This window comes from Desulfobotulus pelophilus (assembly GCF_026155325.1).
GTDB classification, from domain to species: domain Bacteria; phylum Desulfobacterota; class Desulfobacteria; order Desulfobacterales; family ASO4-4; genus Desulfobotulus; species Desulfobotulus pelophilus.
Window position 1 is genome coordinate 57,672 of record NZ_JAPFPW010000011.1, and the last position, 93,603, is coordinate 151,274.

A 93,603-nucleotide genomic window follows, 5' to 3' on the forward strand; every position below is an offset into this window, starting at 1 on the left:
TGTGATCAGCTCCTGAAAAAGAGAGGGTAAGGGAGAATTCGGCAAGGTTGTATTCCGATTTTGATTGTTATTGTAAGTAACTGGCAACGTTACACTCAACCCCTGAGCCGTGTCAATTACTTGTTTTTCAGGCATATGCATGAAAGGAGGATCAATATTATGCTTCAGTTGTTTGAGGCGAAAAATATTGGAAAAAGACCTGAGCAGCAGGGGGAGTCTGGAAATGGGGCAGGATTTTTGTGTATGGTATGGAGGAGGGAAGGGGAAAACACCCCCGGATTTCCATCAGAAACCTGGATATACTAAGCGTAGCCGCCCTGTTCAGGGCGGAAAAAAACTCGTCCAGAAGCAGGAGCTTTCGTTTTCGCAGCAGGGCGCGGGCCAGTGCCACCCGCTGTTTCTCGTTGCCGGAGATTTCATGGGGACAGGGAGATACCAGCCCTTGAAGCGCGAAGTGATCCATGAGTTCCCGGCAACGGTGTTTTTTTTTTGCGTTATGGCCGCTTTTCCGTTGAACCATGAAATATCATAAAGACGGCTTCGGTAAAGGCCTGTCAGCTCATTGAGCCTGTATTGATCCGATGCGCTCAGGTCTTGGGTTTCTGCAAGGTAAGGTTTCGCCACATCCGGCCCTTTGAAAAGCCGTGTCCAGCGGATGAAAGCTTCGCGATCCGACCAGGCAAGGGCACGATCCTTAAGGACGAAGTCGGTGTTCTGTGGTCGTGTTTGTGGTCGAGTTCAATGAGAAACCGAAAGCAACACCCCAACCATACAGCCTCCCGACCCCCCTTTCTCCGTTACTGGAGACGGAGTTTTTCCTGTATTATCGGAAGGTAGAGGAGAAGGCGAAAGAGCTACGGCCAGCCCCCATGAAAATCCAACGGCCCCATTCATGGATCTGTCTGCGTCGTTAGGACCTCCATCTTCAATTTCCAAGAAAAGACAGGAGTTCCCTTCAACAAGTCCATCACTGTACAGGTCAGCAGCAGGAGCCGGACATAGCCCCGCTGCTGTCACAGGCGCTGACCGTATCCGGTTCCTGCTGTCTTCAACAAATGTTTGCCATCCGTTCTGCACATCATATATTCTTAAGATACTGCCCTTTTGAATTCGATTATCCCTGGATAAGGGGATGATCATAAAAGCACTTTGCCCTGCACTACTGAAATCTGTGATCTCAAAATCGAAGACCGGACCATGGTGTTGCATGCCCCGGTCTTCGGGATAAAGGGCTGGGCTTCCTGAAGGTCCTCCATAAAGGACAATATCCTCCATGGCTATCTGAATCCCCTGTTTTCCTGCGGCAGAGGCCACGGCTCCCGGCCGGATACGCAGCCCCGGAACCGTTTCCGCATGGAGATTTGCATCAGCGGCAAGGCGCACCCGGTGGGGATAGGCATGCTCCGGGTCGAGATAATCGGGTATCCTGTTTTCAGAAAAATCCAGAAGACCGCAGCCATCTCCAGGAGCACCGGGGTCAGGGCAGACATCCAGTATCCTGAAACGTATCCCTGCATGGGACGCAATACCAAGGGAGGCATTGGATACACGGAGGCTTACGTCATAAAGACCCGGCGGAAAAACGGTTGGGTCCAGAATCCATTCCGAGCCATCCCCAGAATCATGAAAAAGGCGTCCATCAGCCCCCAAAAAGGTCCATTCGTAGATAAATTCGTCTGACAGGCCATTGCGAACCACATGAGAACTGATTTTTCCTGGTCCCTGTCCCTGCACAAGGGCTGTAACGGGCATGGACACATCCGGCTGAAGCAGAGAAAGGCGGATGAGGGGCGGCTGGGGGTTGGGGGTAAAGGTAAGGGCATGCCTTAATGATATGCTTTTTTGCGCATGGACAGGATCTCCAAGCACAAAATCCACATCCAGAACAGAAGAGACCTCGCCGGGTGCCTCAAAAACAAGGGCTGCGATCTGCGTTGCGTCCTGTTCCTGCTGGGGTTCATCAAAAACAATTTCCCCCTTTCTCAGATTCTCAGGGAGTATCCACGCGGCTCCTTCCGTTTCAAAGGGAACCCGGACAGGATAGCTGGGAGCCCTGCCGTCCATGAAAATACGTACGGAAACAGCCCCACCGGCACCCGCCGTCTGGGCTTTGGAAACAAAGCCGACCCTTGGATACACAAAAATATCCAGCATGTCCTTTCTGGAAAGATCCTGAACCTCTATCCTGTACAACCCGGTTTTCAATATATCCAGCTCATACCTTCCGATAGAAGTTTGCCTGAATATGCCATCCTGTGACAAGACCGATCCATTAAGGCGAATCTGCAAAATTTCCGGAGCAACCCCTCCGGATATGGAGAAAGCAACTCTGTCACCAAGGTCTGCCCGGATGGTTTGCGCAGGATTCCCATCCTTATCCATTATTGAAAATGAAGAAAGAGCAAAGCTTGCACTGACGCTGATACTGGCTTTTACATTGAGGTCTCGGCGGGGATTTTCCTTTGAGCCATCACTCCAGCCCACAAAAATATAGCCGCTGTCGGCAAGGGCTGTTACAAAATTACCCTGCCCTCCCTCCCTGACGGTTTGCATATCAGGACCGAAAATCGTACCATTGGCTCCGGCTTGGTAACGCAATGTATAGGTCTGGACGGGTAAGGCTTTAAAGACTGCAACGACCGTGCAGTCTTGGCTGATGGGGCCCGTGGCATAGGTATTGCCGGAAAGGCTACCATTGCAGCCACCAACACTCTCAATCGCGTAACCGCTGTTCGCAGAAACAGCAAAGCTTGCGGTCTGCCCGTGCTCCACACTGCGGGTGTCGGGCTGAATTTTTCCGCCTGCACCGGATCGGGCATCCACGGTATGGACCTGCGGCCTGAAAGCAGCCTCCACAGTGCAGTCTGCCCTTACCGGCCCTGTGGTGTAGGTAGTTCCGAGAAGAACACCATTGCAGCCCCTTACCTGATCAATAATATACCCCGAAGGTGGAAACAGGGTAAAAGACGTGGTATTGCCCTGAATAACAGGACTGCTGGCAGGCCGTATGGCATCCGTGAAACCGGATACGGTACTTACGGTAAAGGTTTCAATGGGTCTTCCGATGGCAAGAATTCCATCCCTACCGGCCTTCGTGGGAGAACTGCCCGGAGTGTTACCTCGCCAGCGGTACGTGTGTACTCCCCCGACAGGGGTGGAAAAAACCATTTTCCCGATACCGACACCGCTTGGCCTGCCTTTGGAATTCGGCAGTGCCCGATAGTTAAAAATCGCAGCATAGTCCCCCTCTCTGTTACGCGTATCACTGCCATGGGGCGATGAGGTGGCATCGGCAATATACACCTCATAGCTGTCATCAGAGATTCTCCTGGGTGTTGAGTAAATAATCATGACATGACCCGTATTTCCGGTGACATCGCCATCCGTATCTTTATAGGCAATAAGATCACCCGGAAGGGCATCCCGGATATGCCCAACCGAACTCCAGTATCGGCTTTCTGCACCGTCACGGATAGCTATGATACGATCATAGTAATCCTTTGCCCGGGGCCTTACAGGGGCTCCCGTGCGACTGCTTTTGGGAAAATCATTGAAATAGGGCGAGGGACGTTCCGGATCAGGGGTGGAAGTATCCAGCCTCTCCAGAATTTTTCCAACCCAATATGAGCAGTCAACATGGAATTTTCCTTGATTATCGAACACATATTTGTCGTTTCTGTAGAATGTTTCCGTTACACGACCCAGCAGGGCATCGTGGGCCTTAATGAGTTTTTCTCCCATGGTCACAGGATTTTCACCAGTGCCGTCAAAAGCTTCTGCTTTGCGATTCAGAAAAATAGCCAAAAGACACAGGATGATGACCATGGAAATACAGTTTTTAACTATTTTCATTTTTTTTTCCTGGCTTTAAAAAAAGCGATATGGAAAGGGCCACCCTGGGGACCCATAAAACCATAAATTACGATTATGAATTTCAGATATAACCAGAGAAATCCCACACTCTCTGAAAGGGTTAAAACCACCACAAAACCAATAGGGTTCTAATTATAAAGGAAAATAATATGGGCCGATTAAAAGATACACTTCACCACACATCAGAAACTGCCCAACAGACAGCTCAAAAAGGCCCTATCCATTTCTTCGGTTTCTGATTCAGGTTGAAAAAGATCCTTATGAGCACCGCTTACCAACAAGGACCTATAGCAAATGACATACCAGCACCCTAAAAACAGCGAATGCGCTGCTTCTTAGTTTTTACCAACAAAGCAAAACTTTCTTCCATAATCATTGTTGACAAAAAATGCCAAATAATGGCACTTTTGAGCAAAACAAAGCACGATACAGGCACTGGCCATTCACCGATACACCATGTCAATGGTGATTCCATCACGCAGTATGTGTTGTTTTTCTTATTCTGTTTGTGGTCTTTGTGTAATGGCCTAATTTAAAAGTATAAAATTTTAAAATTTTAGGTTTTTTATATGGAAACGGCCCTTGGTTTAGCGTGTGGGATGATTGTATAAGTATTTAAATCCACTAAAAAATAGTTTTTTTGATTGCGGCACCTAAGACCCCAAATTAATACAATAATGATTTGGATTGTGTGGTATGAAAAACAAGATTGCTAACTTTAGTTCACAGGAGTTTTTTTCATAAAAATGAGGCATCCCAGTATTCGAAATTATTAGGACTTTTTTTCTTGTCATTTACTCAAAAAAATATTTCAGAAGAGGTCTAAGTGGTTGTCACAGAGAAAGGCCCTGCGGACACAGCGGCAGGCACAGTGACCATGGGGTGCTTTCAACGTTGCTGAGGGCAGAACGGGGGGGCATGGTGCCCATCTTGTGGGAATAGGATCTTGTTTTTAAATGGAAAGATAGGGGGGGGAGCAAGGATGCCTTGGGTGTCCTGTGGTGGGCATCCTGCGGTGGGCAATCAGGCCGCATCACAAAACACTTCAGACCCGGCACCCCGCATACAGCGCAGACCTCTGAGTTTGCAGTGCATTCTTAAAACTTCCGGATCTCCCACGGCGGTGCCGAACTGCTCTAAAAGGGTATCCATGGAAGATACAAAAACGGTAGCATCCAGCCCTAAGCGTTTGAGAAGGGGAGGGGCCTTCCGGTAGATATTTCCCCGTTTTTTGCGCGTAAGCTGTCTTCCTGTCCAGTCCACAAGCTCTGCATATTCATGGAATCCGAAGGGAATGGCAAAGGCCATATCCGTCAGATCATCAAAGGGGGCAAGGGAAGCCCTCGGTTTTTCCTGCTGAGTATTCGGGGATGCATCCCGTGGTGTGACGGAACAGGCATCCGCATCCTTTGCCTTAAGGGCATCCAGCCTTTCCTTAATGGACGTAAAATCTGAAGTTTCAGGGGTTTCGGCCATACCCGCACGGACAGGGTTGAGATCCACATAGGCCATGGCTGCCAGAATGGCCTTTTCATCGAGAAGGGCCTGACTTTTGAAACGTCCCTCCCAGAACCTGCCGGAAATGCCTTCCTCCTGATTGGCTTTTCTTGCGATGGATTCATTGAGCATCCGCATGAACCACGAAACATCATACAGGCGGCTTCGGTAGAGGCCTGCCAGCTCATCAAGCCTGAGCTGATCCGATGCGCTCAGGTCTTCGGTTTCTGAAAGGTAACGTCTCACCACATCCGGTCCCTTGAAAAGCCGTTTCCAGCGGGTGAAGACTTCACGATCCGATAAGGCAAGGGCACGATCCTCATCCACACGCAGCACGATGTGGTAATGGTTGCTCATGACCGCATAGGCCGCCACATCAATGGAAAAGATGGCCGAAAGCTCCATGATGCGCTCCGCTATCCAGCCCCGGCGGTGGTCAAAGTCCATGCCGGACTGTTTGTCCTTGCCACAGAGAAAAGCCCTGCGGACACAGCGGCAGACGCAGTGATACCATGGGGTGCTTTCAAGACTGATGAGGGTGGATCGGGGGTAGGTCATGGGGGCACTCCTGTAAAGATAGAATTTTGTTTTTAAAGGGAAAGATAGGGGGTTTTGGAATGGGGGTCAAGGACAAAGTGGGTGTCCTGTGAGTTGCTGTTCTGTGTAATTGCTGTGTAGTTGGCCGCATAGGCAGCCACGTCGTTACCTTTCCCTTCCTTCACGAATAATATCAACGATTTCCTTCGTGGAAATTTTAGCTTTAATGGTTGGAATGTCCAAAGGGGAATCAGAAATATTTTCAGGAATTAAAGCAAATGTGCGACCATCTTTTCTCCGAATGAGGACTTTACCGGAAGTTTCAGCCTGATCGAGAACAATCGCAAGCTTTTGTCTTGCTTCTGAATATGTGTAAATTTGCATTTTATGCCTCCAGTGTTGAGATTTTTAGACTTTTGGCAACGGCACACAACTTTGAGTCCAATGTCAGTAAGGGTGCTTTCTGTCTTAAGGCACAATCCAGAAAATAGGCATCATAGGCATAGATATTGGTTTTTTGAGATATTGTTACGGCATTTGCAAAATCGGTTTCAATATACCGAATCGGAATTTTTTTAAAAATATCAAGCCCTTTTTCGGCCTCTGCAAGACTCACTCGCTTTTTTTTAAACATTGCCGAAAAGGCATTTCCAATTTCCCAAGGAATAGAACCTGGGCCAATGAGGGTATTTCCTCTTGTTAATTCAATAATTTTTTTTCGTTCAGGTTCATCTACTATGACTGCTATTATTGCTGAAGTATCGATTACGATCTCCATTATCAGCTCCAAAATATAAGATTTTTGACAATTGTACAATTCTGATATGAGTTGTCAAGTGCAGAAGTGGAAGGTTCAATGCATGGGATGACTTTTAAAGGTTAGGGTGGGAACAAAGACCAAGTGGGAAGACCAAGTGGGTGTCCTGTGGTTTGGTTGAGGCGCTTGTTATAGGCTAAATAGCAAATCACCATAACCTGACAAAATAGATCCAATACCAACAAATAGGAATGTAAGCACTACAGATATATTCACTAAAACTTTAAATTTTCTTTGCATGTATATTTCACAAGTGAGCTGTGCTGGATGTATAACACTTGCAAGTTTATTTATTTTTACAATAAAAAGTGCCTCCCCAAGTACAGCTAGGAATGGAATAATGGATCCAACGCGTTGGATTAATTTTCCAATAGGCTCGTTAATAAAGTCAAACGCTATGAAAAAGCCGATAGTAATTGACGAAAACAATATAAAAAAACACCAGAACCTGAAATAAATCAACACTTTATCGGTATTTTCATCGACCCACTTTTGAGTATCATGAGGTAGCTCCTTATAAATCTCTGTTAGTGGACGTTTATAGTCATCTTCTATAGTCGCCAATTACAAATTTCCTTAATCGTAAATGAAACCCTGATTAGCCCTATAACGGGGCGGGGGTATACGCCGCCCCGATGGCGCGAAGCGTCCGCGCCATCGCCGCGCTCTGCGGCAAATTTGTAGCGCAGCGGAAAATTTGTCCGACAGCAGCGCCTTGTTAGGGGATCTAAACACCATTTCTTGCTGACTTAATATCAAGGAGATTAATTTTATCAATCTTGCTCTTATGAATTACAATTGTTAGCTTCGCCGGGTACTTGAACCGCATTTCACTAATGCGGAATGTCCACAACATTATTTTTAAAAGATCTTCATCGCTTATAGTTTTATGCCCTTGAATTCGAGTAATCCCAGAACCAAAAATCGGCGTGGCTACGCTCTGCTGACCATATACATTGTTGACCTTGTCCCAAAAATTAATTAGGAATTCAAGGTACTCAGGCATAGTGAGCACCGCTTTATTGTTGTTATCGAACTTCGTAAAAGCAGCCAAAAGAAAATCTTTATATACGCAAATAGAGCCTATCTGATATCGCAACTTTTTACCCACGACTCGCCCGGCGTTGCAATCGAGCTTTTCACTTTCATCGAAGGGATAGTTATCAATATGGCTATCAAGTTCTGAAACTTGATCTCCAAAATATTTTTTTACAAAAATTCCGTTCAGCGAATTTTCAGAAATTATTTTGTTATCTACGATTGTGTCAAAGTACTCATTGAAAGAAATGGCCTTGAATCCGGATTCGGAAAAAATGTCGCCTACCTTTATCGTTACCTCGCTTCCTTCAATATTGATATCAATTTTATTGAGATTGTTAGACCAAATCCAAATTGCTAAATAAATTAGAACCAACAGCCCGACAAATATCCACCCATAGGTACTTTTGCAATTTGTTGGAATATCGACAAACAATACAAATAAAGAAAGTGTTGCGCTTATGGCAGAGGTGATCTTGAGAAAATTCTCAATCACCCTCCTGTCAATAAAACTAACCTTTGTCATACTTCGTACCAGTAGTAATCTGGACTCGTTTTGGTGGCAACCATAAAATCGCTATTATTCAGTGCAGCCTCAATGATGTCCTTCTTGTTGGGTATGTGAAGTGTCGGAACCTTACTCATTGAATCTCTAAAAATAGGCAAGTTACCCCATAGACTTTTCACAGACTGTTTCAGTGAACCATTAAGCAACAGGCTTTCCTTAGAGTCATATTCTGGATATACAACAATAACAGGCAGCCCTTGATTATTTATTCCGTAGTTAATTTCTTCTCGTAGAGCTCTTGAGCTTACTGTGTTTGAGCTAAGAAAAAGTACAATATTTTTGGAGTTCCTAAGGCGCTCTTGAAGTCTTGGCTTTAGTGTTTTTTCCCAATCACTGCCGTCACGGACGTTGTACGTCTTATCATGTGAATCATTAAAAGGAAATGATGCTTCTTTTCCTTTCCATGCCCGTAACATGTTGTAATAGCAGAAATCTTTTGTTGCATGTGCGCCGAGAGCGCTTGCATTGAAAGGTTCTGCAACGTAAAAGGCAGCGTAATTGCCGTTTCTATATGCCATTTTTTTCTCCAAAAGTTATATTTCCGGTAGCGAGGCTTGGCCCCTAACAGTGCAATAAGTGGAAATTTTCCATGTTATCCGTCCCTATATCCGGAAAGTTTTCCACTTATTCTGATATTAAAGGCTAAAACATGGAAATCCCTGCTTAGCCCTCGTCCGTTTATCAAAAAAAGCCTGATTTTCCATGTATCCTGCTATCAAACCCCAAAACATGGAAAAAAGGCTAAAATACCGTCCCCATCATCTTCAAACTGCAAGTTTCCACGGCCAGACTTTTTCTCCCCATCCCCACAGCCAAAACGATCTTTTCCCCATATCCTACCCCTCCACCCATGACAAGCTTTTATTTCTTATCCCCCCATCTTCTCCCATCAAAGACGCTCTCCCCCCATGCTTCCCCGTCATAAACCGCACTGGGGCCAGTCCGTGGATCTCCGGCTCCATGGGCTGAAAGCTCAAGGGATCGCGGAGCTGGCCGTGGCAGTGGATGCCGGATTCGTGGGTAAATACCCTATTACCCGTCACGGGCTTGTCCGGTGGGAGAGGGCAGCCCGTAAGCCCTGCCACATGGCGGGAGAGGGGCCGCAGAGCTTTCGTGTTCACGCCATGGGGGATTTTTTTGAGGGTCAGGGCCATGACCAGCTCCTCAAGCCTTGCATTTCCTGCCCGTTCGCCAAGGCCGTTCACCGTGAGAGACACGGCATTGGCTCCGCTTTCAAGGGCGGTGAGGGCATTGGCTGTGGCCATGCCCAGATCGTTGTGGCCGTGGAATTCCAGATCAAAGGGAGATTTTTTCTTTAAGCTTTCAACGAGCCGGGAAATTTCGAGGGGGCTTGCCACACCCACGGTGTCGGAAATGCGGATGCGGCGGATGGGAAAACCTTTCAACATTTCAAGAAGATCCAGCATGTCTTCCACGGGGGTGCGGGTGGCATCCTGAAAGCCAAGGCTCACTCCCTCAAAGCGGCTGAGGGCAAGGGGCAGAAGGGTTTCAAGGCGGGTTTCAAGGATGGCCTTATCCCAGCCCAGCACCCGGAGCTGACGGGTGGAGACGGGAAAGGCCATGTGAATTCGTTTCATGCCGCAGGCTTCGGCGGCTTCCAGATCCTTTTCATGGAGTCGGCACCAGCCAAAGATGCGCTCCTTTGAAAGATGTTTTGCGATGTGGCGGAGATACCGGGCTTCTTCGCCTCCCATGACGGGAATGCCCGCCTCGATCTCATCCACCCCCGCATCCAGCAGCATGGATGCAAGGCGGATTTTTTCCGCCATGGAAAAGGCCAGCCCCGGTGTCTGCTCGCCGTCCCGTAAGGTGGTGTCGATGATGAGGGGCCGGAAAAGGGCAGGGCGGTCTTGTTCCATGGGCTCATCCTTTCAAAAAGAACTCCCGTTTCAGGCCGTAAGGCAGTGCCTGTCGGGTCAGCTCTGCCTCATCGGAATGGGATGGCGCAGGGCCACAAGCTGGGTGGCCTGCCATCCCGTATGGTGATAAAAAACAAGGGCCTGGGTGTTGCTGCGATCGGCAAGGAGCTGGATGCGGGTCATGGCCTGATCCCGGCACCAGCGAACGGCCTCCTGAATCAGCGCCGTGCCGATGCCCCGGCCCCGAAGCCCCTCCTTTACCACCAGATCCTCCAGAAGCCCCACCTCTCCGCCTTCTGCGGTGGAGATGAGGCCTTGCACCGTCACCATGCCGATGACCCGGTTTTCCTGTCTGGCCGTGAGCACAAGGGCATTTTTTTCACGGATCAGGGTGGAAAGGCCTGCGGCCTGTTTGGCGGCATCGGGTGTAAAATCCGCTTCCAGGGTAAAGAGACCCGCCAGCAGCTCCACCATGGCGGGGATGTCCGCATCAAGGGCTTTTTCAATGCAGAAGGCGGGCCTTTTGGATGTCATGGGGCCTGCCCCAGCGCAAGTTCCTGACAGATGGCCCCTTCCTCCATGGCATCGAGAATGGCATCCACCGAAGATTCCGACTCCACGCCGCCGTACCAGATATTCTGTGGATAGACCACCAATACCGGACCTTTTTCGCATTGTTTGAGGCAGCCCGTGCTGACCACCTGGGCATCCAGCCCCCGGTCGAGGATTTCTTCTTCTATATAAGGTAAGAGGCTGGCAGCGCCTTTTTTGTGGCAGACCCCCTGGGGGTCGCCGGAAAAGCGGAAGCTGGCGCATACAAGGATGGTGTGCTGGGGAAGGGCCATGGGAGTTCTCCTTTGAAGTTTGTTTGAAAAAAGTGGATTTTTAGTAACTGTTACGCATGTTTGATTTCAAATCTTTATCGCGTAAATGCTTCTGCATTGAATCGTGGTCTGGGGTGATCCAGAGTCCTTTTGCCCTCAGCCCCTCGCTTCGAGAGCCTCAGCGACCGAGCAGAGAGAGGGGAGAAGAGCAGGCACAGGGGCCTGCCCCTACAAGACCATTCATGCCCCGCATCCCCCTGCGCCAGCGCCGGAACAGGCCTTGATGCTGCGGGTTTTGAGATGCATCAGAGATGCCCCGGAAAAGGCGGGGGTCAGGGCGGTCTCGATGAGTCCCTCCACTTCGGCCACATCCACGCCGGACTGGAGCAGCACGGTTTTTGGGCGCTCTCCAATGCCACTCACAAGGAGCATGCGGCAGTCGGACAGAAGGGCGGTCATCTCTTCCCACCGGGATTCGCCGCCGCCCTTGGGCGGTGTGACCCGGGTATCCACCAGTTCAAAGTCTCCGTCCTTTTCCCGGAAAATCAGAAGACTATCCGCCTCGCCGAGATGCTGATTCACGAGAATCCCTTCTCTGCTGGCCACGGCGATGAAGGGCCGTTTGGGGCTGAGGATGCGGCAGGAATCTTCATCTGCTGGAATGTGGCTGTCCGGCACTTTGGGCATGGCCTCGCAGGCTTTGAGTTTGGCCATGAGACTGGGACTTTCCTGTTCCCCAAGGCAGCCCACGGCATCGGCCCGGCAGCGGGTGCAGTGGGTCATCTGGGGCAGATGGATGGCCGATGCTGCCCGGACTCTTTGCACAAGATCCTTTCCCGGCTCTTCCATATGGCCAAAGGCCGAGCCGGGGTTGGGGTAGTAGGGAATGCAGTTGAAGATGTCTGCGCCAAGGGAAGCTGCGGTGCGGGCCACTTCAGGAATGTGGTCTTCGTTTATGCCGGGAATGAGGATGCTGTTTACCTTCACGCTTATGCCATGGGCTTTGAGTTGAATCAGGGCTTCGCTTTGTTTTTCAAGGAGAATCTCGGAGCCTTCCATGGCCTGACGCACCCGTTTACCATGGCGGACCCAGGCATAGATGCGGCTTGCGATCTCAGGATCCACGGCGTTCATGGTCAGGGTCACATGGCTGACCTTAAGATCCGCCAGCTCTTCGATGTAAGGCCCGACGCCAAGGCCGTTGGTGGCAAGGCAGAGCAGAATGTCCGGATACTGCTGGCGCACAAGGCGCAGGGTTTCCATGGTTTCATCGGCATTGGCAAAGGGATCGCCGGGGCCTGCGATGCCCACCACGGAGATGTTCTTTTTTTCCGCAAACACATGGTCGAGATAGACCAGCGCCTGATAGGGCGAAAGGATACCGCTGGCCACTCCGGGGCGGCTTTCGTTGACGCAGTCGAATTTGCGGTCGCAGAAACGGCACTGGATGTTGCAGCGTGGAGCTACGGGCAGATGCACCCGTCCATGGGTTTTTCGTGCGGCCTTGTTGAAGCAGGGATGCTTATCAAAGATGGATGACATGGGAGCCTCCTTGGTTTTTTAGATGATCTGCCTAGATGCCCGTTTTCTGTATCCGGGGCAGACCCTGTTTTGATCTTTTTGAGGGAGAGCAATTATTCAGCAAATTTCCCATCTCCCTCTGGTGTAGGGGCAGGCCCCTGTGCCTGCCCTGGTTTTGGGCAACCACGGGGGGGTGCCCCTGCATGAAAACCCATGGTTAATTCAGGTTTTGTCTTCATAGATAGGAAAACCCCACCCCCGTTGCCTCCTGTCGCACTTCGAGAATGCCGTTGCAGATGCGCTCAAAAAGCTCCCGTGCGCCGCCATAGCCCAGTATGCGGATGGAGGGGCCGCCCACCCGGTCGTGGACGGGAAAACCCACACGGATAAGGGGCGTTCTGGTTTTTCTCGCCATGGCGTAGCCCTTGCTGGAACCCATGAAAAAGTCCGGCGGATTTTCTTCGGCAAGCTTTTCCAGGGTGGCGTAATCGGCACCTTCCACCACCTTCATTCCCGTCTGTTCATCTTCAGAAAGAAGACTTTCCAGGGATTTTTTCAATTGACCGGAGCGGCTTCCCGATGCAGCCACAAGGGTTTTTACGCCGATTTCCGCAAGAAAGGGTACAAGGCCTGCCACCAGATCCTCATCCCCGAAGACCATGGCCTTGAGACCGGATACTATTTTGTGACTGTCCACATAGGCGTCTATGAGCCGGGAGCGTTCTTCCAGCAGCATTTTGGGAATGGCCTGTCCGCTGAGATCCTGAAGAAGGGCAAGGAAGCGGTCCGTGGCCCGGATGCCCACGGGAAGCCCCTGAAAATGCGGCGCAAGACCGGATTTTCTGCCAAGGATTGTTAAGGGCGAGATCTCCCGCAAGGCGGATGCGGCCCCCAGATGCAGGCCCGCTTTCGCCTCGATCATGTTCTGCAAACTCTCTAGCGATACACCGCCACGGGGCAGGGTCTCGTATTCCTCCCATTTGCCGCCATCGAGGGTCTCTGAACTGTCCGGTACAAGACAGGGGAAAAGGCCCATGAGACCCACAAGATCCTTGAGATGGCGCTGATCCGCAGGGGAGAGTGCGGCGGTAAAAAGGGGCAGAAGCTCTTCCCGCTTTCCGGCCATGTTCGAAGGGCCTTCCGGAAGAAGCTGATCCACGAGGGCGGAAAGGCTTTTCCAGTAGCCTTCCTCATGGCTGCCGCTGTAACTGGGGGTAGAGGCAAAGATGAGGGGCGGATAGTCCGGGTTGGCTTTCCGGATTTCCTTCAGCATCATGGGCACATCGTCACCAATGGTTTCTGAAAGGCAGGTGGAGGCAATGCCAATGATTTTAGGTCTGTACTGGCGCAGGATGTTGTTGATGGCCATGCGCAGGTTGGCCCCGCCGCCGAAGATGGCCGTGTCTTCATGAAAATTGGAGGAGGCGATGTCCACGGGTTCTTTGAAATGGCTGATCATGTAGCGCCGGATGTAGGTGGCGCAGCCCTGGGAACCGTGGAGCAGGGGAACGCAGCCTTCCACACCCTTGAAGGCCAGGGCCGCCCCAAGGGGGGCGCAGAGGCTGCATGCGTTTTCCGTGACGGGTTTCATGATTTCTTCGGAATGGAACATGGTGCCTCCTTAAAATCCCTTTGTGTACCTGTGATATTTTTTGCTGTATCTTTCCTTTGTGCCTAAGGCGACAATGACTGCTTTGTAAGGAGAGTACAGAAATGAATTTCCGGTTTTTTTCTAAGCCCGCGTTTGGTGATGAAGATCTGGTTTGCCACTGTTTTGCCTATACCCGAAGACATATTGAAGAGGAGTATGCCCTCCATGGACGATCCCTCATTTACGAAAAAATTCTCCGGGAAAAACAATCCGGCGGGTGCGACTGCGCCAGTAAAAATCCCTTAGGCCGGTGATGCCTGCCGGACATCCGCCAGGTGGTGGAGAATTTTTCAGAAAAAAAGAAATCCTGATGCCCCTTTGTCAGCGGTCAAAAAACCGGAACACGGGGCTGGTCACGGTGGCGTGTACCTCCCGTGCGAAGTTGACCATGCCCTCAAAGCCCGCCAGCGGGATTTTCCGTTCGTGGTTGTGGTCGCAGAAGCCAAGACCAAGCTTGAAGGCAATGGGTCTTTCCTTCACACCACCGATGAAAAGATCCGCTCCCTTTTCCATGACGCAGGCGGAAAGCTCCAGAGGATTGGCATCATCTACAATGAGGGTGCCGGGCTTGCAGATCCGGGCAAGTTCCTCGTATTCGTCCCCGGCCCCCGTCTGGGTGCCTGCCATGACCACCTCCATGCCCAAAGCATCCAGCGCCCGGATCAGGGAAAAGGCCTTAAAGGCCCCGCCCACATAGAGGGCAGCCTTTTTGCCCTGAAGATCCGTTTTATAGCGCTGAATCTCCGGCAGGATGGCCCGGATTTCCTCCCGCACCAGATCCTTGGTACGCTCCATGAGATCCCTGTCCTCAAAAAAGGAAGCCACATCGTAAAGGGCTTTGGCCACATCCTCGATGCCGAAATAGGATACCCGGATGAAGGGGATGCCAAAGGCCTTTTCCATGTCTTTGGCAAGGCCGGTCATGGAGCCGGAGCACTGCACCACATTGAGCTTTGCCTCCGGTGCCTTCATGATTTCCTCCACCCGGCTGTCTCCGGTCATGACGGAAACCACATCTATGCCCATGCGGCGGTAATATTCCTTGATGATCCAGGCTTCGCCGCCAATGTTGAATTCCCCCAGAATATTGATGGAAAGGGGGCGGGATGCGGGCAGAGCCTTTTGATCGAAGAGGGAGAAGAGGGCGGTGCAGGCGGCCTTGTACCCGTCCTTTTTGGTGCCCTTGAAACCTTCGGAATGCACGGGCCGCACGGGAATCCCCTTTTTTGCCTCCACCTTCCGGCAGACGGCCTCCACGTCGTCGCCAATGATGCCGATGATGCAGGTGCTGTACACAAAGGCGGCCTTGGGTGCGTATTTTTCAATGAGATGGAGGAGGGCGGCCTCCAGCTTTTTTTCGCCTCCGAAGATCACGTCCTTTTCCTTAAGGTCGGTGGAAAAGCTTAAGCGGTGCAGCTCAGGCCCGGAAGAGAGGGCACCCCGGATGTCCCAGGTGTAGGCGGCACAACCGATGGGGCCGTGGACAATATGCAGGGCATCGGCAATGGGGTAGAGCACCACCCTGGAGCCGCAGAAGACGCAGGCCCGCTGGCTGACGGAACCTGCAAGGCTTTTGGTGTCGCAGCTCATGGTGCAGGGAGCCTCACCCGTTTTATGGATGGCGTTTTTTCTCTGTTCCAGTATGGAAAAACCTTGGTTCGGCATAAGTCCCCCTTTGCTGTAAAGCCCTTTAATATGGGCTGCGGATGTTCAGTTTATGGCACACAGGCCATTTTATCGGCCCGGTTCCTGAATAAGACAGCCGGGCTGTTTGTGAGTGATGTATTTCGAAAGGGTTTCAGCGGCCCTTTTGCCCTCACCCCGGCACTCAGACTAACAAGCTTCAGCAAATGGAACAGATCCGGTTTGTAGCCTGTGTGCCGGGCAAGGCCCCGGCCCTTCTCCCAGTGGGCTGGGCTTTACCCACAATTTTTATCAAGCCTGTTGAGTTGCAAAAATGTAGTTTTGAGGGTGTCTAAATGCTCTTTTTCCCTCTCTTTCCTTCATGACCTTAAAGTCCTTAAGGTCATTAAGGTCCTTAACGACAATACTAACGACCGGCCTCAAGGCCATAAAGGAGCAGGTGGGGCAGACACAATCTGCACCTGTGAATGAATTGCGCAGCCCCTGTTTTGTAAAGAAAGGCCCCTGTGCCTGCTCCTTGGGTGAGAGTTCCATAAAGAATATTCTCACCCAAGGGGGGGAAACAGGCCTGCTGCCCACCATTTTCTCTGTGTTAGTACCCCTGATTTCATAATTCCGGACTTATGGGTAAAGATAAGCCCAGTGGGAGAGGGGAGAAATAGAGACTGTGCGCCTTTCAGACCACCCGCTCAGATCACCAGCTCAAAGGATTCTTCCGGGCTGTCCCGATCCTTGCGATCCAGAAGGGCATCCAGAATCTTTTCCATGAGCCGGATGCCGCCCATGTAGCCCACCGTTGGAAAATAGCTGTGGCCTACCCGGTCAAAGATGGGAAAGCCGAAGCGCACAAAGGGCAGATCCTCATCCCTTGCCATGTATTTGCCGTAGGTGTTGCCCATGAGCAGATCCACGGGCTCCTTCTTGATCCATTGGTGGAGAAGGAAGAGATCACCATGGGCCTTGACGTTTACGGGCACGGGAAGATGGGCGGTCAGATCCCGGATTTTTTGCTCAAAGGCCTTGCCCGGCGTACCCGTCACCACATGGACGGGGTGCATGTCCAAGGCCACCAGAAACTCCACCAGAGAGACAAGGGAGTCCGGATCGCCGAAAAGGGCCACCCGTTTCTGGTAGAACCAGGCCTGCATGTCCGTCATCACATCAAGGAGTTTTCCCCTTTCCACGGCAATGCTTTCCGGAACACTGACACCGCCCACTTTCCTCAGGGTGTCCACAAAGCGGTCCGTGGCCTGAAGACCGATGGGCAGCTCAAGGGTATGACAGGGCACCTTGCACTGGGCATCCAGCTTGCGGGCCGCCAGATCCGAGGCCAGAGGTCCGAGGGCGATGGTGGCCTTGCTGTCTCCCGTGGCCTTCATTTCCGCAATCGTCACGCCTCCTTTGGGATACATGCGGAATTTTCCCGTCTGGGGTGCATTCAGCACATTGGAGGTGTCGGGGAAGACAATGGTTTTCAGGCCCATGAGACCTGCCATGCGCTTGACTTCTTCCATGTCCGAAGGTTCCACGTATCCGGGAATGATATTGAGGGTTTCATTTTTTTTGCCCGTGGATTCGGAAAAGGCCTTTACCATGCCCTGCACCATGTTGGCAAAACCCGTGACATGGGAACCCACATAGCTGGGGGTGGAGGCATGGATCACGTATTTGCCCTCAGGGATTTTGCCTTCGTCTCTGGCCTTGATGGCGATCTGATTGAGGTCATCGCCAATGGTCTCTGAAAGGCAGGTGGTGTGTACGGCAATGATATCTGGCTCATAGACCGTGAAGATGTTGTCGATGGCCTGGAGCAGGTTGGCCTGTCCGCCGAAGACGGAAGCGCCTTCGGTGAAGGAACTGGTGGCCGCCATCACGGGCTCTCTGTAGTGGCGGGTGAGGGCGGAGCGGTGATAGGCGCAGCAGCCCTGGGAACCGTGGCTGTGGGGCAGGCAGCCGTGGAGGCCCAGTGCCGCATACATGGCCCCGATGGGCTGACAGGTCTTGGCCGGGTTGATCATGAGTCCCGTGCGTTCCACGGGTTCTGCGGATGTATGACGGAGGAGCATGGGGATGTCCTTTCCTTGAATGTTGGATGCTGAGCAAGGCTCACAAATGGCCCTTTGTGCCTCTCTGTTTTTCATGGAGCAAATGAAAGAGCGATTGATGACCGTTAAAAATTGAACCCCCGCAGGAGCGGGGAGGTTTCCGACTCCCACAGGGGCCACGGGCCTCTCAGGCAACCCAGGCGTAGTTGGCGGAGAGTTCAGGTTCAGCAGCCCATGGAGGCGTGATAAAGGACCAGACCTTGGCGTTCACCATGCGCTCGATTTCCCCATAGAAATTGATGGCTCCCTTAAAGCCCGCATAGGGCCCGCCGGAGTCGTAGGAATGGAGCTGTTTCATGGGAATGCCGCTCTTCTGGATGGCGTACTTTTCCTTGATGCCCGCACAGAAGATGTCCGGCTTGAAAATTTCGATGAGCTTTTCCGTCTCAAACTGGCTGATGTCATCAATGACCAGGGTGTTTTCCTTCATGTCCGGCATGAGCCCTTCGTATTCACGGAAGGCAAGCCCCTCGCTTTCCAGCTTTTTGAGACTTTCCTCATCCTTTCGGGGGGCGTAGCGCTTTGCATCCGGCGTGATGTGCAGCTCTTCAATATTACGGGAATCTGCATCGATTTTGATGCTGGGCAGAACCTTGCGGCCTTCGTAGTCGTCCCTGTGGCCGAACTCATAGCCCGCTGCAAGGGTTTCCATGCCCAGCTCACCGAAAAGATCCTGATAATGATGGGCACGGGAACCGCCCACAAAGAGCATGGCCCGCTTGCCCTCACACCGGGGCTTTGCTTTTTCTAAAGAGGCCATCACCGCTGGCATTTCCGCAGCAATTACCTCTTCCACCTTTGCCTTCAGCTCCTCATCCTCAAAATACTGGGCGATTTTGCGCAAAGACTTGGCCGTGGATTCCGCACCGATGAAATTCACCTTGATCCAGGGAATCCCGAACTTGGTTTCCATCATCTCCGCCATGTAGTTGATGGAGCGGTGGCACATGATGGCATTGAGGTCCGCCGTATGGGAGTTGGCGAAGTGATCAATGGACGAGTTCCCCGAATAGGTGGAGACAAGGCTGATGCCACAGGCATCGAGAATCCGTTCGATCTCAAAGGAGTCGCCGCCGATGTTGTATTCCCCCAGAAGGTTTATGCGGAACTTTCCTTTGCCTATGGTGTCGTTCAGCCCCACCACATGGGTGAAAATGCCGTTGTTGGCGATATGATGCCCTGCGGACTGGCTGACGCCCTTGTAACCCTCGCAGCTGAAGGCAAAGACATTGATGCCGAGCTTTTCTTTCATTTCACGGGCCACGGCGTGAACATCGTCGCCGATGAGACCCACGGGACAGGTGGAAAAAACGGAGATGGCTTTTGGATGAAAGAGATCAAAGGCCTCCTGAATGGCCTGTTTCAGCTTTTTTTCTCCCCCGAAAACAATGTGTTCATCCTGCATGTCCGTGGTGAAGCAATAATTCATGAAGTTTTCATCGGTATCGGATTCGGGTCGGGTCTGGTTGCGGCGGGTGAGCCAGGAATAGTAGGCGCAGCCCACAGGCCCATGGGTGATGTTCACGATGTCCCGTGTGGGCCCCAGCACAACGCCCTTGCATCCGGCGTAGGAGCAGCCCCTCTGGGTGATGATGCCCGGAACGGTGCGCACATTGGCGCCCACTTCCGGCATTTTGCCGTTTGTGTCACGGCGGTTCACCAGAATCTGTTTTGCCCGTTTCCGGGCCACCTTGGTGGGATACTTGGCGAGAATCTCGCCCTTTATTTTTTCCAGCTTGGCAGCCGTATTTTTTTCGTCGCTCATGGTCGTTTCCTTCATCATGGTCGTTTGGGTACCCTGAAATTGATTCCTCACCCCGGCCCTGGCTTCGAGAGCCTCCGCCACCGGTTTTGAGAGTCTCAGCCTCCGTTACCAGCTTTGAGGCCTTAGCCATCGGCTTGAAAAGCTTCAGCCGAGTGGGCTACAATCTTCCTGTTTCAGGAAATAACCTTACACCTCATCCAGTACGGCTTCTCCCCGTTCTCCGGTGCGGATACGAATGGAGTCTCGGGTCGGAAGCACAAAAATTTTGCCGTCTCCGGATTTTCCCGTACGGTTGACGCCCATCAGGGTGGAGACCACCTTTTCCACAAGGCCGTCCGGCACCACGATGGAGATCATGCGTTTGGGGATGAGGCGGCTGGAGTCTCCCAGCTGGGTGATGGCTTCCTCGTAACCCTTTTCTGCTCCTTTGAGCAGGGAGAAGTCCACAATCCCTTTGCCCCGGCCCAGCACCTCTTTAGCCGTCATGGAGGTGATGCCCGCCTCCACCAGGGCTTTTTTGGTCTGGTTCATGCGGTTCATCCGCACAATAGCAATGATTTCCTTCATACCTGCACCTCCTCCAGACCGCCGTCCGGGCTTTCCTTGATGCCGGAGCTGATGGTGTAGGCTTCGTCAACGGGGGTGACAAAGATCTTGCCGTCTCCAAAGGCCCCTTTATCGCCGCTACGGGCCGCCTTCATGATGGTGCGGATCACGTATTCACAGTCCGCATCCTTCACCACCGTAAAGAGCAGGTCTTTTTGAAGTTCATCGTAGGTGATGTCTCCGATCTTGATGCCCCGCTGCTTGCCGCGTCCCACCACGGAAAATTTGGTCACTGCGGGAAAGCCCGCTTCCATGAGGTCGGAGAGGATACGGTCGCTGCGTTCAGGCCGGACAATGGCTTTAATGAGGTGCATAGGAAGACTCCTTTTTTTAGGTCTCGCATATGGAGATTACTTTTTTGTAATATACCGAACCTGTCAGGGGCCGGATTTCTGCGCGAAAACATAAAGAAACATACGGGTGCATGGACTGACATTTTTTTGTATAAGTATCTGCTGCGGGCCTTTCAGGCCTTTTTAACCGGCAAGGCCGTAATCCATGAGGAGCTGCTCCAGCTCTTCAATGGCCAGAGGGGTTGGGACAATACGAAATTCGTTTTCGGCAATTTTTTTGGCCAGAGTTCGGTATTCATTAGCCTGTTCATTGGCCGGCTCAAACTCGATCACTGTCTTACGGTTGATTTCCGCTCGCTGCACCACATTGTCACGGGGTACAAAGTGGATCATTTTTGTGCCTAATCGCTTGGCCAGTTCCTCGATCATTTCCTTTTCATTGTCTACGTTCCGGCTGTTGCAGATCAGTCCCCCAAGGCGCACCGTACCCGCTTCCGCAAACTTCACAATGCCTTTACAGATGTTGTTGGCCGCATACATGGCCATCATTTCTCCGGAAACCACGATGTAGATTTCTTCGGCTTTGCCTTCACGGATGGGCATGGCAAAACCGCCGCAAACCACGTCACCGAGTACATCGTAAAAGACATAATCAAGGTTCCGGCTGTCCGCATAGGCTCCCAGCTGTTCAAGAAGGTTGATGGAGGTGATGATGCCCCGGCCCGCACAGCCCACGCCGGGTTCCGGTCCGCCGGATTCTGTGCAGACCGTGTTGCAGAATCCGTCTTTCTGGACATCATCGAGGGTTACGTCTTCGCCTTCTTCCCTCAGGGTGTCCAGTACGGTGCGCTGTACCAGCCCTCCGAGGAGAAGGCGTGTGGAGTCCGCCTTGGGATCGCAGCCCACCACCATGACCTTGTTCCCCATTTCCGCAAGCCCGGCCACGGTGTTCTGGGTGGTGGTGGATTTGCCGATGCCGCCTTTGCCATAGATAGCGATTTTGCGCATGGTTTTTACTCCTTTATGAAAGATGAGAAGGACATGGCCGGTGATACGTTCTTTCCCGGCCATGGTGTTTCCGTGAACCGTTTCCCCAATTCCTGCCTTCAGCCCATTCGGCTATGTGCCAGAGCCGCTGTGGAAGCTGTTGCTGGTTTTTTTTCTCCGGAACTGCTGCCTCCATCAAAGGACATGCCTGCTCCGCTGGCCCGGAAGTCTGGGTAGGCATTGCCGCCATGTTCGCTGAAATCGAGGCCTTCCATCTCTTCTTCCGCACTGACCCGCAGACCGATGAAGTGATTCACCAGCTTGAACATGAGCCATGCCGTGGGGAAAACCCAGAGAAAGCAGGCGAGAATTCCGAGAAGCTGTACGCCGATGATGGCGAGGCTGGTACCGCCGGTGTTGAAAAGCCCTGCGGCAAGGGTTCCCCAGGCTCCGCATACTCCGTGAACGGAGATGGCACCCACGGGATCGTCAATGCGGATTTTTTCAAAAAAGAGTACGGAGGAGACCACAATACCACCGGACACGGCACCGATGATAATGGCTGCAGCAGGACCCACATTGGCGCAGCCTGCGGTGATACCCACCAGCCCTGCCAGCACGCCGTTCAGGCTCATGCTGACCTCTGGTTTTCCAAAGCGTATCCAGGCCGCAATCATGGCGGATACGGCACCGGCTGCGGCAGCAAGGTTGGTATTCACAAAGATCAGGGCAATGCTTTTGTCTGCTGTGGTGGTGGAGCCTGCATTGAATCCGAACCATCCCAGCCAGAGGATGAAAACGCCAAGGCCTGCAAGGGGGATGTTGTGGCCGAGTATGGGGCGGATACTTCCGTTGGCGGCATATTTTCCCAGCCGTGGCCCAAGGACGATGGCACCTGCCAGAGCCGCCCAGCCACCTACGGAATGCACTACGGTGGAGCCCGCAAAGTCGATAAAGCCGAGATTTTCCAGCCAGCCGTCTCCATTGTGCAGGGAACCCCAGGCCCAGGAGCCGAAAACAGGGTAGATGAAGGCGGTGAGGGCAATGGAATAGCAGATATAACCTGTGAATTTAGTTCGTTCCGCCATGGCTCCCGATACGATTGTGGCGGCGGTGGCGGCAAATACCACCTGGAACATCCAGAAAGCAAGGGTCCACTCTTCTCCTTCACCGGTGAAGTCGGAAAGAAAAAATCCGGATGTTCCCACAAAACCGCCCAGGCTGTGTCCGAACATGAGGCCGAAACCGATGGCCCAGAAAGCAAGGGAGCCGATAGAAAAATCCATCAGGTTTTTCATGATTATATTGATGGCGTTTTTCGCCCGGGTGAAGCCAGCTTCCACCAGTGAAAAACCGGCCTGCATAAAAAAGACGAGACAGGCGGCAATGAGTGTCCAGAGAAAATTGGCGTGTTCCTGCACAAGGGCTATGGCTTCGGCATTGGTGATGGGATCGGGAGCGGCATCTCCGGCAAGGGCCGGGGCTGCCAGTGCAAGTATCAGGGAAGTGGGAATGAACCAGCGCATGATGCTTTCCTCCTGGGATTTGGGGTTTGGGAAAAGTGCCTTGCTTTTCCCGTTAGTGCGAAGGTTTTATTGCATGAGGCGTGCCAAGGTTTTGTCTGGGTATTGTATGATATTTATGGTATTGATTTTATAGTATTTTTTTTAAAGGGTCTTGTGATTGAATATGAATTCTTTGTTTAAAATAAAACATAAATGTAGTGTGCATAGGTATTTATAACATTTATGTATGCCTGCTGGGGTGGCGTGCTGCGGAGTTGTTTCGTTTTTTCAGGCTGGAGGGATTTTGGGTGGATTATTTTATTAACGAGAAGAAGCGAAAAGAATCAAGGCAGGAGTTTAAAAACTTTTTGTTGTTGATTTAAGAAGAATTATTAACTTGAATTATAGATTTTAGGGCGGTATGTTGTGACTGCGTAACGGGGATGCCTTTTAAAAGACCATCGGGGGGTTTTTAAAGGCTTTTGCGATCCGGCCGAAACGCATGCGTTCCAGAAAAAAGCAAGCTCCTTGATTGATCCCAACAGGAAAGGCCGGACATAATTGTCCGGCCTTTCCTGTTGCGCTACAGCATGACGGCCGGGTTTCCGGCTCCTTGCCTTTCTATCTTACTGCGGGGATGGGGAAGACTTGTGTACAGCCTCCGTAAGCCCGTTGATATCGCCTGCCTTTAGGCCGATTTCCGATAGCAGGGAGTCCAGAATAGGTGCCTGAGCACGGTAACGGAGGGCGCTGTTGACAACCTGATCGGCCAGGGAGCCAGTGCTGTTTTCCCCCCCGGCATCTCCTTCGCTGCCACTTCCACCGCCAAGGCCGTTGACATGCAGGATGCGGATATCGCTGATCTGTTCCATGGGCTTGACGCTTTCACGGATAATTTCAGGAAGACTGTGGATGAGAGCCAGACGAACTTCCATGGCAATCTGCTCAGGTGAGAGAAGGTTGGCTGCATTGTTGAGAGCCTTTTTACCTTCCGCCTCCACAACATATTTGCGTTCCGCAGCATCGGCCAGCATCATTTCCGCATCGGCTTTGCCTTTGGCCTCCAGTCGTTCTTTATCGGCATGGCCCTGAGCGACAAGACGGAGGGCTTCGGCCTGATCAATGGCGGCTTTCTTTTCGGCTTCTGCTGCAACGGTGAGCTGAATGGCGTCTTTCTCCGCTTTCTGGCGGGCAAGGACCAGTTCCACCTGCTTTTCCCTTTCCGCCCGCTCTGTTTCACGGACGGTGATAACACTTTCTTCTTCCTTGACAGCCTTGGCCTTGGCCCTGTCCGCTTCTGCCTTGGCCTCTGACTCTTCTCTGGATTTTTCTGCTATGGCAATGGCTTTACCCTGTTCCGCAAGCTCAATGGCTTTTCGTCTTTCAATTTCAGCCTGTTCGAGAGTACGCGATTTGGCAATTTCCATCTCTTTGATGGATCGCTCTTTCTGGATTCGCTCGTTTTCTACGTCTCTTTCGGAAAGGATCTGCTTCAGGTCGATTTCCCTTTGGGACGCAATGCGTGCTTCCTGAGCCTCCCGTTGTTTTTCTGCTTCTTCCCGTGCAATCTCAGCGGATTGAGAAGCTCGCCTTATGGATACTTCCCGCTCCTGTTCCAGTCGTGCATACTCTTCATCCCGGGAAATTTCAAATCTGGCCCTTTCCGCCTCAAGGTTTTTATGACGGATGGCCAGGTCGGTTTCCTGCTCAATGTCGTTTCGTTTTTTGCGTCGTGACTCAATGGCTTCCGTAAGTTTTGTGAGACCTTCCGCATCAAAGGCGTTTTGGGCATTGAAGTGTTCAAAGGCCGTCTGGTCCAGTCCCGTAAGGGAGACGGATTCCAGTTCAAGACCGTTTTTCAGGAGATCTTCGGATACCACCTGCTGGACTTTCTGAACAAAGTCAACCCTTTTTTCGTGAAGTTCCTCCATGGCCATTTCGGCGGCAACGGCACGCAGAGCATCCACGAATTTACCTTCCACAAGCTCTTTCAGTTCAGAAGGGTTCATGGTTTTCTGGCCAAGGGTCTGGGCGGCGTTGGCAATGGATTCGCTTAAGGGCTTAACCCGGACATAAAACTCCGCTGCCACATCCACGCGCATTCTGTCTCTTGTGATCAGGGCCTGTTCTCCGGTGCGACGGACTTCCAGCCGGAGAGTATTCATATTGACGGGAATGATCTCATGGAGAACGGGAAGCACCATGGCCCCGCCATCCATGATGACTTTTTCACCGCCAAAGCCCGTACGCACAAAGGAGACTTCTTTGGTGGCACGTTTATAAAGGCGGGCAAGAATAATACCAATTACCAGAAGGGTGGTGACAAAGACACCGGCAATCACAATGATTTCTGTCAGACCTGCCATGGGTTCTCCTCATTAATGGATAGAGTGGGAAAGGTGGGTGCTTGGGTTGGGGATGGCCCGGTAAATGTGGTTGGTCAGGGAAACAATAAGAACTTCGTTCCCCGTGGAAAAGACATCCTCATCCCGGTCGGGTTCTACAAGGAAATAATGCATGCGGCCGTAAATGTCCTTTGTTTTGGCCTCTGCAGGATTACCCCTGGAAGCTGTGCCAAGGGTGATGACTGCCACACGGCCGATGAGGCTTGCACGGGACACGGCAAGTGTTTCGTCCTTTGGAATGATCCTGTGCAGCAGACCTCCCAGAAAACGTGTAAGAAAAAAACTGAGTACCAGAACGGGTATGGCTGCCAGCCATCCCGGCAGGAAGGATCCGAAAAGGGATGCCACGGCGGCCTGCAGCATAAGACCTGTGAGACCAAAACTGGTCAGAAAAAGAATCAGGATGACAAGAACAGGAACCTGACCGATACGTAACCAGACAAGGAAGCGGCCCGTACTGCCACCGAAATCCGCAGTACCAGCATCCAGATCAGGTATCAGGCTGTCAAAGAAGGAAGAACTGCCTGCGCCTATGAGGCTGGCCGTTCCCTCGAGAATGCCAATGAGCAGCATGATGGCAAGGGCTGTTGAAAAGGCCATGTTTTCACTGGCAAGAAGGAGTTCCCACATTACTCTTTTCCTGTTTTGAGGGCTTTCAGCCTTTCGGTGATGGCATTTCTACGGGAGAGTTCTTCCAGCTCAGCCAGCTTGGCTGCCGATCCGGTGTTCAGTCCTCTGGCAGGTAGTCCGGAAGCATTTTCAAGGATACGGTCAAAGAGGGAGCCAGCTTTTTCTGCTTTGGTGTCCAGAGAGGCTCTGTCTTTGGCTTCCGGCAGCCTCTCCTTTGTCTGATTTTTACGGAAAACGGCCATTTCCGCACGCATTTCTCTTTTTTTGGACTGAAGGGCCTGAATAAAGCCTTCCAATTCCTTTTCCTGTTCCATACAATCTTTGATGGAAGCAGAAAGCACCGGGATGATGGCTTCCACATCCATCTGTTCAGCTATGCCGATTTCCGCCAGATCATCACGGTTCTGGGCAACGGCCACTTCGATCTGTCCGCCGAGGGCTTCATGGCGTTTTGTTTCTTCTCCCAGCCTTGTTTCTGCCAGATGTTTCTGTGCCAGCTGCCTGCCCAGTTCCGAGCGAGCTTCCTCAATGACACCATCCATCTCCCGGATGGCTTCTTCCATGAGACTTTCAGGAGCTCTGCTCTCAAAAGAGGCTACAAGGCTGTGCATGCTGGCACTGAGCAGGCGGGTCACTCTTCTTCCGAGTTTTTCACGCATTCTTTTCCTCCGGTTTGATGGACAATGGAATAAAATAAATTCTTGAATCCTTTAAATGAAGACAGCTTGTTGGGAGGGGAAGGGGAACGGTGCTGGCATGGAGCCGTCTGAACAGGCACGATTTTTTTCCAGAGATCCGATGCCTGTTCACATACCTTTGGTCTGGGTGTGGCTGCGGTGAAAGGAGCCGAGTTTGGAATCTTCGTCCCGGATATGGACGAGCACCCATTGTGTCATGAGAACATTCAGTTCTCCTTTCAGGCGATGCAGGTCGTATACTCCTTCTACCAGGGAGTTCATATCTCTGCGAATCAGTTCGTGGAGGTTCCGGTGGTAGTCAATGTCTGGGTAGCCCCATTCTCTCATCAGCTCTTCTTCTGCATCAAAATGGACATGCATATACTCAAAGAGGGACTGAAGGGTGGCTTTCAGTTCCTTAAAATCCTGTCTGGGGTCCATTATCCTGAAAATACGATTGGCCAGGTCGAACAGCATGCGGTGCTGGGCATCGATTTCGGGATTACCGATGGCATATTCCGGCAGCCAGTGAAATTGAGGGGACACGGAAAACCTCCTTGGAAGAGATATATACAAAAAAATATATATCAGATGAAAGGGCCGCTAGGCAATCTGCAAGAGAAAAGAAAGTGGATTTTTATGGCAATCTTTTGTCGAGAGAGGGTGACAATGCGTGAAAAACGGTCTTTCTTTGTCCGGAATTCATGTAAATACAAGAAATTGGGTGCTTTGGCACGAGGGTTGGCAAACCCATTATGGAAAGCATCGCCATATTTTTTATCTCCGGGTAAGGAAAAATATTGCAAGGGTTTTTCAGGCGGTTATGATAGCGATCCTGCGGGAGACGCAGGGTATGGTGAGCGCTGTTACGTTTGTAGGAAATGGGCATCCGAAAGGGTACGATTCGGGTAAGGGGAAAAACTATTGGAAACAGAAGCCTTATTTTACTGGATGGACCGCAGGGAAATTGGTTTTTTCCGGTTTCTGCTGGAAGCCTATGAGGGTATAGGTGCCCTGACAACCCTGGACAGGGAACAGGGGCTTGTTATGGTCCGGGTGGCTCCGGGATGTTGTCTGCTTGTGGAGGAAATCGTTTCATCCATAGGTTCCGGCACACCTCCGGTATCCCTTTCCCGGGAAGAAGTGGAGGGCATGGGGTTTTCCACAGATCTTTGTTCTGCCTGATACAGATATCGAAAGCTGGTTCGTACCGGATATGGGAGCAGTAGACAATGAAGTTTATGTACGTGTTTACCATTGGTTGTCAGATGAATATTTCGGATGCGGATTTATTTTACCGCCTGCTGGCACCTCTGGGATATATGCCGGGAGACAGCCCGGAAGCGTCCGATCTTGTGATTGTCAATACCTGTGCCATCAGGGCTAAGGCTGAGGATAAGGCCTTCAGCTTCATTGGACGCCTGCAGGCGATCAAGGCCCGGAAACCGGGTTTCCGGGTGGGAGTTGCGGGCTGTGTGGCACAGCAGGAGGGGGCAAAGATACTGACCCGTGCACCGTATGTGGATTTTATCTTTGGAACCCATGCCATCTGGCGCTTGCCGGAGATTGTCACCCTCGTGGTCCAGGAGGGGCGTCGGATTGTGGATGTGGACATGGCGAATGAGTTGCCGGAAAGGGATGGCTCATCGGATGGCTTCACAGGGGCGGTGTCGGATTTTGTTACCATTATGAGAGGTTGTGATAATTTCTGCACCTACTGTGTGGTTCCCTATGTTCGCGGGCGGGAAATGAGCCGTGCACCCGAGGCCATTGTGGAAGAGGTCAGCCGCAAGGTCCGGGCCGGTGCAAGGGAAATTACCCTTCTGGGGCAGAATGTGAACAGCTATGGGAAAAAAGAGGGATTGCCGGATTTTTCTGAACTGCTGCGGCGGGTGGCGGATGTGGAAGGCCTGCACAGGCTTCGTTTTGCCACTTCCCACCCCAAAGACCTTTCCGATGATCTGATTCATGCTTTTGCAACAATACCCAAGCTCTGTTCCCATCTCCATCTGCCTGTGCAGTCCGGATCCAGTGCCGTACTTTCCCGGATGAACAGAAAGTACAGCCGGGAGCACTACCTGGAGCGTATCGACCGCTTGCGGGATGTCTGCCCGGAGATGGCACTGGGCACGGATATCATTGTGGGCTTTCCGGGAGAAAGCCCTGAAGATTTTATGAATACCCTTTCGCTTGTGGAAAAGGTGCGGTACGATAGTCTGTTTGCCTTTGCCTATTCTGACCGGCCCAATGCCAGAGCAGCCGGTTTTACGGACAAGGTTCCGGAAAAGATAAAAAAGGAGCGCCTGAAGATCCTTCTCGACCTGCAGGACGGTATTACACGGGAGAAAAATGAGGCCTGTGTGGGCAGAGTGGAGGAAATTCTGGTTGAAGGAAAGAATATTCGTACGCTGGCCCCCGGTGCCATTCATGACCCTGTGGCTGGGGAAAGGGTAACGGGACGTACGGAGGGTAATCGCCTGGTACATGCTGATCCTGGTGAAAACAGCAGCGATATGGTGGGTCAGTGTATCCGGGTGTGCATTGACCGGGCGCTGGGACACTCCCTGTGGGGAACACGGGTAGCATAAAAATTGCAGGCGCAGACTGCTGCGCAAGGAGGATAGGGTGTTTCGAGTGGAAGTTGCCAGCCTGAGCCTGGACCCTGGAAGTCGTGAACCTGTTCTGATTCTGAAAAAAGCCGATGGTGATGAGGCCATACCCATGGTGATCGGTCATCTCGAAGCGGCGGGTATAGCCGCATCCCTCAGGGAGAATAAGGGCAAAAGACCTCTGACCCATGATCTTTTTGCAAACTTTATCCGTGAAGCCGGATATCGTCTGATCCGTTCTGAAGTACTGGATCTGGAAGATGGCATTTTTTATGCCAGAATTTTTCTGGGCTCCGATGAGGAAGATGCCTTTTTTATGGATGCCCGGCCCAGTGATGCGGTGGCACTGGCTCTGCGTTTTGATGCTCCGATTTTCATGGAATCACAGGTGTTTGAAAAATGGCATGACATGGATAAGGAGTCAGCGATGGAGCCATTTGATACCAGTGATGAAGGAAAGAAGTGGACGGATCTTCTGGAAAAAATGGAAACGGAACGTTTCGGGCATGCCTGAAGGATCATAAGCAAGGGTTCCTGTCACCCTTTCCCTTCTGTTACGGAACAAGGGACAGGGCCAGCAGCCGGAGGCCGGATGGCTCTTTTCGATTCTCACGGCAAAAATGGGGACGGTGTGGAAGCATCATCCCCAGGTTTCTGGTTGTTTTTTGATACGGAAAGCAGCCTGCTTTTCAGCGGGCTCTGTGAGCTTCCAGCAGAGACTGGGGCACTTCCTTCCATTTCAACGAATAGATGGACAAAAAACCACTTTTGCCCTTCAGAGGCCTTGGTGGCAGAGCCGTGCATGGCAGACGGTGCCTGACGGCCTGATATGTGGATTCGCCCAGAAGAATATCCGCATAATCCACCGGCACATCCTTTCCTTCCTTTTTGTCTGCCTGCAACTCCAGATTGACTTCCTTAGTGGCACTTTCCAGCCTGGCTGCCACATTCACCGCATCACCGATGGCTGTATAGCTGAAACGAAACGATGATCCGAGGTTGCCCACTACGGCAGGTCCCGTATTGACACCGATTCCCATACGTAACGGATCGGTATCGGGATGGTCTGCGTTGAAGGTTTCCAGGGCCTTCAGCATGGCAATAGCCGTGAGACAGGCATGGAATGGATGGTCCGCATCATCAAGGGGAGCGTTGTAAATGGCCATGATGGCATCTCCGATGTACTTATCCAGCGTTCCCTTGTAGGTGAATACGGCACGGGTCATGGGTTCGAAATAGGCGTTGAGAAGCTGTACCATGGATTCCGCATTCATGGTTTCGGATCGGGCCGTAAATCCCCTGAGATCCGTGAAAAGAAGGCTCAGTTCTCTGGCTTCCCCACCCAGACGAAGGCTTTCGGGGTGTTGAATGAGCTTTTCCACCACCTCCGGGGCCAGATAGCTGGAGAAGGCGGAACGCAGTGCTTCGCTACCCGCGCGGCTCTCCATGAAAAGATGAATTTCACCCCCGAATATGGCCAGAGTCAGCCATAAGCCCGGATAAAAGATTTCGATCCATAGGCCTCCGTATAGGTACCCTCCGAGGCCAGCTCCGAAGATAGCGGTGAAAATGGCAAGGTAAACAGGAATACGCTGCCATGGATTCTGGATACGAAGACAGGGCAGCCACAGGAGGCACAGGAAAAGAAGGATGGCGGCCATTTTCCAGCCTCCGATTTCTTCCGGTATGGAACCATCCAGCAGATTGGCCACAAAGGTGAGATGCATGAGAGGACCCGGAAACTGGCCGAGGGGAGTGGCTCTGAGGTCGCTTACGCCCGCTTCACTGACACCAATGATGACTATTTTGTCCTGCATTTCAGACGGATTGAAATCATCTGCCATAAGCCGGGTGAAACTGATGGAAGGGTAGGATGATTCCCTGTAAAAATTCAGACGGATGGCACCCTCCCCATCGGCGGGTATTCTCTGATCCCCTAAAAAAATGCCCCTTTCCGTAAATATAAGATCTTCATGGCGGGCAAGGCGGGCCATTTGTACGCCAAGGTTGGGAATGGCCAGATCTCCCACCCAGAAAGCCAGTGGATAATGACGAAAACGGTGATCCGCATCGGGCAGGGTATTGAGGGCGGCAAGGAAGGGAATGGATTCGCGGATGGGGGATACGGGAGCTTCCAGCCGGTCACTTTCCACAAGCCTTGCCGTTCCGGCCTGCATGAGGGAAGAGTCGAGCAGATGGTCATAGACATCTGCTCCAAGGCTTGACAGTCTGGGGCCATTGAGAAAAATACCTCCGATTACGGGAAGCCCCAGCAGGGAATCCGCCAGTGCCTCATCCTTTGCCTGATCTGTAGGTTCCGCAAAAATAATATCCAGTCCTATGACACGGGCTTCCGACAGTTTTTCAAAACCCTTGCCCAGAATATCTCTGGGCCATGGCCACCGGCCGTAGGTCTTGACGCTCTCATGGTCGATATCCACAAACAGAAGGGATGAATCCGGTTCATTGGGATTGAAGGCATAATAAGTGTCGCTCATTGCCGATGCCATGGCTGCAATGAGCACGGGAGGCCGCAGGGAAAGACCCCATATAACAAAGGCCAGAATCAGCATGGGAATGACAGGCCGCAGGAAAGTATGCTGTTTCCAAAGGGTTTGTATGGCATGTTTTTTCATGGAAAAAGGTTCCTTATCGGCTGGCCCTGCCGGTTAACGGGCTGTCCGGCTGAATATGGGATGCAAGGAGTTCACGGAGACATGCCGTTGCCAGTTTGAGGTGCTTGTCTGCCAGTATGCTTCCCGTAACATGAAAATACCTTACTTTTCCGATTAAAATGGAAAGGATGCGTTGAAAATGTATAGCATGGGATACTTTATTTACAAGTGCGTACTTGCGGGTTGTCACGCAGTTTTCGATTCAGGGTCTGCCGTGAGATACCGAGCAGTTTGGCCGCCCGTGTCTGGTTGCCCTTTTCCTGATGCAGAGCCAGGCAGATCAGGTTGTTTTCTGCCATGGCCAGGGTGGGAAAGGGTACCATGGGCAGTGGATGGGGTGAGGGGTTGCCTTCTGCTGGCTCGATGGGTGGTTTCCCTTTCAGTACGGAAAAACAGGAAGGGGCAAGAAGATCATCATCGCATCGGCTGACCGCGTCATGCAGCAAACCCTGCAGCTCGCGAATATTGCCCGGGAAAGAATAGGACTGAAAGGCTGTGACAAGGCTTTCAGAAATCTCTGGAATCTTCCGCTGCAGGAGCTTGGCGGCCTGTTTTACGAAAAGATCCATCAGAAGCGGAATGTCGCATTTTCTTTCCCGCAGGGGGGGCAGATGGATGGCGTGGGGAGCAATGCGGAAAAAAAGATCTTTACGGAAATGCTTGCCTTCCTTCATTTCCTCCGGATTGCGGTTGGTGGCCGTAAGAATACGGGCAGTGGAACGTCTGGGCCTGTCCGCTCCCAGAGGCAGATAGTCGCCTTCCTGAAGAAAGCGCAGGAGTTTGATCTGGGTCTGAAGGGGCATTTCTCCGATTTCGTCCAGAAAAAGAGTGCCCTCGGCCGCCTGGGCTACCATACCGTCACGCTGCAGGGCCGCATGGGTGAAGGCCCCTTTTTGGTGTCCGAAAAGGGAGTCTGAGATGAGGGTTTCGTCCAGACCCGCAATGTTCAGAGCCACAAACTGCCCCTTGCGCCCGGAGAGTCTGTGGAGGGTGCGGGCGATGAGTTCCTTTCCGGATCCTGTTTCGCCAGTGATCAGTACGGGGAGAGAAGAGGGGGCCACTGCCTCCATATAGTGGAAAATGCTGAACATGGCAGGGCTTGCCGTATGGATGGGAGCAAAGGCTTCCGGTTGTTTCAGCTGTTTGCCCAGACCGCTGTGAATGCGGCGGGTGGTTTCCGCAAGATCCCGGACTTCAAGGGCTTTCCGGATGCCCACAAGGAGACGCTCTTTTTCTACGGGTTTGGTGATAAAGTCAAAGGCTCCCTGTTTCATGCATCGTACGGCGGTTTCCACAAAACTGGCTCCCGTAAGAATCACCACGGGGATGTGGGGGTAATTGGCAAGGATCTGGGGTAAGAGGGTTTCGCCGCTTTCCCCCGGAAGGTTGAGATCAAGAAGAATGCAGGCCACCTGCCGGGTTTCAAGAAAGGGAAGGACCTCTTCTCCATTATCCAGAAGATGGATGGGATCAAAACCCGCCTGCCGGAGGATAATCCGGTAGGCGTTTCGGCTGTGGGGCTCATCTTCGACAATGAGAATTCCGGGAGAATCCCTGTGCATCATATGTCTCCTTCACTCAGCCTGAGAAGCCTCAGGGCCGTCTGTTCCAGTTTCTGCATACGGATGGGTTTTCCAAAAATATCGGGAACTCCGAGCTGGCGCAGGCGTTCCAGGGCTGCGCTGGATTCATAGCCCGTAACAATAATGATGGAGAGATCCCGAAGATCCGGTTCGGTGCGGACCCATTCGCAGACCTCAATGCCGTTCATGTCCGGCATATGAAGATCCAGTACCAGAAGATCCGGTTTCAGTGAGCCCAGTTTCAGGCAGGCAGCCATACCTGAGTCTGCCTCATGAACATCAAAATGGGGATTGTTTCTCAGCATGTCGCAGAGCAGGGCGCGGATTCCCTTTTCATCATCCACCACAAGAATTTTTTTGCGCAGAGAAGGGGGCCTCAGGGGGAGGTGAATGGTAAAAACAGAACCCTTGCCTTCTACGCTCTGAATGTCCATGCGGCCTCCATGCTCCCGGATGATGGTATCGGAAATGGAAAGCCCAAGGCCCGTTCCTCCCTGATCTCTCCGGGTAGTGTAAAAGGGATCATGAACATGGGGCAGTACATGGGTGGGAATGCCTCTTCCTTCATCCCATATTTCTATGCAGACTTCCCTTGCGGCCCTGTCATGGAATGTGCTGACACGGATGGCCTGATCCCGGTCCGTGAGTGCCTGGCAGGCATTCTGGATAAGATTGATGACGACCTGTTCCAGTTTCTGAGTGTTGCCGCGAATGGCGGGAAGGTTTTCCGCATAGCGAACCCGAAAACGGGGAGCCTGTTTACGGATGAGGTTTCCCAGAAGGCTGATGCCACTGCGCACTACCTCATTGATCTCCACTCTGGCGGAAAGGTCCGGATCATCCTGGCGGGCAAAGTTTTTCAGATCTTCCACAATGTTGCGTATACGGCGGCCTCCGTCACGGATGCCTGCAAAAAGTTCCGGAAGGTAGGTTTTCATTTCTGAATAGGGAAGGCCGCCGAAATCAAAGTCTCCGTGGGTCTCAAAATGTCTGTGCAGAATGGGAATGACCGCGTTCCAGGAATCTTCGATCAGGGGCAGGTTGAGCATGATGAAGTTGGTAGGGTTATTGATTTCATGGGCCACACCGGAAACCAGGGTACCGAGAGCCACCATTTTGGCGGCCTGTATGAGTTGTTCCTGCTGATGTCTGGCCTTGGCTTCCGCTTCTTTCTGTTCGCTGATATCCCTGCCCAGAATAAAAAGCGCTGTCATTTTTTTACTGGAGTTGAATACCGGCCATATGGAAAAAGCCATGTAGCATTCATCGTTGTGATCTTCATAGTGCAGGGGCTGGCCCGTTGCGACCACAGCAGCTACCCTTTTTTTCCTGTGAAGAACTTTGTCAGGGGGAATCAGCTCCCAGAGCATGCTGTTTTCTACATGGCTGGACGGAGGAATCTGAAACCACCGGCACATCACCTGATTGATACGGAGGATGCGGCCATCGGGCGCTATGAGCAGCAGGGCATCGCTGATGGCGTCAAGCAGGGCATAGCTTACCCGGTTGCTGAAACGCTGATCTGCTTCAAGGTTTTTTCGTAGCCTGCGTTCCATATGAAGCTCTTGTTCCGCTTCATGAAGCCGCTGCCTGAGGGAGTGGAGGGAGTCTTCCTGCGGGGGATCCTGTGCCTGTTTCATAAAGCCATCCTTGCACCCTGTTCCTGAACCAATGCTTTTCTGACACCGGTCAGCCTGGCCGCAGAGACGGGGTGCTTTCAGGTCAGGGGACAAAGACAGCTGGGCGCATTTCCTGAACAGGATTATTTTTTTCATAAATAAGAGTCATGCCTTCCTTTTTACTCCGGAAAGCCGTGCTTATCCCATAGATGTTTTCGCTGCCCCCAAGAAGGAGATAGCCGTCGGGCTCGAGGACGGCTTCAAAGCGTTCAAAAATTTGCCGCTTCGTAGATTCATCAAAATAGATCAGTACATTACGGCATAAAATGAGGTCAAAAAAACCAAGGCTGGGAAAGGATTGAATAAAATTAAGATCCTGAAAACGAACGGATTTTCGAATGGTTTCCAGGAGCAGCCACTGATTTTCTCCTGTTTTGGTAAAGTAGCGGTCCCGGCGCTGTGGAGAAAGTCCCCTGCTGATTTCCAGATCGGAATAAACAGCTTTTTGGGCTTTCATCAGGGCTGGTCCTGAAATATCCGTTCCCAGAATTTCGAAATTCAAGGGTGAAATATCATGGTTACCGCTTATGCTGCAATATTCATGGATGAGCATGGAAAGGCTGTAGGCTTCCTGACCGGTGGAAGCTCCCGCACTCCATATCCGGATGACAGGGCGGGGGTGCAGTGCTTTTTTCCTTCTGATTTTGAGCGCCATTCTGGGCAGAATGTGGTTCATGAAGGTATCAAAGGGGTGCTGGTCCCGAAAAAAATAGGTCTCATTGGTGGTGATGGCCGCTATGACCCTGCTTTTCAGCGCTTCATCCCGGCTATGCCTCAGTTTTTGAAAAAAAGCGTTGAAATCACGGCAGCCTTCACTGATAACGAGGCTTCCCAAGCGTTGCTGGACAAGATACTCTTTACCTGTCTGAAGGTAAATGCCGCAGGCTTCATGGATCCAGCCGCGCAGTTGTTCAAATGCATTCTGGGAGAGTTCCATGGTCATCAGGCTCCGGAGCAGGATGTGAGATACTGGTGAACGGCATCTGCCATGGTGTCCAGGGGAAAAATGGCGTCAGACAGACCCGCCGACACAATGCTTCCGGGCATGCCCCACACCACACTGCTGGATTCGTCCTGAGCAAAAATTGTAGCCCCGGAGCGTTTCAGGCTGGCAGCACCCTGAGTGCCGTCCTGTCCCATGCCCGTCAGAACAAGGGCCAGAATTCTGTCCTGCCACACAGGGGCGGCTGAGCGGAAAAGAATATTGGCAGAAGGTTTACAGCCTTTTTCCGGAGGGCCATCATTGAGGACGATGCGGATACGGGTTCCTGATTTCCGGACCAGCATGTGACGGCCTCCCGGTGCAATATAAACGGTACGGGGAAGCACATCCATATCGTCGGTGGCTTCCATCACCTGATGGCTGCACTGAAGGGCAAGGCTTTCCGCAAGGGACAGGGTGAAATCCGGTGGCATGTGCTGTACCACAAGAACAGGGAGATTGCAGGCCCGGCAGAGACGGGGAAGGAGAAAATGGAGGGCTTTGGGTCCTCCTGTGGAAACGGCTATGAGAATGACTTCTGTCAGACCGGCCCGGGGCCCGCATGGTGGCGGACAGGGTTGGGTTGCAGGCGGTAAGGGTCTGGGCCTTCCCTGTTTCATATAAGAGCGGATTCTTGGGGCCACGGCGTTGCGAAGACGATCCAGTGGCAGTTCACCTGTAGCCGCAACAGGTTTGGGGATATAGGCAAAGGCCCCGTAGGCAAGACTTTCCCGTCTCAGATCTTCCGCACTGCCCGCATGACCGCTGATGACCAGCACACCCATGGATGGATTTTTTCCGCCGCCCGATTCCTGGATGGCTTTCAGGGTGGCAATGCCGTCCATGTCCGGCATGTCCAGATCGAGGGTGATGATATCAACCTTTTCTTTTTCCAGAAATTCAAGGGCTTTTTTGCCGTTTCGTACGGATCCGACAACCTGGATGTCTTTTTCCTGTGCAAGGCTCAGGGCCAGTGCATTCCGGAAAATTCTGGAATCATCCACAATGAGCACGGTGATGGGGGAAACCATGGAAGCACTCCAAATGATCAGGCAGGAAAAACGGAATGGCCTGAACCATGCAGCCGGACCGGGACCGGCCGCATTTTGCCCTGATCCTCGGGGTCAGAGAGGAAAGGGATGGGATGTTTAGGAAAAAAGCCATGGAGCAGCGGTTGTCAATCCAAAGGGATCAACCGTAAATATGACGTCTTTTGCAACTGGATGCAAGGAGTAATCCATATCCCATGGGAGCATTTGCTGTTATGATCCCTCCCGGCGTAATATCCGGGAGGGATTGTCATCAGGATTCGGTTTTGAAGGCAGCCATATGGTGGCGGAGATCTCCGGCCAGACGGCTCAGATCAACGGCAGAACTGTTTACCTGACTGGCCGCCGCGCTGGACTGCTGGGCCGCCGCACTGACGCCCTGAATGTTGGCGGCTATGTCTCTGGCAGCCTGGGCCGCTTCTCCGGCATTGCGGCTCATGTCATTGGCTCCCTGGGCAACTTCGGCTATGCCCGTTGCAATGTGCTGGATACCGGACGTGGCTTCGGCTATGTTGCTGGATATGGTTTCCGCAATGCGTGTCTGGGCCTTGACGGCTTCCGTGGTTTCATTGGTCCGGTTGGATATGTCCGTGATGATGCCGGAAACATCGGCAATGCCTTTGACCGCTTCTCCTGTTGTTTCCTGAACACCCCGGATTTTAGCGGCAATGTTTTCGGCGGCGTGGGCACTCTGGCTGGCAAGGGCTTTGATTTCACTGGCAACAACGGCAAATCCTCGTCCTGCTTCACCGGCACTGGCAGCCTCAATGGTGGCATTGAGGGCCAAAAGGTTGGTCTGCTCGGCAATACGTTTGATTACTTCCGTGACATCTCCAATTTCCTTGGCCGCATTGCCCAGCAGGTTCATGGTTGCCGTAGCCGAACCCGCAAGACGGATGGCTTTTGTGGCAATGGCTGTGTTGGTATCCGCATTCTCTGCAATTCTGCGGATACCTTCACTGGATTCATCCATGGAAAGTGTGACGGCTTTCATGTTGGTGCTCATCTGTTCCGCCGTGCTGGAAATGCCCTGTATATTCACGCTCATTTCTTCCGTAGCGGAGGCCATAGTACTGATATTGGTGCTCATCTGTTCCGTAGCACTGGCAACATTACTGGCCTGGGCCGTTACTTCCTCCGATCCGGATGCCAGCTGACGGGAAACGGTGGAAAGTTCTTCGGAAGCACCGGCAAGGGTATCGGCGCCGCCTTTGACCTGACGGATAACACCGGAAAGCTGATCCATGGACCGGTCAATGGCCTTGGCAAGTTTGCCGATTTCATCCTTCTGGTCCAACCGGCTTCTGCCCGTCATATCACCCGTGGCAAGGCCCTCGGCCGTTGCAACCAGAGTCTGTATGGGCCTGCTGATTCCCCTTGCAATACTGTAGCCGGAGGCAAGGGCAAAGCCAAGGCCCAGAAGGGAAATGAGGGAAATACCCCATAAAGCCCGCCTGACAATGCGCTTGGTATTCTCTGCCGCCACATAAAACTGCTGCCAGGCACTGTCAGAAGCCTGGCTGGCAAGCTGCAGAAGAAGGGCTCCGCGGTTTTCCAGCTCTGGGAGGGTTTCGTTTTCAAGAATGAGGCGGTTATTGACCCATGCCGTTGCATGCTGGCGGTATTGCTGCAGATGTCGGCTTACTTCCGTTAAAAGGTCAAGGTTCCGGGATGCCGTTGTCTGATGGCGGGATGTTTCCAGGTTCTGGCTGAGTGTTGCGTAATATGCCAGCCACTGGTTACGGTTTTCTTCGTTGCGGTCCAGAATATAGGTTTTTTCAAGAACCCGCATCTGTGCCATATCCTGCGTCAGCGTACTAACGAAACGGCTTTCCTGAAAAATTCTGGTAACATCCCGGTTTTTCGCTTCAAGAAAAGCTTCCACGAGGGCCGTAATGACGTTGCCCTGTTCCTGAAGTTCACGGGCAAGGCGGCCACGGCGGGCTTCTGCCGGATTGCTGCGAAAGGCAGCCAGCCAGGCATCTCCCGTTTCCCGGTAGCGAACCAGCACCTGAATCATTTCGTCCAGCTTTCTGATCAGTTCAGAGTTTGCCTCCTTTTCTTTCAGGCCCTTGGCAAGGGTTTGCATGAGGGCATGTTCCCTTTCCATGGACCGGAAACTGTCTTCGCTGTCAAAAAGGGCAGAGGCCGTAAGGTGAAGACGCATCATCCCCATCCGGTGTTTCAGTTCATTGGCCATTTCCAGAGCGGCCTGGGCTTCTTCCTGAAGTGTTTCATAATGGGCGGTCAGTGCATGAAAGGCATTCGTAACTTCCTGGCCTGATACATCAAAGCGAGTCTGGTTCCGGATGTTTTCGTGTATCTGTCTTTCGCTCAAGTCCATGCTGCGTGAGAAAAGATCGATAACTTCCCTTCCTTTTTGATTGGCATCACTGTTACTGCCAGCATATTCCCGGTGCAGGGAGGTAAGAGAATCCAGATGTTCCAGAGCCAGAGCCAGCTGGCGGCGGCCTTCGGCAAGGTCGTTATCCTGCCCGTTCATGATAAAATTCTGCATGGCCATGATGGCTGACTGCGATGCATGTTCCAGATCTGCAACCCGGTTGGTCACGGGAAGGGTATACTCCGTGGTATGGACCATGTCATTGCCAATGGTATTCATGCCTCGCATGCTGGCTCCACCCAGCAGGAGAAGTATCAGGCAGACAAGGCCAAAGCCAAAGCCAAGTTTTTTTGCAATTCCAAAATCCTTGAATTTCACGCTGCACACTCCTTCGTATTTTGATACTTTCAAACAGTTTCAGAAAGATGCCTGTTTCATTTCGGTAAGAACTGGAGCAGAGAGGTCACCAGCCTGCTTCAGTATGGTCGATGCGGAAAGCAGGGTGACAAGTCCATTCTCCTTTTTCAGAATTCCTCTGGCCAGCTGCCTGAGAATGCCATTACCGTTTTCTTTTCTGCGGTCATCCATGGGGGCTATCATGTTTTCCGGCGCAGGGAACACATCACCGATGCGATCTACAAGAACGCCAAAGGATTCCCCTGCATGGGGCTTGAAGAGCAGAATCCGGGTATGCTCTCTGGCAGGAGCAGGCGGATGGCCCAAAAGAACTCTAAGATCTATGATCAGATGAATCTGTCCCCGTATGTTTACGTAGCCACGTACGGATGGAGGGGCATGATGAACCGGTGTAAAGTGGTTTCGCGTGTGCACTTCCTTGATATCGAATATATCGAAACCGTAGGTTTCCTCTCCAATGAAAAAGGTACAGATCTGGCGGTTATGGCTGGTGATCATCATGCGCTTTTCCTTTGCGGATTTTTGTTCCCATGCAGCAGGATACGGATGCTGTTCCGCAGGTTTTCCCTGTCTATTTTCACCTCAAAGGCATCAAAGCCCGCTGCAAGAGTACGGTTCCGGTCCGTTTCCGTGGCCAGTGCCGTGAGCGCGATGGCTTTTATATGGCGGCATGAAGGGTCCTTACGGACTTCCCGTATCAGCTGCCATCCATCCATTTCAGGCATTTCAAGGTCGCTTACCAGAAGGTCAAAGGATTGTTCGCGGAGCAGTTGCCATGCCTCTCTGCCATTGGATGCCGTTGTCACCCTGCATCCATCTGACTCAAGGTAATTCCGCACAAGCTGGGTGAAAAAAACCGTATCTTCGGCAAGAAGGATATGACTTTGTTTTGGCTGTTCTGTTTTTTCGCCAAACCAGCCCGGCTCCGCACTTTCAATAATCTGAAAGGGGTCCAGAAAAAGGGAGAGTTTTTCCTGAACCACAGCAGCACCGAGAATGCCTTTTCCGGGGATACTTTTGGTTGCAAGATCCAGTGGTATATCAACAATATCTCGTATTTCGGAAAAGAGAATCCCATAGGGCTTTTCGGAAAATTTAGGAAGAAGCAGATGGAAGGTTTCGCTCTCTGGACAGGGGGATACGGGCAGAATGTGTTCCAGCCTGACAATGCGGGTGGGAACATTGTCAAGGGTGATAAATTCTTTGTCTCCAATCCGCTCAATATGATGGATGGATATTTTTTCAACCCGTCTTACCAGCTGAAGGGCCATGGCGAACTGCTCGTGGGGACCGGCTGCGGTGAGAAGAACGGGTTGAGTTGTTGTGGTGGCGTGGGTGTTTTCTGCGCGGGCGGCAAGGGGTACACCCGTATGTCTGGCAATGCCTTCTATATCCAGTATGAGAGCCACCTGCCCGTCACCCATGATGGTGGCCCCGGAATAGATGGCAATGGTTTTCAGGGCCGGATGCATGGGTTTGACCACAATTTCTTCGGTTCCGATCACTTCATCGACCTCAAGACCGAAACGATGATTGCCCACTTTGACAACGGCAAAGGTGAGATTCTTGCTCTCGCCGTTTCTCGGAGTACGGGCGATGGCAGTCTGTATGGTTTCCGTAAAGGGAACCGGACGTTTCAGCACCTCTTTCAGGCGAACCATGGGCAGAAGGGTTTCCCTGAGTCGACAGACCTCGTGGGTTCCCACGCAGGAAATCCGCTCGCTTATTTCACGGTCATAGAGGCAGACCAGTTCTTCGAGGTTCACCTGAGGAATGGCAAAACGATCTTTCCCTGCACGAACCGTAAGGCAGGGAATAATGGCAAGGGTCAGGGGCAGGGATATGTGGAAGCGACTCCCCTGACCCCGGATGGAAGAAAGCTGGAGAGAGCCGCCCAACGTTTCGATGGATGTTTTGACCACATCCATGCCGACCCCTCTGCCGGAGACCTCTGAGACCTGATCTGCCGTGGAAAAACCGGAAAGAAGAGTGAGCTGGCAGATATCTTGTTCCGACATACGGGAAAGTTCGGATTCTTTTTTCAGTCCGGATTCCAGAGCTTTTTTACGGATTTTGTTCGTATCCATGCCCTGCCCGTCATCACTGAGGACAAGGGCGATCTGGCCTGCTTCATGTCTGGCTGCAACGTGGATATGGCCGGTTTCCGGTTTGCCTGCGATCACGCGCTGCTGCGGTGATTCGATGCCATGATCACAGGCATTGCGGATAAGATGGGTCAGGGGATCGGCCAGGGCTTCCAGTATGCTTTTGTCCAGTTCCACATCCTGACCTTCCATCTCCAGCACAATGTCTTTTCCCAGTTTATGAGAAAGGTCCCTCACCATACGGGGCAGCTTGGCAAAAATATTGCCAATGGGCTGCATACGGGTACGCATGATGGTCTGCTGCAGTTCCGTAGTTACACCATCCAGACGCTGGGCGAGGTTGTGCGAGCCGGAAGCATGCTCTGATTCCAGAAGATGCTGGTTACGGACAAGAACCAGCTCTCCTGCAAGGGTCATCAGCTGATCCAGAATGTCCAGACGGATCCGGATGCTGCCGGTTTTATCCGCAGTCTGTTCTTTTGTGCTGCCGGTTTTTTCTTCCTGTGGCGGTGGGGCTGGTATGGTTTGGTCTGGAGCAGAAGAGGAGCTTGAAACCACGGAATGAGAAGGCATTTCAGCCGTGATGACGGCAGAGTCCATACAGACACCTTCACGGGATACGGGAAGGATATGCTCTGCACCCAGCCCGCTTACGGAAGGGATCAGGTCCATTTCCAGAATGGTGGCATACAGTACCTGATAGGTAAGGGGGCCGGTGGGCAATCCCTGACGGATATCAAAGGAACCGAAGGAGAGCTCGGCCTCCACAATTTCACCGGCGGACAAGAGGTCTGCGATGATTGCCATGGGGCGTTTGCCGGCTTGTTCCATTACCGCAAGATCATAGTGCAAGAGGTAAAGCTCTCTGGCCTTGTCGATGCGATGAAGGGTGTAGGCAGAAACGGTAAAGGGCAGCGGATTGTTGCAGGCACACAGTTGGGCCGGAGTTTGGCGGTCTTTACGGGCTTTGTCGGGCAGGCGTTCTTCAAGGAGGGCATCCAGGCGATGCTGCATGCTGCTGATATCCATATCATTACTGTTTTCAACATCATCCAGCAAGGTCTGGACATAGTCGGTTCCGGACAGAAGACCGTCAATAAGGGGACTATCCGCATTCATTTCTCCGGAACGGACCATGGAAAGCAGGGCTTCCATGGCGTGGGTGAGGGATCCTATGGAGGTGAGCCCAAGGAAGCCAGCACTCCCCTTGATGGAATGAACAGCCCTGAAAAGACCGTCCACAATGGTTCGGGATGCTTCCGTATCGGCGCCTTCCAGCCCGAGTATGTCTTTTTCGGCCCTGGTCAGGTGCTCCCGGGCCTCATTGACAAACTCATCCAGAATTGCCTTGTCATTGAGCATGGGTGTCTTCCTCGGATTCAGGATTTCGGATAATGGTGTACATGCGATCCAGTCTTGTCATGCGGAAAAGGGTGACAAGACTTTCGCTGGCACGGGTGATGACCAGTTCACCATGACGCTTGTTCTCGCCCAGAATCCGGGCAAATCCTACCAGGAGGCTGAGCCCTATGGAGTCTATGTCGGAAGTCTGGGAAAGATTCAGCCGGAAGGAAGAGATGCCCTGATCGAGGATGGTAAGCATGAGACGTCTGAGACCATCTGCGGTAGCCGCGGTGATATCTCCACCGGGATGGATTTCTGCCCACTGACCATCCATGTGCCAGGAGCAGTCTTCCTTTCGGGGTACGGAAACCCAGGCCGTAACGGATCCGGGCAGGCGTGTGAAACGGATTTCGTCGGAAAAGGCATGAATCAGGGCAAAGCCCCGGCTGCGGTCCTGGGAAGGGTCTTCGGGCATGGTAAAGGAGAGAGCTTGTGGATCCACACCGGGGCCCTCATCTTCTATACGGATACAGAACCTGTCTTTGCCCAGTGCTTCAATAGAGCCTTTCACCAGAAGAGCCCTGTCTCCTGCATTGCCATGTTCAACCGCATTGATCAGAAGTTCTCTGAGGACAATGATGATTTCCGAGAACCGAGTGGTTCCAAGACGGCCCATAAATTCCTTGGCAAGGCCCACAAGGCGATCCACAAGCCCCATATCCGAGCCCATGGAAAAATGCAGAACCCCGTCTTTTTCCTGGATGGCAAACATAATGCACCCTTTCTGAATGGTTTTTATGCTACGTACTTCTGGAGCTGCCCGGAATGTCCACCACGGCCAGCAGCATGTCATCTGCTGGTTTATTGCGGCAGAAAGCCATGATGTCTTTCCAGAGGGCTGAAAGAAAGTCGTCCAGGGTTTTGTCCCTGTGTTTTTCAGCCAGAAAAAGGATGCCTTGTTCGCCAAGATTCTCCTTTTTCCCCGTGGGACCATCCACCCGTTTTGCCTGTATAATACCGTCCGTAAACAGAAGAATGCGGTCCCCGGGAGCCACGGGATAATTTTTTGGATGAAACACGGCATCCGGCCATAGGCCGATGCTGTCTCCTGCTGCCCTCAGGGGTAAAATTCTTCCTGTTTTTCCTTCCATGAGGATGGGGGATGGATGGGCGGCATTGCAGACTTCAAGGCGCATGGCCGGGAGGCTCATACGAAGAAACAGCCCTGTGATCATGCGATCGTTACCGGAAGAGGTAAGGTGGGTATTCAGGGCATGAAAAAAGGTAGTTCCGTTTCGTTCAGGGTGCTCATCAAAAAAGGCCTTGAGCAGAATGGTATGGTAAGAAGCGCCCATATCATGACCCGCCACATCGGCTATCAGCACATCCCATCCTTCCGTATCCTCGCGGAAACTCAGGAAGTCTCCTCCTGCTTCCGCATAGGCATGCTGCATATGGCGAAGGATGAGTGCGGTACAGCATGTGGGTTGCCGGGTCAGGGATGCATGGGCTTTCCGGGCGTCCTCTATCTGTTTGCGGCGGGAAGCAAGGTCCATCCGTAACCTGTCCATATCCCGTTCCCGCAGTCCGTCGGATAAGCGGGTTGCCCGGTCTGATCTGTGGCGCTCAAGGATGGAGGCGATACAGGTCTGCACCTCATCGGGAGTGAATGGTTTATCAAGGTAATCCCGACATCCCCTGCGCATGAGGCTGACTACCATATCTTTGTCTCCGTATCCGGTAATGGCCACAACCGGAATGAAGATATCCTCCCTTTTCATGGCTTCCAGCAGTTCAAGTCCCGTAAGTCCCGGCATCTGCACATCCGTCAGGAAAAGATCAATGTCCATTTCTCCACGGCGGGTTTTTCGGAGAATGGCCAGGGCTGCAAGGCCGTCTTCGGCAAGGGAAACTTTGTAGCCTGCCTTGCGGAGGATGAGAGAAAGTCCCAGCCTTGTATGATTTTCATCTTCAGCGATCAGAATATGGGCTCCCATGATCGGTCTCCTTTGCGGATACCTGTAGCAAGTTGTGTGCCTCATAGAGTGGCCCCATACTGCGGAGGGCCGTTTGTAACAGATGCATGGGTGTCGCAGATTGCAACGATTTCACAATGCCGGACTGTAGCAATCTGTTACAGTGTCGCAAAAGATTACAAAGAGGGTGGGTTTATGGGATCAGCGCCGGGGTTGGCAGGAGATGGGGGTTCTGGTCAGACCGGAAAAGCACCGGATGTGGAGACGGAGGACTCCATTCCGGTTGACGGTCTCCGTGCATCAGGCCGGTCTGTCCGAAGGAAGAAGGGTTCCGCGGAACTGGGCCATGGCAGGGTGAACAAAAAAATACCTGCACCCATGCAGCAGAATGGGGCAGGTATGAAAGAATGGACGGGAACAGGAACGTTACACCATGGCCTGTACAAAGGTCTGCATATCAAAGGGCTGCAGGTCTTCAACCCCTTCCCCCACACCCACATAGCGGACCGGGAGTCCGAGGTGTTTCTGGATGGCAATGACAATTCCGCCTCTGGCCGTACCGTCCAGCTTGGTCAGCACAAGACCGGTCAGCCCGATGGCCTCATGGAACAGCTCCGCTTGCCGCAGGGCATTCTGCCCGGTGGTTGCATCCAGAACCAGAAGGGTTTCGTGGGGAGCACCCGGCATGCGTTTATCGAGGGTCCGGTGGATTTTTTTCAGCTCCTCCATGAGATTCACTTTATTGTGAAGACGGCCTGCCGTATCCACAATGAGCACATCGGCGTTACGGGCTATGGAGGCATCCAGAGCATCATAGGCCACAGCGGCAGGATCGGATCTGTCTTTATGGCGGATGAGCGTGGCACCACTGCGTCTGGCCCAGAGCTCCAGCTGCTCACTGGCGGCTGCTCTGAATGTATCACCGGCGGCCAGAACAACCTTTTTCCCTTCCTGCCCATAACGTGCGGCCAGCTTGCCGATGGTTGTGGTTTTGCCTGCACCGTTGACTCCGACAACAAGGATAACCCGTGGGGTGATTTCCGAAAGGATGTATGGTTGCTCTTCCGCAGGGCCCGTCGGAACTTCTTTGAGAATTTCTTCCCGGATGCGGGCTTTCAGGTCTTCACTGGAATGGATCCGGCCGCGAATAACACGGATACGTTCTACGATGTCCATGGCCGTTGTGACGCCGATATCGGCTGTGATCAGTTTTTCTTCCAGATCTTCCAGCAGGTTTTCATCGAGTTTGCGGCCAAGCAGCAGATCATCCACATCCGTTGTCAGAAATTCCCGGGTTTTGGAGAGGCCCTGTTTGAGTTTTTTGAAAAGACCTCCGGTGGCTTCCGGTTGCAGATTTTCCTGCTCTTGTGATGGACTTTTTCCGACTGCAGAGTCCGGGGAGACGGGGAGGGAAGGGTCCCTATCATGGGCCGGTGGCTCATGTTTCTTTAGGGTACTGCTTTTCGGACCATTTTCATGGTTTACCGTATTTTTTTTGGAAGATTTTTTACCAAATAATGAAAAACTCATCCGGTTGTTCCTCATCCTGCTCCGCAGCCTGTACAGCCTCTGCAGTGGTCATGTGTAACGGAGGTGAAGGGTAGTCTCTGGTTATCAGGAAGTTACGGCTTAGAGAATCTGGCTGAGAAAAAGCCTTGCTCTTTCATTCCGGGTGTTTTTAAAGAAGTGCTCCGGGGTTCCCACTTCAAGAATTTCTCCATGATCCATAAAGATAACCCGGTCTGCCACTTCTCTGGCAAAGCCCATTTCATGGGTGACCACCACCATGGTCATTCCTTCTCTGGCAAGGGTTTTCATTACGTCCAGAACTTCGCCTACCATTTCCGGATCCAGTGCGGAGGTGGGCTCGTCAAAGAGCATGACCTTCGGGTCCATGGCAAGGGCTCTGGCAATGGCCACGCGCTGCTGCTGCCCCCCGGACAGCTGCTCCGGGTGCACATTGGCTTTGTCCCGGATCCCCACCTTGTCGAGAAGTGTATAGGTTTTTTCTGTGGATTCCTCGGCAGGGCGTCGACGGACAACTTCCTGAGCAAGCCGGATGTTCTGCATGACCGTTTTGTGGGGAAAGAGGTTGAAGCTCTGGAATACCATGCCCACCTCTTCACGGACTTTATTAATATTGGTTGAAGGATCAAGGATGTCAATGCCATCGATCATGATATGACCGCTGTCGGCTTTTTCCAGTTGATTCAGGCAGCGGAGAAAGGTACTTTTCCCGCTGCCCGAAGGTCCTATCACCACAACCACTTCGCCAGCGGCAATTTCGCAGGAGACATCCTTCAGTGCGTAAACCTTGTGGGGGACATGGAATGTTTTATAAATATTTTTAACGGAAATCATGGTTGCCTATGCTTTTTATCGGTATCGGTTGAAGGCTGTGGCTGTTTTTCGGCCCGCCGCATGGAGCTCTTCTCAAACTGTGTCAAGGTAGCAGATAAGAGGCTGGAGGAGAAGAGAACTTTTTATCCTGTACCGCATCCTGTTTGCATCCTGTTTTTCATGGTAATTTTTCTTCAGCTGGGATAATAAATATGAATTGTAAACGTATATTATCCCAGTTTTTTTCATGCACCCATGGAATGCAGAAGAAGAATCTATGGAAAATCAAGAATATAATGCCTTTCTGGGATTGATTTCAAAGGCCTGTATTGCCGCACTCCGGGAAATGGCGGAAAAAAAGATATCCCTTAGCTCCGAAGGACTGCAAGACACACTGAAGGCGCAGAAGGTGCTGAGTGAAGAGGCCCTGGCCTCCCTCTCTCCTTCCGATGAAGAAAGCCTGAAGGATCTGCAGAAACGATTTGACCGTTTGCGTCAGCAGAAGGATCTGCTTCTGAAGGAATACGGAATTCTGGAAGAAAGAAAGCAGGAATCGGATCGTTTTTACCGCAGAACCCTTCTTCTGTTTGCTGAAATGCAGAAGAATGCCTGTTCACCGGAACTGGACACGGCCAGTGACCGTTTCCGCAAGCTTGTCCGTGAAAACGCCGGGATTCCAGTGCTGGGTAAGGCCTTTGGTGAGCTGAAGGATGCGGCTTTCCGGACGGCTGCAACCTGTGAGGAAGATAAGGGAGTTAAAAAGGGTATCCTCCGCCGTTTTTTTCGGGACAGTCGGCCGGATACGGTGTTTCTTTTTGAAACCCTCCGGGAGTCGTTTCAGGAAATAACGGATAATCTGCGTTTGAATCTGGACCCTGGATCGGCGGAACGTATCCGCAAGGTCAATGAAGCCCTGAGGGAGGCCGGGAGTCTGGATGATTTTCTCCTGATCCGCAGGGATATCATTGATCTTGTAGCCGACTATGTCACGGTCATGCAGAATGAAAGGGAAACGGCCGCAGCGGTGATCCGTGAAATTGCCGGCCGTCTCGAGCAGATGGAAAAACTGGTTCTTTCCGCATTCATGGAACAGATTACAGCCGATGTGGAGTCCAACCGTGTTTTTTCCGCATCCATTGCGGGGCAGCTTGAAGATCTGGATCAGAAGGCAGGTTTTTCGAAAACCCTGGCGGAGCTGAAGGAAGCGGTGGTGACACGCCTGAATGTGATTCAGCAGCTGCTCACCCGGAAGCAGTCCGAAGATGAAAAAAGGAAGGAAGAGGCGGACAGCCGCTATAAGCTGATGCAGAAAGGCCTTTTCCGGATGCGGGATGAGATGATCCGGATTAACGAAAAATCCCGTGTTTTAGAAGAAGAACTCTTGAAAGATCCTCTTACGGGTTCCTATAACCGAAGGGCCTATGACCGTCATGCCGCGGAAGAAATGAACCGTTTCAATCGCTATAACAGTTTGTTTTCTCTTCTTGTTTTTGACGTTGATCGCTTTAAGCTGGTGAATGATCGCTATGGGCATGCCATTGGTGACAAATGTCTGAAAACAATTATAGATAAGGTGCAGCCTCTTTTGAGGGGCAGTGACTTCCTTGCACGTTTCGGTGGTGAAGAGTTTGTGGTGCTGCTGCCGGAAACGGGGCCTGACGGCGCAAGGGAGGCAGCAGAAAAAATCCGTTCTGCTGTGGAGAGCATTGCCTTTTACCACAAAGAAGAGAAGGTTCCGATCACCATCAGTGTGGGCGGGAGTACCGTGCGGGAAGAGGATAAAGATTATACAAGCCTTTTTGCCCGGGTGGACAAGGCCCTTTATGAGGCAAAAAACACAGGACGGAACCGGGTCGTGATGAGCTGACCTTGTTGAAGGCTTTTTTACATGTGAGAAACGGCCCTTTGTTTGTCCCTCGGGGCAAAAGAAAGGGCTTTTTATGGTACGGAATCCTGACCCTGGTCAGGAAGGATGGAGAAAGGAAGATGTCTATGGTGTCTGAGGAAAACCAGGAGTATTGGTATCAGCCGGAGATACAGTCTCTTATCAATGGAAAAAGCCGTGAGCACAAGGCTCGTCTTGCCCATACCCCGCCGGTTTGCCTTAGTCTGAAAAGCGCCCTTACCCGCCTTGAACCAGCCGATGAATTTACCTTTCATCTGCATCAGGAGGCCCTTGCCCAGCTCCCGGGGATTGCCTGTAATCCCGTTCAGCGGGTGGTAGAGGATGACGGCGCCCAAGCTTCGGAACAGTGCGGCAGAAAACGGCGGATTGCCATTGTCTTTTCCGGAGGTCCGGCTCCTGGCGGGCATAATGTGATAGCCGGTCTTTTTGATGCCGCCATGCAAAGGAACCCGGATAATGAAGTACTGGGTTTTCTCATGGGACCGGAAGGCATTGTAGAAGGGCTGTATCAGCCCCTTACCCGGGAAATGGTGGATCAGCACCGCAATATGGGTGGTTTTTCCATGATCCGCACGGGCAGGACCAAAGTGGATACCAGAGAAAAAATGCGTCTTTCCCGTAGCACCTGTAAAACTCTGGGCATTGATGCACTGGTGATTGTCGGGGGAGATGATTCCAATACCAATGCAGCCTTTCTTGCGGAAAATCTTCGGGAAGAGGGCATACAGGTAATCGGAGTACCCAAAACCATAGACGGAGACATTCTGGTTCAGGATGCTTCCGGGAACAGTCTCTGCGCCGTCAGTTTCGGTTTTCACACGGCAGCCCTTGCCTTTTCCAGAAACATTGCCAGTCTCTGTACCGATGCAGCCAGTGATGTGAAATACTGGCATATTTGCAAGGTGATGGGCAGAGTGGCAAGCCATCTTGCCCTGGAGGTGGCCCTGCAGACCCATCCTACCCTTACACTTATTGGTGAGGAGCTGGCCGATTATGTGGATGATGACCGTCTGAAGGCTGCCCGGGAAAGGGGCGAACAAGACTATACGGCGTATGGCATGACGCTGCGGCACCTTTCCCGCCTGATTTGTAATGCCATTGTTCAGCGGGCGGCGGCGGGCAAAAATTATGGTGTGCTGGTCATTCCCGAAGGTCTGCTGGAATTCATCAATGAAATTCAGGTGCTGATTATCAAATTATCCACCCTGATTGCCGACTATAACCGGACCCATGATGCGGGGTTCCATGAGGTTTTTTCCGATCTGGATGCTCAGACGGACTATTTGCGGCGTATGGCAAGGGAGTCCCAGGAAAGGGATCAGATTTTTGTCTGGAATCAGAGGGACCATGATTTTTTTGATGATATACCGGATTTTTTCAAGGAAGGACTTCTGACTGAACGGGACAGTCATGGTAACTTTCAGTTTTCTCAGGTAGAAACGGATAAAATACTCATGGGGCTGGTCAAAGATTACCTGAGTATTCTAAAGGAAAAAGGTCTTTATAAGGTGGGGATTGACCCTCAGTGGTATGCGGGCGTTCTGGAGAGAGAAGGACTGGATCCGGATGGTTTTGCGTCTGTTCTTTTCCGGAATGCGGACAGAAAGGGAGAACCTCTTCTGTTTAAAGAGTCTATTATCTCAGTCAAAACCCTGAATCATGCCCTTGTTAAAGAAGGGTTGCTGTCCGATGGGGCAGCCATACCGCCGGCAATCCTGAAGGTATATCGGAAATCGGAACCCGATTTCCGCATGCAACCCCATTTTTATGGTTACGATGGCAGGGGCAGTGATCCCACCCCCTTTGACTGCAATTATACCTATAATCTGGGTAGAACCGTGTTTGCCCTCATTGCCGGTGGAGCCACGGGACAGATGGCTGTGATCCGTAATCTGGAAAAGGATGTATCGGAATGGGAACCCATGGGCGTACCCCTTGCCGCACTGATGCATCTTGAGGAACGGAAGGGAAAAATGGCCCTTGTTATGGAAAAAAAGCTTGTGGATGTTCAGTCTCCGGCTTTTCAGGTTCTTAAGGCTATGGGAGCAGAGTGGCTGGCTGCCCGTGCGGGAGAAGATCCCTGTCGCAGGCCGGATTCTGTGTGGATGACAGGTGCCGAGGATAAACCCTTGACCCTTCTGCTGAATGCCATGAATACTGGCTCCAGCAGAAGCCCTGCATCGGAAAACCTTTTATGATGTTTCGGGAAATGGCCGCATCCACGGACACGGATCCTCCTGCTATGACAGGGTACAGGCAAGGGAGTTATTCCCTACCCCGGTAATGGGTGGCGTCCATTTGATAGCGGCGTATAATTTTCTGGAGAGACTGGCGTTGTATGCCGGACAGTCTTGCGGCATGGGATATGTTACCGGAAGTCTCCTTCAGAAGATGGTCCAGATATTGGCGGGTAAAACGGGCCAGTACCTTTTCCTTTAATTGCTGATAGGGAAGGTTACGGTGGGGCAGGGGAGAGTCCGTGAAGAAATCCAGATCCGGGATCCTGTCCCTCTTCAAAGCATTTTGGGGAGGGATTTCCTTTTCCTGTGTCATGACACAAAGTCCCTGCAGAGTGTTTTCCAGTTCTCTGATGTTGCCCGGCCAGGGGGCCTGCATGAGTTCTTCCAGCAGCAGGGATGAAACCCGTTTTTTTTCCATACGGAGCTGACAGGCTGTTTTGTCCAGAAAATGTTCCACCAGCAGAGGAATATCCTCCCGTATTTCCCGTAAGGGGGGCATGGTGAGGCTGGCCACATTCAACCTGTAGTAGAGATCTGCCCGGAAGGTGTTGTCTTCCACCTTCTTTTCGAGGTTCTGATGGGTAGCTGCCAGTATACGGACGTCTACTTTGCGGCTCAGATCACTGCCCAGAGGGTTGATTTCCTTTTCCTGAAGAACCCTGAGCAGTTTGGACTGCAGGGGCAGGGGAAGGTCTCCGATTTCATCGAGAAAAATTGTGCCACCTTCAGCAGCGGCAAAATATCCCTGCCTGTCTTTGACCGCTCCGGTAAAGGCACCTTTAGCATAGCCGAAGAGTTCACTTTCCAGCATGGATTCAGGTATGGCAGGGCAGTTAACGGTAATCATGGGGCCGCCACGTCGCGGACTTGATTCGTGGAGTGCCCGGGCCGTAAGCTCTTTACCCGTACCGGTTTCTCCGCAGATAAGAACCGTTACATCGGTTCTGGCAAGCATGCGGATTTTTTCATAGATGGCCCGCATGGGGCCAGACTGGCCCACGAGACCGGGGGTGGAGGCACAGAGAATCCGTGAAAGTCTGAGATTTTCCCGTACAAGGCGGTTGTGTTCCAGTCCCTTGCGGAGGGTGTGAATCAGGCTGTCGTTTTTAAAGGGTTTGGATATAAAGTCATAGGCTCCTTCCCGTATGGCTGTGACAGCGGTTTCTATGGTGCCATATCCTGTCATCAGTATCACGGACAGATGGGGGTCTTTTTTATGAATTTTTTTCAGCAGAGACAGGCCGTCCATTCCGGACATGCGGATATCTGTGAGGACAAGATCTACGGGATGGGCAGCCAGAAGGGCAAGGGCATCTTCCGCACTGGTGGCTGTAAGAATTTCACAGGGCATTTCTGCCTGTATGGTGCGGCTCAGGCCCTGAACCAGATCGGTCTCATCATCCACAAGCAGAAGGGTATCTTTGGTTTCCATTAGTCTTTCTCCAGAGGCAGGCAGATGGTGAAGGTGCAGCCCTGCCCCGGACTGCTGTCCACAAAAATATCGCCACCATGTCGGGAAATGATTCCGTAGACAACGGCAAGGCCAAGCCCGGTGCCTTTTTTTTCTGCCCGGGTTGTGAAAAAAGGTTCAAAAATACGGTTCAGATTTCTTCTGGAAATTCCGTGGCCTGTGTCTGTAATGGTAAAAACGGCCTGATCCCCCATCCTGTCCAGCCGGGATGAAATTTCTATGCGGCCTCCGGGCTCCGTTGCCTGCATGGCATTGAGAATAAGGTTCATCCAAACCTGTTTCATTTGCTGGGCATCGGCGATGATGGGAGGGAGGGAGGTATCGGGGCTGAAGGAGAGAGTCAGTCCATGGTTCTGAATTTCTCTGGAAAGCACGCCCAGGATTTCAGCTATCATGTCATGCATATCTAAAGGGTTGTACATGGTTGGCATTGCCCGTGAAAAATCCAGAAGAGCTTCCACTACATGTTTGCAGATATGGGTATGTTTGAGAATGATGCCGATGTCATGACGGATCTGGCTGTCATCTGCTGCCGCCTTTTCAATGAGTCCGGCATAAAGCTGAATAACTCCCAGGGGGTTATTGATTTCATGGGCAACACCAGCGGCCAGCTCACCGACGGAGGTGAGTCTGTCGGTTTGGGCCAGATAGGCATCCATACGTTTTTTGTCAGTAATGTCCCTCATGGACGCTTCAAAGTCTGGAATTTCCATGCATATTCCAGGCCTTGCGATGCAGGAAAAAAGAACATCCCTTCTTTCTCCCCTACGGTTGACAATGCGGATTTCCATATCCCGGATATGACAGTCTTTTCGCAGAATATCCCATAGTCGCCTTGTTTGCTGCCCGTCCCAGAAAAGCTGGTATACGGATTCAATTTCAAGGGCTTCCCGGATATCCGTAAAACCAAAGAGCAGGAGACCTGCGGCATTGATGTCCGTAAGTACTCCGCCCCTGCTTACAAGAATGGCCTCGGGAGCGGTTTCAAAGAGATTTCTGTATTTGGCTTCGCTCTGAAGGAGGTCATGATGTACCTCCTTCAGCTTGTCTGCCAGAATGGACAGGCTGGTCTGGAGCTGTTCGGCCTCATCCTGGCCGGGTTCGGTGCTCGGAAGGGTGGGGACAGAAGAGAAGTCATCATTGATGTTTTTAAAGTTGTATAAAATTTCCCTGAGATTGAGGATGACTGTCCGGTGAAACAGGAGGTAAAACAGGACGAGGAGGGAAGCCAGTGAAAGGGCGGTGATAAAAAAAATTACCCAGGCTTTTTCCATGATGCGGGTAAGCGTCGGGTCAATGGGAAGGTAGATGGTTTCCGCAGCCACCACGTCACCGGCATTGTAGTAAAAACTTGCCTGATCACCGTAAATTCTCAGGATATCTTCCGGAGCTGTATCCGGAGAACCGTGGCACACGAGGCAGCTTTCCTCCACGCGTACGGCGGTCATATGGACAAAGTAGGAGTGCTTATCCCTTTTGAGCCTGCCGCTCCACTCAGACTGCCCCTGATTTTCATTGAACCACTCTATCCGTTCGCTTTCAAAGCTGTCGGCAAGATTGATGGGGTTTCGTGGATTTGTGGCGGCCCTTTTGTAGTTGAACTCCGGGAATTCATCATGCAGACGTTTCATGACCTCCCTTGAGACAAATGAGGTGCTCATGGCCTCCAGAATAAAGGTGTCGTCGTTGAAATGATCCTGCATACGCGGGCGGAGAACTTCCCGCACATAGTCCCGGCTGGATTCAGCCATGGCCATGAAAATGGTAGTTTTCTGGTACAGCATACCAAAGTACTCATGGCGAAGGTAATGGTACTCCATAAGAGCGGCGGCCAGGCAGAACACCAGTACAATGAGTGCTGCACCCAGGCGAAATCTTTTTTTTATGCTGTGTTTGGGCATGATAAGGATAGAAAAACCTCTACGCTTTGTATGGAGTACGGACAACCGCCCCCGAGGTGACCGGGAGCGGGTATTTATCATCCGCCAAGAACATCAATCATGGAGAAAACCCGCCCCCTGCAGGTTTCATTCATTCTGCGCTTGAGAAAACGTACGGCATCAAGCGTTCCTTTGGCATAGATGTCTCTTCCATTGATATTATGGGTAAAACGGAAGCAGACGCTGTCATCGGGGGAAGACAGGGTGTAGGTATGCCAGGCATGCCCCTGAATATGTTCAGCCGGAATGCGCCAGGTCTTTTTCTGTTCTTCAGGATCTCTTTCCATTTCAATGCCATCTACCGTAAACGGGATACCCAGCGCATTGAAATGGCTGACCATGGCTTTAGCCGTCCCTGAAGTATCCGCTTTGCCGGCCTGATGACTTTCCTGAATACGGAGGCTGTATCCTTCGAACAGACCTGGAAAATTACTTGCGGCATAGGCCATCATGGCCTGAAATCCCACAATCTGTTTTGCCATGTTAGGGGCAATAACGGCACAGATAGCAGAGTCCGAAACGGTTTTGAGAAGGGCATCCCTGTCACCTCCTGTGGTGCCCATGACAAAGGGAATGCCTTGGGCTGCGTAGAAAATGGCATTGGTATTGACGGCGCTGGGGTGGGTATAGTCGATGGCGATGAGGCCTTCATATTCGGAAAGGAGAGCTTTGATCCTGGAATCTCTTTCAGATGGCCTGATAAGATCAAAGGAAAAATGGTCGTTGTGAAAGGTTTTTATATGGGTTCCCGGGCCTGTGAGGGATGCCGGGACGAGAAAGAAGGTTTCATCAGCAAGAAGGTGAGGGATCAGGGTGGATGCCACGTTTCCTGGCAAGCCATTGATCATAACAGGTATTCTGGGCATGTTGACTCCTTGAGATTTGGCGGTCGCCGTAATCATTGAGCATATCAGAACGGCAGTTCTGAACGCAATGTACAGGGCTACACAGATGAAAAATGGCTTTTTTTCAGGAACCGTAGAAGTCCATGGAATGAGCCAGCCCTCGCTTACCTTGGCACCACTTTTCTGTCCAGTGCTTTTTGGCCGGGTGCTTTTTCACTTTGTCGGAATGTGGCCTGTATCAGGCCCTGAGGATCCAGGATCAGCCCGACGGATCCGTCAGGCATGATGGCCGCACCGGCTATTCCCTGTATTTTTTTGAAGCTTGCCCCCAGTGGCTTGACCACTATCTGCTGTTTACCGAGGATTTCATCCACAAGTATCCCGGCCTGGGCTCCTTCTGCTTCCACAACCATGACAATGGGGAAGGAAGTATCCGATCCGTTTTCTGTTATCTGCAGCAGTTTTTCCAGCGAGGAGGCGGGCAGAAGATGATCCTGAAAATGAATCATGGACATACCCGTTGGCAGCCTTGCCAGGTCACCGGGCTTTACTTCTCTGCTGCCCAGCACACAGAGCGTGGGAATGACATAGCGCTGACGCCCGCACCGGCAGACTATGCCATCTATAATGGCTACGGTCATGGGTATGCGGAGATGAAAGCGGGTACCATGGTCCCGTTTGCTTTCCAGGTGAATATTCCCGGACAGGGAAGTGATCTGGTCGCGCACCACGTCCAGGCCAACCCCTCTGCCAGATATTTCCGTCAGGCTGGATGCTGTAGAAAAACCGGAGTGAAAAATGATTTTTTCAAGATCCTGCGGCTGGAGTTCTTCCCTATGGGAGAGGAGTCCTTTTTCCCTTGCCTTCCGGCTGATACTTTCCAGATCCAGACCCTGACCATCATCCTGAATAATGATATGAATGTCGCCGCCACTGTGGAAGGCTTCCATGGTGAGGCAGCCTTTTGCAGGTTTATTTTTTTTTATCCGTACGTCCGGAGATTCAATGCCATGATCCAGGGCATTGCGTACCAGATGGAGGAGAGGGTCACGAAGATGTTCAACGAGAGACCGGTCCAGCTCTGTCTCTTCTCCATGGCGCTGGAAGGAGACTTCTTTGCCGAGATTTTTCCCAAGCTCCTGTATCATCCGTTCCATTTTCATGAAAAGCGGTCGGATGGGAACCATGCGCAGAGTCAGCCCAAGACTTTGCAGTTCTCTGGTAAGTTTTGTCAGCTGGGAAAGATGGGCGCTGAGAGCCCCTGTTCCGATGTGCTGAAGTTCGGGGCACTGGCGCACCATGGTTTCCACAATCACCAGCTCTCCGATTGTGTCCATAAGGCGGTCAAGGCGCTCCGCTTCAACAAGAACGTTTTCCCGGACCTGACGGTTTCTGGTGCCGGAAGAGGTATTCCGCTGCATACCTTCAGGAGAGGTGGTCAGGTTACTTTCCCCGAGTTTTTTATGAAGTACGGAAGGATCTTCCGGAGGAGTGACATTTTTACCGGAATACCAGTCAAAGGCATGTTTCAGCCAGCTTTGGATATCCAGAAAATGTGAGGTCATATCCGAAGTAAAGAGGGCCGATTCCAGCGTACCCTCTGCTGCATGACAGAGGCTTTCAACGGTGTGAAGTCTGAAAAAGCCCGCTTCACCTTTCAGGGTATGGAAGGAGCGGCGCAGTTCTGTAAGGGCCTGTTCCTCTTGACCGGCCCGGAGGATCTGCTCTTCCATCGCAGCAAAGACAGGAGGCTGTACGGAAAGAAAATCAGCATACAGATCCATATCCAGATGCGATGGCAGGCGGTCCGGGTGCCGTGGCACACCATTTTGATTCATGCTCTCTCCAGATACGTGGGAATAAGCCCTAGGCACAATGTCTGTGAAAAAAGTTGTTCTTCTTAGGGAGTTATGTGCCAGCGATGGCTGATCGTATCGGTATGGCACAAAGAAGCGGTCTGATTCTCATGGTTTATGGCTCAGACCGCTGTATCTGGAAATATATATTGTTTTTGGTGACTTGTAAATATGGCAGGTGGGCTGGAAAGGGGACAGGAAAGAAGTGCCCGCATCATTATGATTCCACCTTTTCGAGAACGGGGGAGTCTACGGCAAGGAGGTAACGATGCGGGCCTGTTCTGGCACCATGAAGGGTGCGGCTGATCTGTCAGTCTGGGATTCTGGATCCGATTTTTTCGAGAATAGTATTGGCGGTATCTCTGGCATCGTCTGTGGTTCGATTAAAAAGATCATGCCATCTTTGGAGGTGATAATCTGTTCTTTCTCCAAGGGGAATGCCGCTCAGTCCTATCCAGGTACGGAGTATGGTCTGGTTCTGTTGCTGCAGGGAGTCCATACAGTCAAAAAAAAATTCAAAACTCTGCCGGTGCATTGACAGTACCGTTATATGGTGATCCATAGGCCCTCCTTACGGATTAGGGAGTTTCTTCTATGTAGCGTTCCAGGCGTGCGAACCCTTCCTCGTTGAATTTTCTGACTTTTTCCTGTCCCTGACGAACGTTTGTGATCCATTCGGTAACCAGTGCTTTGTTCTGGTCGGGAACATGGGGGAGGGGCTCCAGCACGAGGCGAGTAATTTTTTCTCCATGGTCCTGTATAACGGCTGCTGTTGTGTAAAGGTTGTTCAGAAGAGCCTTCTGGAAGTCAAGGATTTGTTTTGCAATGATTTTTGGTTCCATGATATATGCTCCTTGCTGTATTTGGTCTGGGTGTTATGCTGCACTGCAACTTCATAACTGAAGTGTAAGTGTTTTGTGCGTTGTGTCAAGAAAAAAATATTCTGGTTTTTTATATTCTTTGGATGATCGTTGATTTTCTGGGTTTGCCGGTGTGTATTCGGCAGGAACTGTTGAGCTGCAGTCTTGTTGCAGTGCAATATGGAGAGGGGTTTATGGGAGAGCGGGTTCTGATAAAAAAATACGCCAACCGGCGTTTGTATGACACGGAAAAAAGTAAGTACGTTACCCTTGCGGAAGTCCGGAATCTGATTCGGGAAGGTCGCAGTATCCATGTGGTGGATGTGAACACGGAGGAGGATGTCACGGCTTTTATTCTGACGCAGATTGTGCTTGAGGAGGCCCGCCAGAAGAATGCCCTTCTGCCCGTACCTCTGCTGCATCTGATCATCCGCTATGGGGATAATGTTCTCAGTGAATTTTTTGAAAAGTATCTTCAGCAGATTCTTGGAAACTATCTGCACCAGAAATCAGCCTTTGATGAACAGTTCCGCCGGATGCTGGATCTGGGTATGGATATTTCTGGCATGGCACAGAAAACCATGACCGGCATTTCACCTTTTAGACCGTTTATGGAATTTTTTACGCCAGAGAAAGAAGAAGATCCTCCCAAGAAATAGGTTTTCTGTTTTTTGCAGGTTTCTTTTTTTGAAGAAAATAGTTTCCGGCAAAATCATTTCATGGGGGCATTGCCGTTCTGAGGGTAATAAGGGTGCAGCCTGATCCGGGGCAAAATTTTTTCTGACTAGCCGGGCTGCTGCGGGAATTATGTTTCCACATGCACCAGGTGATGACGGATGACAATCTGCTTCAGTGTTTAGACCTGTCAGGCGGTTCCGCAGCAAATATTGCCCAAGGGCAGTTGTTCAATGAAAATAGTCCCTTCCTTCAGGCTGGGGCTATTTTCATTAGGATGACAGGTGCATGTTCCCAGCAAGGCCCATGGTCTGTACCTGTACAATAAAACAGAAAGATGAATGCATGATAGAGGCCATGTATGAAGAGGCTGGGGTGGTTGTTCTTTTTGAAAGTGAAGATCTGCTGATCGTTGATAAGCCTGCAGGGGTTGCGGTGATACCTGAGCGGGATAAAACGGCTCCTTGTCTTTTACATAAAGTGGAGACGTGTTGCCGGAACCGGCTTTATGTTGTTCACAGGCTGGACAAGGAAGTAAGTGGTGTGCTGGTTTTTGCCAAAAAGGCGGCCGCTCATCGCTTTCTGAGTATGGAGTTTGAGCATCGAAGGGTTCAAAAAAATTATCTTGCTCTGGTACATGGTTTGCCGGACAAAAAGACAGGTTCTCTCCGTGCACCTATCCGTGCCTTTGGGTCAGGGCGTATGGGAGTGGATGTCCTGAGGGGCAAGGAAAGCCTCACTCACTGGCATCAGATTGGTGAGTATGGTGACAAGGCTCTTCTGGATGTGTTTCCTGTAACAGGCAGGCGTCATCAGATCCGGGTTCACCTTTATCATATGGGGTATCCCATTGTGGGCGATCTCCGATATGGCGACAGGGGCCTTCAACAGGAATGGGAGCGCCTTATGCTGCATGCCCGCCACCTGACGCTGCCTCTTCCAGATGGCGGATCCGTCCATGTAAAATCACCTGTTCCAGAGGCTTTCAGTCGTCTTTGCAATGGCTATGAATAATGGTTTGTTGCATTGCAGGTATTCAATGAAATGAAATTATGCTAGCATGGTACACTTTCCAGGTTAATGGGCAGGCTTTTTCTCTGGCCAGCCTGTAACATCGCGCGCACCGGTTTGCTGGTAGATCTCCTGCTGGTTTGCATGGAGATGACAGTGCTACCAGAAAAAAGTTTCTCTCCCGCAGCCATTGGATGTCCGTCCGTATGTGGTTCCTTCATTCTTGAAAGGAGAAAGAAATGGAAAAGATTCGTGTATTGGGTATCTGCGGCAGCCTCCGGCAACATTCCACCAACATGGGACTCCTGCGATACGCGCAGCAGGCGTCACCGGAAGGGCTTGCAATCAGTTTAGCGGATTTATCCCGGATACCATTTTATAACAGCGATATTTCAGAAAAGCCTGCGGCAGTTAACGATTTTTTCAAAGAGCTGGAGCAGGCAGATGCCCTGCTTTTTGCCTGCCCGGAGTATAATTATTCCATTGCCCCTGTTTTAAAGAATGCATTGGACTGGGCCTCCCGCGAACCTGAAAACCGTCTTCTGGCTGGAAAGGCAGCGGCCATGATGGGGGCGGGTGGAGGAATGGGAACGGCCAGGGCTCAGTATCATCTCCGTCAGGTCTGTGTATTTCTGAATCTTCATGTTCTGAACGCTCCGGAAATTTTTTGCAATGCTTTTGCCGGCGGTTTTGATGAGGAGGGTAACCTCATGGATGAAAAGATCCAGAAGCAGATAGGTAAGCTTATGACAGCCCTGAATGCGTGGACCCTGAAGCTGCGGTAACACCAGAGCTCGGCCAGTATTTTCGTTGTATGAATCCCCCTGTGGAGTCCCTTCCCGGAAAAGCTGGAATTCAGTTCCAGAGAAGTGGGCAGGCAGAACGGCTTTTGTCGGCCTGACAGGCCGATTCGTTATGGCAAAAGTCTTTCAGACAAGCCTTTTGTCATTTTTTGCAATTGGACCATCAGTACGGTCTATCCCGTTCATACCTCTATAGCGTTATGTCAGAAGGCAGCGACTTTGCCTCTGCGGGCCCAGACTTTCATTGAAACGACTGCAAGGATTTCCGGCAGTTGCCTGCCTGTTTTCTTATCGTTTTTTTGACTGAGGCATATCATTATCCGGCATGACTTTGCTCGAAATCCTGTTGATTCCTTGCACCTCCCTCTCAGTTGATCCGGGGATGCCATGGTTTGTATACCATGGTATTCCCCCGTACCGGTTGGAATATTATGGATAACGATCAGCGGATACAGTATCGGCTTCTGCAGCCATTTGTCCGGATATTTTCCCGTAGGAATAGCATTCTTTGGATTTCTCTGTGCCTGATGTTCATGGCCGCCTTTCTGGGTATTTTGGCAAGCTCTTTGCCGGGAGAATCTGCCCTGGACCGTATATCCAAAACCGGTGTGATACGGATCGGCTATGCTGGCGAAGCTCCTTTTGCATGGCGCAGTGAGTCATCTGTTGTTACAGGAGAGGCACCAGAGGTTGCCAGGGCTGTTTTGAAAAAAATGGGTATACGCACCATAGAATGGGTTGAGGTGGATTTTGCTTCCCTTATCCCCATGCTTCAGGCCGGGCGTTTTGATATGATTGCAGCGGGCATGTTTATTTCTCCGGAGAGGGAAGGGCAAATTGCTTTCAGTTTGCCTACGGCCTGCATGGAATCCGCATTGCTGGTACAGAAGAACAATCCGCTGGGACTCAGCAGTTACCGGGATATTGCGGGCAGGTCTGATGTTGTACTGGCGGTTCTGAAGGGTGCCGTGGAGATGGAGCAGGCCATCCATGCCGGGATTCCCCAGAACCGCATACTGGCTTTTCCCGATCCGGAACTGGCTGTTCGTGCCATGCGTCATGACATGGCCCATGCGTTTGCCCTTACAGGCCCGAGCGTCACTTTTCTTGCCGGTGTGCATGCTGATATGGAGAGGGCTCTTCCCTTTGATGGCGGAGGACGGGTGACGGGATGCAGTGCTTTTGGTTTTCGCATGGAAGAAAGAGATCTTTTGGCGCATTTTGACAGGATGCTGAAAACCTATGTGGGCAGTCAGGAGCACCGGAAGCTGGTTGCTTCCTTTGGATTTACAGAAGAGAATGTTGCTTTCGCAGTCAGGTTTGGGGCAGGGGAGGAATAAGGATGCGGTCAGGTCAGACTTTTTTTTTCAAAAAAACTGAAAATAGCCGTTTTGCCACCGGATATCAGCCTTTACTGGCGACAGGATTTATAGCATTTTTTTCCTGCCTCCTTCTGTATGGAAGTAATACTTTGTGGCAGAAATCCTATGCTATGTATATTCCCATAAGTGATAATCTCTGCCAGTCACGTCATGCTGTATTTCAAGCCTTTCTTGCTGGATCGGAGAATGGGAACCATGCAGATTCATCTGACAGCGAGATTTTTTACTACCTGGATAAAGCAAAGCTTTCTGTTCGTGATGCCATGGAAGGACGCAGTACCTTACAGGGGATTCCTGCCGAAATACCGGAAGGAGAGTTGCTGAAACTGCTGGAACAGTACAGCGCATCACTGAATCGACTGGACAGGCTCATGCGGGAAGGGGAGGAGGTGGATCAGGATGGAAGCCAGCTTGCCATTTATCAGCAGAAAACCTTCCGTGAGCTGAGGCAGGCAGCCAGTACCATTGATACCTTTCTTGCCCTCCGTCTTGTGGAAGAAATGGCTGTTCGCCAGCAATGGCAGCGTGCAGGTGTACTGTTTTGGCTGGGGTTTCTCTCCCTGTCTCTTGTTTTTCTCTGGCGGGGAAGTCAGGCAGAAATTCGTCAGGGCCGACAGGAGCAGTTGACGAGGGCGCTTCTTGCGAGTAGCCGTGATGCTGTTTTTGTAAAGGATCGTCAGGGAAAATACCTGCTTTGCAATAAAGCCATGGAAGTATTTACGGGTATGCCTGAGAAAGAGATTTTGGGAAATGATGACGAGGGTATTTTTTCTCCCCCAACAGCCGCCATGCTCAGGGCAGATGATCAGGCAATCCTGAGTTCAGGCAGGGCAATCATGCAGGAGGAAATACTCACCTCAGGTAGTGGTACCCTGCGGATATTCTTTACATCCAAGGGTCCTCTTTTTGATCGCGAGGGTGAGATATTTGGTATGTATGGTATTGCCAGAGACATCACGGAATCTCGGCAGATGGAAGAAGAAAGAACGCTTTTGCAGCAGCAGCTCATACAGGCACAGAAAATGGAATCCGTTGGCAGATTAGCCGGTGGTATGGCCCATGATTTTAATAATATGCTGGGAATTATCCTTGGCCATCTTGAGTTCTGTGAAGAGGCCGTGGATAAAGATTCCACTATATATCAAGATCTGATGGAAATGAAAAAAGCAGTAAATCATTCTGTGTCTCTGACACGGCAGCTATTGGCATTTGCCAGGAAGCAGGAGATTTCTCCCGTTTTGATGGATGCGAATACTGGGGTTGAAAACACCCTGAAAATGCTGAAGCGACTGGTGGGAGAGAATATTCGGATTGACTGGAAACCGGGGAAACAGCCGGTATGGATTCAGATGGATCCGGCCCAGCTCGATCAGGTACTGGTTAATCTCTGCATCAATGCCAGAGATGCCATGGGAGAACATGGAACTCTCCGGCTTGAGGTGGACACGGTGGTGCTGGATGCCGCTTATTGTGCCCTTCATCTGGGCAGTTTTCCGGGGGCCTATGCCCGGCTCACGGTGGATGACAATGGGGCGGGTATCACAAGGGACGTACAGGATAAGATTTTTGATCCTTTTTTTACCACCAAAGAATCGGGTAAGGGCACAGGTCTCGGTCTTTCCATTGTATATGGTATTGTGAGACAGAACAGGGGATTTATTCAGGTTGTCAGTAAGGTGGGCAAGGGTACATCGTTTGCTGTACATCTGCCCCTTGAAGCAGAGAAGCCTGATTCAGAGGAAACCGCTGACCAGTCCTTTGCTTCGGGGAAAAACCGTGATGCAACCATTCTTTTTGTGGAGGATGATCCCGCTCTTCTGGACCTTGGAAAAATGCTGCTGGAAAGTTTGTCCTACCGCGTCGTGGCGGCCTCCAGCGCGGAAGAAGCTCTGCAAGGTATTCATGGTTTTTCCCCTGATCTTCTGATAAGCGATGTCGTGTTACCGGGAATGGACGGGAGGGAGCTTGCAGACCTGTTGAGCAGGCAGTATCCGGGTATGAAAAAACTGTTTATGTCCGGATATGGTGCGGGTCACATCATGCATGGCAGAATTGCCTGTGGCAATAAGGAATTTTTTATCCAGAAGCCTTTTTCACGAAAAGAAATGGCTGCCAGAATTGAAGATATTCTGCTTCGGTCATGAATGCAGAGCTCTGTTTTTTGTAGGTGAACAAAAGGGGCCCATATGGCTGTACCCTGCGCTATCCATATGGGCTTTTGGTAGTATATTCAAGGTGGTTGTTATTCCGTCAACGTGCTCTCTTCCCCTTGAATGAGGGCAGAAAGCCCTAAAAGAGCATTTTCCCTGTTGATGTATTTCTTAAGATTTTAGAGAGAGGGCAAGGTCTGGAGTGGCTTGCTGCATAGCATTGCATGGGGCGCAGCGTCGCCTTTTCCTAGAGTTACTCAGAGTTATCAGGAATTTTTTTGATTCCAACAACCGTTGTCAGGAGATGGGGTGAGGCTGAGAAAAAGTCTTCGGAATGCCATGCTGGTAATGCTGGTTTCCATTACGGCCCTTGGTATTTCTTTTTTCTTGTATATAAGATGGTTTATGGAGGTACGGGCGGGTCTTCTGGAGCTGGCCAGAACCCTGAATCTGGATGGTGACAGAATTCTTGCTCCGGAAACTTTTAGCGTGGTGCTCACCCTTTCTGTGCTGGTGGGTCTGATTCTGGTGGGCCTCAGTGTCATTTATTTTTACTACCGCCGTGCCCTTTCCCTTTATCGGGTTCAGAGGCGGTTTTTCAGAAGTTTTACCCATGAACTCAAAACGCCTGTGGCTTCCATCCGACTGTATCTTGACACCTTTATCCGGCATGAATTGCCACGGGAAGAAGCACTTCGTTATCTTGGCTATATGAAACAGAATGCGGAAAGACTTTCTGAGCAGATAGAAATGATACTGAATCTTGCCCGGATTGAGGGAGGCGTGACCCCTCTTGCACCGGAACCCGTGGATCTTGGCCGAAAAATTCAGGCCATTCATGCCTCGCAACCTCATCTTGCGGTTTTATCCCTCGTGGTGACAGGGGAGAAGGATCCATTGTTTTACCCCGTAGATCCTGTCTTATTCACCATGGTGGTGACCAACCTCATGGAAAATGCACTGCGCTACAATGACTCGGACAAACCCGCTATGTTGGTAAACCTTGATAAAAGAGAAAAAGACATTCTGCTTTCATTCAACGATAATGGGCTGGGGCTTCAGAAAAAGCATTTGAAGTCTGTTTTCAGGAGATTTTTCAGGGCCAACCCTATGGGGCCCACACCGGGCACCGGGCTTGGGCTGCACCTTGTCGGTCATCTGGTACGCATGCATAAAGGACGCATATGGGCAGAGAGCGATGGCCCCGGCCGGGGCTCGACCTTTCTGATCAGCCTTCCCCTGAAAAAGAGGGACCTTGCCAAAAATGAAAAAAAGAATTCTGATAATAGAAGATGACCCCCATCTCAGGGAAGGGATCCGTTTGAACCTTCACCTTGGTGGATACGAGGTGCTTTGTGCGGCTTCCGGCCAGGAGGGTCTGTTTTTCTGGAAGTCGGAAAAAACAGACCTTGTTATTCTGGATCGCATGCTTCCGGACATGGATGGGCTTCGGGTGCTGGAAGATATCCGAAAAATGGATAAGAATTTTCCCGTACTGATTCTCTCCGCAAAGGGAGAAACGGAAGACAGGAAAAACGGTCTACGCAAAGGATGTGATGATTACATGTCCAAGCCCTTTGACCTGCAGGAACTGGAACTGCGCATGGAAAGGCTGTTGTACAGGGTAAAGGAGGGCGGCAGAAGTTCGGAAGAAGATTATCTGTTTGGTGATAATCGCATAGACTGGGAGAGGCGTGTAGCCATAGCGGGTAAGGAGGAGGTGTCCCTTACGGATCAGGAGTTCCGTATTTTGAGGTATTTTGCGGAAAATCCAGGAAAGCCCGTGAGTCGAGAAGCCATCCTTACCCGTGCTCTGGGCTATGCCGCACCGATTGCAACCCGAACGGTAGATAATTTTCTTGTGCGGTTTCGGCGGTATTTTGAGAAAAACCCCCGGAAACCGGAGTTTTTTAAAAGCATCCGGTCCGTTGGCTATCTGTTTGATCCTTTTGGAGAAAAAAAGGGGAAAGAAGATAAGGACTGAACCGGTGGAGAGCTGCCCGAAAGGTTCTTTCATCCGGCCGCACTCCGAAGGCTGGATGAGTGACCGGAATGAAACGGTACCGGAGCAGGTAAAAAGGGCAGGAAGCCCTTTTTTTCTGCCCTTGGAATGCTGAAGGAGGTAAGAATGGCAGATATTATCCGTGAACTGCCATGCCAAGCCCTTTCCGTGCGGCTTCTGAACAGATTTCGCTTAAGGTTGGATGGGCATGGATGGTCTCTGCCAGATCTTTTAGTGTCAGCCTTTTGTTTACGGCAAGGGTCATTTCCGCTATCAGTTCCGTTGTGTGGCATCCCACCATATGGCAACCGAGTATGCGGCCGGACGCAGCTTCACTGATGAGCACCGCTTCTCCGGCCAGACTGTCTGCTGCATGGGCCTTCCCCAGGCTCCGGAAAAGTACGCCCGTTGTGTTGACGTTGTAACCGAGGGCTCTGGCTCTGTCGGCGGTCAGGCCCACAAAGGCCAGCTCGGGATCCGTAAAAACAGCCGAAGGAACGGCATCGTACCGCATGGTGCTTTTCATCCCCATGGCTCTTTCCGCAGCCACACGGCCTTCCATGGAAGCAACATGGGCCAGCATGATTTTTTCCGGTCCTGTACAGTCACCAATGGCATAGACACCGTCTGCTTCTGTTTCCATGCCATCGTTTACGGGAAGATAGCCTTCGGCATCTGTTTGTATTCCCAGTTTTTCCAGCCCAAGATTCTCTGTCTGTGGACTTCTGCCCACACAGACTATGAGGCAGGAAGCTTCCAGAAACTCAGGCTCTGCCGGACTGTTGCGTACAGTTTCCAACTGTACCCGGATACCGGCATGGTTTTTTTCCATGGACACCACCCGTTTTCCCGTATGGATGACTGTTTTGTTCTTTTTGAACTCCCGTGCGAGCAGCTTTGAGGCGGAAGCATCCAGTCCAGGGATCGGAAGGATGCGGTCTGCCATTTCCACCAGAGTTACCCGGCTTCCGAGACCGGAAAGGATGGAGGCGAACTCGCATCCCACAACACCTGCCCCGAGAATGATGGCTGATGATGGCAGAGTTTTCGTACGGAGAAAATCGTTGGAAGAAAGGCAGTGCACCCCGTCAAAGGGCAGAAAGGGAAGCTCTGCAGGCCGGGTGCCGGGCGCAAGGATGAGTCTGTCCCATTCCACGTTCCGGTCTTCTCCCTCTTTGCTGGTAATGGTAAGTTGTCCCGGGCCTGTTATGCGGCCCAGTCCTTTACCATAATGGATTTTATGGTGGCGGATGAGGCTTTCAATGCCTTTTTGCTGGGTGGCAATCACGGTCTGTTGTTTCTGCTGCAGAACCGCCATGTCCATCCGGGGAGGGTTGTCGAGATGAATACCAAATGTTTTAGCCTGGTTGATCTGGCGCATGATCCGGGCAGCTGTAACCATCACTTTGGATGGAATGCAACCCCAGTTGAGGCAGGTACCGCCGAGGGCTTCTTTTTCCACAAGGCAGACCTCCGCGCCCAGTTCTGCGGCCCGTATGGCGGCCATATAGCCCCCGGGACCGGCTCCGATCACAGTTACGCGCATTGTCATGAAAAACTCCTTACAAAATGTACTTGTACTTTGGGGGAGGACTTGCCAAAACCTTGCAGGAACTCTGCCGGTATTCATTGCTGGCAGGTCTGTAAGGTACCACAAAATAAAGAGAGAGCAAGGGCCGTTCCTTTTTGGCGGAAGGTCTTTTGGGGTAGTCATTTGCCCGGTATCCCATGGATTGCCATTATTGCTGGAAAGAAAGGATAGGGATGCAAGCGACAATTCAAAGAACCCGGTTATATGCAGAGCATCAGAAACTTGGGGCCAACATGGCTGACTTTGGTGGCTATGAAATGCCGCTATGGTATCCAGCGGGAGTAAGAGCCGAGCATCTGAGTGTGCTTAGGGCCGCCGGAATGTTTGACACCAGCCATATGGCCCTTGTCCGTGTATCCGGTTCTGACAGCCGCCGTCTTCTGCAGGCGCTGTTTACCAAAGATCTGGATCGCTGTACCGGACCGAAGGGTCTTCCCCTTGCGCCGGGGCGGTGCGCCTATGGCGCATTCTGTAACGAAAAGGGCCATGTGCTGGATGACGCCCTTGTCTATATGCTGGAACGGGATCATTATCTTGTGGTGGTGAATGCCGGTATGGGGGGGGTGCTGGCCGCTCATCTCCGTTCCTTTACCGGAAACCATGCGGCGGTTGTGGAGGATCTGACAGACCAGGTCGGCAAGGTGGATGTACAGGGTCCGATGGCTGGTAAAATCCTTTCTCTTGTACTGAAGGATGCGGAAGCGGTGTTATCATCCATGCCCTATTTTTCCTTTAAAGGGGATTGGACACTTTTCGGCAAATCTGCCCTCTGCCTTTTGAAGGATGATACATCCGTTCTCCTTTCCCGGACCGGGTATACGGGAGAATTTGGTTTTGAGATCTTTTGTGCTATGGATGCGGTGGAAAGGGTATGGCATCTTCTTCTTGCGGCGGGAAGTCCTATGGGACTCATACCCTGCGGTCTTGCGGCAAGGGATTCTTTGCGTACGGGAGCCCTTCTGCCCCTTTCCCATCAGGATATCGGAAACTGGCCTTTTGTGAATCATCCCTGGACCTTTGCCCTGCCTTTTATGGAGAACGGAAAGGGGTTTACCAAAGGGTTTCTGGGAGATGAAGCCCTGATGATGGCTGCCGATGATGTGCCCCATACCCTGGCTTTTGTGGCCGCAGATCTGCGTAAGGTGACGGCAGGGCCGGATACCAAAGTTCTTCTGGGAGGAGAAGTCATCGGCCGGGTGCTGACCTGTGTGACGGATATGGGCATGGCCATGAGGGATGGAGTGCTCTATTCCGTGAACAGCCCGGATAAGCCGGAGGATCTTGTGATAAAAGGCCTTGCCTGTGGCTTTGTGCTTGTGGACACAAGGCTGGAACCCGGAACCATGCTTGAGTTGAAGGATGAAAAAAGGAAGCTCCCCGTCAGGGTGGTTCAGGATTTGCGTCCGGCCCGTACAGCCAGAAAGGCGCTGGCTTCCCTGTTGGATAAATGATGTTTTTCCCAGTGAATCGGATGCTGAAGAGCGGGGGCAGTCGCCTTTGTCATCTCCGGATGGAAGACGGAATATGGCTGCATGAGGTTTCTTGCCCTTTTGGATTTCATAGTACACCCAATTTTTAAGGAGAAGTCATGAAGGAAATGGAAGATATCCGCATTCCGGAACACCTGCGATACAGCGAAGGGCATGAGTGGATCAGTGCAGAGGCAATCCCTTTGCGCATGGGAGTAACGGATTATGCTCAGGATCAGCTGGGAGATGTGGTTTTTGTGGAACTGCCTGAGCCGGGAACTCGATTTGAGCGGGGCGATGTCTGTGCCACAGTGGAGTCTGTCAAGGCTGTCAGCGAAGTGTATATGCCTCTGTCCGGTACCATTACCGGAGTGAACAGAATCCTTGAGGACAGCCCGGAAACCGTTAACGTTTCTCCCTATGACGAGGGCTGGATTATGGAAATCACACCGGATGATCCGGCAGATCTGGGTCATCTCATGGACAGCGATGCCTACCGGAATATACTGAAGGGACTGTGACATGCGCTATCTGCCCCATACTCAGGAAGATGTGACCGCCATGCTGGAAACCATAGGCGTCTCCTCCGTGGAAGATCTTTTCGATGCCGTCCCCGAAGACAGCAGGCCTTTGCATCCCCTTGATCTGGAGCCCCCTCTTTCGGAATGGGATCTCGTACGCCGGATGGAGTCTATGGCCCGGAATCACGCCTCTGCTGACAGGGCACGGGTTTTTCTGGGGGCAGGCAGTTATTCCCACCATATTCCGGCAATTATTCCCCAGCTTCTGGGACGTTCCGAGTTCACAACGGCTTATACTCCCTATCAGCCGGAAGTGAGTCAGGGAACCCTGCAGGCGATTTTTGAATATCAGACCCTTACGGCTCGGCTGCTGGGCATGGATCTGGCCAATGCCTCCATGTATGACGGAGCCTCGGCCCTTGCCGAAGCCCTGCTCATGGCCCTTCGTTTAGGGAAGGGGAAAAAAAAGGTGGCCCTTTCCCGGGCCATCCATCCCCGCTACAGGGAGGTGGTGAAAACCTATTGCTCTCCTGCGGAATTCGAGCTTGTGGAACTCCCCTTTGATCCGGAAAGTGGCACAACGGATTTTTCAGGCCTGAAGGATATGGAAGGCCTGGCAGCCCTTGCCGTACAGAGCCCTAATATTTTTGGCTGTATCGAGAATCTTGCCGAAGCTGCGAACCTTGCTCACGAAAGCCAGAGCCTCCTTGTGGCGGCTTTTACGGAACCTCTGGCCTTTGGTCTCATTCGGAATCCGGGGAGCCAGGGAGCAGACATTGTCTGCGGAGAAGGGCAGAGCTTTGGGATTCCGCAGAGTTTCGGCGGCCCGGGGCTGGGCATGTTTGCCTGCCGCATGACCCATGTAAGAAACATGCCGGGCAGGGTGGTGGGCGAGACAAAAGATGTGAATGGAGAGCGGGGTTTTGTTCTTACCCTGTCCACCAGAGAACAGCATATTCGCAGGGAAAAGGCTACCTCTAACATCTGCTCCAATCAGGGTCTCTGTGCAACGGCATCCGCCATGTATATGGCCGCCCTCGGAGGCACGGGTATAAGGGAGCTTGCTGCCCAGAACCGTGACAAGGCCGCTTTTCTGATGGGTATTCTGGAAGGGACCGGTTTCCGGCCTGTGTTTTCCAGCCCGGTTTTCAATGAGTTCGTCATGAAAGCACCGGATGGTTTTGCAGCGATTCATGCGAAACTGATGGAAAGGAATATGGTTGCGGGTATGAGTCTCGGGAGCTGGTACCCGGAACTGGAAGGGGCTTACCTTTTCTGCGCTACGGAAACCCAGTCACGGGAAGATATGGAAGCACTGGCAGAGGCCATTGAGGAGGAAATGTCATGAAGGGTGACTATGCGTCAACGGGTCTGATTTTTAAAGAGCCTCTGCTTTGGGAAAAGGGAAGAAAAGGGCGCAGGGCCTTTTCCATGCCCGAAAGGGATGTACCGGAAGCGGAGGCTCTGCCGGAGGGTCTGGCGGGAGAAGGGCCGGATTTTCCGGATCTTTCGGAGCTGGAGGTAGTGCGTCATTATACACGGCTTTCCCAGTGGAATTTTGGCGTGGATTCGGGGATGTATCCTCTGGGGTCCTGCACCATGAAATACAATCCCAAAATTCATGAAAAACTGGCGGCTCTGCCGGGTTTTGCCATGGCCCATCCCCTGCTGCCGGAGAGCCTGAGTCAGGGAGCCCTTGGGCTGATGTATGAGTTGCAGCAAATGCTGAAGGCCATTACGGGTCTGGATGCCGTCAGCCTGCAGCCAGCAGCCGGAGCACAGGGAGAACTCTGCGGCATGATGCTGTTTGAGGCCTGTTTCCGGGCAAGGGGAGAAAAACGGCATAAAATTATTATTCCGGATACGGCCCATGGCACCAATCCCGCTTCGGCGGCTCTCTGCGGCATGAAGCCCGTGGCTTTGAGATCCGGTGCGGACAGCATCCTTCATCCCGAAGATGTGGCAGCACTGATGGATGAACACACGGCCGGTATCATGATCACCAATCCCAACACCCTCGGGCTTTTTGAAAGCAACATGGCGGCCATTGCTGCCATTGTGCATGAAAAAGGGGGGCTTGTGTACTGTGACGGTGCCAATATGAATGCCGTCATGGGATATGTGGACATGAAGCGTATGGGAGTGGATGTGGTGCATTTCAACCTGCACAAAACCTTTTCCACACCCCATGGTGGCGGAGGACCCGGTGCCGGGCCTGTGTGTGTGCGCGCCGAGCTGGAACCCTTTTTACCTCTGCCCCGTATTGTGAAAAATGAAAGAGGCTACGGGCTGAAGGAAGATTGTCCCTTGAGCATCGGTCGTCTGCATGCGTTTTACGGTAATTTTGGTGTGCTGCTCAAAGCATGGGCCTATATCCGCAGCCTTGGTGCGGATCTGAAAAAAGTCAGTGAACTGGCCGTGCTTAATGCCAACTATATCCGCTCCGGGCTGAAGGATACATACGATGTTGCCTATGATGGCATCTGCATGCATGAATGTGTTTTTTCAGATAAAACCTTGAAAATATTGGGCGTGACAACGCTGGATGTGGCGAAAAGGCTGATTGATCTGGGTTTCCATCCCCCAACGGTTTATTTCCCTCTGGTAGTTTCCGGCGCATTGATGGTGGAGCCCACGGAAACGGAAACCAGAGAAGAACTGGATCGTTTTATGGAAGCCATGCGCCGTATCCGGGAAGAGGCGGAAGAAAATCCTGAAATACTGAAAAGTGCCCCCTTACGGACAAAGGTGCGTCGTCTGGATGAAACGGCGGCAGCCAGGAACCCCTGCCTTTGCGGGAGGTAATCCGCTTTCACCCCAGCTTCTCCCTTTGAGAGAGGGGCCGGGGATGAAGGGAATTGTTCGGAAAAATACGGAAATAATTTTGGATATGAAAATATCCACACAATGGAAAACCGTTCTGACAGCCATTTCAGAAACTGAAATTACACTATGTTTAGTATTGAAGATCTGGGGATCATTTCCTTTGAAGAGGCGGAAAAAAAACAGATAGGGGTTTTCAGGGAAAAGCAGCAGTTCCCGGACCGGGAAGATGTGCTTTTTTTTGTGGAACATGTTCCTGTTTTTTCATTGGGAAAAAGGGGGGGCAGCCAGTATTTCCGGATTTCGGAAAAGATCCTTCTGGAAAAGGGTTTTTCCATTGTGCATACGGAGCGCGGCGGACTGGTTACCTTTCATGGCCCGGGACAACTTGTGGCCTATCCTGTGTTTGATATTCACAGGCGAGGGCTCGGGGTCCGCCAATGGGTGGATTTTCTGGAAAGCACACTGGTTGCATGCTGCAGGACTCTGGGGTTGAAGGCCTGTGGGAAGAAAGATGCCCGTGGGCTTTGGGTGAATGATCGCAAGCTGGGCAGTGTGGGTGTCTGTATCCGTAAAGGAATCAGCCTGCATGGCATTGCCCTGAATGTTGCCATGGATCTTACTCCCTTTTCCATGATTGCACCCTGTGGCATGGATATCACTGTTACCTCCCTTGAAAAGGAACTGGAAGAAACTCCGTCCATGGGTACTGTGAAAGCCGCCATGGCAGCGGCCTTTGCCGCTCTTGAACCTACGGTTTTGCAGGAAAGAGGCGTCCATTGAACAGTTGTTATGAAAAAAAGAGAGCTCATGGTAAACCCCCGTGGTTGCGGACAAAGCTTCCCAGAGGTCCTGTTTATGGCCGGGTATCGCAGCTTTTACAGCAGGGAGAGCTGCACACGGTTTGTCAAAAAGCCCGCTGCCCCAATCAGTTTGAGTGTTTTGGCAGGGGAACGGCAACCTTTCTTCTTCTGGGTGAACATTGCTCCCGCCATTGTCGTTTCTGTAATATTGATGCGGGCCCTCTGCTTCCACCGGATTCTGAAGAACCGAAGAGGGTTGCCGAAGCCGCCGCTGCTCTCGGTCTTTCCCATGTGGTACTGACTTCTGTTACCAGAGATGATCTTGAGGACGGCGGTTCATCGGCCTTTGTGGCCACCATACAGGCACTGCGAAAGGTTTTGCCCCATGCTTCCGTTGAAGTATTGATTCCGGATTTTATGGGCTGTGCCACATCTCTTACCGCTGTGCTGAATGCCGGACCGGATGTGCTGAACCACAATATGGAAACCGTCCGGCGACTGTACCCGGAAGTACGTCCTGAGGCCCTTTATGAGCGATCGCTCGAACTTATCCGTCGGGTCTATGCCAGAGGAGCCATGCCAGCCAAATCCGGGATCATGCTGGGACTGGGAGAAGAGGACGGAGAAATTGAAGAGACCTTGAAGGATATTTACAGGGCGGGATGCCGCATGCTTACCATAGGGCAGTATCTGCAGCCTTCACCGGCCCATATGGAAGTCCGGCGTTTTGTGCCCCCTGATGTGTTTGATTTTTGGAAAACGGCAGCCCTTTCCATGGGTTTCCAGTCCGTTGCCAGTGGCCCTTTTGTCCGCAGTTCCTATCATGCCGGAGATGATTTCAAACGCCTGAAGAAGCAACAGGAATGAGGGGGCATGGCGAAAAACGAAAAGAAAGACGGAATATTACCCTGACTAAAGCCAGGGGCTTTATGGCAACCTTTGGTAGGGAAACAAAAAAGACAGAGTCATGAAGGATAGCCGTCAATCCAGACAATGGGTAGGAGATGCTTGATTCCGGCATGCAGGGATTCCTCCTGCTTGTTATCCGTGACTTTATATTTTAAAAAAGTCTTGATATTATAGTGTGTTTTGCTGGTATCTGAAGAGAAAGAAAATAGAGGATCAAAATTGCAAAGGATGGATCAGTCCGGCAGATGCCGGATTTTTATTGGTGAAAGCCGGGCACTGCTGCGTCTGGCTCTTCCCGTGTGGGTGGGGCAGCTTGCCTTCAGTGCGGCCGGTGTGGTGGATACCCTGATGTCCGGCCGGGTGGGAACTGTGGATCTGGCCGGTGTCGGCATGGGAGCCAGCACATGGGCACCTGTGCTGTTCGGCATGACGGGGTTGCTGCTTGGCGTGAGTCCCATGGTGGCGCAACTTGCTGGAGGTGGCAAAAAGGAAGTCATTGCCGATGTGGTACATCATGGCCTTCTGCTGGCCCTGATGGCAGGTCTCAGTGTTGCCCTGCTCCTGCAGTGCATGGGACCCGTTCTGCGTTTTATGGGAACACCGGACAGTGTCATCACCGTTACCCTTCTTTATCTGCGGGGTCTGGGCCTGGGTGTTCCCGCCATGGCAGGTTATCTCGTACTGAAATGTTTTTCCGAAGCCATGGGGGATACCCGCCCTCAGATGCTGATTTCTCTTTTCGGCCTTGGCTGCAATGTCTGCCTGAATTTTCTTTTTATTTACGGGGGTGCCGGTATCCCGGCCATGGGGGGGGCCGGATGCGGATGGGCCAGTGGTCTGACTTTTTGGATCATGTTTATCGGAATGGCAGTCTACCTGATGCGTGCACGGGCTTTCCGAAGCCTGCGCTGGGTACGAAGACCCCGGTTCAGAAGGGCACCTCTGGAAGAACTTGTTCGTCTGGGAGGCCCCATCAGCCTGACACTGTTTATGGAAGCCAGTATTTTCGGATGCATTATTCTTTTTATCGGAGGGCTGGGTTCCACCGTTGTTGCGGGCCACCAGGTGGCCATGAATTTTTCCGGACTGATTTATACCATTCCCTTAAGCATTGCCACGGCCATAACCGTCCGGGTTGGGCAGGCCACAGGCCGTATGAGTCTCCATGATGCCATGAATGCAGCCTGGACGGGAATGGGGCTGGCTCTGGTGGTTGCTGCCTGTACCCTGACAGTCACTTTTTTGCTGCGTCATATGATTGTGGCCGTATATGTGCCGGATCCTGCCGTACGGGCCATGGCTGCGGATCTGTTGATTCTGGGTGCCCTGTACCAGTTGTCCGATGCCGTGATGACCGCATCCCTGGGGGCCTTGCGGGGGTTCAGGGATACGGCGGTACCCATGCGGCTTACTTTTCTGGCCTACTGGGGGATTGCCATGCCTCTGGGATATACGTTGGGTATGACGGACTGGCTGGTTCCCCGTATGGGAGCAGCCGGTTTCTGGATCAGCCTGATCACAGGCCTGAGCCTGGCTGCCCTTATGCTCCTGTTGCGTCTTTTGCGGGTAAGAAAGAAACATATCCATCGCTTTTTACAGTGAGGAGCATGCCTGTTTTGTTGTTGGCAAGAGGCGTTGTTGATGTCTCTTTTATTTTGTCTGCATATCAGGGGAAGGATACCAGGGCGGATCAAAGAAGAGAAAGAGCTGATGGAAAACGGCAGGCCATAGTTTTAAAAGTAGCTGCGGGCATTCAAAAAAATATTCGCAGCATACGGCAAAAAATTCTGCCGGTGAGTCCAGAGCAGAGGGGTCAATGGATACCGGGTCTTTTTTTTCCCGTGCACCCTGTTTTGCGTCTTTCCATGCCCCTCTGAAAGCCTCTGTCCATGCCCGTGTATTCATGGACGGAGGCAAAACAGGGAAGCCATTGGCCTCCTTGTTCCCCATATCCAGAATATGGGCCACTTCATGGATGACAACATTGTATCCGCTTCCCTGGCCGGAAGCATGAACATCTTCCCATGACAGCACAACAGTGCCGTGCTGCCAGGCTTCACCGGAGAGAATTTCTTTGCGCTGATGAACAATGCCGCCTTCATCCGCTTCTTCCGTATGGGAAATAAAAACGGATGGATACATGATAATGGAAGAAAGGTTATCCAGACGGGTCAACCCGAGGCTGAAAACGGGAATGCAGGCCAGGGTGGCAACGTAGGCCTGCATGAAAGAATCCGTTTCAAGCCCCTGGATACCTTCGAATTTTTTTTCGTACATAAAAAGGGATGCCATATCCCGAAGCTTAAAAGCCGAATCCGGATCTATGGTGTCGAGAATGGGAATATCCGTGCGCACACTTTCCCACAGATCCCTGTCCATCCGGACCCGGCCCAGAATTTTTTTCCTGCGCCAATCACGCCATTTCCCGAGCATTGTCCTTCTCCCTGATCCCGAAGCTTGTTGCCGCATGATCCTATACCCCGGCTTCTGCCCGGAGTTCATTGTTTTCGGGTTTTCCAGCGGTCGTGCATCCATAGCCACTGTTCCGGGTATCTGCGAACCATCACTTCAATGGCATTGTTGTACCTCTGGGTATTGATGCGGATATCTTCTTCGGGATTTCCCGTGCGGATAAGCGGGATTTCAGGGTAGAAAATCATTTTATAGCGTTTCCCCTCCCTGGCAATGAGTGCAGGGACCACCGCCGCTTCCGTTGCCAGGGAAAGCAGGGCCGGGCCTTTGGAAGCGTAGGCGTCACATCCCATAAAATGAATCAGGGTACCGTTTTTTGTGTTGGCATTCTGATCAATGAAGATGGCAATACTTTCCCCCCTGTTCAGTCTGTCATGGATTTTTTCTACAGAATTACGCAGTGGAATCATGTTTGCGCCAAGGCGCGTTCTGGCCCGTAAAAAAAATGCATCCAGAGGTTTGAAATCCATGGTTCTGTAAATGGTATTATTGGGCAGTTTGATTTTTTCAAGGCAGGCAGGCAGGATTTCCCAGGTACCGATATGACCTGTGATGAGAATGACGCCCTTTTTTTTCAGGTACGCCCTGCTGAGATTTTCCAGCCCTTCGGGGCTCAGATGGTTATAAATATTCCGCCCGTTCAGGTGCAGCCCCCAACCTATTTCAAAAAACATTTCCCCCCAGTGCCTGAAAACGTCAAAGACGAGAGAGCGGATCTGCTTTTCTGATTTTTCCGGGAAGACCATGGCCAGATTTTTTTCTGCCAGAACCCTGTGCCTGCGGTCCAGATTGTACCAGATCCGTGCAATAGCATGGGCCATGCCAACACGCCACGATTGTGGAAGCCCGCCAAGGGTCCACATGAAGCCATAAATGATTGTATAAATGATTTTATCCTGAAAACGCATGGGGCATCCTTCTCTGTTATGCTTGCTGGTGCTTGATGTTGTTTCTTCTCCGTAACAGGAGTACGGATTGATGGGAACCGCAAGTAACTATTGTCATCCCATTTGTGCATCATGCTCTATGGACAGTCATGGGACACCGGTCCGAACCTTTGCCCTTGTTCCCGCGAAGAGGGGAACAAGGTGCATTTGATTCCCGATGTCCGCCTTCACGGGCATGACAGACAGGCTGTCTTTTTGGGACGATCCGATCTGACCCTGAAGCGCAGCCCTTCAAGATGGCTTTATCATAAGCCTGCGCAGGTTTCATGGAAAAAATGCAGCTTGGTGTTGTAAGGGCAGCTTTTACGGGTGGCAGGTGCGGGGCCTGCCCCTGCCACAAATTGCCATGTCTCTGTGCCGCAGGGAGTAGCGAAGACAGGTGTATGGCCTGCCCTACGGTTTTTACATGGACCCACCGGTAAGTTTTGCCACAATCATCCGAGGGCCATCCATGAAGTTCCGGCGGGAAAGGGCCTGCTGCAGATGGGCAGCCGTGTAGACCTCTTCCGCCGGAACACCCATGCTTTCCGCAAGACCGATCCAGCCGATGGGGGGATTTGTTAATTGGGTAAGGCTGGTTGCTCTGGAGCCGGGGCTGGTAATACCTGCACGGTTCATTTCCATATTCAGAATATTGTAGCCACCGTTTTCGCAGAGAATGGTGGTGACAGGAAGCTTTTCCCTTGCCTGTGTCCAGAGAGCCTGAAAGGTGTACATGGCACTGCCATCGGCCTGAAGTCCGATCACAGGCCTTTCCGGACAGGCCATGGCAGCACCAATGGCACAGGGCATACCAAAACCAATGGCACCGCCCGTAATGGAAAGGGCCGTATGCGGGGAGGCTCCGGCTGCGTAGTGATTATAGAACAATCCAGAGCTGATCCCTTCATCCACCACAATGGCATTTTCGGGCTGCATGCTGGCAAGGATGATTCCAAGGGAAACCATATCCAGCTGTTCGCCGGGATTGGCGTCAAGCAGAGGAGAGTTGGGGGGAGCAATATCCCCGGCTGCTGCGCCGAGGATTCCGGCAAGGGTTTCCAGAGAGGTTGCGACAGTATCTCCGGGTTTTGCTATCTGCAGGATGTGGTGTCTGGAGCTGAGAATCTGTCCGGGGATGCCGGGGTAGCCGAAAAAGGCTACGGGTGCATCCATGCCTGCAAGGAGAATGGTGTCAAAACTGGCAAGTCGTTCAATGGCTGCTTCAGGGAAATAGGGTATCCTTTCTGGTGCGGGCAGTCCTAAGCCCCTTTCCAGTCGGGCAGGAAAGGTTTCCATGAAAAGGGATACGCCGGTTTTACCGGCAATGGCTGCTGCTGCCGTAAGTCCCCGAATGCTTAATGCAGATCCTCCCAGAAGAAGGGCCGGTTTTTTGGCATGTTGAAGGGCCTGCGCTGCTTTTTCAATGGTCTGGTCACTGAACTCCGTAGCAGGCAGGGAAGGAGGGACACAGACCGTGTTATCTGCGGGCATGTCCTGAACGTCATGGGGAAGCACGAGGCTGGCAATCTGGCCGGACATGGCCGCGCCATAGGCGGCAAGAATATCTTCGGATGCGGTGCTGGAACTGGCCGTATAACGGACCCATCCGGGCAGGGATCCGGCCAGACGTTCAACGGGCATGGTAAGGGGAGCGTTGGCATTCCGATGCCATGTGGCATGGTCACCGATTATATTGATGACAGGACTGCGAGCCCTGCGGGCATTGTGAAGGTTGGCTATGCCATTGGCCAATCCCGGACCAAGATGAAGGAGGGTGAGACCGGGTAGTCCGCTCATGCGGGCCTGTCCATCGGCCGCACCGGTGGCCACACCTTCAAAAAGGCAGAGAACAGGGCGAATTTCTTTAATGGAATCAAAGGCCTTAACAAGGGGCATTTCCGTAGTGCCGGGATTGGCATAGCAGGTTGTTATGCCTGTATTGGCAAAACTTTTCAGAATGAGTTCGGATACGTTCATGAAAAGATTTCTCCTTTTATGGAGGATCATTGTTTCTGAAGAAAGATTCCGCCGGATGGGTCTGCGCCGTTAAAGCCGCCGATTCAGCCTTGATCCTTATACTTGTTTCGTAGCTGTTTTTCAGCTAAACTGGCCTTATCATTAAACGTTAAAACGTCCGGTAAGCTCAGAGAGGTCCGCGCCCAGTCTGGCGAGTTCATCCGCACTGCTGGTTACTTCTTTCCCTTCCTTTCTGAGATTATCCGTTTTGGAGTTGACTGCTGAAATGTCAGAAGAAATTTCGGCAGCAGCCACAGAAAGCTGGCTGACATTGGCGTTGACCTCCTGTGCACCGGCGGAGGCCTGACTGATGTTGCCCGCAATTTCCCGCGTGGCCGCCGTCTGCTCTTCCACTGCCGTTGCAATGGTGGCATTAATATCGGAAATATCTCCAATAACCCTTACCACATCTCCAATGGCCACAATGGTTTCTTCGGAAAGACCCTGTATCCCTTCAATGCGTTCACGGATTTCCCGGGTCGCTTTGGCTGTCTGGCGGGAAAGCTCTTTGATTTCACCGGCAACAACAGCAAAGCCCTTGCCGGCATCACCGGCTCTGGCTGCTTCAATGGTGGCATTGAGGGCAAGAAGGTTGGTCTGTTCCGATATTTCCGTAATGGTTTCCGTAACCGTAGAAATTTTCCTTGCTGCTTCCTCCAGTGCCCACATCCGCTCCGAGGCGGTTTTTCCCGTTACAACGGCTTTTTCTGAAATGGTACGGGCCTTTTCCGAATTGATGGCAATTTCAGTAATGGTGCTGGTCATTTCTTCGGTGGCTGTGGCCACCATGTTGATGTTGGTGGATGCCTCTTCCATGGCTGCGGCAACGGTGTGAATGTTGGTTGTCATCTGACGGGAGGCGGCGGTTACTTTTTTTGCATTTTCCGCTGTTCCGGCGGTTTCTGTGGCCATGCGGGCGGCGATGGTGGTAAGGCCTGATGAAGACTGGTTGAGGGTTGTGGCATTTTTTTGAATCCGGGCTATCATGGTTTGCAGGTTGGTAATGAAGGTATTGAAATTTTGACTGAGAAAGGCAATTTCGTCTTTGCCGCTTACGGGAAGACGCCGGGTCAGATCGCCTTCCCCTTCGGATATTTCCCTGAGGTTGGAGGCCACGTGCTGGATGGGACGAACAATGATACGGTCGGCAATGCCATAAACAACCACAAAGAGCAGAATGACGGAAAAAACTCCGATTCCCATGCTGGCATTACGGAGGTAGCGGGAACCTTCCAGCACCTTATCCATAGACACCACAACGGCCAGGCTCCATGGAGCCTCACTTCTGCCGATCTGAATGGGAGCATATACCGTAAAGCTGTTGCCACCAAAAATGGCAGAACGGCCCAGTTCCCGGACTGGCCTGCCTTCTGCAACGGAGCGGATAATGGCTTCGTCTACGCCGAAATCTCTCATGTGGGCACCAATGGCCTTATCCTGAGGATGGGCGACGCCGATGCCATCATTGGAAACAAGAAATCCATAGCTGTGGTCGGCTCCAAAAGGCTGAACGGCGGCAATGATTTCTCCCATACGGTCCATGGAGTAATCCACGCCCGCAACGCCCACTATCCTGCCGTTGGCCCGTATGGGAACACAGGCGGAAACCAGCATGGTCATTTTTCCGGCAATTTCATATTCCGTAGGGGGAGTGATAAAAATTTTACCCGTGCGGTAGGGCTGCCAGTACCATTGGCCATCCGGGCTGTCTTCGGCATAAGCACCCGTAATGTCGAGCTCCGGTGTACCGCTGCTGCGGTGCCAGTAGGGCATGAACTGCCCGGTTTCATCACTGCCATCGGTATTTCTGAATTCCGCATCTTTCTTGTCAAAGGCATTGGGATGCCACACGGCCCATGCACCCCAGAACTGGGGATTCTCGGCCAGAACACCGCGCATGAGAGCTGTTACCATTTTCCGTGAGTGAAGCATTCCGGAGCTTTGACCTCCGCCCAGTATCTGCGCCATGGTTTCTGCCGCATTCAGCGGTTCTTCCAGCTGTGCCCGTACTTCACCTCCATGGCGGTGGGCTGCTTCCGTTGCAATATTTTCGGCGGCTTCGCGCAGTTGGCCGGAGGCCATGTGACTGATGGTCCAGATGGTTACGGTAAAGGCCAGAACAGCCACGGAGCATACGGCAAAGAGCATTTTGGTTTTCAGACGCATTGTGGAAAACATGGCAAACCTCATGGCTAAAGGGAGCTGGTGCGTTATTCATATTCACCAGGTAGTATGAAGGATAGTTTTTATAAAAGAAAAAATCTTGCAGGACATAACCCGGAAGAAAAATATGGTAAATATAGAACATGCATCTTTATGATGAAACCTTTTTTTGGAGGGAACAGATATCTGGATGCGGGGAGTCCGGATATCTGCAAAGGGAGGAAAACAGCCGGGAGTTTGCGGAACCTTGTCCTTTCCGGAAGGGTATCCGGGAAACAAAGCTCCGGGATGGTGTGCCGGAAACGGGGGAGGGCATGTCCGGCTTTCTGGCTATCAAACCTTTTTTATGTTTGGAAATAATGAGTGGGATGTAAGGTTTCAGTTGGTTATTTGTGTGGGTTGTACAGGCATTTGCTGGCTGGAGGAGGAGACAGAGACTCCGTCATCAGGGTGGAAGCATACGGCATGATGGTCATGTGCTGGCAGTCAGGATACGGCAATGAAAGAATGGAAGAAAAAAGCCTGTATTCACATCAGCCCGTAATCGCGCATTTTAATAAACAGGGTTTTTCTGTGAATTCCAAGTATTGTCGCCGTACGTGCCTTTTGCCAGTTGTTTTCTTCCAGAACTTTCAGAATGTGCTGCCGTTCAAAGGCTGCCACAGCATCGCTTAGAACCCTGCTTCCCGATGACAGCGGCGGAGTTCTCGAAGGGAAAAGATTGGGCAGGTCCGTCTGATGAAGGGTGAAGAAACGCTGCAGGGTATGCTGCAGTTCCCTCACATTACCGGGCCAGTCATGATGCAGGAGTGCTTCCATCATCCCCGGAGGTATGGCGGGCGCTGATTTGGGTTGCTGATGGACAAAATGATCCACCAGAAGAGGGATGTCTTCCCGTCGTTCCCGCAAGGGAGGCAGATGGATGGCAAGGATATTGATACGGTAAAAGAAATCTTCCCGCATGCGTCCTTCGCGGACTTCTTTTGTCAGATCCCTGTTGGTTGCGGCAATGAGCCGGAAATCTGATTTTTGCGGAGAGGTGCCCCCCAGAGGAAAATATTCTCCGTACTCCAGTGCCCGCAGGAGTTTTACCTGAAGGGGCATACCCATTTCTCCTATTTCATCCAGAAAAAGGGTGGCGCCATGGGCCATGGCAAGGTACCCTTTTTTGTCCTGATGGGCACCGCTGAAAGCGCCTTTTTTGTAGCCAAAAAACTCACTTTCCAGAATGCCGGGGGCAATGGCTCCACAGTTAACCGCGATAAAAGGCCGGTTTTTTCTTCTCCCACTTTTATGGACAGCCTGGGCCACCAGCTCTTTTCCGGTTCCGGATTCACCTGTAATGAGAAGAGTTTCTGTGGATGCAGCCGCCTTAAGAATATATTCGTACACTTTCTGTATGGCAGTGCTTTTTCCCACAATATCACCAAAACGATATCGTTCTCCCATATCAGAGCGAAGTTTTCTGTTTTCATTCCTAAGGTGGCTGGCTTTGATTCGGAGGCTTTCCGCTTCCCGTTGCTGTTCCGTTGCATCGGTCATCATGACCTGAACCAGCTGGACTATACCCGTAGCGTCAAAAATGGGTGCGGCAATGGTGTCATACCAGCGGTCATCTTCGGGATCATGGACTCGGCGGCGCAGAACCTTCCCCCCAAAAACTTCCCGGCGCATGCTTTCCCTGCGGAGTTCTGGCAGGGGGATAATGCGGGTGACATCCATGCCGGTGGCATCGCAGCGGAGGCGGCGGATCAGGGGCTGGTTGACGTATTCCACGATGAGGCTGCGGTTAAAAACGCACAGATAACCGCTGAAGTGATCAATCATGGCTTTGAACTGGGCTTCCTGTTTGCGCAGGGCTGCTTCGGTTTTCAGGAAAATGCTGATATCGGAAAAGGATGCCACGCTCCGTGTTGAATCGGGGATCATGGAAACCCGAACGCTTACATGAATGCGGCTTTCATTTTTTCCCATGAGTCGGCATGTATAGGTAGTGGGGGCACTGCCTGAATCCTGTCGTCTCATACGGTGGTAGCGGATCATACGGTCTCTGTCTTCCGGAGCCACAAATTCGGTCCAGAGGCAGAAGGGCAGGGGCCATGGCCGGTTGACCAGCGTGCAGAATGTCTGGTTGGCAAGGGTGATGGCATGGTTCTCTTCTATGATGATCATGCCTGTACCCGTGTTTTCGAAAATACTCTTATAGGTATCCAGAGAAATCATGGGAGATATGGATCCTGGTTCTGCGTCTGGTTTGTTGTATGGTACCAGGTTTCGGTTTTAATGGTTTCTTTCTGTCCGTATACAGGCTTTACATTTTCCTGCGCTGGCAGTAGGTTCCCCTCAGGCCAGTGTTTCTTACGTTGCTGGTTGCGGATATTTTTTTGATTTAAAAGCAGGGTTATTGATATGGACTTTAGTGTTTTTGAAATTCTCATGCTGGTTTGTTTCGGTTTTGCATGGCCTGTATCCATATGGAAATCCTGGCACTCCCGAACCAATGGGGGGAAAAGCCCGGTATTTCTTGTGATTGTGTGCCTTGGTTATGTAGCCGGCGTGCTTCATAAACTGATCTATCAGTATGATGCGGTGATATGGCTCTATGCCATGAACGGTATTCTTGTTTTTTGTGATCTGCTTCTTTATGTTCGTAATTTTTTTATTATGCGCAAAGAGGCCCTTGTACCCCGTGAAGTCTGTCTCCCGGATCTGGCGGACCCACCCCTTCATAAAACGGCAAAGCACCACTGAACACCCTTTTTTCTTGCCCTGATTTTTTTTTCTTCTATAAGCATGCGCAGGGTCAGCAGAACCCAGCCTTCCGCACTGAGGCGCATAACTGCGGAAGACCGTGGGTACAGCTGTTTGATCAGGCTGTGGAAAGCAATGCCTTCTTTGCTGGCACGGAGAACATGGTGGAGTACCCGAGCTGTGCGTTTTTTGGAATGGGCAAGGGCTTTGGCAAGATGAACGGCGGGGGCCTCTATGGGGGAACCATGGGCCGGGAATATTCTGTTCAGAGGAAGAGAAGACAGCCTGGCAAGGCTGTCTTCATAATCGTTGATATTACTTCTGGGAGGCCCGAGCCATGGAGTCATGGTCCGAAGTACAAGGTCTCCTGAAAAGATCAGCCCTTCCGCAGGGCAGTAAAGGGCTATGTGATCATCCGCATGTCCCGGAACCGGCAGGGTTGTCAGAATACGATTTCCAGCTTTCAGGGTATGGGCCGGAGGAATGATGATATCGGGATCGGGAATCCAGTGCACACCGCAGAGTCTGTCCTGCATCCATTCAAGAAAGGGCAGTACAACACGGGTAAGCGTGGGCGCATGGGGGCGTAGCAGGCCGGGATTTTCCTGCCATGCTTTCCTGTAGGCCCTTTCAGACCCGGTTCTGGCTGCCATGGCGGGTGTGAGCAGGATGTTTGCTCCCGTGTGTTGCCGGAGAGGTGCCATCCCTGCAAAATGATCCGTATGGGCATGGGAAATCAGTATGTTCTCCAGCCCGCCTTTCTCCCCCCTTTTGCGCATGAGTTTGAAAATATTTTCCAGATCCCTGATCACATACCCGACATCAGACCGGGTTCCGTAGCCCGCATCCCAGAGGAGTCCGTCCTTGCCTCCAAAGTAATAAAGATTGACCGGCGGTTTGAGAACGGAAACGGGTGAAGGGACCAGAATCCGGAAAATATTATGCGCCACTTCCTGAATCATTGCAGACCCTTTATGGCCTTTTCATCATTCTGGTTCAGAGCATTTTTAACGATGGTGGAAAATGTTTCCATGGGCCGGGTTTCGTATTTATCTCTATGCAGCAGCCTGTAAAAGCGCCTTGGGAAACGGATGGTTTTTAATGGCACAGCAAACAGCTTTTTCTGCTCCAGTTCCGGCCGGATGGCGTAGGGAGACATGCAGCTGAGGGTATCGGAATTCTGCAGTACTCTCTTGACGGATTCTGTGTGGTCGAATTCAAGGAAAACATTGAGATGGACAGCCTGGTCGCCCAGTCCCTGAAGAAAGGTGTCTCGTGTGCCTGATCCAGGTTCTCGCAGAAGCCATCGCCTTGAAAGCAGACTCTGCATGGAATAGGGACCTTTGGATGCAAATCCGGCATCAGAGGAAACCACAATCATTTCCTCCTCTCCGATGGGAGCCGACATGACCACAGCGCTCTGTACTTCCCCTTCCACAAAACCCATATCCAGTTTTCCATTTTCCACATTCTGCGTGATTTCACTGGAGTTGGCAGAGGTAGTGGTGATGGATACATCTGGATAGAGATCCCGAAAGCGGTAAAGAATCTGTGGCAATACATAGTCTGCAATGGTTGCGGAAGCGCCGATATGCATGTGGCCGCTCATACGTTCTCCCTTGAACAGGCCTATGGTGTCATGGAACTGTTGCATGAGAGGGCCGAGGCGCTCGGAAAGGGCCCTCCCGTTTTCATTGAGCACGAGACGGCGGTTAAGGCGGTCAAAAAGAGGAATGCCCACTTCGTTTTCCAGCTCTTTCAAAGCGCTGGAAACGGCCGCCTGAGTAAGGAAATGCTGTTCAGCAACCTTGCGGACATGGGGGGTTCGGGCCAGTGAAAGAAATAGTTCCAGTTGGCGAAAGGTCATGGTATCTCCGTGGCATGGGCAGACAGATGGCATGAAACGGCCTCTGGCTGACAAGGGGTTTTGGACAGATTCCCTTGTAAGAAAAAAATAGAAAAGGGTGCGTTTGTTTTTTGTCTCAGGGTTGTAATTTTATGGGAAGCAAGTCTTTTTAAGGCTTTATGGCAATCTGCTTCCGTTGCAAATAATAAAAAAAAATTATGTCTTTGTCTAGAATTATCAATTTGTTTTTTTGCAAATGCAGGCGTATAGTCTTTTTCAGCGTACGGGTTGTACCGGATAAACCCCTTTTTGACACGATAAAGGATTCCCTGGTTTTTTTGGAAAAAAACCTGTGCGCAGCACACATCACACCTCCATCATAAGTACAATACCTCCCCTTAAGGAAACGCCGGACTAAGTCCGGCGTTTCCTTTTTGAAGCATTCGTACACATTCAGACAAAGCCTGTATTAGAATCAAGACTTCTGTTTGGCAAGGAAAAAGAGCTTAAAAAACGGGAACTCTTTTGTTTCCTCTCTGGACATCAGTTCTTTGATGGTGTAAAAAACACCCAAATTCCCAAACGAGAAATGCAGGAAAACTCCACCGTTGGATGTCAGCAGAAGCATTATTTCGGTTGAATGCAGCCCTGCTGCTCATCCTACAATCTTATGGATGACCTTTCCTTGCTACTTATCCGCTTCATGCCACAGATCTGGTAAGACATTCCTGATAAAAACAACGTTTGGCCTTGCGAACCGGGAGGAATTTCCGTGTCGTCGGAATGGAAGCGGCAGGGAAGAGAAACTGGGAGTCCGGCTGAATAATGGAAAAGGAACGAAAGGGGCATATATCTGTGGAGGATGAAACAGGGCAGGGGGCTGTTACCGTAAAAATTGTGGGCCGCGTACCACCGGCGTGGCTTGAGCGTCAACTCCCGGGAAAGGACGGTGTCTGGTCCGATTGTCTGTTTGTAACGGACCCTCATGAAAGGAACTATGACTGGCTGGTTGTTTACCATGACCTTGCCCCTTTAAAAGAAGGCATGGGTATGGAGATGCTGGCATGTCCGCATCAGAAAACCATTCTTGTGACCACAGAGCCTTCCTCCATTACGGTTTACGGAACGGATTATCTGAAGCAGTTCGGAATCATCATTACCAGTCAGGATCCCTGGGTCATCGGTCATCCCAATGCCGTGTTTACCAAGCCCGGACTCCTCTGGTTTTATGGTATGAACGAAGAGAATGGCTCCTTTATTTCTTATGATGATCTGAAGTCCATGTCTCTACCTGTAAAAGAGAAAAATCTTTCCACGGTCTGCTCGAGTCGCAGGGGCAGATTTACGCTTCATAGTAAGAGAGTGGATTTTACCCGGCGTCTTAAAGCCTGTCTGCCGGAAATGGATGTTTTTGGTCATGGTGTTAAGCCCATGGCTGATAAGGCAGAGGCACTGGATCCCTACCGCTATCATATTACCATAGAAAACCACATCTACCGTCATCATCTCACAGAAAAACTTCCCGACGCTTTTCTCGGCCATACTCTTCCTTTTTACTACGGATGCCCCAATGCCAGTGATTATTTTCCTAAGGGAAGTTTTGTACCGATCAATATTCATGATTTTAATAAAACACTGGATATTATTAAAAGTACCATAGCTAACAATGAATATGAAGACAGGCTCCCCTATATTCTGGAAGCCAGAAGAAGGGTACTGGAAGATTATAACCTTTTTGAAGTTATCGAGAAGGTGATCCGTACGAATCCGGATGGTCCGGAGATACATCCCGGTACCTTGAGTGGCTGCATCATGAACCGGCAGGTTTTGCGGGTCAAAAAGCCCATGGCAGGTATCCGGAGTCTTTGGGAAAAGGTGGAGATTAAAGGTCGCCACTGGATAGGACGCATGGTACCGGACCGATAAGTTGTATGGTTCCGCCACAGGTTTTTACTTCACAGCTTTGTTCCGGATATGACATTTCGGAACCCAGTCAGGGAGAGCCCCATGAAGAAGGCTTTAATAACGGGTGTAACGGGCCAGGACGGCAGCTACCTTGCTGAATTTTTGCTGGAAAAGGGTTACGAGGTCCATGGGATCAAGAGAAGGGCCTCTCTTTTCAATACCCAGAGAATAGATCATATTTATGAGGATCCCCATGTGGAAGATGCCCGTTTCCGGCTTCACTACGGGGATCTTACGGATTCTTCCAACCTGATCCGCATTGTTCAGGAGGTACAGCCAGATGAAATCTATAATCTGGCTGCCCAGAGTCATGTGGCTGTAAGCTTTGAATCCCCCGAATATACAGCCGATGTGGATGCTCTTGGCACATTGCGTATTCTGGAGGCCATACGAATACTGGGGCTGGAGCAAAAAACACGTTTTTATCAGGCCAGTACCAGTGAGCTTTTTGGTCTGGTACAGGAAACACCTCAGAAGGAAACGACTCCTTTTTATCCCCGCAGTCCTTATGCTGCTGCCAAACTTTATGCCTACTGGATTACGGTAAACTATCGTGAGGCGTATGGTATGTACGCCTGTAACGGGATTCTTTTCAACCATGAATCTCCCCGCAGGGGGGAGACTTTTGTAACCCGCAAAATTACCCGTGGTCTTGCTAATATGGCTCAGGGGGTGGAATCATGCCTGTATCTGGGGAATCTGAATGCCCTGCGTGACTGGGGTCATGCCAGGGATTTTGTGCGGATGCAGTGGATGATGCTGCAACAGGAAAGGCCCGACGATTTTATCATTGCCACTGGAAAGCAGTATAGTGTTCGGGATTTTATTCTGTGGAGTGCGGCAGAACTGGGAATTTTTCTTCGCTTTGAAGGGGAAGGCGTGGCAGAGCAGGGGATAGTGGTCAGGGTTGAAGGGAAGGATGCCCCGGCTGTTCGTGTCGGAGATGTTCTGGTTCGTATCGATCCCCATTACTTCAGGCCTACGGAAGTGGAAACCCTTCTTGGTGACCCGACAAAGGCCCGTGAACAACTGGGGTGGGAACCGGAAATTACGGCACAGTCCATGTGCGCTGAGATGGTAAGGGAAGATCTCCGGTTGGCCAAACGCCATGCTCTTTTACAAAAACACGGATATGAAGTACTGCTGCCCTGTGAGCAGCGTAGCATTTCCGAAAAGAACAAGTGACTTTCATTCCATTTTTTGGCACTATGCACCCGGTCTGCTTCTGAGGGCCGGGAGTATGGTTGTTAGTCCGCCAACATTCGGGATGGAGGAAAACCGGGTGAAAATTTATGTTGCAGGGCACAGAGGAATGGTGGGCAGTGCCATTGTTCGCCGCCTGAATGCCTCTCCGGATCATATTGTGGTCACCCGTACCCGCCGTGAGCTGGATCTTTTGAATCAGAAAGAGGTTTTTGATTTTTTTGACAAAGAAAAGCCGGATCAGGTTTACCTCGCAGCAGCAAAGGTTGGCGGTATTCATGCCAACAACACGTTCCCTGCTGAATTTATATATGAAAATCTTGTGATCCAAGCCAACATTATTCATGCTGCCCACAGAAGCGGAATAGAACGCCTGCTTTTTCTGGGAAGCAGTTGTATCTATCCTGTACGAGCCAGCCAGCCCATGGCGGAAAATGCCCTCCTTACCGGCCTTCCGGAACCCACCAACGAACCCTATGCCATTGCTAAAATTGCCGGAATCAAGCTTTGTGAAAGTTATAACCGACAGTATGGCAGGGATTACCGCAGTGTGATGCCTACCAACCTCTACGGTCCGGGAGATAACTTTCATCCGGAGAACAGCCATGTCATTCCCGGACTTTTGCGCCGTTTCCATGAAGCCGTTACCTCTGGAGCAAAGGAAGTGGTGATATGGGGAAGCGGAACGGTTATGCGTGAATTCCTTTATGTGGATGATCTGGCCGATGCCTGTGTTCATGTTATGGGGCTGGAACCTGCCGTGTATAAGGCCCATACCCTTCCCATGCTCTCCCATATCAATGTGGGTACGGGAAAGGACTGTACCATCCGGGAGCTGGCAGAAACCATTGCTGAAGTAACGGGTTTTAAAGGCAAACTGATTTTTGACACGGCACGTCCGGATGGAGCGCCCCGCAAGCTTCTTGACGTTTCCTGCCTTCAGTCTCTGGGATGGCAGGCAAAAACAGGGCTGAAAGAAGGCTTGGTCAGGGCCTATACCTGGTATAGCAGAGATTTGAAAAGGTCTTCTGATCCTGCCTGAAGCACGTCTGGCTGTGCTGTTGACTTATGGCCTGCTGTCGGAGAACGCAAAAATTCTGCCAAGGATGCAGTCCTCGGTGGGAATTGATTCAGCATCACACCTTCCTGACATGATCAATATGGTGGCCGTATCTATGGCAGGTATCCGTAATCTGATGGGGAGAACTTATGCCAGGGATTCGATTGTGAAAGATTTTTTATGCTATGTTTGCTGATCAGATGCGTAGCTGTGGACAGGTAGATTTTATTGCAAACTTTTCGTGGAAAAGATTGTTTTGGAGTAATCTTTCGTTCATACGCATTGGCGTTGAGGGGGGACCCCCGCTTGACATATGATTAAATCTTATCTGTTCATATCATAGTGAATAAACTTGTTCCCGCAGACAAAGCCGCAGAAATTTTCGGTGTATCCATACTCACCCTGAGAAGGTGGGAGGCTGAAGGCCGCATAATGCCGGAGAGAACCCGTTCCGGGCACCGGCGTTATGACCAGCCCTGAAGCCCGAACTTTTTCATGCCCCGTCGGACACCCGCCGTACCCTGGGCTTGCCCGTGTGTCCAGCCATGACGAGAAAGAGGATCTTGTAAGGCAGAAGCAGGTACTTGACAGGTACTGTGGCCGTCAGGGCTGGACTTTCGAGATTCTTTCCGAACTTGGTTCCGGCATGAACTACCAGAAAAAGGGCCTGAAAAGCTCATCGAGGCCATACTTGAAGGCAGCGTGGGCCGCCTGTTCTCACCCACAAAGACCGCCTGCTCCGCTTGGGTGCGGAACTGATTTTTGCCATCTGCGAAGCCAAATAGGTGGAGGTGGTCATCCCCAACGGGGCTCGCGGAGCGACGCCAGCCCTGTGCAGCAGGGTGAAGATGTGGATACAGGCCTGGAAGAAGATCAAAGCCAAGGATGTTCTGGAAATCATCATCGTTTTTTCCGCAAGGTTCTATGGCAGCCGATCCCGGAAAAACAAGAAATTTCTCGAAAACCTGAAAAAGACTGTGGAGTAAGCCATGCTCATTGCCCATGAGATTGCCCTGGATCCCAACAAGGCCAGAAAAAAACCTCGCCGTATCCATGCCAGAATCCGCAATATCCGAAACGATGCCCTGCATAAACTCACCTCTTCCCTCACCCGCAGGTTCGATACGATTGTGGTGGAAGATTATAATGGAAAGGGCATGATGAAAAACCACAAGCTGGCCCGTTCCATCAGCCATAGGGGTTTTTTCAAGTTCCGCCGTATCGTAAATCCTGTGGAGAAGAAGGCTCTGGCCTTTGCGCAGGGCAGGAGTGAAACCAGCCTCCGGGAAGCAGGAAGTCAGCGCAAAGCTACCTGTGGCTAGATTTGGGCAAGTCTGGCAGAACGGTTGTCTCATAAACAATAGTCTGATTTTTTGACCAAAAGCAGGAAGGAGCTATTTTGAAGGTTATTACTGTTGTTGGCGCAAGACCTCAGTTTGTAAAAGCGGCAACCATCAGCCGGGCAATATCAGCGCATAACACCACAACTGCTTCGGAAACGGTTATCGAAAAAATAATTCATACGGGGCAACACTATGATGCCAATATGAGTGATATTTTTTTTGAAGAAATGCATATTCCGAAACCTGCATTCCATCTGGGTATCGGGGGGGGAAGTCATGGAGCCATGACTGGGCGGATGCTGGAAGGCATTGAAGGTGTGTTGTTGAAGGAAAAACCGGACTGGGTACTTGTATACGGAGACACAAATTCTACCCTTGCCGCTGCTCTTGCTGCCAGCAAACTACACATCAGAGTGGCCCATGTGGAAGCAGGCCTGAGAAGTTTTAACATGCGTATGCCTGAAGAACAGAACCGGATCCTGACAGATCGTCTCAGCAGTCTTCTTTGCTGCCCCACGGATACTGCTGTGCAGAATCTTCGTAAAGAAGGCTACGATTGTTTCAGCTGCAAGGTATTTAAGTCCGGCGATGTGATGTTTGATGCGGCGCTTTACTATACAACTATGGCCTGCCAGCCTTCATTGCCCTGCCTGCCGGACAGGGATTTTGTGT

78 protein-coding genes and 1 pseudogene (1 of these 79 cut by a window edge) are annotated in these 93,603 nt (G+C 51.6%); 27 read left to right on the forward strand and 52 right to left on the reverse strand.

Translation table 11 applies throughout. The annotated features are described in order from the left end of the window. The 15 genes from OOT00_RS10300 to OOT00_RS10365 form a co-directional block, all read right to left on the reverse strand. Positions 1 to 45, reverse strand: the beginning of a protein-coding gene (locus OOT00_RS10300; RefSeq protein ID WP_265425296.1) for a SulP family inorganic anion transporter. It extends 2,190 nt beyond the left edge of the window; the window shows 45 of its 2,235 coding nt (coding positions 1–45); its start codon is at positions 43 to 45; its stop codon lies off the left edge, out of view. Positions 46 to 157: 112 nt separating this feature from the next. Next, a complete protein-coding gene (locus OOT00_RS16250; RefSeq protein WP_368407592.1) occupies positions 158 to 439 on the reverse strand; it encodes an ATP-binding cassette domain-containing protein in 282 nt (93 codons plus the stop codon). Further along, the gene (locus OOT00_RS16465) at positions 322 to 624 is read right to left on the reverse strand and encodes a hypothetical protein (RefSeq protein ID WP_368407593.1); all 303 of its coding nucleotides are present in this window, start codon (positions 622 to 624) and stop codon (positions 322 to 324) included. Before OOT00_RS16465 ends, OOT00_RS16250 begins: the two co-directional genes overlap by 118 nt. A gap of 114 nt (positions 625 to 738) precedes the next feature. After that, positions 739 to 3,852, reverse strand: a complete 3,114-nt coding sequence (locus OOT00_RS10310) for an InlB B-repeat-containing protein (protein ID WP_265425297.1) — start codon at positions 3,850 to 3,852, stop codon at positions 739 to 741. A 1,044-nt stretch (positions 3,853 to 4,896) separates the two neighbouring features. After that, positions 4,897 to 5,928, reverse strand: a complete 1,032-nt coding sequence (locus OOT00_RS10315; RefSeq protein ID WP_265425298.1) for a transposase — start codon at positions 5,926 to 5,928, stop codon at positions 4,897 to 4,899. A 144-nt stretch (positions 5,929 to 6,072) separates the two neighbouring features. Further along, entirely contained in the window at positions 6,073 to 6,291 is a 219-nt protein-coding gene (locus OOT00_RS10320) for a type II toxin-antitoxin system Phd/YefM family antitoxin (RefSeq protein WP_139450992.1), read from the reverse strand. Between the two features lies 1 nt (position 6,292). Further along, positions 6,293 to 6,685 carry a type II toxin-antitoxin system VapC family toxin gene (locus tag OOT00_RS10325; protein ID WP_265425299.1) on the reverse strand — a complete coding sequence of 131 codons (393 nt, stop codon included), beginning with the start codon at positions 6,683 to 6,685 and terminating at the stop codon, positions 6,293 to 6,295. A 168-nt stretch (positions 6,686 to 6,853) separates the two neighbouring features. Then, on the reverse strand, positions 6,854 to 7,288 hold the full coding sequence (locus tag OOT00_RS10330) for a hypothetical protein (protein WP_265425300.1): 435 nt from the start codon (positions 7,286 to 7,288) through the stop codon (positions 6,854 to 6,856). 163 nt (positions 7,289 to 7,451) lie between these two features. Then, complete coding sequence (locus OOT00_RS10335) at positions 7,452 to 8,288, reverse strand: macro domain-containing protein (RefSeq protein ID WP_265425301.1); 837 nt, start codon at positions 8,286 to 8,288, stop codon at positions 7,452 to 7,454. Next, positions 8,285 to 8,848 (reverse strand): TIR domain-containing protein, encoded by a 564-nt coding sequence (locus OOT00_RS10340; protein ID WP_265425302.1) that lies wholly within the window; start codon positions 8,846 to 8,848, stop codon positions 8,285 to 8,287. Before OOT00_RS10340 ends, OOT00_RS10335 begins: the two co-directional genes overlap by 4 nt. A gap of 318 nt (positions 8,849 to 9,166) precedes the next feature. After that, positions 9,167 to 10,210 (reverse strand): hydroxymethylglutaryl-CoA lyase-like TIM-barrel protein, encoded by a 1,044-nt coding sequence (locus OOT00_RS10345; protein WP_265425303.1) that lies wholly within the window; start codon positions 10,208 to 10,210, stop codon positions 9,167 to 9,169. Positions 10,211 to 10,267: 57 nt separating this feature from the next. After that, positions 10,268 to 10,744, reverse strand: a complete 477-nt coding sequence (locus tag OOT00_RS10350; RefSeq protein ID WP_265425304.1) for a GNAT family N-acetyltransferase — start codon at positions 10,742 to 10,744, stop codon at positions 10,268 to 10,270. Further along, positions 10,741 to 11,055, reverse strand: coding sequence for a (2Fe-2S) ferredoxin domain-containing protein (locus tag OOT00_RS10355; RefSeq protein WP_265425305.1), 315 nt, complete (start codon positions 11,053 to 11,055; stop codon positions 10,741 to 10,743). Before OOT00_RS10355 ends, OOT00_RS10350 begins: the two co-directional genes overlap by 4 nt. Before the next feature lie 219 nt (positions 11,056 to 11,274). Then, positions 11,275 to 12,576, reverse strand: a complete 1,302-nt coding sequence (nifB, locus tag OOT00_RS10360; RefSeq protein WP_265425306.1) for a nitrogenase cofactor biosynthesis protein NifB — start codon at positions 12,574 to 12,576, stop codon at positions 11,275 to 11,277. 214 nt (positions 12,577 to 12,790) lie between these two features. Then, on the reverse strand, positions 12,791 to 14,167 hold the full coding sequence (locus OOT00_RS10365) for a nitrogenase component 1 (protein WP_265425307.1): 1,377 nt from the start codon (positions 14,165 to 14,167) through the stop codon (positions 12,791 to 12,793). A 101-nt stretch (positions 14,168 to 14,268) separates the two neighbouring features. Here OOT00_RS10365 and OOT00_RS10370 point away from each other — a divergent pair, with 101 nt between their 5' ends. Then, positions 14,269 to 14,460, forward strand: a complete 192-nt coding sequence (locus OOT00_RS10370) for a bacterioferritin-associated ferredoxin (RefSeq protein WP_265425308.1) — start codon at positions 14,269 to 14,271, stop codon at positions 14,458 to 14,460. Between the two features lie 67 nt (positions 14,461 to 14,527). Here the strand turns inward: OOT00_RS10370 and nifE are convergent, their stop codons facing one another. From nifE to OOT00_RS10425, 11 genes are all read right to left on the reverse strand, one after another. Next, positions 14,528 to 15,871: a nitrogenase iron-molybdenum cofactor biosynthesis protein NifE gene (gene nifE / locus OOT00_RS10375; RefSeq protein ID WP_265425309.1), complete on the reverse strand. Its 1,344-nt coding sequence runs from the start codon at positions 15,869 to 15,871 to the stop codon at positions 14,528 to 14,530. Positions 15,872 to 16,539: 668 nt separating this feature from the next. Then, the gene (gene nifK, locus OOT00_RS10380) at positions 16,540 to 17,916 is read right to left on the reverse strand and encodes a nitrogenase molybdenum-iron protein subunit beta (protein ID WP_265425310.1); all 1,377 of its coding nucleotides are present in this window, start codon (positions 17,914 to 17,916) and stop codon (positions 16,540 to 16,542) included. 166 nt (positions 17,917 to 18,082) lie between these two features. Continuing rightward, positions 18,083 to 19,720 (reverse strand): nitrogenase molybdenum-iron protein alpha chain, encoded by a 1,638-nt coding sequence (gene nifD / locus OOT00_RS10385; RefSeq protein WP_265425311.1) that lies wholly within the window; start codon positions 19,718 to 19,720, stop codon positions 18,083 to 18,085. Between the two features lie 186 nt (positions 19,721 to 19,906). Next, positions 19,907 to 20,287 carry a P-II family nitrogen regulator gene (locus tag OOT00_RS10390; protein WP_265425312.1) on the reverse strand — a complete coding sequence of 127 codons (381 nt, stop codon included), beginning with the start codon at positions 20,285 to 20,287 and terminating at the stop codon, positions 19,907 to 19,909. Next, positions 20,284 to 20,640 (reverse strand): P-II family nitrogen regulator, encoded by a 357-nt coding sequence (locus tag OOT00_RS10395; protein ID WP_265425313.1) that lies wholly within the window; start codon positions 20,638 to 20,640, stop codon positions 20,284 to 20,286. Before OOT00_RS10395 ends, OOT00_RS10390 begins: the two co-directional genes overlap by 4 nt. 162 nt (positions 20,641 to 20,802) lie before the next feature. Then, complete coding sequence (gene nifH / locus OOT00_RS10400; protein ID WP_265425314.1) at positions 20,803 to 21,627, reverse strand: nitrogenase iron protein; 825 nt, start codon at positions 21,625 to 21,627, stop codon at positions 20,803 to 20,805. A gap of 98 nt (positions 21,628 to 21,725) precedes the next feature. After that, positions 21,726 to 23,132, reverse strand: coding sequence for an ammonium transporter (locus OOT00_RS10405; protein WP_265425315.1), 1,407 nt, complete (start codon positions 23,130 to 23,132; stop codon positions 21,726 to 21,728). A 605-nt stretch (positions 23,133 to 23,737) separates the two neighbouring features. Beyond that, the gene (locus tag OOT00_RS10410; RefSeq protein ID WP_265425316.1) at positions 23,738 to 25,477 is read right to left on the reverse strand and encodes a flotillin family protein; all 1,740 of its coding nucleotides are present in this window, start codon (positions 25,475 to 25,477) and stop codon (positions 23,738 to 23,740) included. Between the two features lie 12 nt (positions 25,478 to 25,489). Continuing rightward, positions 25,490 to 26,146, reverse strand: a complete 657-nt coding sequence (locus OOT00_RS10415; protein WP_265425317.1) for a YqiJ family protein — start codon at positions 26,144 to 26,146, stop codon at positions 25,490 to 25,492. Further along, positions 26,146 to 26,805: a PspA/IM30 family protein gene (locus tag OOT00_RS10420; RefSeq protein ID WP_265425318.1), complete on the reverse strand. Its 660-nt coding sequence runs from the start codon at positions 26,803 to 26,805 to the stop codon at positions 26,146 to 26,148. Before OOT00_RS10420 ends, OOT00_RS10415 begins: the two co-directional genes overlap by 1 nt. A 147-nt stretch (positions 26,806 to 26,952) precedes the next feature. Then, positions 26,953 to 27,369: a bacteriohemerythrin gene (locus tag OOT00_RS10425; protein ID WP_265425319.1), complete on the reverse strand. Its 417-nt coding sequence runs from the start codon at positions 27,367 to 27,369 to the stop codon at positions 26,953 to 26,955. 378 nt (positions 27,370 to 27,747) lie between these two features. Between OOT00_RS10425 and OOT00_RS10430 the strand changes: the two genes are divergently transcribed. Genes OOT00_RS10430 through OOT00_RS10440 form a run of 3 tightly spaced genes read left to right on the forward strand, consistent with a single transcriptional unit; the run spans position 27,748 to position 29,946 of the window. Continuing rightward, a complete protein-coding gene (locus OOT00_RS10430) occupies positions 27,748 to 28,008 on the forward strand; it encodes a DUF4911 domain-containing protein (RefSeq protein WP_265425320.1) in 261 nt (86 codons plus the stop codon). Positions 28,009 to 28,055: 47 nt separating this feature from the next. After that, the gene (gene miaB / locus OOT00_RS10435) at positions 28,056 to 29,411 is read left to right on the forward strand and encodes a tRNA (N6-isopentenyl adenosine(37)-C2)-methylthiotransferase MiaB (protein ID WP_265425321.1); all 1,356 of its coding nucleotides are present in this window, start codon (positions 28,056 to 28,058) and stop codon (positions 29,409 to 29,411) included. Between the two features lie 37 nt (positions 29,412 to 29,448). Further along, the gene (locus OOT00_RS10440; RefSeq protein ID WP_265425322.1) at positions 29,449 to 29,946 is read left to right on the forward strand and encodes a bifunctional nuclease family protein; all 498 of its coding nucleotides are present in this window, start codon (positions 29,449 to 29,451) and stop codon (positions 29,944 to 29,946) included. A 175-nt stretch (positions 29,947 to 30,121) separates the two neighbouring features. On the opposite strand, the gene OOT00_RS10445 is transcribed toward OOT00_RS10440, so the two are convergent. From OOT00_RS10445 to OOT00_RS10500, 12 genes are all read right to left on the reverse strand, one after another. Continuing rightward, complete coding sequence (locus OOT00_RS10445) at positions 30,122 to 32,068, reverse strand: adenylate/guanylate cyclase domain-containing protein (protein WP_265425323.1); 1,947 nt, start codon at positions 32,066 to 32,068, stop codon at positions 30,122 to 30,124. Between the two features lie 197 nt (positions 32,069 to 32,265). Next, positions 32,266 to 33,672, reverse strand: coding sequence for a sigma-54-dependent transcriptional regulator (locus OOT00_RS10450; protein WP_265425324.1), 1,407 nt, complete (start codon positions 33,670 to 33,672; stop codon positions 32,266 to 32,268). Then, positions 33,669 to 35,330 (reverse strand): hybrid sensor histidine kinase/response regulator, encoded by a 1,662-nt coding sequence (locus OOT00_RS10455; RefSeq protein WP_265425325.1) that lies wholly within the window; start codon positions 35,328 to 35,330, stop codon positions 33,669 to 33,671. Before OOT00_RS10455 ends, OOT00_RS10450 begins: the two co-directional genes overlap by 4 nt. 82 nt (positions 35,331 to 35,412) lie before the next feature. Beyond that, complete coding sequence (locus tag OOT00_RS10460) at positions 35,413 to 36,312, reverse strand: CheR family methyltransferase (protein WP_265425326.1); 900 nt, start codon at positions 36,310 to 36,312, stop codon at positions 35,413 to 35,415. Beyond that, entirely contained in the window at positions 36,312 to 37,382 is a 1,071-nt protein-coding gene (gene cheB / locus OOT00_RS10465) for a chemotaxis-specific protein-glutamate methyltransferase CheB (protein ID WP_265425327.1), read from the reverse strand. The genes OOT00_RS10460 and cheB overlap by 1 nt, the downstream gene beginning before the upstream one ends. A gap of 271 nt (positions 37,383 to 37,653) precedes the next feature. Then, positions 37,654 to 40,122, reverse strand: a complete 2,469-nt coding sequence (locus OOT00_RS16470) for a methyl-accepting chemotaxis protein (protein WP_265425328.1) — start codon at positions 40,120 to 40,122, stop codon at positions 37,654 to 37,656. Between the two features lie 39 nt (positions 40,123 to 40,161). Beyond that, positions 40,162 to 40,662: a chemotaxis protein CheW gene (locus OOT00_RS10475; RefSeq protein ID WP_265425329.1), complete on the reverse strand. Its 501-nt coding sequence runs from the start codon at positions 40,660 to 40,662 to the stop codon at positions 40,162 to 40,164. Further along, on the reverse strand, positions 40,659 to 43,628 hold the full coding sequence (locus tag OOT00_RS10480; RefSeq protein WP_265425330.1) for a hybrid sensor histidine kinase/response regulator: 2,970 nt from the start codon (positions 43,626 to 43,628) through the stop codon (positions 40,659 to 40,661). The genes OOT00_RS10475 and OOT00_RS10480 overlap by 4 nt, the downstream gene beginning before the upstream one ends. Further along, a complete protein-coding gene (locus OOT00_RS10485) occupies positions 43,618 to 44,382 on the reverse strand; it encodes an ATP-binding protein (protein WP_265425331.1) in 765 nt (254 codons plus the stop codon). Before OOT00_RS10485 ends, OOT00_RS10480 begins: the two co-directional genes overlap by 11 nt. A 28-nt stretch (positions 44,383 to 44,410) precedes the next feature. Further along, entirely contained in the window at positions 44,411 to 45,607 is a 1,197-nt protein-coding gene (locus OOT00_RS10490) for a SpoIIE family protein phosphatase (protein WP_265425332.1), read from the reverse strand. 405 nt (positions 45,608 to 46,012) lie between these two features. Then, positions 46,013 to 47,116, reverse strand: coding sequence for a signal recognition particle-docking protein FtsY (gene ftsY / locus OOT00_RS10495; protein ID WP_265425333.1), 1,104 nt, complete (start codon positions 47,114 to 47,116; stop codon positions 46,013 to 46,015). Positions 47,117 to 47,215: 99 nt separating this feature from the next. Further along, positions 47,216 to 47,947, reverse strand: coding sequence for an amino acid ABC transporter ATP-binding protein (locus OOT00_RS10500; RefSeq protein ID WP_265425334.1), 732 nt, complete (start codon positions 47,945 to 47,947; stop codon positions 47,216 to 47,218). Between the two features lie 256 nt (positions 47,948 to 48,203). Here OOT00_RS10500 and OOT00_RS10505 point away from each other — a divergent pair, with 256 nt between their 5' ends. Together OOT00_RS10505 and OOT00_RS10510 are read left to right on the forward strand one after the other, a co-directional pair. Beyond that, entirely contained in the window at positions 48,204 to 49,793 is a 1,590-nt protein-coding gene (locus OOT00_RS10505) for a GGDEF domain-containing protein (protein ID WP_265425335.1), read from the forward strand. A gap of 119 nt (positions 49,794 to 49,912) precedes the next feature. Beyond that, positions 49,913 to 52,030 (forward strand): 6-phosphofructokinase, encoded by a 2,118-nt coding sequence (locus tag OOT00_RS10510; RefSeq protein ID WP_265425336.1) that lies wholly within the window; start codon positions 49,913 to 49,915, stop codon positions 52,028 to 52,030. 67 nt (positions 52,031 to 52,097) lie between these two features. Here the strand turns inward: OOT00_RS10510 and OOT00_RS10515 are convergent, their stop codons facing one another. The 6 genes from OOT00_RS10515 to OOT00_RS10540 all read right to left on the reverse strand — a co-directional run bounded on the left by OOT00_RS10515 (position 52,098) and on the right by OOT00_RS10540 (position 59,026). Next, positions 52,098 to 53,504 carry a sigma-54-dependent transcriptional regulator gene (locus tag OOT00_RS10515; RefSeq protein ID WP_265425337.1) on the reverse strand — a complete coding sequence of 469 codons (1,407 nt, stop codon included), beginning with the start codon at positions 53,502 to 53,504 and terminating at the stop codon, positions 52,098 to 52,100. Continuing rightward, complete coding sequence (locus OOT00_RS10520; protein WP_265425338.1) at positions 53,504 to 55,444, reverse strand: c-type heme family protein; 1,941 nt, start codon at positions 55,442 to 55,444, stop codon at positions 53,504 to 53,506. Before OOT00_RS10520 ends, OOT00_RS10515 begins: the two co-directional genes overlap by 1 nt. 77 nt (positions 55,445 to 55,521) lie before the next feature. Beyond that, on the reverse strand, positions 55,522 to 56,349 hold the full coding sequence (gene dapB, locus OOT00_RS10525) for a dihydrodipicolinate reductase (protein WP_265425339.1): 828 nt from the start codon (positions 56,347 to 56,349) through the stop codon (positions 55,522 to 55,524). A 143-nt stretch (positions 56,350 to 56,492) separates the two neighbouring features. Beyond that, entirely contained in the window at positions 56,493 to 58,166 is a 1,674-nt protein-coding gene (locus OOT00_RS10530; RefSeq protein ID WP_265425340.1) for a chemotaxis protein CheA, read from the reverse strand. A 328-nt stretch (positions 58,167 to 58,494) separates the two neighbouring features. Then, entirely contained in the window at positions 58,495 to 58,746 is a 252-nt protein-coding gene (locus OOT00_RS10535; RefSeq protein WP_265425341.1) for a hypothetical protein, read from the reverse strand. 16 nt (positions 58,747 to 58,762) lie between these two features. Further along, positions 58,763 to 59,026 carry a hypothetical protein gene (locus tag OOT00_RS10540; protein WP_265425342.1) on the reverse strand — a complete coding sequence of 88 codons (264 nt, stop codon included), beginning with the start codon at positions 59,024 to 59,026 and terminating at the stop codon, positions 58,763 to 58,765. Between the two features lie 212 nt (positions 59,027 to 59,238). Here OOT00_RS10540 and OOT00_RS10545 point away from each other — a divergent pair, with 212 nt between their 5' ends. The 7 genes from OOT00_RS10545 to OOT00_RS10575 all read left to right on the forward strand — a co-directional run bounded on the left by OOT00_RS10545 (position 59,239) and on the right by OOT00_RS10575 (position 67,049). Beyond that, positions 59,239 to 59,703 carry a polyhydroxyalkanoate synthesis regulator DNA-binding domain-containing protein gene (locus OOT00_RS10545; protein ID WP_265425343.1) on the forward strand — a complete coding sequence of 155 codons (465 nt, stop codon included), beginning with the start codon at positions 59,239 to 59,241 and terminating at the stop codon, positions 59,701 to 59,703. Between the two features lie 361 nt (positions 59,704 to 60,064). After that, complete coding sequence (locus tag OOT00_RS10550; protein ID WP_265425344.1) at positions 60,065 to 60,733, forward strand: RluA family pseudouridine synthase; 669 nt, start codon at positions 60,065 to 60,067, stop codon at positions 60,731 to 60,733. A gap of 236 nt (positions 60,734 to 60,969) precedes the next feature. Continuing rightward, positions 60,970 to 61,515: an NADPH-dependent FMN reductase gene (locus tag OOT00_RS10555; protein WP_265425345.1), complete on the forward strand. Its 546-nt coding sequence runs from the start codon at positions 60,970 to 60,972 to the stop codon at positions 61,513 to 61,515. Between the two features lie 419 nt (positions 61,516 to 61,934). Then, positions 61,935 to 62,873, forward strand: a complete 939-nt coding sequence (ehuB, locus tag OOT00_RS10560; protein WP_265425346.1) for an ectoine/hydroxyectoine ABC transporter substrate-binding protein EhuB — start codon at positions 61,935 to 61,937, stop codon at positions 62,871 to 62,873. 152 nt (positions 62,874 to 63,025) lie between these two features. Further along, a complete protein-coding gene (locus tag OOT00_RS10565) occupies positions 63,026 to 65,059 on the forward strand; it encodes an ATP-binding protein (protein WP_265425347.1) in 2,034 nt (677 codons plus the stop codon). 315 nt (positions 65,060 to 65,374) lie between these two features. After that, on the forward strand, positions 65,375 to 66,361 hold the full coding sequence (locus OOT00_RS10570; RefSeq protein ID WP_265425348.1) for a sensor histidine kinase: 987 nt from the start codon (positions 65,375 to 65,377) through the stop codon (positions 66,359 to 66,361). After that, positions 66,330 to 67,049: a response regulator transcription factor gene (locus OOT00_RS10575; RefSeq protein WP_265425349.1), complete on the forward strand. Its 720-nt coding sequence runs from the start codon at positions 66,330 to 66,332 to the stop codon at positions 67,047 to 67,049. The genes OOT00_RS10570 and OOT00_RS10575 overlap by 32 nt, the downstream gene beginning before the upstream one ends. A 154-nt stretch (positions 67,050 to 67,203) precedes the next feature. Here the strand turns inward: OOT00_RS10575 and lpdA are convergent, their stop codons facing one another. After that, positions 67,204 to 68,619, reverse strand: coding sequence for a dihydrolipoyl dehydrogenase (lpdA, locus tag OOT00_RS10580; protein ID WP_265425350.1), 1,416 nt, complete (start codon positions 68,617 to 68,619; stop codon positions 67,204 to 67,206). A gap of 212 nt (positions 68,620 to 68,831) precedes the next feature. Here lpdA and OOT00_RS10585 point away from each other — a divergent pair, with 212 nt between their 5' ends. The 7 genes from OOT00_RS10585 to OOT00_RS10615 all read left to right on the forward strand — a co-directional run bounded on the left by OOT00_RS10585 (position 68,832) and on the right by OOT00_RS10615 (position 76,785). Next, a complete protein-coding gene (locus tag OOT00_RS10585) occupies positions 68,832 to 70,109 on the forward strand; it encodes an aminomethyl transferase family protein (protein WP_265425351.1) in 1,278 nt (425 codons plus the stop codon). Between the two features lie 137 nt (positions 70,110 to 70,246). Continuing rightward, entirely contained in the window at positions 70,247 to 70,648 is a 402-nt protein-coding gene (gene gcvH / locus OOT00_RS10590; protein ID WP_265425352.1) for a glycine cleavage system protein GcvH, read from the forward strand. A gap of 1 nt (position 70,649) precedes the next feature. Next, positions 70,650 to 71,996, forward strand: a complete 1,347-nt coding sequence (gene gcvPA, locus OOT00_RS10595) for an aminomethyl-transferring glycine dehydrogenase subunit GcvPA (RefSeq protein ID WP_265425353.1) — start codon at positions 70,650 to 70,652, stop codon at positions 71,994 to 71,996. Continuing rightward, positions 71,993 to 73,453, forward strand: coding sequence for an aminomethyl-transferring glycine dehydrogenase subunit GcvPB (gene gcvPB, locus OOT00_RS10600; protein WP_265425354.1), 1,461 nt, complete (start codon positions 71,993 to 71,995; stop codon positions 73,451 to 73,453). Before gcvPA ends, gcvPB begins: the two co-directional genes overlap by 4 nt. 147 nt (positions 73,454 to 73,600) lie before the next feature. After that, positions 73,601 to 74,254 carry a lipoyl(octanoyl) transferase LipB gene (gene lipB / locus OOT00_RS10605; protein ID WP_265425355.1) on the forward strand — a complete coding sequence of 218 codons (654 nt, stop codon included), beginning with the start codon at positions 73,601 to 73,603 and terminating at the stop codon, positions 74,252 to 74,254. Beyond that, on the forward strand, positions 74,251 to 75,141 hold the full coding sequence (gene lipA, locus OOT00_RS10610) for a lipoyl synthase (RefSeq protein WP_265425356.1): 891 nt from the start codon (positions 74,251 to 74,253) through the stop codon (positions 75,139 to 75,141). Before lipB ends, lipA begins: the two co-directional genes overlap by 4 nt. A gap of 270 nt (positions 75,142 to 75,411) precedes the next feature. Then, positions 75,412 to 76,785, forward strand: coding sequence for an MATE family efflux transporter (locus OOT00_RS10615; RefSeq protein WP_265425369.1), 1,374 nt, complete (start codon positions 75,412 to 75,414; stop codon positions 76,783 to 76,785). A 48-nt stretch (positions 76,786 to 76,833) separates the two neighbouring features. On the opposite strand, the gene OOT00_RS10620 is transcribed toward OOT00_RS10615, so the two are convergent. The 5 genes from OOT00_RS10620 to OOT00_RS10640 all read right to left on the reverse strand — a co-directional run bounded on the left by OOT00_RS10620 (position 76,834) and on the right by OOT00_RS10640 (position 84,986). Beyond that, the gene (locus OOT00_RS10620; RefSeq protein WP_265425357.1) at positions 76,834 to 77,616 is read right to left on the reverse strand and encodes a M90 family metallopeptidase; all 783 of its coding nucleotides are present in this window, start codon (positions 77,614 to 77,616) and stop codon (positions 76,834 to 76,836) included. Positions 77,617 to 77,681: 65 nt separating this feature from the next. Continuing rightward, positions 77,682 to 78,563, reverse strand: coding sequence for a lysophospholipid acyltransferase family protein (locus OOT00_RS10625; RefSeq protein WP_265425358.1), 882 nt, complete (start codon positions 78,561 to 78,563; stop codon positions 77,682 to 77,684). Positions 78,564 to 79,004: 441 nt separating this feature from the next. Continuing rightward, positions 79,005 to 80,561 carry an acetolactate synthase large subunit gene (locus tag OOT00_RS10630; protein ID WP_265425359.1) on the reverse strand — a complete coding sequence of 519 codons (1,557 nt, stop codon included), beginning with the start codon at positions 80,559 to 80,561 and terminating at the stop codon, positions 79,005 to 79,007. A 141-nt stretch (positions 80,562 to 80,702) separates the two neighbouring features. Continuing rightward, positions 80,703 to 82,778 (reverse strand): methyl-accepting chemotaxis protein, encoded by a 2,076-nt coding sequence (locus OOT00_RS10635; protein ID WP_265425360.1) that lies wholly within the window; start codon positions 82,776 to 82,778, stop codon positions 80,703 to 80,705. Between the two features lie 513 nt (positions 82,779 to 83,291). Continuing rightward, positions 83,292 to 84,986 carry a sigma 54-interacting transcriptional regulator gene (locus OOT00_RS10640; protein ID WP_265425361.1) on the reverse strand — a complete coding sequence of 565 codons (1,695 nt, stop codon included), beginning with the start codon at positions 84,984 to 84,986 and terminating at the stop codon, positions 83,292 to 83,294. A 186-nt stretch (positions 84,987 to 85,172) separates the two neighbouring features. Between OOT00_RS10640 and OOT00_RS10645 the strand changes: the two genes are divergently transcribed. Further along, positions 85,173 to 85,514 carry a hypothetical protein gene (locus OOT00_RS10645; protein WP_265425362.1) on the forward strand — a complete coding sequence of 114 codons (342 nt, stop codon included), beginning with the start codon at positions 85,173 to 85,175 and terminating at the stop codon, positions 85,512 to 85,514. Here OOT00_RS10645 and OOT00_RS10650 read toward each other — a convergent pair. Both OOT00_RS10650 and OOT00_RS10655 read right to left on the reverse strand, forming a co-directional pair. Continuing rightward, a complete protein-coding gene (locus OOT00_RS10650) occupies positions 85,490 to 86,476 on the reverse strand; it encodes an MBL fold metallo-hydrolase (RefSeq protein WP_265425363.1) in 987 nt (328 codons plus the stop codon). The genes OOT00_RS10645 and OOT00_RS10650 overlap by 25 nt on opposite strands. After that, positions 86,473 to 87,381 carry a LysR family transcriptional regulator gene (locus OOT00_RS10655; RefSeq protein ID WP_265425364.1) on the reverse strand — a complete coding sequence of 303 codons (909 nt, stop codon included), beginning with the start codon at positions 87,379 to 87,381 and terminating at the stop codon, positions 86,473 to 86,475. Before OOT00_RS10655 ends, OOT00_RS10650 begins: the two co-directional genes overlap by 4 nt. 834 nt (positions 87,382 to 88,215) lie before the next feature. Between OOT00_RS10655 and OOT00_RS16475 the strand changes: the two genes are divergently transcribed. From OOT00_RS16475 to OOT00_RS10685, 6 genes and pseudogenes are all read left to right on the forward strand, one after another. Then, positions 88,216 to 89,286, forward strand: a complete 1,071-nt coding sequence (locus OOT00_RS16475; RefSeq protein WP_265425365.1) for a glycosyltransferase family 10 domain-containing protein — start codon at positions 88,216 to 88,218, stop codon at positions 89,284 to 89,286. Positions 89,287 to 89,367: 81 nt separating this feature from the next. Beyond that, positions 89,368 to 90,510, forward strand: a complete 1,143-nt coding sequence (gene gmd, locus OOT00_RS10665; RefSeq protein WP_265425366.1) for a GDP-mannose 4,6-dehydratase — start codon at positions 89,368 to 89,370, stop codon at positions 90,508 to 90,510. A 97-nt stretch (positions 90,511 to 90,607) separates the two neighbouring features. Beyond that, entirely contained in the window at positions 90,608 to 91,570 is a 963-nt protein-coding gene (gene fcl, locus OOT00_RS10670) for a GDP-L-fucose synthase (RefSeq protein WP_438266398.1), read from the forward strand. 360 nt (positions 91,571 to 91,930) lie between these two features. After that, positions 91,931 to 92,574: pseudogene (locus OOT00_RS10675) on the forward strand (IS607 family transposase). Between the two features lie 3 nt (positions 92,575 to 92,577). Next, positions 92,578 to 92,910: a transposase gene (locus OOT00_RS10680; RefSeq protein WP_265425367.1), complete on the forward strand. Its 333-nt coding sequence runs from the start codon at positions 92,578 to 92,580 to the stop codon at positions 92,908 to 92,910. Positions 92,911 to 92,987: 77 nt separating this feature from the next. Beyond that, positions 92,988 to 93,603 (forward strand): UDP-N-acetyl glucosamine 2-epimerase (locus OOT00_RS10685; protein WP_265425368.1); only part of this gene is annotated, 616 nt, incomplete at its 3' end.

Bases quoted from the DNA above. Each gene is read 5' to 3' on its own strand.
- OOT00_RS10310 (WP_265425297.1), bottom strand. From the start codon at position 3,852: ATGAAAATAGTTAAAAACTGTATTTCCATGGTCATCATCCTGTGTCTT.
- OOT00_RS10315 (WP_265425298.1), bottom strand. From the start codon at position 5,928: ATGACCTACCCCCGATCCACCCTCATCAGTCTTGAAAGCACCCCATGG.
- OOT00_RS10320 (WP_139450992.1), bottom strand. From the start codon at position 6,291: ATGCAAATTTACACATATTCAGAAGCAAGACAAAAGCTTGCGATTGTT.
- OOT00_RS10325 (WP_265425299.1), bottom strand. From the start codon at position 6,685: ATGGAGATCGTAATCGATACTTCAGCAATAATAGCAGTCATAGTAGAT.
- OOT00_RS10335 (WP_265425301.1), bottom strand. From the start codon at position 8,288: ATGACAAAGGTTAGTTTTATTGACAGGAGGGTGATTGAGAATTTTCTC.
- OOT00_RS10340 (WP_265425302.1), bottom strand. From the start codon at position 8,848: ATGGCATATAGAAACGGCAATTACGCTGCCTTTTACGTTGCAGAACCT.
- OOT00_RS10345 (WP_265425303.1), bottom strand. From the start codon at position 10,210: ATGGAACAAGACCGCCCTGCCCTTTTCCGGCCCCTCATCATCGACACC.
- OOT00_RS10350 (WP_265425304.1), bottom strand. From the start codon at position 10,744: ATGACATCCAAAAGGCCCGCCTTCTGCATTGAAAAAGCCCTTGATGCG.
- OOT00_RS10355 (WP_265425305.1), bottom strand. From the start codon at position 11,055: ATGGCCCTTCCCCAGCACACCATCCTTGTATGCGCCAGCTTCCGCTTT.
- nifB (WP_265425306.1), bottom strand. From the start codon at position 12,576: ATGTCATCCATCTTTGATAAGCATCCCTGCTTCAACAAGGCCGCACGA.
- OOT00_RS10365 (WP_265425307.1), bottom strand. From the start codon at position 14,167: ATGTTCCATTCCGAAGAAATCATGAAACCCGTCACGGAAAACGCATGC.
- OOT00_RS10370 (WP_265425308.1), top strand. From the start codon at position 14,269: ATGAATTTCCGGTTTTTTTCTAAGCCCGCGTTTGGTGATGAAGATCTG.
- nifE (WP_265425309.1), bottom strand. From the start codon at position 15,871: ATGCCGAACCAAGGTTTTTCCATACTGGAACAGAGAAAAAACGCCATC.
- nifK (WP_265425310.1), bottom strand. From the start codon at position 17,916: ATGCTCCTCCGTCATACATCCGCAGAACCCGTGGAACGCACGGGACTC.
- nifD (WP_265425311.1), bottom strand. From the start codon at position 19,720: ATGAGCGACGAAAAAAATACGGCTGCCAAGCTGGAAAAAATAAAGGGC.
- OOT00_RS10390 (WP_265425312.1), bottom strand. From the start codon at position 20,287: ATGAAGGAAATCATTGCTATTGTGCGGATGAACCGCATGAACCAGACC.
- OOT00_RS10395 (WP_265425313.1), bottom strand. From the start codon at position 20,640: ATGCACCTCATTAAAGCCATTGTCCGGCCTGAACGCAGCGACCGTATC.
- nifH (WP_265425314.1), bottom strand. From the start codon at position 21,627: ATGCGCAAAATCGCTATCTATGGCAAAGGCGGCATCGGCAAATCCACC.
- OOT00_RS10405 (WP_265425315.1), bottom strand. From the start codon at position 23,132: ATGCGCTGGTTCATTCCCACTTCCCTGATACTTGCACTGGCAGCCCCG.
- OOT00_RS10410 (WP_265425316.1), bottom strand. From the start codon at position 25,477: ATGGCAGGTCTGACAGAAATCATTGTGATTGCCGGTGTCTTTGTCACC.
- OOT00_RS10415 (WP_265425317.1), bottom strand. From the start codon at position 26,146: ATGTGGGAACTCCTTCTTGCCAGTGAAAACATGGCCTTTTCAACAGCC.
- OOT00_RS10420 (WP_265425318.1), bottom strand. From the start codon at position 26,805: ATGCGTGAAAAACTCGGAAGAAGAGTGACCCGCCTGCTCAGTGCCAGC.
- miaB (WP_265425321.1), top strand. From the start codon at position 28,056: ATGAAGTTTATGTACGTGTTTACCATTGGTTGTCAGATGAATATTTCG.
- OOT00_RS10445 (WP_265425323.1), bottom strand. From the start codon at position 32,068: ATGAAAAAACATGCCATACAAACCCTTTGGAAACAGCATACTTTCCTG.
- OOT00_RS10450 (WP_265425324.1), bottom strand. From the start codon at position 33,672: ATGATGCACAGGGATTCTCCCGGAATTCTCATTGTCGAAGATGAGCCC.
- OOT00_RS10455 (WP_265425325.1), bottom strand. From the start codon at position 35,330: ATGAAACAGGCACAGGATCCCCCGCAGGAAGACTCCCTCCACTCCCTC.
- OOT00_RS10460 (WP_265425326.1), bottom strand. From the start codon at position 36,312: ATGACCATGGAACTCTCCCAGAATGCATTTGAACAACTGCGCGGCTGG.
- cheB (WP_265425327.1), bottom strand. From the start codon at position 37,382: ATGGTTTCCCCCATCACCGTGCTCATTGTGGATGATTCCAGAATTTTC.
- OOT00_RS10475 (WP_265425329.1), bottom strand. From the start codon at position 40,662: ATGATGATCACCAGCCATAACCGCCAGATCTGTACCTTTTTCATTGGA.
- OOT00_RS10480 (WP_265425330.1), bottom strand. From the start codon at position 43,628: ATGCTCAATGACAAGGCAATTCTGGATGAGTTTGTCAATGAGGCCCGG.
- OOT00_RS10485 (WP_265425331.1), bottom strand. From the start codon at position 44,382: ATGTTTGCCATCCAGGAAAAAGACGGGGTTCTGCATTTTTCCATGGGC.
- OOT00_RS10490 (WP_265425332.1), bottom strand. From the start codon at position 45,607: ATGGGAGCCCATATTCTGATCGCTGAAGATGAAAATCATACAAGGCTG.
- ftsY (WP_265425333.1), bottom strand. From the start codon at position 47,116: ATGAGTTTTTCATTATTTGGTAAAAAATCTTCCAAAAAAAATACGGTA.
- OOT00_RS10500 (WP_265425334.1), bottom strand. From the start codon at position 47,947: ATGATTTCCGTTAAAAATATTTATAAAACATTCCATGTCCCCCACAAG.
- OOT00_RS10505 (WP_265425335.1), top strand. From the start codon at position 48,204: ATGGAAAATCAAGAATATAATGCCTTTCTGGGATTGATTTCAAAGGCC.
- OOT00_RS10510 (WP_265425336.1), top strand. From the start codon at position 49,913: ATGTCTATGGTGTCTGAGGAAAACCAGGAGTATTGGTATCAGCCGGAG.
- OOT00_RS10515 (WP_265425337.1), bottom strand. From the start codon at position 53,504: ATGGAAACCAAAGATACCCTTCTGCTTGTGGATGATGAGACCGATCTG.
- OOT00_RS10520 (WP_265425338.1), bottom strand. From the start codon at position 55,444: ATGCCCAAACACAGCATAAAAAAAAGATTTCGCCTGGGTGCAGCACTC.
- dapB (WP_265425339.1), bottom strand. From the start codon at position 56,349: ATGCCCAGAATACCTGTTATGATCAATGGCTTGCCAGGAAACGTGGCA.
- OOT00_RS10530 (WP_265425340.1), bottom strand. From the start codon at position 58,166: ATGAATCAAAATGGTGTGCCACGGCACCCGGACCGCCTGCCATCGCAT.
- OOT00_RS10535 (WP_265425341.1), bottom strand. From the start codon at position 58,746: ATGGATCACCATATAACGGTACTGTCAATGCACCGGCAGAGTTTTGAA.
- OOT00_RS10540 (WP_265425342.1), bottom strand. From the start codon at position 59,026: ATGGAACCAAAAATCATTGCAAAACAAATCCTTGACTTCCAGAAGGCT.
- OOT00_RS10545 (WP_265425343.1), top strand. From the start codon at position 59,239: ATGGGAGAGCGGGTTCTGATAAAAAAATACGCCAACCGGCGTTTGTAT.
- OOT00_RS10550 (WP_265425344.1), top strand. From the start codon at position 60,065: ATGATAGAGGCCATGTATGAAGAGGCTGGGGTGGTTGTTCTTTTTGAA.
- OOT00_RS10555 (WP_265425345.1), top strand. From the start codon at position 60,970: ATGGAAAAGATTCGTGTATTGGGTATCTGCGGCAGCCTCCGGCAACAT.
- ehuB (WP_265425346.1), top strand. From the start codon at position 61,935: ATGGTATTCCCCCGTACCGGTTGGAATATTATGGATAACGATCAGCGG.
- OOT00_RS10565 (WP_265425347.1), top strand. From the start codon at position 63,026: ATGTATATTCCCATAAGTGATAATCTCTGCCAGTCACGTCATGCTGTA.
- OOT00_RS10575 (WP_265425349.1), top strand. From the start codon at position 66,330: ATGAAAAAAAGAATTCTGATAATAGAAGATGACCCCCATCTCAGGGAA.
- lpdA (WP_265425350.1), bottom strand. From the start codon at position 68,619: ATGACAATGCGCGTAACTGTGATCGGAGCCGGTCCCGGGGGCTATATG.
- OOT00_RS10585 (WP_265425351.1), top strand. From the start codon at position 68,832: ATGCAAGCGACAATTCAAAGAACCCGGTTATATGCAGAGCATCAGAAA.
- gcvH (WP_265425352.1), top strand. From the start codon at position 70,247: ATGAAGGAAATGGAAGATATCCGCATTCCGGAACACCTGCGATACAGC.
- gcvPA (WP_265425353.1), top strand. From the start codon at position 70,650: ATGCGCTATCTGCCCCATACTCAGGAAGATGTGACCGCCATGCTGGAA.
- gcvPB (WP_265425354.1), top strand. From the start codon at position 71,993: ATGAAGGGTGACTATGCGTCAACGGGTCTGATTTTTAAAGAGCCTCTG.
- lipB (WP_265425355.1), top strand. From the start codon at position 73,601: ATGTTTAGTATTGAAGATCTGGGGATCATTTCCTTTGAAGAGGCGGAA.
- OOT00_RS10615 (WP_265425369.1), top strand. From the start codon at position 75,412: ATGGATCAGTCCGGCAGATGCCGGATTTTTATTGGTGAAAGCCGGGCA.
- OOT00_RS10620 (WP_265425357.1), bottom strand. From the start codon at position 77,616: ATGCTCGGGAAATGGCGTGATTGGCGCAGGAAAAAAATTCTGGGCCGG.
- OOT00_RS10625 (WP_265425358.1), bottom strand. From the start codon at position 78,563: ATGCGTTTTCAGGATAAAATCATTTATACAATCATTTATGGCTTCATG.
- OOT00_RS10630 (WP_265425359.1), bottom strand. From the start codon at position 80,561: ATGAACGTATCCGAACTCATTCTGAAAAGTTTTGCCAATACAGGCATA.
- OOT00_RS10635 (WP_265425360.1), bottom strand. From the start codon at position 82,778: ATGTTTTCCACAATGCGTCTGAAAACCAAAATGCTCTTTGCCGTATGC.
- OOT00_RS10640 (WP_265425361.1), bottom strand. From the start codon at position 84,986: ATGATTTCTCTGGATACCTATAAGAGTATTTTCGAAAACACGGGTACA.
- OOT00_RS10645 (WP_265425362.1), top strand. From the start codon at position 85,173: ATGGACTTTAGTGTTTTTGAAATTCTCATGCTGGTTTGTTTCGGTTTT.
- OOT00_RS10650 (WP_265425363.1), bottom strand. From the start codon at position 86,476: ATGATTCAGGAAGTGGCGCATAATATTTTCCGGATTCTGGTCCCTTCA.
- OOT00_RS10655 (WP_265425364.1), bottom strand. From the start codon at position 87,381: ATGACCTTTCGCCAACTGGAACTATTTCTTTCACTGGCCCGAACCCCC.
- gmd (WP_265425366.1), top strand. From the start codon at position 89,368: ATGAAGAAGGCTTTAATAACGGGTGTAACGGGCCAGGACGGCAGCTAC.
- OOT00_RS10680 (WP_265425367.1), top strand. From the start codon at position 92,578: ATGCTCATTGCCCATGAGATTGCCCTGGATCCCAACAAGGCCAGAAAA.